87 protein-coding genes and 3 tRNA genes (1 of these 90 cut by a window edge) are annotated in these 115,343 nt (G+C 44.2%); 42 read left to right on the plus strand and 48 right to left on the minus strand.

The window, feature by feature from the left end; genetic code table 11:
* Positions 1–77: 77 nt before the first annotated feature.
* From topA to TY03_RS01210, 5 genes are all read right to left on the minus strand, one after another.
* The gene (topA, locus tag TY03_RS01190; protein ID WP_042366602.1) at positions 78–2,420 is read right to left on the minus strand and encodes a type I DNA topoisomerase; all 2,343 of its coding nucleotides are present in this window, start codon (positions 2,418–2,420) and stop codon (positions 78–80) included.
* Between the two features lie 285 nt (positions 2,421–2,705).
* The gene (locus TY03_RS01195) at positions 2,706–4,268 is read right to left on the minus strand and encodes a SusD/RagB family nutrient-binding outer membrane lipoprotein (protein WP_042366609.1); all 1,563 of its coding nucleotides are present in this window, start codon (positions 4,266–4,268) and stop codon (positions 2,706–2,708) included.
* A 15-nt stretch (positions 4,269–4,283) separates the two neighbouring features.
* Positions 4,284–7,481 carry a SusC/RagA family TonB-linked outer membrane protein gene (locus TY03_RS01200; RefSeq protein ID WP_042367253.1) on the minus strand — a complete coding sequence of 1,066 codons (3,198 nt, stop codon included), beginning with the start codon at positions 7,479–7,481 and terminating at the stop codon, positions 4,284–4,286.
* A gap of 220 nt (positions 7,482–7,701) precedes the next feature.
* Complete coding sequence (locus tag TY03_RS01205) at positions 7,702–9,360, minus strand: TonB-dependent receptor (RefSeq protein ID WP_042367255.1); 1,659 nt, start codon at positions 9,358–9,360, stop codon at positions 7,702–7,704.
* Between the two features lie 8 nt (positions 9,361–9,368).
* Positions 9,369–12,380, minus strand: coding sequence for a tetratricopeptide repeat protein (locus TY03_RS01210; protein WP_042366611.1), 3,012 nt, complete (start codon positions 12,378–12,380; stop codon positions 9,369–9,371).
* 221 nt (positions 12,381–12,601) lie between these two features.
* Here TY03_RS01210 and TY03_RS01215 point away from each other — a divergent pair, with 221 nt between their 5' ends.
* Positions 12,602–12,970, plus strand: coding sequence for a thioredoxin family protein (locus tag TY03_RS01215; protein WP_042366612.1), 369 nt, complete (start codon positions 12,602–12,604; stop codon positions 12,968–12,970).
* Here the strand turns inward: TY03_RS01215 and TY03_RS01220 are convergent, their stop codons facing one another.
* On the minus strand, positions 12,971–13,489 hold the full coding sequence (locus TY03_RS01220; protein ID WP_042366613.1) for an NUDIX hydrolase: 519 nt from the start codon (positions 13,487–13,489) through the stop codon (positions 12,971–12,973).
* 161 nt (positions 13,490–13,650) lie between these two features.
* Here TY03_RS01220 and ahpC point away from each other — a divergent pair, with 161 nt between their 5' ends.
* Entirely contained in the window at positions 13,651–14,217 is a 567-nt protein-coding gene (gene ahpC, locus TY03_RS01225) for an alkyl hydroperoxide reductase subunit C (RefSeq protein ID WP_042366614.1), read from the plus strand.
* 6 nt (positions 14,218–14,223) lie between these two features.
* Positions 14,224–15,774, plus strand: coding sequence for an alkyl hydroperoxide reductase subunit F (ahpF, locus tag TY03_RS01230; protein WP_042367257.1), 1,551 nt, complete (start codon positions 14,224–14,226; stop codon positions 15,772–15,774).
* A 166-nt stretch (positions 15,775–15,940) separates the two neighbouring features.
* Here ahpF and TY03_RS01235 read toward each other — a convergent pair whose 3' ends face one another.
* Together TY03_RS01235 and TY03_RS01240 are read right to left on the minus strand one after the other, a co-directional pair.
* On the minus strand, positions 15,941–16,486 hold the full coding sequence (locus TY03_RS01235; protein ID WP_042366615.1) for an RNA polymerase sigma-70 factor: 546 nt from the start codon (positions 16,484–16,486) through the stop codon (positions 15,941–15,943).
* Positions 16,487–16,679: 193 nt separating this feature from the next.
* A complete protein-coding gene (locus TY03_RS01240; RefSeq protein WP_042366616.1) occupies positions 16,680–16,922 on the minus strand; it encodes a hypothetical protein in 243 nt (80 codons plus the stop codon).
* A 313-nt stretch (positions 16,923–17,235) separates the two neighbouring features.
* Here TY03_RS01240 and TY03_RS01245 point away from each other — a divergent pair, with 313 nt between their 5' ends.
* Positions 17,236–17,529 (plus strand): FecR domain-containing protein, encoded by a 294-nt coding sequence (locus TY03_RS01245; protein WP_052332358.1) that lies wholly within the window; start codon positions 17,236–17,238, stop codon positions 17,527–17,529.
* A 141-nt stretch (positions 17,530–17,670) separates the two neighbouring features.
* Here TY03_RS01245 and TY03_RS01250 read toward each other — a convergent pair whose 3' ends face one another.
* A complete protein-coding gene (locus TY03_RS01250; protein ID WP_042366226.1) occupies positions 17,671–18,954 on the minus strand; it encodes an IS1380 family transposase in 1,284 nt (427 codons plus the stop codon).
* 168 nt (positions 18,955–19,122) lie between these two features.
* Here TY03_RS01250 and TY03_RS01255 point away from each other — a divergent pair, with 168 nt between their 5' ends.
* The 7 genes from TY03_RS01255 (at position 19,123) to TY03_RS01285 (ending at position 30,238) form a co-directional block, all read left to right on the plus strand.
* Complete coding sequence (locus tag TY03_RS01255; protein WP_148335547.1) at positions 19,123–19,482, plus strand: DUF4974 domain-containing protein; 360 nt, start codon at positions 19,123–19,125, stop codon at positions 19,480–19,482.
* Between the two features lie 47 nt (positions 19,483–19,529).
* Positions 19,530–22,934 (plus strand): SusC/RagA family TonB-linked outer membrane protein, encoded by a 3,405-nt coding sequence (locus tag TY03_RS01260; RefSeq protein ID WP_042366617.1) that lies wholly within the window; start codon positions 19,530–19,532, stop codon positions 22,932–22,934.
* Positions 22,935–22,947: 13 nt separating this feature from the next.
* Positions 22,948–24,849 carry a RagB/SusD family nutrient uptake outer membrane protein gene (locus TY03_RS01265; RefSeq protein ID WP_042367263.1) on the plus strand — a complete coding sequence of 634 codons (1,902 nt, stop codon included), beginning with the start codon at positions 22,948–22,950 and terminating at the stop codon, positions 24,847–24,849.
* 36 nt (positions 24,850–24,885) lie between these two features.
* Positions 24,886–25,713: a discoidin domain-containing protein gene (locus tag TY03_RS01270; RefSeq protein WP_230201868.1), complete on the plus strand. Its 828-nt coding sequence runs from the start codon at positions 24,886–24,888 to the stop codon at positions 25,711–25,713.
* Positions 25,714–25,821: 108 nt separating this feature from the next.
* Entirely contained in the window at positions 25,822–28,641 is a 2,820-nt protein-coding gene (locus TY03_RS01275; protein WP_042366619.1) for a M60 family metallopeptidase, read from the plus strand.
* A gap of 108 nt (positions 28,642–28,749) precedes the next feature.
* Positions 28,750–29,553, plus strand: a complete 804-nt coding sequence (locus tag TY03_RS01280; protein ID WP_042366620.1) for an inositol monophosphatase family protein — start codon at positions 28,750–28,752, stop codon at positions 29,551–29,553.
* Positions 29,546–30,238 carry a ComF family protein gene (locus TY03_RS01285; RefSeq protein ID WP_042366621.1) on the plus strand — a complete coding sequence of 231 codons (693 nt, stop codon included), beginning with the start codon at positions 29,546–29,548 and terminating at the stop codon, positions 30,236–30,238. Before TY03_RS01280 ends, TY03_RS01285 begins: the two co-directional genes overlap by 8 nt.
* Positions 30,239–30,278: 40 nt before the next feature.
* On the opposite strand, the gene TY03_RS01290 is transcribed toward TY03_RS01285, so the two are convergent.
* Positions 30,279–30,352 (minus strand) — tRNA-Asn (locus TY03_RS01290).
* Between the two features lie 30 nt (positions 30,353–30,382).
* A tRNA-Asn gene (locus TY03_RS01295) sits at positions 30,383–30,456 on the minus strand.
* 77 nt (positions 30,457–30,533) lie between these two features.
* On the opposite strand from TY03_RS01295, the gene TY03_RS01300 reads away from it, so the two are divergent.
* The 10 genes from TY03_RS01300 to TY03_RS01345 all read left to right on the plus strand — a co-directional run bounded on the left by TY03_RS01300 (position 30,534) and on the right by TY03_RS01345 (position 48,141).
* Positions 30,534–31,520 (plus strand): adenosine kinase, encoded by a 987-nt coding sequence (locus tag TY03_RS01300; RefSeq protein ID WP_042366622.1) that lies wholly within the window; start codon positions 30,534–30,536, stop codon positions 31,518–31,520.
* Positions 31,521–31,565: 45 nt separating this feature from the next.
* The gene (locus tag TY03_RS01305; protein WP_042367265.1) at positions 31,566–33,236 is read left to right on the plus strand and encodes a S41 family peptidase; all 1,671 of its coding nucleotides are present in this window, start codon (positions 31,566–31,568) and stop codon (positions 33,234–33,236) included.
* A gap of 6 nt (positions 33,237–33,242) precedes the next feature.
* Positions 33,243–36,080, plus strand: coding sequence for a hypothetical protein (locus TY03_RS01310; protein WP_042366623.1), 2,838 nt, complete (start codon positions 33,243–33,245; stop codon positions 36,078–36,080).
* A 165-nt stretch (positions 36,081–36,245) separates the two neighbouring features.
* The gene (gene bglX / locus TY03_RS01315; protein WP_042367267.1) at positions 36,246–38,537 is read left to right on the plus strand and encodes a beta-glucosidase BglX; all 2,292 of its coding nucleotides are present in this window, start codon (positions 36,246–36,248) and stop codon (positions 38,535–38,537) included.
* Between the two features lie 257 nt (positions 38,538–38,794).
* Positions 38,795–41,791 carry a SusC/RagA family TonB-linked outer membrane protein gene (locus TY03_RS01320; protein WP_042366624.1) on the plus strand — a complete coding sequence of 999 codons (2,997 nt, stop codon included), beginning with the start codon at positions 38,795–38,797 and terminating at the stop codon, positions 41,789–41,791.
* 21 nt (positions 41,792–41,812) lie between these two features.
* Positions 41,813–43,312: a RagB/SusD family nutrient uptake outer membrane protein gene (locus TY03_RS01325; protein WP_042366626.1), complete on the plus strand. Its 1,500-nt coding sequence runs from the start codon at positions 41,813–41,815 to the stop codon at positions 43,310–43,312.
* Between the two features lie 13 nt (positions 43,313–43,325).
* Positions 43,326–44,645, plus strand: a complete 1,320-nt coding sequence (locus TY03_RS01330) for a glucoamylase family protein (RefSeq protein ID WP_042366628.1) — start codon at positions 43,326–43,328, stop codon at positions 44,643–44,645.
* A 21-nt stretch (positions 44,646–44,666) separates the two neighbouring features.
* Positions 44,667–45,521 carry an endonuclease/exonuclease/phosphatase family protein gene (locus tag TY03_RS01335; protein ID WP_042366631.1) on the plus strand — a complete coding sequence of 285 codons (855 nt, stop codon included), beginning with the start codon at positions 44,667–44,669 and terminating at the stop codon, positions 45,519–45,521.
* A 79-nt stretch (positions 45,522–45,600) separates the two neighbouring features.
* Positions 45,601–47,334: a family 43 glycosylhydrolase gene (locus TY03_RS01340; protein WP_042366632.1), complete on the plus strand. Its 1,734-nt coding sequence runs from the start codon at positions 45,601–45,603 to the stop codon at positions 47,332–47,334.
* A gap of 39 nt (positions 47,335–47,373) precedes the next feature.
* Entirely contained in the window at positions 47,374–48,141 is a 768-nt protein-coding gene (locus tag TY03_RS01345; protein WP_042366636.1) for a carboxylesterase family protein, read from the plus strand.
* A 134-nt stretch (positions 48,142–48,275) separates the two neighbouring features.
* Here the strand turns inward: TY03_RS01345 and TY03_RS01350 are convergent, their stop codons facing one another.
* From TY03_RS01350 to rpoN, 5 genes are read right to left on the minus strand one after another with little or no spacing between them, the layout of a single operon-like run.
* Positions 48,276–50,120, minus strand: a complete 1,845-nt coding sequence (locus tag TY03_RS01350) for a 4-hydroxy-3-methylbut-2-en-1-yl diphosphate synthase (protein WP_042366638.1) — start codon at positions 50,118–50,120, stop codon at positions 48,276–48,278.
* Positions 50,121–50,627 (minus strand): 5-(carboxyamino)imidazole ribonucleotide mutase, encoded by a 507-nt coding sequence (gene purE, locus TY03_RS01355; RefSeq protein WP_042366639.1) that lies wholly within the window; start codon positions 50,625–50,627, stop codon positions 50,121–50,123. It lies immediately after the preceding gene.
* 38 nt (positions 50,628–50,665) lie between these two features.
* Positions 50,666–51,046: a glycine cleavage system protein GcvH gene (gene gcvH, locus TY03_RS01360; RefSeq protein ID WP_042366641.1), complete on the minus strand. Its 381-nt coding sequence runs from the start codon at positions 51,044–51,046 to the stop codon at positions 50,666–50,668.
* A gap of 30 nt (positions 51,047–51,076) precedes the next feature.
* A complete protein-coding gene (locus TY03_RS01365; protein ID WP_042366643.1) occupies positions 51,077–51,766 on the minus strand; it encodes a phosphatase PAP2 family protein in 690 nt (229 codons plus the stop codon).
* A gap of 30 nt (positions 51,767–51,796) precedes the next feature.
* Complete coding sequence (rpoN, locus tag TY03_RS01370; RefSeq protein ID WP_042366645.1) at positions 51,797–53,278, minus strand: RNA polymerase factor sigma-54; 1,482 nt, start codon at positions 53,276–53,278, stop codon at positions 51,797–51,799.
* Positions 53,279–53,415: 137 nt separating this feature from the next.
* Here rpoN and TY03_RS01375 point away from each other — a divergent pair, with 137 nt between their 5' ends.
* The 3 genes from TY03_RS01375 to TY03_RS01385 all read left to right on the plus strand — a co-directional run bounded on the left by TY03_RS01375 (position 53,416) and on the right by TY03_RS01385 (position 56,558).
* Positions 53,416–54,789 carry an aminopeptidase P family protein gene (locus TY03_RS01375; protein WP_042366647.1) on the plus strand — a complete coding sequence of 458 codons (1,374 nt, stop codon included), beginning with the start codon at positions 53,416–53,418 and terminating at the stop codon, positions 54,787–54,789.
* Between the two features lie 3 nt (positions 54,790–54,792).
* A complete protein-coding gene (locus TY03_RS01380; protein WP_042366650.1) occupies positions 54,793–55,692 on the plus strand; it encodes a DMT family transporter in 900 nt (299 codons plus the stop codon).
* Between the two features lie 260 nt (positions 55,693–55,952).
* Positions 55,953–56,558, plus strand: a complete 606-nt coding sequence (locus TY03_RS01385) for an HU family DNA-binding protein (RefSeq protein ID WP_042366652.1) — start codon at positions 55,953–55,955, stop codon at positions 56,556–56,558.
* Positions 56,559–56,633: 75 nt separating this feature from the next.
* On the opposite strand, the gene TY03_RS01390 is transcribed toward TY03_RS01385, so the two are convergent.
* Together TY03_RS01390 and TY03_RS01395 are read right to left on the minus strand one after the other, a co-directional pair.
* The gene (locus TY03_RS01390) at positions 56,634–58,175 is read right to left on the minus strand and encodes a sensor histidine kinase (RefSeq protein WP_042366654.1); all 1,542 of its coding nucleotides are present in this window, start codon (positions 58,173–58,175) and stop codon (positions 56,634–56,636) included.
* Between the two features lie 123 nt (positions 58,176–58,298).
* Positions 58,299–59,972, minus strand: a complete 1,674-nt coding sequence (locus TY03_RS01395) for a nucleoside kinase (protein WP_042366656.1) — start codon at positions 59,970–59,972, stop codon at positions 58,299–58,301.
* 83 nt (positions 59,973–60,055) lie between these two features.
* On the opposite strand from TY03_RS01395, the gene TY03_RS01400 reads away from it, so the two are divergent.
* Positions 60,056–61,747, plus strand: a complete 1,692-nt coding sequence (locus TY03_RS01400; protein ID WP_042366659.1) for a Na/Pi cotransporter family protein — start codon at positions 60,056–60,058, stop codon at positions 61,745–61,747.
* Between the two features lie 112 nt (positions 61,748–61,859).
* Here the strand turns inward: TY03_RS01400 and rd are convergent, their stop codons facing one another.
* Positions 61,860–62,021, minus strand: a complete 162-nt coding sequence (rd, locus tag TY03_RS01405; RefSeq protein ID WP_042366661.1) for a rubredoxin — start codon at positions 62,019–62,021, stop codon at positions 61,860–61,862.
* 135 nt (positions 62,022–62,156) lie between these two features.
* Between rd and TY03_RS01410 the strand changes: the two genes are divergently transcribed.
* The 7 genes from TY03_RS01410 to TY03_RS01440 all read left to right on the plus strand — a co-directional run bounded on the left by TY03_RS01410 (position 62,157) and on the right by TY03_RS01440 (position 70,185).
* Complete coding sequence (locus TY03_RS01410) at positions 62,157–63,842, plus strand: ATP-binding protein (RefSeq protein WP_042366664.1); 1,686 nt, start codon at positions 62,157–62,159, stop codon at positions 63,840–63,842.
* A 96-nt stretch (positions 63,843–63,938) separates the two neighbouring features.
* On the plus strand, positions 63,939–66,623 hold the full coding sequence (locus TY03_RS01415; protein ID WP_042366666.1) for a calcium-translocating P-type ATPase, PMCA-type: 2,685 nt from the start codon (positions 63,939–63,941) through the stop codon (positions 66,621–66,623).
* A gap of 4 nt (positions 66,624–66,627) precedes the next feature.
* Positions 66,628–67,245 carry an HAD family hydrolase gene (locus tag TY03_RS01420; protein ID WP_042366668.1) on the plus strand — a complete coding sequence of 206 codons (618 nt, stop codon included), beginning with the start codon at positions 66,628–66,630 and terminating at the stop codon, positions 67,243–67,245.
* A 26-nt stretch (positions 67,246–67,271) separates the two neighbouring features.
* Positions 67,272–68,192, plus strand: a complete 921-nt coding sequence (locus tag TY03_RS01425; protein ID WP_042366671.1) for a bifunctional riboflavin kinase/FAD synthetase — start codon at positions 67,272–67,274, stop codon at positions 68,190–68,192.
* A gap of 288 nt (positions 68,193–68,480) precedes the next feature.
* Positions 68,481–69,293, plus strand: a complete 813-nt coding sequence (locus TY03_RS01430) for a CPBP family intramembrane glutamic endopeptidase (protein ID WP_042366673.1) — start codon at positions 68,481–68,483, stop codon at positions 69,291–69,293.
* Positions 69,294–69,296: 3 nt separating this feature from the next.
* Positions 69,297–69,947 (plus strand): DUF2975 domain-containing protein, encoded by a 651-nt coding sequence (locus TY03_RS01435; protein ID WP_042366675.1) that lies wholly within the window; start codon positions 69,297–69,299, stop codon positions 69,945–69,947.
* Positions 69,948–69,975: 28 nt separating this feature from the next.
* On the plus strand, positions 69,976–70,185 hold the full coding sequence (locus TY03_RS01440; RefSeq protein WP_042366677.1) for a helix-turn-helix domain-containing protein: 210 nt from the start codon (positions 69,976–69,978) through the stop codon (positions 70,183–70,185).
* A 91-nt stretch (positions 70,186–70,276) separates the two neighbouring features.
* On the opposite strand, the gene TY03_RS01445 is transcribed toward TY03_RS01440, so the two are convergent.
* From TY03_RS01445 to TY03_RS01455, 3 genes are all read right to left on the minus strand, one after another.
* A complete protein-coding gene (locus TY03_RS01445) occupies positions 70,277–70,702 on the minus strand; it encodes a SufE family protein (RefSeq protein ID WP_042366679.1) in 426 nt (141 codons plus the stop codon).
* Positions 70,703–70,753: 51 nt separating this feature from the next.
* Positions 70,754–71,749, minus strand: coding sequence for a M20 family metallopeptidase (locus TY03_RS01450; RefSeq protein ID WP_042367269.1), 996 nt, complete (start codon positions 71,747–71,749; stop codon positions 70,754–70,756).
* Positions 71,750–71,819: 70 nt separating this feature from the next.
* A complete protein-coding gene (locus TY03_RS01455; RefSeq protein WP_042366681.1) occupies positions 71,820–72,731 on the minus strand; it encodes a S66 peptidase family protein in 912 nt (303 codons plus the stop codon).
* Positions 72,732–72,906: 175 nt separating this feature from the next.
* Between TY03_RS01455 and TY03_RS01460 the strand changes: the two genes are divergently transcribed.
* Both TY03_RS01460 and buk read left to right on the plus strand, forming a co-directional pair.
* The gene (locus TY03_RS01460) at positions 72,907–73,821 is read left to right on the plus strand and encodes a phosphate acyltransferase (protein WP_042366683.1); all 915 of its coding nucleotides are present in this window, start codon (positions 72,907–72,909) and stop codon (positions 73,819–73,821) included.
* A gap of 27 nt (positions 73,822–73,848) precedes the next feature.
* A complete protein-coding gene (gene buk, locus TY03_RS01465; protein ID WP_042366685.1) occupies positions 73,849–74,910 on the plus strand; it encodes a butyrate kinase in 1,062 nt (353 codons plus the stop codon).
* A gap of 342 nt (positions 74,911–75,252) precedes the next feature.
* On the opposite strand, the gene TY03_RS01470 is transcribed toward buk, so the two are convergent.
* The 6 genes from TY03_RS01470 to pnp form a co-directional block, all read right to left on the minus strand.
* Positions 75,253–76,878: a SusD/RagB family nutrient-binding outer membrane lipoprotein gene (locus TY03_RS01470; RefSeq protein WP_042366687.1), complete on the minus strand. Its 1,626-nt coding sequence runs from the start codon at positions 76,876–76,878 to the stop codon at positions 75,253–75,255.
* A 13-nt stretch (positions 76,879–76,891) separates the two neighbouring features.
* Positions 76,892–80,272 carry a TonB-dependent receptor gene (locus TY03_RS01475; protein WP_042366689.1) on the minus strand — a complete coding sequence of 1,127 codons (3,381 nt, stop codon included), beginning with the start codon at positions 80,270–80,272 and terminating at the stop codon, positions 76,892–76,894.
* A 183-nt stretch (positions 80,273–80,455) separates the two neighbouring features.
* On the minus strand, positions 80,456–81,385 hold the full coding sequence (locus TY03_RS01480) for a FecR family protein (protein WP_042366691.1): 930 nt from the start codon (positions 81,383–81,385) through the stop codon (positions 80,456–80,458).
* 198 nt (positions 81,386–81,583) lie between these two features.
* Complete coding sequence (locus TY03_RS01485; protein ID WP_042366226.1) at positions 81,584–82,867, minus strand: IS1380 family transposase; 1,284 nt, start codon at positions 82,865–82,867, stop codon at positions 81,584–81,586.
* Positions 82,868–83,051: 184 nt separating this feature from the next.
* Positions 83,052–83,612, minus strand: a complete 561-nt coding sequence (locus tag TY03_RS01490) for an RNA polymerase sigma-70 factor (protein WP_042366692.1) — start codon at positions 83,610–83,612, stop codon at positions 83,052–83,054.
* Between the two features lie 164 nt (positions 83,613–83,776).
* The gene (gene pnp / locus TY03_RS01495; RefSeq protein ID WP_042367271.1) at positions 83,777–85,903 is read right to left on the minus strand and encodes a polyribonucleotide nucleotidyltransferase; all 2,127 of its coding nucleotides are present in this window, start codon (positions 85,901–85,903) and stop codon (positions 83,777–83,779) included.
* Positions 85,904–86,097: 194 nt separating this feature from the next.
* On the opposite strand from pnp, the gene TY03_RS01500 reads away from it, so the two are divergent.
* From TY03_RS01500 to TY03_RS01510, 3 genes are all read left to right on the plus strand, one after another.
* Positions 86,098–87,249, plus strand: coding sequence for a thioredoxin-like domain-containing protein (locus tag TY03_RS01500; RefSeq protein WP_042366693.1), 1,152 nt, complete (start codon positions 86,098–86,100; stop codon positions 87,247–87,249).
* Between the two features lie 179 nt (positions 87,250–87,428).
* A complete protein-coding gene (gene greA / locus TY03_RS01505) occupies positions 87,429–87,893 on the plus strand; it encodes a transcription elongation factor GreA (protein ID WP_042366695.1) in 465 nt (154 codons plus the stop codon).
* 55 nt (positions 87,894–87,948) lie between these two features.
* Positions 87,949–88,353, plus strand: a complete 405-nt coding sequence (locus TY03_RS01510; protein WP_042366697.1) for an HIT family protein — start codon at positions 87,949–87,951, stop codon at positions 88,351–88,353.
* A gap of 89 nt (positions 88,354–88,442) precedes the next feature.
* Here TY03_RS01510 and TY03_RS01515 read toward each other — a convergent pair whose 3' ends face one another.
* On the minus strand, positions 88,443–89,525 hold the full coding sequence (locus tag TY03_RS01515; protein ID WP_042366699.1) for a mannose-1-phosphate guanylyltransferase: 1,083 nt from the start codon (positions 89,523–89,525) through the stop codon (positions 88,443–88,445).
* A 156-nt stretch (positions 89,526–89,681) separates the two neighbouring features.
* Here TY03_RS01515 and TY03_RS01520 point away from each other — a divergent pair.
* A tRNA-Leu gene (locus TY03_RS01520) sits at positions 89,682–89,765 on the plus strand.
* 175 nt (positions 89,766–89,940) lie between these two features.
* Positions 89,941–90,750 (plus strand): Fic family protein, encoded by an 810-nt coding sequence (locus TY03_RS01525; protein WP_042366701.1) that lies wholly within the window; start codon positions 89,941–89,943, stop codon positions 90,748–90,750.
* A 313-nt stretch (positions 90,751–91,063) separates the two neighbouring features.
* Here the strand turns inward: TY03_RS01525 and TY03_RS01530 are convergent, their stop codons facing one another.
* The 6 genes from TY03_RS01530 to TY03_RS01555 form a co-directional block, all read right to left on the minus strand.
* Complete coding sequence (locus TY03_RS01530) at positions 91,064–92,938, minus strand: ATP-binding cassette domain-containing protein (protein WP_042366704.1); 1,875 nt, start codon at positions 92,936–92,938, stop codon at positions 91,064–91,066.
* A 114-nt stretch (positions 92,939–93,052) separates the two neighbouring features.
* Positions 93,053–93,820, minus strand: coding sequence for an IS21-like element helper ATPase IstB (istB, locus tag TY03_RS01535; protein ID WP_042367273.1), 768 nt, complete (start codon positions 93,818–93,820; stop codon positions 93,053–93,055).
* Positions 93,821–93,865: 45 nt separating this feature from the next.
* Positions 93,866–95,467, minus strand: a complete 1,602-nt coding sequence (istA, locus tag TY03_RS01540) for an IS21 family transposase (protein WP_230201869.1) — start codon at positions 95,465–95,467, stop codon at positions 93,866–93,868.
* Between the two features lie 155 nt (positions 95,468–95,622).
* Positions 95,623–96,069 carry an AAA family ATPase gene (locus TY03_RS01545; RefSeq protein ID WP_042366707.1) on the minus strand — a complete coding sequence of 149 codons (447 nt, stop codon included), beginning with the start codon at positions 96,067–96,069 and terminating at the stop codon, positions 95,623–95,625.
* A 5-nt stretch (positions 96,070–96,074) separates the two neighbouring features.
* Positions 96,075–96,788, minus strand: a complete 714-nt coding sequence (locus TY03_RS01550; RefSeq protein WP_042366708.1) for an ABC-three component system middle component 1 — start codon at positions 96,786–96,788, stop codon at positions 96,075–96,077.
* The gene (locus TY03_RS01555) at positions 96,785–97,393 is read right to left on the minus strand and encodes a hypothetical protein (RefSeq protein WP_042366711.1); all 609 of its coding nucleotides are present in this window, start codon (positions 97,391–97,393) and stop codon (positions 96,785–96,787) included. The genes TY03_RS01550 and TY03_RS01555 overlap by 4 nt, the downstream gene beginning before the upstream one ends.
* Positions 97,394–97,396: 3 nt before the next feature.
* On the opposite strand from TY03_RS01555, the gene TY03_RS01560 reads away from it, so the two are divergent.
* Both TY03_RS01560 and TY03_RS01565 read left to right on the plus strand, forming a co-directional pair.
* Positions 97,397–97,855: an aminotransferase class I/II-fold pyridoxal phosphate-dependent enzyme gene (locus TY03_RS01560; RefSeq protein WP_081713024.1), complete on the plus strand. Its 459-nt coding sequence runs from the start codon at positions 97,397–97,399 to the stop codon at positions 97,853–97,855.
* Positions 97,834–98,691, plus strand: a complete 858-nt coding sequence (locus tag TY03_RS01565; RefSeq protein WP_042366713.1) for a hypothetical protein — start codon at positions 97,834–97,836, stop codon at positions 98,689–98,691. Before TY03_RS01560 ends, TY03_RS01565 begins: the two co-directional genes overlap by 22 nt.
* A 143-nt stretch (positions 98,692–98,834) precedes the next feature.
* On the opposite strand, the gene TY03_RS01570 is transcribed toward TY03_RS01565, so the two are convergent.
* The 10 genes from TY03_RS01570 to TY03_RS01615 form a co-directional block, all read right to left on the minus strand.
* The gene (locus tag TY03_RS01570) at positions 98,835–99,308 is read right to left on the minus strand and encodes an arginine repressor (protein ID WP_042366715.1); all 474 of its coding nucleotides are present in this window, start codon (positions 99,306–99,308) and stop codon (positions 98,835–98,837) included.
* 531 nt (positions 99,309–99,839) lie between these two features.
* Positions 99,840–100,766: a hypothetical protein gene (locus tag TY03_RS01575; RefSeq protein WP_042366717.1), complete on the minus strand. Its 927-nt coding sequence runs from the start codon at positions 100,764–100,766 to the stop codon at positions 99,840–99,842.
* Between the two features lie 37 nt (positions 100,767–100,803).
* The gene (locus tag TY03_RS01580) at positions 100,804–101,916 is read right to left on the minus strand and encodes a fibronectin type III domain-containing protein (RefSeq protein ID WP_148335548.1); all 1,113 of its coding nucleotides are present in this window, start codon (positions 101,914–101,916) and stop codon (positions 100,804–100,806) included.
* Positions 101,917–101,923: 7 nt separating this feature from the next.
* Complete coding sequence (locus tag TY03_RS01585; RefSeq protein WP_042366721.1) at positions 101,924–103,105, minus strand: DUF4856 domain-containing protein; 1,182 nt, start codon at positions 103,103–103,105, stop codon at positions 101,924–101,926.
* A gap of 11 nt (positions 103,106–103,116) precedes the next feature.
* Positions 103,117–103,815, minus strand: coding sequence for a hypothetical protein (locus TY03_RS01590; RefSeq protein ID WP_042366723.1), 699 nt, complete (start codon positions 103,813–103,815; stop codon positions 103,117–103,119).
* Between the two features lie 15 nt (positions 103,816–103,830).
* Positions 103,831–104,832 carry a DUF4302 domain-containing protein gene (locus tag TY03_RS01595; RefSeq protein ID WP_042366725.1) on the minus strand — a complete coding sequence of 334 codons (1,002 nt, stop codon included), beginning with the start codon at positions 104,830–104,832 and terminating at the stop codon, positions 103,831–103,833.
* 5 nt (positions 104,833–104,837) lie between these two features.
* Positions 104,838–105,845 (minus strand): putative zinc-binding metallopeptidase, encoded by a 1,008-nt coding sequence (locus TY03_RS01600; RefSeq protein WP_042367277.1) that lies wholly within the window; start codon positions 105,843–105,845, stop codon positions 104,838–104,840.
* Between the two features lie 41 nt (positions 105,846–105,886).
* Complete coding sequence (locus TY03_RS01605) at positions 105,887–107,392, minus strand: RagB/SusD family nutrient uptake outer membrane protein (protein WP_042367279.1); 1,506 nt, start codon at positions 107,390–107,392, stop codon at positions 105,887–105,889.
* Positions 107,393–107,402: 10 nt separating this feature from the next.
* Positions 107,403–110,780 (minus strand): SusC/RagA family TonB-linked outer membrane protein, encoded by a 3,378-nt coding sequence (locus TY03_RS01610; RefSeq protein ID WP_042366727.1) that lies wholly within the window; start codon positions 110,778–110,780, stop codon positions 107,403–107,405.
* Between the two features lie 52 nt (positions 110,781–110,832).
* On the minus strand, positions 110,833–113,085 hold the full coding sequence (locus TY03_RS01615) for a TonB-dependent receptor family protein (RefSeq protein WP_042367280.1): 2,253 nt from the start codon (positions 113,083–113,085) through the stop codon (positions 110,833–110,835).
* 327 nt (positions 113,086–113,412) lie between these two features.
* Here TY03_RS01615 and TY03_RS22280 point away from each other — a divergent pair, with 327 nt between their 5' ends.
* Entirely contained in the window at positions 113,413–113,568 is a 156-nt protein-coding gene (locus tag TY03_RS22280) for a hypothetical protein (RefSeq protein WP_154663588.1), read from the plus strand.
* 25 nt (positions 113,569–113,593) lie between these two features.
* Here the strand turns inward: TY03_RS22280 and TY03_RS01620 are convergent, their stop codons facing one another.
* The 3 genes in view from TY03_RS01620 to TY03_RS01630 are tightly spaced (at most 38 nt apart) and all read right to left on the minus strand, a layout consistent with a single transcriptional unit that may run on beyond the window.
* Entirely contained in the window at positions 113,594–113,899 is a 306-nt protein-coding gene (locus TY03_RS01620; protein WP_042366728.1) for a helix-turn-helix domain-containing protein, read from the minus strand.
* Positions 113,900–113,907: 8 nt separating this feature from the next.
* Complete coding sequence (locus tag TY03_RS01625; protein WP_042366731.1) at positions 113,908–114,180, minus strand: helix-turn-helix domain-containing protein; 273 nt, start codon at positions 114,178–114,180, stop codon at positions 113,908–113,910.
* Positions 114,181–114,218: 38 nt separating this feature from the next.
* Positions 114,219–115,343, minus strand: the 3' portion of a protein-coding gene (locus TY03_RS01630) for an IS4 family transposase (RefSeq protein WP_042366734.1). 315 nt of this gene lie beyond the right edge of the window; the window shows 1,125 of its 1,440 coding nt (coding positions 316–1,440); its start codon lies beyond the right edge, outside the window; the stop codon is at positions 114,219–114,221.

Below are 115,343 nucleotides of genomic sequence, written 5' to 3' on the forward strand. Positions count from 1 at the left end.
TCATTTGAATTGCAGCCACGTTTGTTATATAGAGGGTTGTTATGCTTTTACTACTAGTCAGTATTGTTTTGGTAAAATTACTTCTTCTTTGCATACCGTCCTCGCTTCGGAGTAGTAGCAGCTTTTTCAGCTTGTAACTTTACGATTTCAAGACAGGTTTCCAGATTCAAGTCTTGTGGAACTACATCTTTAGGTATCTTGTAGTTACTACCCTGATAAGTAATGTAAGGACCGTATCTGCCGTTCAGAATCTCTAGTTCGGCTTCCTCAAAGCTTTTAATGTGTTTCTTGGCTTCTGCTTCACGCTTGGCCAAGATAAGCTCAATCGACTCTTCCATGGTCACTTCCATCGGGTCCAGGTCTTTGGGCAATGATACGTATTTGCTATTGTGCTGAATATAAGGACCAAAACGACCAACTCCGATCGTGACAGTTTTGCCTTCATATTCGCCTAACTTGCGTGGCAGCTTGAAGAGTTCCATTGCTTCCTCGAGGGTAATGGTCTCCATCGACATACCTTTCTTCATTTGTGCAAAGCGCGGTTTCTCTTCGTCATCGGCACTACCTATTTGGACTACAGGCCCAAATCGTCCGATTTTAACTGATACAGGCTTGCCGGTACCCGGTTCCTCACCGAGCAAACGCTCACCTACCTTACGTTCGGTTTTGATGGCCAGTGTCGTTACTACAGATGTATGGAAACCTTCATAAAAATTCTTCATGATGGCTGTCCATGCCTTTTCACCTTCGGCCACTTCGTCAAACTCTTTTTCTACACTTGCCGTAAAGTTATAGTCTAAGATAGCCGGAAAGTATTCGGTTAAGAAATCATTGACTACCGTTCCGGTATCTGTCGGGAATAGTTTAGACTTCTCGGCTCCGGTAATTTCGGTACGGGTGATATCGGTTATTTTATTGTCTTTTAAAGTCAAGGTGTCGAATGAACGTTCCTCGCCTGCCTTTTCTCCTTTCTCTACGTATTCGCGTTGTTGAATGGTAGAGATGGTGGGGGCGTAGGTAGAGGGGCGGCCGATGCCCAGCTCTTCGAGTTTGCGTACCAAGCTGGCTTCGGTATAGCGTGCCGGACGTTGAGTAAAGCGCTCCGTAGCCATGATTCCTTGATGTACGAGCACTTGTCCCTTCTTCAATGGGGGGAGCAGGCGGCTTTCGTCTTCTTGTTCTGCATCGTCATCATACGACTCTCTGTATACCCGAAGGAAACCGTCGAATTTGATAACCTCTCCGACAGCCGTGAACGCATCGTTTACATCGCTGATCCCGATGGTTGCCGTTGTTTTCTCCAGTTCGGCATCCGACATTTGAGAGGCAATGGTGCGTTTCCAGATCAAATCGTATAATTTCTTTTCTTGTGCCGGTGCATTCACTGTTGGGTTTTCCATGTAAGTGGGGCGGATGGCCTCATGCGCTTCTTGTGCTCCTTTGGTCTTGGTAGCGAAGTGACGCGCATGCACATACTGCTGACCCATCATGTCGGTAATTACCGTTTTGCTACTTTCGGTGGCAAATTCTGAAAGATTTACCGAGTCGGTACGCATATAAGTGATGAAACCGGATTCATACAGTCGCTGTGCTACCATCATGGTTTGTGCCACGGTAAAGCCTAATTTACGAGCAGCCTCCTGCTGCAAAGTAGAAGTTGTGAATGGAGCTGCAGGGCTCTTTTTCACGGGGCGAGTGGTAATATCTTCGATGGTAAAGTTTGCATTTTTACAAGCTTCCAACAAGGCTTGCGCTTCTTTCTTTGTTTTAAGGCGACGACCCAATTCAGCTTTCATCTCTACCATTTTTCCATCTGCATCGGGTACGAGGAAGATAGCCGTAACGCGGTAAGAAGCTTCGCTCTTGAATGCTTGTATTTCGCGCTCGCGTTCTACAATCAAACGAACTGCTACTGATTGAACGCGTCCGGCCGATAAAGCAGGTTTTACTTTTTTCCATAAAACGGGAGAAAGTTCGAATCCAACGATGCGATCTAAGATACGTCGTGCTTGTTGTGCATTGACCAGGTTGATGTCGATTTCACGAGGTTGTTCAATAGCCTTCAGAATCGCAGTCTTTGTAATTTCATGAAACACGATTCGTTTTGTATTCTCAGGCTTTAGGTGTAATACTTCATAAAGGTGCCATGCAATGGCTTCTCCTTCGCGGTCCTCATCGGATGCGAGCCATACGGTCTCGGCTTTTTCAGCTTCGGCTTGCAGTTTGCTAACGAGCTCCTCTTTATCCACAGGGATTTCGTAATCGGGCTTGAAGTCTTGAGCAATGTCAATACTAAATTCTTTCTTCTTCAAGTCTCGTATATGGCCGTAGCTTGAGAGGACTTTGAAGTCTTTCCCAAGAAACTTCTCAATGGTTTTCGCTTTTGCTGGAGACTCGACAATGACAAGGTTTTTCTGCATGATTCTTTCTTTAGTATAGATGTAAAGAATGGTGTCTTTTTCAACACCTACTCTTTTACATTATCAAATTCGCTCGCAAAAGTAGAAAAAATCATTATCTCCACCTTATAATATAAAGAGAATCTCTACTTTTTTAACGAAAAAGATTTTTTATAGCACTTCGTTTAGTTTGAATAAAACCATGTTGGCATAAAAATGTTCTTTCTATCGAATCATGTTCAAAGGAAGTATCCAGTTCAAGCTTTTCTGTTTTGTTTGCAGGAAATCTGGATACTTGCTGATGATTTACTTTTTATTAGGTTTTGAGAAGACCAATACTTTGTTCCACCATACTTGTGTTGTTAATTCATCTGCACCTTGTCGGTTGATTGCTTTTTGATATTGAAGCGTGTTTAATTCAATCTCGCTATTGGGATACAGTAGGCGAGCCGGTAGCGTATTTATTCCGATAGGATCAAATCTTTTAATAACCTCTTGTCCGTCAATCGTCTTTCTCCAAATAACATCTCCTTTTTTGACTAAAAAATCAGGATATCCCGTACGCCTGTATTCTGCCCACGCTTCTGCACCCTGCATGAAAAGAGCCACCCATTTCTGGCTAAGTACAGTTTCAGCATTGGCTGGTGCTACCTGGCTGATGTATTGATTGATCAAGCTCTCTTCAACTCCCCATTTTTGCATAGAAGCCCGTATGCCGTTTACATAATTTTCTTGAGCCCAATTTTTAGATTCAGACAGAATAAATTCCACCTCCGAATATTCCATCAGGACTTCTTTATAGTTACTCTTATAGATTTCTTTTCCTGGCTTACTAACCATGTTAGGATTTCCAAGGCTTGCAGTATATGCATCTAAACCATAAGTTTGTCCAGTATACTCCCCCTCGATATTAGGTTGAGCATAGGCCTCTAAGCGAGGATCTGTTATCTGAAAAGGTCCTTTCTCTCCTTTCAAAAAATCGATTAAAACATTGCTAACAGCATAATCGTTACGATTAGCTAAAATGGTAGCTACATAGAAAGGTGCCTGATTAGGGGCAGTTGTTTCGTAGGCCAAAGTTGCGTTGTCTGCATTACTTTTGAATATAGGATATCTATCAGGGTTACTGATAATCTCTTTTATACGGTTATTCGCAGATTCCGATCGGTGACGTATTCTATTAGCCACACGAAGGCTCAGACTATTGGCAAATTTTTGCCATTTCGATGCATCTCCTTGATAAATAGCATCTCCTTTGATAAATGTGGGTTGATTGATGTCAAGCTGCTCTGAGGCTTCTTTTAGCTCATTCAATAGATCCAAGTAGATATCTTCTTGCGAAGCATATTGAGGGTAAATGATATTATTGGCCGCTCCTCCCGCATCGAAAGAAGGGTTTTTGCCGCTGTAAGAATTGTAAGGTATATCCCCCCAGCTGTCCGTCATAATCTGATATGCCCATACTTTCAAGATACGTGTTGCTGCTATTTGGTTATTATTGCTTCCATTTAAAGCTGCTTGTAATCGAGTTGACTCATCGCTGTTAAGACTAATGATCTCATCCAGATTATTTTGTACCAGATAGAGGTCGCTCCAAGGGCTATTCCCGGTAGTGCTCAGCCAATAATACCGATCTGTATCTGTATAAGTATTGTTTGCCAGCCATTGAACATAGAGATTGGCTCCACTGATAGATAAAGTCGTAGAGCGCACCGCGTTCACCAAGCTTTTTTCAGCATAAGAAATAAGCGATTGTGTCGGGACGGTTTGCGGGCTATTCGGATTTTTATTCATTTCGTCAAAATCACCGCAAGCAGCCAAAGAGAAAGATAGACTGAAAAGAAAGAAGTATTTATATATCTGTTTCATAACTTAGTTGTTTTATTAAAATTTAGCACTAACATTAAATCCATAAGTGATTGGAGAAGGAATGTTTCCTCCATCTAGTCCCTGAATATTTCCCGAACTCTGGGTAAAGTCGGGGTCAAAAGATTTGGAGGCTTTCCATAGTGCCCATACATTGGTTGCAAAGGCAGAAACCCGTAAGTCTTTGAGTACTGTTTGCTGCTTTAAAAGTATGGTGTATCCGGCATTAATTTCGCGTAGTTTGATGTACGAGGCGCTAAATACATTTTGTGCCTGAACACCTCGGCTGTGTGATCGTCCCCAGTCGAATGCCGATACCGTTACATCGTTTTTACGTGTATTGGTTACCTCATAAGTTCCGTCCGGATGAAAGGAGATGTCTCCTTGAACTCCATCCAATATAAGACCCTTTTCGCGAATGCCGTTTGCCGCTGAGGCTTCCAATGTACCGGAATACATTCCATACTGATTGGTGACGGAGTAAAAATTGCCACCACTACGTACATCTATCATGAAGCCAAGATCAAAATTCTTGTATCGGAAATTGTTTCTGATACCTCCCAGCCAGTCGGGCAGTATGCTACCGAGCGATTCCGTTTGAGCCGTTTTTGCATAGACCCCTTTACTGTCCACTACTTTATTGCCTTCTTGATCGTATACATAATTGAATCCGGTTAGTTCACCATATGGCTTTCCTACCGCTGCATGTAAGTTAATGAATGAAGAGGCGATCTGTATTGTTTGTAACTGATCGTTCAGTTTTTCTACTCTGTTCGTATTCTTTGACCAGTTTACAATGATATCCCACTGTAGGTCTCTTGTTTGTATAGGGCTGGCCGATATCACTAATTCAATCCCTTTATTACTGATTTCGCCGGCATTCATCCAACGGTTCACATAGCCGCTCGAAGCTGCTAAAGGAACCTGCATAATCTGGTTCTTTGTACGATTATTATAATACGTCAAGTCAATACCTAATCTGTTCTTTATTAATTTTAGCTCCAACCCCACTTCGATAGAGGTTGTCAGTTCCGGCTTCAAGTTGGCGTTATTCAGTGTTTTGTCCAAACCATAGGTCGGGGCTCCGGCAAAAGAACTACCCATATATTCGTATGTACGTGTAAGACTATAGGGATCAGTGTCATTACCTACCTGTGCCCAGCCTAATCGAATTTTTCCGAAGGATAACCACCTCATCTGTTGTAAAGGAGCTAATTCTGAAAAGATAAAACTACCGGAGAATGACGGATAGTAATAAGAATTATCACCCGCAGGCAAGGTTGATGACCAATCGTTACGGAACGTTATATCTGCAAAAAGCATACTTCTCCACCCAAAGTTGAGGCTACCGAATAACGAGCGTATTCCTTTTCTATATGTTTTATCCGTATTTATCACGCTACTACTGTTGTTAAGATTATAGTACTCAGGGGTAATTAGTCCTCCTTGTGTCTCTGCATAATTAAGGTTGCGATGCTGTTGCATCAGGTTAGCTCCAATAAATGCAGCAATTCCAAATTCTTTGATATCTGTATTGTAATGCAGTATTCCTTCGTAGTTAAACTCTTGAAACCGTTGGATATTCTCTCCATATTTGGATGTTGTTCGTGAGTATACTGCAATTCGATCTTCAAGCGAATTGGTATAGATGTCTCCATGTATCTTTCCTATAACCTTCAGTCCTTTTAGGATATTCCATTCCAGTCCTACATTTCCATAAATACGATCTCTTTTCTCGTCAGAATAGCTGGTATAAGAAGCCCAGTAAGGATTGTCAATGTATTTCGGATTTAGATTATTCCATGAAGTTACATTCCAGAGGCGTTGTGAACCGTCTGCTCGACGATAGTTCGATAACTCTTTATAATCGACTTGATTTTGTCCCCATGAATAGGCCTGTGTCATTACATTGCGATTGGAGGTACCTGTCCAAGGACGTCCCTTTACGGCTGTATTTATGTAGTTGAGTGTTGTTGTAATCAGAAAATGTCCTTGTTTTACGCTACCGCTAAGATTCAGGCTATTCCGACTCAGGTTTGAGTTGGGAGTTGTACCTGTAGCTGTACGATTAGAGTAAGATACACGAAAGTTGGCAATTTCATTTCCCCCTCGTATTGAAATGTTATTATCAAATGCTACTCCGGTTTTGAAATAGTACATCAAATCATGTTCGGGATATTTCCATTCTTTGGTTTTAAGATATTGATTCGTATCTTCCGGATATAGGTTTTCCCACGAAAGTACTTGTTGCCCATTGTATTTGGGCCCCCAACTCTCATCAATAGCATAGGCCGGTACATTGTACTCTTGTCCGTTGATAATTACTTGATTGAATGTTTGCTGATTGCTTGCTCCACCTCCGTATAGCTTTTGCATTTTAGGGAAATTACGACGGAGTTGAGAATCAAAACTGATGCCCGAACTTAATGTAATTTCTGTTTTATTTTTATTTGTTCCTTTTTTGGTCGTAATTAATATGACCCCATTGTTGGCTCGCGAACCGTATAGGGCAGTGGCCGAAGCTCCTTTCAAGACAGACATACTTTCAATGTCGTCGGGATTAATATCGGCTGCTGTATTTCCATAATCCTTATCTCCGTATCCCTGTGCGGTAGTGCTGCTGCTTAACTCTGCATTATCAATCGGAGTACCGTCTATTACGTAGAGCGGTTGATTGTTGCCTAGCAAAGAGCTTACACCGCGCACCAATACCCGGCTCGAACCACCTAATGCCCCCCCGGATGTGATGACTTGCAGACCTGCTACCTTCCCGGATAAAAGTCCAATGGCATTTGTTTGCTTCGACTTGTTTAGTTCTTCGCCTTTGATGTCTTGTACTGAGTAGCTTAATGCTTTTTTCTCTCTTGATATGCCAAGTGCCGTAACGACTACTTCTTCTAAATGAAGAAGATCTGGTTCAAGAATGATATGGAGTGTTTTATTGGCTGCCACTTTAACCTCTTGTGTCTGATAGCCGAGTGTTGATACGGTTAGCAGGCTTGTAGGGCTTGATACAGTTAATTCAAACAAGCCCTCATTGTTGGTTGCTACTCCGTTGGTAGTACCTTTTTCGACTACTGTTGCAAAAGGCATAGACTCACCGTTCTCTTTATCAATTACTTGCCCCTTTACTACTATTTGTGCACTTAACCCGCTTACGATCAATATCAATATACCTATTAATAAAATCTTTCTAACATAATCGTTCCTTTTCATTCTAACTTTCTCCTTGTTTTGTTTACAATGTTTCACGCTTTTTAATGATTGGGCAAAGGTAGCGGAGTTTGAGTTGTTCAGAAATACCATGTTTATGGTAAATCCATACTATGAATGAGGGAGAGTTGAGAATGATTTATACCAAATAAATCAAACAGCGATGGTGGATAACCGATATGTTATCTACCATCGCTGCATTTTATGGTTTTGTTTTGAAATGTTAAAATTGGAAGCTCAATCCTCCTAAGAAATTGATTCCTTCGGTTGGATATCCCAGATAATATTGATAATCTTTATTCAACAAATTATTGATGCGGGCATATACTGATACTCCCTTGAAAAGGTGGTAAGTTGCTCCGATATAAAGATTGCTAACCGGAGACAACTTCTCCAGATTATCCATTTCTTTCTTTCGTCCGATATATTGGTAGCCCATAGTTAATGTAAGCGGAGAGATCGGGCGAACATCGGCATTGAGTGTAAATTCGGTTGTGGGTTGTATTAATAGTGCCATTGACTGCTCTGAGCTCCAATTACGATACTTACCGGTTGCAGACAGAGAGACGATGTCTTTATAATCGTAGCTCGCTTCGATGCCGATGTAAGTGTTGTGAGCGTTTGCCTGCCCGAAAGCAAGAGTGGTAACGTCATTGTAAATGAGATCTTTGATGTCTTGATAACCACCGTAAATGTTGAACCAAACTCCCGGGAAAGGGCTTGCTTTGAATCCTACGACAGCATTGAGCTGCTCATAGGTATCGGCTAGTTGCTGAGAATAGGGCACGGGGGCACTTACCTCGTTCGGAAATACCAATGTGGCAAAATCACCATAGGGAGACAGTCTTTCCAGTCGGCGGAAGTCATTGATTTGTTTACCACCCGTTGCGTTCGCATACAATATATAACTATCCGAGAATACATATTGGGCTGTTACGTCGGGCGATACACGCACGCTTTTACCATAACCGAAAGACATGTCTACGTTTGCACCCAAGTGCAATAGCCAGCTATCATTGTCGAGCTCATAATAAGGATTCAGTCCCAGCGCGGTATAATTTTCAAAATCAATATTTTTATAGATTATGTTGTTCATGCTCAGTGCTACATGAACGCTTTGCTCATCGCTGATACTGCCAGATACGTTGGCTTGAGTCTTTATCTGTGTCTCTTGCGGCGACGTGGTAAAGGAGTTGTTTTTCTGGCGTTGGTAGAGCAGCAGGCCAGTCGAAACATTGAATTGTACGGGTAGCGTTTCGTCAGTCGATAGTGCACCTACTTCCATACTGCCCGATGTGAATTTCTGCTTACCGTTGATGCTGTTTGGTCGGTAGTTAAAGTTGCTGAGGCCGAAGTTTCCTGACAGATTCAGATCGACCTTTCCAAATTGATGGGTATAATCCATGTTGGCACGGGTGCGGTAGTAGAAGGCATCCCACTTTTCCGATTCTCCATCCAGTTCGCCATTCATCCCGTCCATCTTGAAGTTTACGTTCAGCCGGTCTTTGTCCGAGAGGCGGAAAAGATAATTGCCCAATAGGTCGAGGTTACCATAACTTCCGTAACCCAACCTCACATATCCCGGTTGCGTTTTGGGTTGTACCTCTTGCCCGATGTATGCTTGCATTTGATTGATCGGAATCGAAGCCGACGGAGCAGGTGTTATGGCATATTCCACCTCTTTTTTACCCACTACAGGCTCTTCTACTCTTGGCAGAACGTTGATTTTCGAGGCATCCAGAATGTCCGGATTATACTCTTGCTCCACCACAACGGTTCGGTTTACGGTGCTGTCTTTGGCATGAGTCTGATTTTTTTGCTGCGCCCATGTAGGAAGTGCGATCAGGGCAAGGCCCACTAAGGTATAATAGTTACATTTCATACGCTTCATTACTTATTAAGGTTTTTCAGTCTGCTCTCGATCATATTCGCGATATCGTCATTGCCGGTGTAGTTTTGCTGAAGGCTCAACAGGTACTGGCGTGCATCGAGGTTTTTGCCCATCGCTACATATACATCCGATAAGAGTACGAAGCTACGTGCCAGCCAATAGGTATGCGGAGTGCTTTGATCGATATAGTTCAACAATTCTTTTTCGGCTGCCGCATACTCTTTGGCATTGTATAGCTGTTGGGCAACGAGGAATTTCGCCTCGGCACCATACAGGTTACGGGTATCTTTGGCCAATACCTTTAAGTCGGTCATGGCTTTGCTTTCTGCTTGCTGATTCAAATAAGCTTTGGCTCGATAATAAAGAGCCTCGTTGGCTAGCTCAGGGCTTAGTTTGGCTTCGGCCAGTAGGGCAGTGGCGGCATGTATTACCTCGATATCATCTTTTAATAAAGCGGCGCTGCGCAACATACCTGTTTCGGCCAGCAAGCGACGGTCGGTCTGGATCGCCTTCTCTTTCAATAGCTGGTAACTTTTCAGTGCTTCGGCAAATTGATGTTGATTAAACTGCACTTCGGCACGAAGTATCAACGCCTCTTCGAGGAATGGATTGTCGGGATACTCCAGCAAACGTCCCGAGTGAAGCAGAATCATATCGTAGTTCTTCTGCTCTTTACCGATGAGGCATAAATAATAGTTGGCGTTAAGCCCGAATGCTCCGTCGGGGAATGTCTGCACATATTTGTTAAAGCTCGCTTTAGCCTCTTCAATGCGACCACGCATATAAATCTTTTCGGCAGCCATGTAGGTCAGTGAGTCTTGTTCACTGGCTTCGAAGCGGATATTGCCCGGTAGTGAATTGGCCAATGCCGCAAACTCATCGATACGGTTCATATCTACATAAATCGATTTCATATCGCGCATAGACAAACGTGCCTCCTCGCTACCCGGATATTTCTGTATCACGTGCTTATATGCTTCGATGGCTTTGGCATACTCTTCATTCTGATAGTACAACAATCCTATTTCGGCGGCTGCCTTGCGGCTTACCGGACTCTCGGGATACTTGCTCAACAGCTCCTTGAATGCAGTGATGGCCTGAGTATTATTGTCGTTCAATACGTAAGAACGACCTTTCTCATAAATAGCATTGATGGCATAAGGAGAGTTCGGATATTTGCCTACCAAACGGTTGAGTAACGTAATTTTTCCGGCATAGTCTTTTTGCAATCCCGATACCAGTGCCAGTTGATAGAACGAATAATCGCCCGATGAAGTGTTCATGGCTTCGGCCTGTGCGTAGTAATGTTTGGCTTCTTCGAACCGACGGGTGTTTAGGTAACTATCGCCTATACGGTTGTAGGCATCAGCCAGCGCAGCATTGTTTTCTCCTTTTTCCAGACGTGCATACTTCTGGAACCAGTTTTGCGCCTCTGCATAGTCTTTGCGATGAAAGGCAATGTACCCTAAATTATAGTGTGCCAATGCATACATTTCATTGTCTGTTTGCTGCGTTAGTTGCAGGTATTCTGTAAAGTTACGACCTGCCTCTTGCATTCTGTTGAGGCGGTAGTACGATTCACCACGCCAGTACAGTGCATCGGCCTTCGTTTGCCGGTTGTATTGCCCCAGGTTGATCGACTGGTTGAAATAGTCGATGGCTTGTTCGAAGTGTGTATTGGCGAATGCTTGCGTACCCAGTTGAAACAGTATTTTTTGCTTCGCCTCCAGAATGCGTTTGCCCGGTTGTGCAATGCGGCTGATCGACTTCAATGCTGCTTCGTAGCTACGGGTATTCATGTATACCTCTATCAGGTAGTTGCTCACCATATCGGCATACGAAGAGTTCGGAAACTCATTTAAGAATTTCTCAAAGACAGTAACCGATTCGCCGAAGGCGGAGTAGGAGGTTTCGTGAATGCATAGCGCATAGTTATAAGCTGCTTGTTCTTTTATTTTCCTATCGGCATCGGAGGCTGCTGCTTGCTCGAAAGCCATGCGTGCCTTATTCTTTTCGGCCAGTTGCAGATAAGAGAGTCCCATGTGTAGATATGCATTTTGCGTCAATGCGTCGTTGGGTGCGGTTACTTCGCCCAATGTGGAGGCTGCTTTCGAATAAACACCTGTTTGAAAATAGGCCAGTCCTAACATATACAAGGCATCACGCCGAGGCTTGCTGTCTTGTTGCAGATAGCTCTGAAAGGCAGTTACGGCTTGTTGGTAGCGGTGCATATGATAATATGAATCACCCAGAATGCGATACATCTCCGCCGAATGTTCGTTGTTCGGATAGGCCGAAAGATAATTTTGAGCAACGATTTCTGCTTTGTCGTAGTTTCTTTTGACTGCATAAATCTCGGCGATATAGTAAGGAGCCAATGCTCTGTACTTGCTGTTGTCTTGTAGCGAGAGGAAGCCTTTCAGTGCCTCATCGTATCGTTTCTGTGTATACCGGATGTACGAAAGATAATAGGTGCAGTCGGTTTCATATTTCCCGCTGCTGGCTCTTAGCGTCTCGAACCAGATAGCCGCCTCTTTTATATCGCCTACCTTCAGGTACGAGGTGGCGAGCAGGTAAGTCATGTCGTCTCGCTCTTCATTGCCCAGTAAATCGAGCCGAGAGGAGTTGAATAAAGCCAATGCTTCATCATATTTTGCTTCATAAAAATAGCCGGCGGCCATGAGCGCATAGATGCGGTTGGCATAGGGCGTATCGGGAAATTCATCGAGATAGCTGCGCAAACGAGCAATTCTGTTCTTATCTTTCAGCTCGTAAGCTGCGCAAGCCAACATATACTCTGTATCCATCCGAAGCATTTCGTCTGATGGCTGTTGGCTCATGAACGCTTTTAAAGGTGGAACTGCAGCGGCGTAACTTTTCTGTAAAAAGAGTTGGCGGCCTTCTTTATATAAGTTGACGGGCGATGTGATTTTTTCACTGGTCTGGGCCAATGTCGCAACGGGTATGCAACACATTATTATACCTATAAATCGTGAAATATCTTTTTTCATAATAGAGTGTTTTGACAAAAGTACTTGTTTTTTGGCGATTTAACCGCATACTCGCCTTTCGTTTTAGAGGTTTTAACTAGTAAATGTCATTCGGAACCACTTAGTAAAGGAAGAATTGTCTATTGAATGTGTAAAAAAGCCCTTTCCGTATGGGCGAAAGTTCGCTAATTTTGCAACCAATTAAAGAACCGAAGCGTTTTAATTTAAAATAGATAGAAAGTATGAAAGTAATAGCATTGAATAAAGAGAGTTTTATTGAAAAGGTTGCCGATTTTCAATCGTATCCCAAGGAGTGGGCTTTCAAGGGGAGTAAGCCTTGCATTGTCGATTTTTATGCTCCTTGGTGCGTATATTGCAAAGCGTTGTCGCCCATTCTTGACCAATTAGCGGTGGAGTACAAAGACAGGATCGATCTGTACAAGGTCGATGTTGATCAGGAGGCGGAGTTGGAAGCCGCTTTTGGTATTCATACCATTCCCACACTGCTGCTTTGTCCTGTAGGAAAAGCAGCTACGCTGACACTCGGTGTGTTGAACAAGCAGCAGGTAAGAAAGTTGATCGATGATTTGATTGCCTCAAGCGGACAATGATTACCGCTTGAGGAATCGTTTTACACCTTCCCGAACCGAGTCCAGACCAAAGGCTTCGAGGCAAATTTCGTTCAGTGGCAGAAAGAATGATTCGGCCACGTCGTCCATTGCCTTGAAGCTATCGGTATTTGCCACTTTACAAAGAAAAAACATATCCAGTGTATGTACCGGGAATCCCGAATATACGTATATATTAGGTAAAGTGAACTGGTAGACAGCCTCTTCGACAATCAGTCCGGTTTCTTCAAGAACTTCGCGAGCTACGCCCTCTTCGGCTGTTTCTCCCATATCGATAAATCCGCCCGGGAGGTCGAGTGTCCCTTTGGCTGGCTCTTTGGCACGACGACAAACCAGTAGTTCGTTGCGCTCGTTTAAGATAAATGCCACAGTGGCGGATGAGGGGTTGAAGTAATAGATGAATCCGCACTCGGTGCATCGGTTCGACTTTTCGTTATGGGCTTCGAAATGAGCAGATCCGCAGAGTGGGCAGTAGTTGAATTGAGACAGAGGGTGCTTCATGAAATTTATTATTTAAGGAGGCAAAAGTACGAAAAAGGGTGATGGGTTTTGTCTATTACCCTATAGATTTATTCGATTGGTGTTTTTTGTTTTTCGGTAGCCCACTGCCTTATCTTTGCAGTGCAAACAAAAAAAGTTGAATCATTTAATTCATTATTCGTATGGAAACAATTCTTAATACACAACTTCCTGACTTCAGTGTGCAGGCATTTCATAATGGTAGTTTCAAAACCATCAGCAGCGACGACGTAAAAGGTAAATGGGCTATTTTCTTCTTTTATCCCGCCGACTTTACCTTCGTATGTCCTACGGAGTTGGTCGATGTAGCCGAGAAGTATCCCAAACTTCAAGAGATGGGTGTCGAAGTCTATTCGGTTAGCTGCGATTCTCACTTCGTTCACAAGGCATGGCACGATGCTTCAGAAAGCATCCGTAAAATCAATTACCCCATGTTGGCCGATCCTACCGGTGTGTTGAGTCGTGCTTTCGGTGTTTATATCGAAGAGGATGGCATGTCTTACCGCGGAACTTTCCTGGTAAACCCAGAAGGTAAAATTAAACTGGCCGAGATGAACGACAACAGCATTGGCCGTGATGCCGACGAGCTGGTTCGTAAGGTTGAGGCAGCCCAATTTGTAGCCAGCCATGCCGGTGAAGTGTGCCCTGCCAAGTGGAAGCAAGGACAGGCTACATTGAAACCAAGCATCGACTTAGTAGGTAAAATCTGATAAATGATGTTAGAACCTGTACTCAAAGAACAGTTAAAAGGTCTCTTTGCCGGGTTAGAATCGACCTATCTTCTGCATATCAACGTATCGTCGCAACACCCCAGTCGCGACGAGTTGGTTGATATGCTCGAAGATGTCGCTTCTTGTTCCGACCGTATCAGTTGCCGGGTAGAAGAGGGAGAGGCGTTGGCGTTTGCCCTGTTTAAAAACGGAGCAAGAACCGGTATCTCCTTTCGAGGCATTCCCAATGGGCACGAATTTACCTCACTTCTGCTTGCTATCTTGAATCTGGATGGCAAAGGCAAAAACTTTCCCGACGCGAGTATCTGTAATCGTGTTAAATCGCTTAAAGGACCGATACATCTCACTACGTACGTCTCATTGACTTGTACCAATTGTCCCGATGTAGTTCAGGCACTTAATGCGATGACTACCCTCCATGCGGAGATTACCCATGAAATGGTCGACGGGGCTCTTTATCAGAACGAAGTTCAGACTAAGAAAATACAGGCTGTACCGGCTGTCTTTGCCGATGGGGCATTGCTCCATGTAGGACGTGGAGAGTTTGGTGAGTTGCTTGCCAAGCTTGAAGCTGTTTACGGGGTCAATGAGACTGAGGTCGAAACAGAAACCAAACAGTACGATGTGTTGGTAGCCGGTGGAGGTCCTGCCGGAGCTGCCGCCGCTATCTATTCGGCTCGCAAAGGCTTACGTGTAGCCATCGTTGCCGAACGTATCGGTGGTCAGGTAAAAGAGACGGTCGGAATTGAAAACCTGATTTCTGTTCCCGAAACGACGGGAGCTCAACTGGCCGATAACCTGAGAACCCATCTGTCCTGCTATCCGATTGATTTGCTGGAACACCGTAAGATCGATCGGGTGAGTCTGGATGGCGGCGATAAGAAACTGATTACCTCTGTGGGCGAAACCCTATCTGCCCCTGCGCTGGTTATTGCTACCGGCGCAAGTTGGCGTAAACTGAACGTACCCGGCGAGACCGATTACATCGGTCGTGGTGTTGCCTTCTGTCCGCACTGTGATGGTCCTTTCTATAAAGGTAAGCACGTGGCTGTAGTCGGTGGCGGAAACTCGGGAGTTGAAGCTGCTATTGATTTGGCGGGTATTTGCTCTAAGGTTACTGTATTCGAGTTTATGGACGAACTCAAAGCCGATAAGGTATTGCAGGAAAAGCTTCGCTCACTTTCGAATGTAGAGGTTTTTGTGAGTTCTCAAACGATCGAAGTATTGGGCAATGGGGATAAACTGACCGCTCTTCGCATCAAAAACCGTAAGACGGAAGAAGAGCGTGTGGTGGAGTTGGATGGTGTTTTTGTACAGATCGGTTTGACTGCCAACAGTAGCCCTTTCAACGAGGTGGTCGAGGTCAACCGGCTGGGCGAAGTAATCATTGATGCTCACTGCCGCACATCCGTTCCGGGTGTTTATGCCGCAGGAGATGTATCTACTGTTCCGTATAAACAGATCATTATTGCGATGGGAGAAGGTGCAAAAGCCGCTCTTTCGGCGTTTGAAGATAAGCTTCGAGGAATTATATAATTCTTATATTTCAAGAGTACGTACTTAATCTGCCAATGACTAGTATATAATTGGTGCATAAAGTACGTACTCTTTGTATGTAAAAGTACGTACTTTTTTAATCACTGATAATCAGTCTTTTAACTTTCATTTTTATCTTTGTTGCTTGCTTTAGAAAAAGTACACCTTAAGCCATAAATAGTATAAATAGGTGGAGGTTCTTTTTTAAGAACTTCAATGCCAAATTAATATTTCTTTCTATTGCTTTTTCGGTAATAGAGAGACGCTCTGCTATTTCTCTATTGCTCATATGTAGCTCTCTGCTCATACGGAAAACTTCTTGCTGACGTGGAGGAAGTAAAAGGACCAGTTTGTCAATGTATTTTTTTAAGTCGGCTGCTCCAAGGTCTTCTTCTATATCATAAGATTCTTCAATAGCCTGAAGTACAGTTACTTTCATAGCTACCTCTTTCAGGTGCCGACGAGAATGGTTGAATATAAGGTTACGAGTGATAATAAACAAAAAACCGTCGAAGCTTTTGGTCTCGTCTAATGTACTTCGTGATTCCCATATCTTCACGAATACTTCTTGTACGATCTCTTCGGTATCTATTCTAGTGGTGATATATAACTTGGTGAAGTTATATACCTGCTGCCAGTAGTGATCATATAATATTTGAAAAGCCCTTTTATCACCCCCTTTTAGACTCTTTATTATTTCCTGCTCTATCATATGGTTTGCCTTGGTGTCAATTAGTGTAGTCGAAACGTTTTTATGATTTTAGGTTACCTGCTTCTTTGTTGTTCAGTAAAGACTTTAGCTTTCAAAATGAATAAGCAAAAATACAATAAAAGAACGAGATAAATCAAATTCAAGGTTTTTATTTCTGCTCTGTCCGCCTTCGTTTTCAATAAACCTGCTTTTTTTAAATTGGAGTAAGTTCTGAAGGAACTATTCTTTTGGGGCTTGGGCTACATTTGCGTTCAATTTTGCACCAAATATTTTTGCCTACATCAGGTAAGACAGGATCATTCTTATAGCTATTCCAATGTTTTTTCATTTGGTTTTCTATTAAACTATTCTTGGACAGTCTTTTATATCCTTCCGAGCTTAACTTATCTGAGAATAAATCTTTAATTAGGCTGTTATTTTTATTATCTTTTTTCATTTTACTTTCTTGATTTACTTTTAGAATGCCTTCTTACAACTAAATACACAATAGAATGATCTATCACCACATCACAATCTATTTTTTTATAAAAAAAATAGATTATAGCCTTTTTAAAGTTTCTTTCAACGACCTATATTCTTTTAAAATACAGATTTAATTTATTGATTATCTGCATGTTATTTATCAAACTAGAATAACGTGGTATGATTGCAAAATATGGATAGAATAACGAGCGATTTTATTAGTTCCTTCAGAACTTTGGTGGGTAGCAGCCTGTGTTGCCTTGCTGATACTAGTAGGAGGTGTATGGATGTTAGAAAATAATACAGTTGAAAAATCAGATCAATATATTGAGATTGTAGCAAATGAAAATAAAATGTATTGTTTACCAGATAGTTCAAAAGTTTGGATGCATGCCGGTAGTTCTATTCGATTTCAAGAAAAATTTATGCAAGATAGAAAAGTATGGTTAACCGGAAACTCTTTGTTCGAAGTTAGGAAACATGCTAATAGTAGATTTAGAGTATATGTTGAAAATGCTTTTATTGATGTAAAAGGAACCTGTTTTCTTGTTAAGCCTCATCCGCAGCTAATTTATAACTGATTCAAATAGCGATTTAATTCACCTAATAGTTCCTACTCGTAGCTTTTCCCCCTGCTTTTCTCCTTGATTTCAGGTTATAGGGCATAGCTTCCCCTTTCCCCAGTTAGCTGAAGGCATAAGTAATCCCACGAAAAGTTGTTTTTACGGACTCCAAAGCAACTTGTATGGTTTGTCGGAATAAATATTGAGTACCCATTGTCTGCCTGTCTTTACCCATTTCGCAGGAACTGTAATGAATCGAAAGATAAATCGTTTGACTCGGCTTACCGGTTCAATATCTTCAAACACGGCTGCAACCTTCTCAATAAGGTAAGCATAAAAGTTTTTAGCCATGGCTGTAAGTAGCAGGAATACTGTATTCTCTTTGAGGAATGAACAGGGAAGATGACTCCACCCGAAATCGTTATTCATCATGTCGAATGTTCTTTCACAGGCTCCACGAGCATTGTAGAAGAGTACAATGTCTTTTTCAGAACTTTCATGGTCATTGGTTAAGATGCACCGATAGGTGTATTCACCATCAAATAGGTCCAATTGGTTGTCCTTACGCTTTTGCCTTTGAATAACAAGTCGGTAGTTTTCTTCTTGCAAAAAGGAAGTAAAAGGTATGGAGGTCACTTCATAATTCTCGAAGTTGATTTCTTCTTTTTTCCAATCTGTGATTTTCGTCATTTCTTCATACAGAGACTGACATTTGCCGGCTCGTATGTAGAACTTGTTGCAGTAGCCATGTGTCATACGGATAATCTCTTCCGAATAAGAACCACAGTCCATCCGGCAACGGTCTATGAATATTCCCCTATCGGCCAAACGACGAAAAGTCCGTTGGAGCGTATCCGCTTGACGAAAACGGACATTTGCGTTTGCGGCCCGATTTTCCACACCAACAATGTTACCACCAATAGTTGCCGTGCCGGGGAAATAACCACGTTTTTTCTTGTAAGAATACTGAGTGTCATACTTTTCTGTGGGAATAAACTGGTGGTCGAAGTCCAAGTTATAAAGCGTGTTTGGCTTGAGTTGTTCTGTTTGAAGGAGCATATCGAGCATCAAACTATTAAGCTGTTCCGCCTTATTGAAAGCATAGCTTGCTCCTTTTTGGGAAGTATAGTGGATATCCAATTCTGCGAGTTCTTTTATGCCTCTCAATAAAGTATCCGGACTGGGGATTTCAGTATCCGGGCGTAATTCAAGATGTTTGCCAAGGTGTTTGCCGATATCTTCGATGTGGTCACCGCCGCAATAGTAGATCCAAAATAGGCTCGAAATAATTTCGCTATATTGGTAACCGGCGTAGGAAGAACGTAATCCTAAAGATTTATCGATCACGGAATTCAGTCCTAAACGAGAAAATTCATCCATTGCGTAAAATATACCCCCAAAAGGAGTGATATTATCTGATTTTATGGCTATTTTTGTTGTCATATGCACAAGTACCTTTATGGTTTGTTTGGTAGCACTAATTTAGGTGAATCTTGTGACATAACCAAACCTTGAGGATGTTATTCATCCTCAAGTGTTTGGATTCTCTGAAAATAATATGACTGCGGATTTAAGGTTAAGCAAAATGGGGATAACGATAATAAAATTACATTGTTTAGCGGAAGTATTGAATTTAATGTGGAGTCGACTGATCATAAAATTCTTTTAAAACCCATGCAGGAGGTGGTTTATAACTCCGATGGCTCCGGCGTTCAATTAATTGATTTAAGTAATATTTCGTGGAAAGATGGTCGCTATTACTTTACCAATATAAGCCTGAAGCGCTTTATCGAAACAATTAACGATATGTACAAAACGGATATTTCGCTACGTACCTCTCCCAATGCAGAGAGTGCATTTACCGGTAGTATTCGCTACGATGAGCCATTGGATGATGTCATTAGTAAGATCTGCTTTGCATTAAACCTTAAGAGAGGAGAAGAGAAAGGGAAAGTTACTATATATAATTAAATATTTTTTGTCAATCTAAAGTCTAATTTAAAAATCAAATTGAAAACATGAGAAGACCTCAAAATCCTTACAGGTTACGGTATATGAAATATATCGTTCTGTTAATGTTACTTTATCCGATGGGCGTTATTGCTGCCCAAAAAATAGTTTCGGTTAAAGGACAATCAATTTCTATGAAGCAGGCCATTGAGCTTATTGAGAAAAACAGTGATTACACCTTTTTTTACAACGCAGCCGACCTAAAACACATGTATCCCAAAAATATCGATTGCCAGGGAACAATAAATGAAGTACTTGAGAAAGTTTTTGAGGGTACCGGGGTGAGCTATCTCATAAGAGGTGAGGAAGTGATTCTGAAAGTTAATGTGCAGCAGAATGCTCAACAACAGAAGAAGAACCAAATAATGGGTGTGGTGGTTGATGATAAAACCGGCGAAAGCATCATTGGAGCTACAGTAAAGCTACTTGGTGCGAATGTGGGGGTCATCACTGATTTGGACGGTAAATTTACAATTTCGGCTTCTCCTAAAGATGAGTTGCAGGTATCGTTTGTTGGATACATTACTAAGACCTTGAAAGTCGGAAATCAAAAAGTGATTTCAATCTCTTTGGCTGAAGATGCTCAGCAACTCGATGAGGTTGTAGTCACAGCTTTTGGTACGGGACAGAAAAAAGAGAGTGTTGTGGGCTCTATCCAAACAATGAGACCGGCAGATTTGAAGGTTCCCTCGGCTAACCTATCTACTTCGTTTGCAGGACGTATGGCGGGTGTCGTTGCTTATCAACGTACCGGATTGCCCGGACAAAACGGAGCTGATTTCTTTATTCGTGGTATCTCGACCATTAGTGGTATTACCTCTCCATTGATTATTCTTGATGGCGTCGAAGTTAGTTCCGGCGACTTAAACGCAATTGATCCTGAAATTATTGAGGGATTTTCGATACTAAAGGATGCTACGGCTACAGCCATGTATGGTACCCGCGGAGCCAATGGTGTAATGATTGTAACAACAAAATCCGGTGAAAACCTGGATAAACCGATCATTGGATTTCGTGTTGAAGCCAATATGACTACTCCGACTCAAACACCCAAATTTGTTGATGGAGCTACTTATATGGAGTTGTATAATGAAGCCGTTTCTAATCAAGGAACTGGAGATGTGTTATTCACAAATCAGCAGATTCAAGGAACTCGTAACATGCTCAATCCTTATATTTTCCCCAATGTAAATTGGTATGATGAAATTTTCAATGATGCAGCTTATAATCAAAAAGCGAACTTCAATATCCGTGGAGGTACGAAGAAGATCACTTACTTTATGAATATTACAGCCAATCATGAAACCGGTATGCTCAAAAATCGGAGTAAAGACTATTATTCATACAACAATAATATTAGCCTGATGAAGTATGCCTTCCAGAATAATATTGATTTTCACATGACAAAATCATCTACGATCTCGCTCCATTTAAATGCTCAACTGGTCGATATGACTTCTCCTGCTATTGGTGCTGATGAGACAGATCCTTCTAAGCAGATGGAGAAAATTTACGGCTCTATCATGGATTCGAATCCGGTAGATTTTCCCGTTTTTTTTCCAAATACCGGCGAAAAGTGGGTGAAGTGGGGGGCGTATGCTGGTGGTAATGAACAGGGAGCAACCAACCCGCTAGCACAAGCTACACGAGGGTACTCTGATAGCTTTGCCAGCACTGTGATCGCTAATATCGATTTTGACCAGAAACTGGACTTTATCACGAAAGGACTTCGTTTTAAAACCATGTTCTCTTTTAAAAATTACAGTAAAACAACAACCAACCGTACACAGGATGTGAACCGCTACTCTATTGCAAGCTTTTCGCAAAATGCGGCTGGTGAGTATGAATATGTGGTAGAGCCATTGGGTACCCCATCAAAACCCGTATTATCGACCAAAAGAATGGTTAATGGCGACCGAAGAATGTATTTTCAGGCGTATGTCGATTATAACCGCTCGTTTGGCGATCATTATCTAAGTGGTATGGCACTCTTGAATATGGATGATTATTCGTTAAACGCAGGTGACGGCTTAATCAATTCTTTGCCTAAACGCAAAATAGGATATGCTTTCCGTGCTTCTTACGATTATGCACATCGTTATATGTTAGAATTCAATGCCGGCTATAATGGTTCGGAGAACTTTGCACCTGGCAAACGTTTTGGTTTTTTCCCTTCGGTAGCGTTGGGTTGGAACGTAAGTGAGGAGAAATTCTGGCAGCCAATGAGTAATATCGTTTCGAGACTTAAGTTCCGTGGCTCGTATGGTTTGGTGGGTAACGACCAAATCGGTAGTGAGCGCTTTATCTATATGGCAGATGTATTATTGCAAGGAGATAAGGACAGCCCGGGGTTTACTACGGGATATGGTAATAATAAACTAGATCTGAAAGGCCCTATTTATAACCGTTTTCAGAATAATGATATAACATGGGAGGTAGGCCATAAATTGAACGTAGGTGCAGATATCCAGTTGTTCAATGCACTAGACCTTTCTATTGATGTGTTTGAAGAGATAAGAAGCGATATCTTTCAACAAAAAATGTCGATTCCAAACTATTTAGGTGCAGCGAAGACGAAAATCTTCGGTAATTTAGCCAAAGTAAAGAATTGGGGTGTGGATGTTTCTGCCGATTATGGTAAGCGTATTTCAAAAGATTTCTTCATTCAATTTAAGGGAACATTCACCTTTGCTCGTAATAAAGTGCTAGAATATGATCAGGCACCCGGTGTGCGTCCTGCGAACTCTAAAGTGGGACATCCGGTTAATACTATTTTTGGTTTTGTTAGCGACGGTTTGTATATTGATCAAGCCGATATCGATCGGAGTCCTTCTTCTATGCTGGGCAATATTGCAATTGCTCCGGGAGATATAAAGTATGTGGACCAACCGGATAAAGATGGTAAATATGATGGTAAGATTACCAATGACGATAAGATCGCTATGGGACATCCTACCGTTCCCGAAATCGTATATGGTTTTGGCCCCTCGATGACTTATAAGAAATGGGATTTCTCTTTCTTTTTCCAAGGTGTGGCCAATACATCGTTGATGATGGAAGGTTTTCATCCTTTCGGAGCTCAATATAATCGCAACGTTCTACAGTTTGTGGCAGATAATCGTTGGGACCCGACTAATCAGGATAGAAACTCGACTTACCCCCGTCTGACGAAGTATGAAAATAATAACAACAATAAATCTTCTGATTTTTGGTTGCGCAATGGAGCTTTCTTGAAGCTGAAAAACGTAGAGTTAGGCTATTCTTACAAGAAGATGAGAGTCTATGTTAGCGGTGTTAACTTATTAACCTTTGCCCCCTTTAAACTTTGGGACCCGGAAATGGGTGGTGGGGCAGGTTTGAAGTACCCCACACAGCGTGTATTTAATATCGGTTTCCAAATGTCGTTTAGATAAAATGAAGAATAGAATGAAAACAATAAATAAATTTTTAGTATGGGCATTAATTATTATCGGATTCACGTCTTGTGACTTTTTGGATATTGTGCCCGATGAAAAGGAGAAAGCAGAAGATGCTTTCGAAGATGTGAATGCAGCCGAACGTTATATGTATTCGTGTTATGCCTATTTGCCGCAAGCGCGAAGTGGTACCGGGTCATTGGATTTTATGACAGGTGATGAGGTTGTAACTGCTTTTGAGCATGAAACCTTTGCCTCTTTTCCAAAAGGAAACTATACGGCCTCTTCTCCGGTTATCTCATATTGGGATACCTTTTTCCAAGGGTTACGTCAATGCTACATTATGTTAGCGAATGTACATCGTGTTCCCGGTTTATCAGAAGAAACGAAGAATGACTATATTTCGCAAGCTAAGTTTCTCATAGCTTATTATCATTATCTATTGGTTCGATGCTATGGTTCGGTTATTTTGATCAAGGAAGAACCGGATATTTTAACGAAACCAAGTGACTATTTGGGAAGAACCCCACTCGATGAGTGTGTAAGCTATGTTTGTAATACTTTTGATGAGGCTGCCAGTGGTTTGCCTGCTACGCGCCCCGTACGCTATTATGGCTTGGCAACAAGTGTTGCCGCCAAATCATTAAAAGCTAAAATGCTGCTTTATGCTGCATCGCCCTTGTTTAATGGGAATGCTGAGTTTTATGCCGATTTGAAAGACAAAGAAGGGAACGCTTTAATGCCGTTGACCTATGATCCGCAAAAATGGGTGTTAGCTAAAAATGCCTATAAAGAAGCGATTCAGTTGGCCGAGGCCAACGGTTTTGGTCTCTACACAAAATCAGATAAGGATGATGGTAATGCAGAGCCTAAAGATCCTGTACAACATTGTTTACGGTATGTTATTATGGATGCCGGCAACAATGAAGTCATTTGGGCTGATAGCCGGGGAGAGGGTTCTTATGGAGTGCAAAATAAGTCATTGCCTTATTCATCGGGGTCGGCTTGGAATGGGGTAGCACCTACGTTAACCATGTTGAAGCGATTCTATACAAAAAACGGGTTACCCATTGATCAAGACCCTGAATATAATACAGCCGAGATGTTTAATGTAACTACCGTAGATGCTGCACATGCCAAGCAAGCTGCTGTGGGGGTAAAAACGTTCAAGTTTAATTTAGATAGAGAACCTCGCTATTATGCGTGGATCGCTTTTCAAGGAGGATTCTTTGAAGTGCTTAGCGCTGCTTCTAATGGTGCTTATGCGGCAGATCAGAGCTATAAACAATATTCGGGAAACGGTTATGGTAAATTAGTTTGTGATTTTGTTTGGGGAGGTAACTGTGCTCGTGGTACAGGAGGAAGCCTTCGAGGAAATAACTATTCTCCGACAGGATTCTTGAATAAAAAAGGGGTGAACCCTGGCTTTGCTGTATCTAAATCACTTCAAGGCCCATTGGATTATCCATGGCCTATTATTCGTATGGCTGAACTTTATTTAGGATATGCAGAGACTTGTGTGGAAACGAATGAGTTGGGAGAAGCAGCTGATAACTTGAATAAGATACGCCAACGCGCCGGTATACCTACTGTTGAGAAATCATGGGGGGAAATCGCTGGAAAACAACTAACGCAAGACCTTTTGCGCCAGATTGTTCGTCAGGAACGACAAGTGGAGTTTTATCTTGAGAATCAAAACTTTTGGGATTTGCGGCGATGGAAAATTGCAGAAAAATACTTCAATGTAAAGGCTAAAGGTATGGATATTACAGCCAAAACGATTGATGAATTCGTTAAACCGACTGAAGTGGTGTTTGAGCGTAAATTCGAAAGTCCTACACAGTATTTGCTGCCTATTCCGCTCTCTGATGTGAATAAGAATGAAAAATTAGTTCAAAATCCTGGTTATTAGTAGAATGATATGAAAAGAAGTTTATTATATTTTGCTATGGCGACCTGTTTGCTCATTATGGCGGGTTGTGCTAAAGATGAGACTGGAATTATTCCCTCTAATCTTTCAAATGTAAGGACGGAAGAGCGTCCGGGTGGAATCTTTGTCCAATGGGATAAACCTTCGGACAATACGGTTATGTATGTTAGGGTCTCTTATTACGATCATTTGCTAAAGAAAGATGTCTCTCGTTTATCGAGTTGCGACACGATCTTATTACCTAATACCAGACATAAATATGGAGAGTATAAAATGGCGATTCAACCGTTTAGCTCTACAGATACCGCAGGGAAGGTTGAAAACTTGACAGGGACTTCCGGCAAAGCACCTGTTACCACTGTGGCTTCTCAATTGACATTGAAAGCCTCTGATTTGAGTACGAATGCACAAGAGGCCTCTGAAGGTTCAATTGCAAACTTACTTGATGGAAATACAAGCACTTATTTCCATACTACCTGGAACAATCCTCCTGCGGCTCCTCATTGGATGCAGGTAAATCTCCCGCAAGAGATAACGGAATTCTATCGTTTTTTCTATGCTCCACGTAATAATGCGAATAATAAGCCAACTGATTTTGACTTGATGGGAAGTAGCGATGGAACGACTTGGTTTCTGCTGAAGAACTTTACGAAAGAGGCTGATGGCTTGCCGGTTACTGCTACTGGAACGTACACATCAGGCGATCTATCAGTGGAGAAACCTTTTAAATATATTCGCTTCTCTGTAAATAAAACAAATTCTGGATCTGTGTTCTGGACAATGTCCGAATTTAAGTTTTATGCAGTGAAAATTGTTGATCCTGAGGCAGAAACAGGTAATAAGTAGGCCTAAAATCACCTTAAATAACTTATAATTACTATATTTGACGGCGGAAATGCAATACTGAATGTGTCGACTGGTTTTGTGTTTCCGCCTTTTAAATCTAAAAACTTAATGAAAAAGTACCTATTATTAATTTTGATTACATTGCTGCCTATGTATTTATTGGTGGCATGTTCGGAGGATGAAAAATTATTAGTCTCTAATCTGACAGTCAGTAAAGAGGTTGTCGATTTTAACAACACGGCCGGGGAACAAGAAATCGCGGTTACCACCAATGCGGATGATTGGGTGTTTAAGTCAGATAAAGCTTGGTGTCGTCCCTTTGCGAATGGACAAACATTGAAGATCTCGGTCGATGAAAGCGACGAGCGACTTGTTCGAGAAGCTACGATAACCATAACGGCTGCTAATCAGACAAAGGCTGTTAAAGTTCGCCAACTGGGCTATGAACCTGCTATTTTGGTCGATAAGCAATTATTCAGCGCAGAGGCTATCGGAGGAGATATTCAGCTCTCTATTACCACTAACGTAAAGGTGGATGTGAAGCTTCCTGAATGGATCACTACTGCTCCGGCTACTCGTGCTCCGGAAATGATTACTACTGCACATACATATTCGGTAAAACCGACAACGCTGGATAATCAAAGACAGGAGTATATTAAAATAACAGAGGTATTGCCTGAATTGCCAGGCTCAAGCAGCAATAAACCTCTTGAAGTGTTGGTGCCGGTTACCCAAAAAGGATTGAATCAATATGAAGGGGGAACCGGCGAAGACATTAAAGGAGATAATAAGATCAAAGTGATTAGTGGTGCAGCTAGCTCATTCCAGGCTGGGTCTGATATTGACAAATCTTTTGATGGAGATTATACCACAATTTATCATTCGAATTGGAATAATAGTGGTACCAATTACTTTCCCATTCAATTGACTTATAATTTTGAAGTATCAACAGATGTGGATTATCTAATCTATTATCCCCGCAGCTCAGGAAATAACGGATTATTCAAAGAAGTCGAGATACAGTCTTCTATTGATGGTGTTACATTTACTAAAGTCATGGATAAAGATTTGCAGGGAGCATCTGTAGCAAGCAGAGTTATGTTTGATCAGACGATTCATGCTAAATCATTTCGTTTTATTGTAAAGAGTGGTGCAGGTGACGGACAGGGCTTTGCCTCTTGTGCCGAAATGGAGTTTTATGCGAAGAATCCGGATAGTTTCGATTATAAGACATTGTTTACCGATGCCACTTGTAGCGAACTCAAGCAAGGCGTGACAGAAGAGAATATCAATGAATGCCAATATCCTTTCTTTAAAAATATAGCCTACTATATGCTGAAGGGAAAGTATGCCAGAGAATTTCGAATAGATCAGTTTAGAGCATATCCCCATCCGGATATTCAGTCGAAAACCCATAAAACAAATGCGTATAGCTTGCTCGACAATCCGACCGGTATTTCGGTGAAAGCAAATGAAGCTTTAGTCGTTTTGGTGGGTGATACACATGGGAAGAACATTGCTTTGAAGGTGCAAAATCTGGATGTTCCCGGAGGTGATGGCTTTGGGGGTATTACCTATCCATTGAATCAAGGTGTTAATAAATTGATCATGAGAGAAAAGGGGCTGGTCTATGTTATGTACCATACAAGTACGCTCGACGATGTAAGTGCAGCTCCTATTAAAATTCATTTTGCCTCCGGAACTGTAAGCGGATACTTTGATTCGGAGAAGCATCAAGGACGTTGGGTGGAGTTAATCAATAAAGCTACCGACCGCTATTTTGATGTATTGGGTAAATATGCACATCTCACATTCGAAACCACTGATCTGAAGTCATACGCCGGATCGAACGGGGATAAACTCATTGCAACCTATGATAAGATTGCCTATAGCCAGCAACAATTACTCGGTTTGGAAAAATATGATAAAATGTTCAAGAATCGTATGTATCTCAATGTGATGTACCATTCTTATATGTACGCAACATCTTACCATACGGCATATCATAAGTCGACAATGAACGCCATTGCTGATGTTGGCAATCTTCAGACGAATGCTTGCTGGGGGCCTGCACACGAGATAGGGCATTGTAATCAAACAAGACCCGGATTAAAGTGGTTAGGTACAACCGAAGTCACTAATAATATTATGTCTGAATATATTCAAACGACTATTCTGAAGCAAGATTCGCGCATACAGGTTGAAGATATGGGGGTGAACTATAGGAACCGTTATTCGAAGGCTTGGAGCAGTATCATTGCTGATAAGCGTGCGCACAGCCTCTCTGATGATGTTTTCTGCAAATTGGTTCCATTCTGGCAGCTTGAACTCTATTTGGGTAAGGTCTTAGGGCGAACACCATTGGTGCAGGCAGATAAGGGGGGATTCTATCCGGATGTATATGAATATATCAGAATCCATGATGATTTGAAAACTCCTGCAGCGCAGCAGACAGAGTTTGTTTATATTTGCAGCAAATTGTCGGGTTATAATTTATTGGATTTCTTTGAGAAATGGGGTTTCCTAACACCGGTTGATATCGAAATAGATGACTACGGGATAGGGAGAATGACTGTTACTCAAGCACGGATCGATGAAATGAAGCAGCGGGTAAATGCATTGGGGCTTCCTAAACCGGATGTAGCCCTGGAGTATATCTCCGATAATACATGGGAACTGTACAAGCAGAAACCTGCCATTGCTCGTGGAACAGCCTCTCGTAGCGGTGATAAGCTAATGATAAATGGGTGGAAAAATGTGGTTGTATATGAGGTGGTCGACACCGAAACCAGACAGCTGAAATTTGCTTCTAGTGGTGAAACGACTCCTTCCGATAATGATTTCTTTACCTTGCCGTTTACGTGGAAAGAGACGTATAAGGTTTATGCTGTTGCGGTAGATGGAACAAGAGTAGAAGTTGTTCTTTAAGGCTGCAGTATGATATTTCGCTTCTTGATGATTAAATATTCATTATAATTGGTAGCGGCTCTTCTGTTTTTTAAGTATCTTCGCTTGCAAAATACTTAAAATGAAGCCATGATCGATTTAAAACAACTCACCGCCCGGGTATGTGAGATCGCTACCGAAGCAGGGTATTTCCTGAAAGAAGAACGAAAGAGCTTTCGTCGCGAACAGGTCATTGAGAAACAAGCTCACGACTATGTTTCATATGTCGATAAGGAGTCGGAACGACGCTTGGTGAGAGCCCTCTCGGCTTTACTACCCGAAGCCGGGTTTATTGCCGAAGAGGGATCGGCCGGTTACAATAATGAGCCTTATTGCTGGGTCATCGATCCGCTTGACGGAACGACTAACTACATTCACGATGAAGCGCCTTATTGTGTCAGCATTGCTTTACGCAACCACGATGAGCTGTTGCTAGGAGTTGTTTACGAGATTTGTCGGGACGAATGTTTCTACGCATGGAAAGGGGGAAAGGCTTTCCTGAATGGCGAAGAGATCCGTGTTTCGTCGGTGAGCGAACTGAAAGATGCCTTTCTGATAACCGAGTTGCCATACAATCATGTGCAATACAAAAGAATGGCCGAACATCTGATTCATGAGTTGTATGGGCAGGTGGGAGGTATCCGAATGAATGGTTCGGCGGCATCTGCACTTTGCTATGTTGCTGCTGGTCGGTTTGATGGTTGGTTGGAAGCCTTTATTGGTAAGTGGGATTATGCGGCCGGGGCATTGATTGTTCAGGAGGCCGGCGGTCGGGTGACGGATTTTGATGGGAGTGAACACTTCTTGGAAGGGCATCACATTATTGCCACCAATGGCTATCTGCATCCTATTTTGCAACGGCTTGTAGCCGAGGTGCCTCTGAAGAATGAATAACGGTTGGTTTAATTCCTTGCTTTCTCTTTTCTTTCCGCGCTGTTGCATCGTTTGTGGCAATGCAATGGTGAAAGGTGAGGAATGTCTGTGTGTGCGTTGTAACATAGAGCTTCCCCGAACCAACTTGCATCAATACAAAGACAACGTGGTCGAACGCATGTTTTGGGGTAAAATACCTATAGAACGGGCTACCTCTTATTTCTACTATCGCAAAGGAAGTGACTTTAGGCAGATTTTATACCATTTAAAGTATTGGGGTGGGAAAAGTGTAGGAGAGGTTATGGGGAGGTATATGGCTGCCGAATTGTATCCCTCGGGTTTTTTCGACGGAGTGGATGTGATGGTGCCCGTACCGCTACACGAGAAGAAACAGCACTCGCGCGGATATAATCAGAGTGAGTATCTTGCATTGGGTATTTCGGTTGTTACCGGTATACCGATAGATACAGAAGCTGTGCTGCGAATTATAAATACCGATACGCAGACTCGAAAATCTGTTTATGAACGATCTTTAAATGTAGATCAGATATTTATACTCCGATATCCGGAGCGTTTTGAAGGGAAGCACATCTTGATTATTGATGATGTGTTAACTACCGGAGCCACGACTGCTGCATGCGGTTCTGCATTTGCGCAGGTGATGGACATACGCATCAGTGTATTGACACTTGCTTTGGCCGATTAGTACAATAAAATAAGGTTTGTCGGTAAGACAAACCTTATTGCTCTTCCTCTTGGACTTGAACCAAGGACCCTCTGATTAACAGTCAGATGCTCTAACCAACTGAGCTAAGGAAGAATATTGCAATTGAGATTTTTTACGCTTTCGCTCTTCCTCTTGGACTTGAACCAAGGACCCTCTGATTAACAGTCAGATGCTCTAACCGACTGAGCTAAGGAAGAATGTTTTTCTCAATTGCGATGCAAAAGTAATAGGATATTTTGAAATATGCAATATCTTTGCAAAAAAAATATCATTAATGGATAAAATAATTGGATTGGGCAACGCCCTTGTAGACGTACTTGCTACGTTGAAAGACGATACGATCCTACACGAAATGGGGTTGCCTAAAGGGAGCATGCAACTCATTGATAGTGCTAAACTACAGCAGATTAACGAACATTTTGACCAGATGGAAACGCATCTGGCAACGGGTGGATCGGCTGGAAATACCATCCTTGGACTCTCTTGTTTAGGGGCTGGAACCGGTTTTATCGGAAAAGTGGGAAAAGATAGTTATGGACGCTTTTTTCATGAGAACTTGCAAAAAAACGGGATCGAAGACAATTTATTACTCTCCGATTTACCTTCGGGTGTAGCTTCTACTTTCATCTCTAAGGATGGCGAACGTACTTTTGGAACTTTCCTTGGAGCCGCTGCTACACTTAAAGCCGAAGACTTACTGCCGGATATGTTTAAAGATTATACGTATCTCTTCATCGAAGGTTATTTGGTTCAGGATCACGAGCTGATTCTTCGGGCTATAACACTAGCCAAAGAGGCCGGTTTGCAAATATGCTTGGATATGGCGAGCTATAATACGGTGGCCGATGACCTTGAGTTTTTCTCTATACTGGTAAACAAGTATGTAGATATTGTGTTTGCTAATGAAGAAGAAGCAAAAGCTTTTACGGGCGAAGAGCCACAAGTGGCCCTGGATATTATTGGTAAACAGTGTAGTGTTGCCATTGTGAAGGTAGGATCGAAAGGCTCGTATATTCGCAAAGGAACCGAAAAAATTGAAGTGAAAGCGATTCCTGTGGAGAAAGTATTGGATACAACAGGAGCAGGCGATTATTTTGCAGCGGGTTTTCTCTATGGCTTGACATGTGGATACTCACTGGAGAAATGTGCTAAAATAGGTTCTATTCTCTCGGGAAATGTTATTCAAGTGATTGGAACCACCATGCCTGCCGAACGTTGGGATGAAATTAAGTTAAATATAAGTGAGATTCTAGCTGAATAAGGGGAGTTTAAATTACTTTTACGTCTCAATATAATGAAAGATAGTATGAAGAAGTTTCTGAATAAACGGAATGTTGTTATCCTAAGTGCTTTATTGACTGTTATTGCTTTTTTTAGTTTTAAAAACAGCGATGACCGTAATTTTCAGTTAGCCAAAAACCTCGATGTATTCAATGCGATAGTCAAGGAGTTGGATCTGTTTTATGTGGATACGATCAATCCGAATAAAACGGTACGCGAAGGGATTGATAATATGCTTTATTCGCTCGATCCCTATACGGTATATTACCCCGAAGATGACCAGGATGAACTAGAACAGATGGTGAAAGGTACCTATGGAGGTATTGGTTCATTGATCCGCTACAACCCCAAGACCAAATATACGGTAATAGCCGAACCATTCGAAGGGATGCCTGCTGCCGAAGTAGGCTTGAAGGCAGGTGATACCTTACTCGAAATAGATGGCAAAGATCTTAAAGGAAACGAAGATGTAAGTTCTCTGTTGAAAGGGGCTCTTGGCACAAGCTTTAAGCTCAAAGTTGAACGTCCCGGCGAAAAGAAACCGCTTGAATTTACCATTGTGCGCAAATCGATTCAAATGGCTACTGTACCCTATTATGGTATGGTAGATAAAGGGGTCGGTTATATCAACCTGAACAGCTTTTCGGGCAATCCGTCGAAAGAGTTTAAGAAAGCTTTCCTCGATTTGAAAAAGCAGGGCATTACTTCATTGGTTATCGACCTGCGTAACAATGGCGGTGGGTTGTTGGAAGAAGCAGTCGAAATTGTGAATATGTTCGTGCCCAGAGGCAAGACCATCGTTACGACCAAGGGTAAGATAAAGCAAGCCAGCAGTACTTATAAAACATTGCGGGAGCCGCTTGATCTGGAAATCCCCATCACTGTACTGGTAAATAGCGGTACGGCCTCTTCTTCCGAGATCTTGGCCGGATCACTTCAAGACCTGGATCGCGCAGTGATAGTCGGTAACCGGACTTTTGGAAAAGGATTGGTGCAAACAACTCGTCCGTTGCCCTATGGGGGGACCTTGAAAATAACGACTTCAAAATATTACATACCCAGCGGACGCTGTGTACAAGCCATTGATTATAAAAACCAAAATGAAGATGGCAGTGTAGGTCGTATCCCCGATAGTTTAACAACCGTGTTTCATACGGCTATCGGTCGTGAGGTACGTGATGGAGGAGGTGTAGCTCCCGATATTACAGTGAAGCAGGAAAAACTGCCGAACATTCTATTTTATCTGGTACGCGACAATCTCATATTCGATTACGCAACGGATTACTGTTTAAAGCATCCGACTATTGTTGCACCTGATAAATTTACAGTAACCGATGCCGACTATGCTGCATTTAAAGCCATGGTGAAGAAAGCCGATTTCAAATACGACCAGCAGAGCGAGAAGGTATTGAAAGCCTTGAAAGAAGCTGCCGAATTTGAAGGGTATATGCCTGAAGCATCCGACGAGTTTAAAGCCTTGGAGAAGAAACTGACGCATAACCTGGATCGAGATCTTGACTATTTCTCGAAAGATATTAAAAACATGATAGCAACCGAGATTATTAAACGTTATTATTATCAACGGGGTGCCATTATTCAGCAATTAAAAGACGATAATGATTTGAAAGAAGCGATTAAAATTCTTCATGAATCGCCCAAATACAAAGAGATGCTGAGTGCACCGGCCAAGGCTTAGTAATAGATGAGAAAACTTGTAGTATTATATCTATTTGTTCTGTTCTCGTATCTTCCTTGCAATGGGAACCCAATTCCTTTTTCTCCCATTGTAAAGAACTTCTCTGCTATGGATTATCATGCAGGAAGCCAAAATTGGGCCATCACTCAAGATGAACGAGGAGTGATGTATTTCGGTAACAATACCGGATTGCTAGAATATGATGGTAGCCGTTGGACTTTGTACCCTATACAAGCAGGTGCTGTGGTTCGTGCGGTGTATGCGTCGCCCGACGGACGGATTTATGTCGGTTCTTTTGAGGAGTTCGGCTATTTTGAACGCAACAAAGAGAATCGGTTGGTTTTTCATGCGCTGAAGCAACAAGTGAAAAACTTCGATTTTCATAACGATGAGATATGGACGATTGTAGAGAGTGATGGAAAAATAATCTTTCAGTCGTTCGGCTCTTTCTTTATCTATAACGGAGAAACAACCACAGGCTATCGCTCCAAAGAGTTGCCTCTGAATCTCTTTCAGATGGGTAACCAATTGTATTCCCAGCAAATCAATGGTGGCCTTTTGGCGTTTACCGGCAAGGGGTTTCGTCCCTTCCTTTCCAGAGAACAACTGGGAGGTGGCGAGGTGACTGCCTTAGTGCCTTATCCCGGTGGTATGTTGTTGCTCACACGCAATCATGGCGGATTTATTTACGACGGCTCTAAAGTGACTCCGTGGCAAACTCTTTATGACAGCGAATTGAAACACCATTCGATCAATCGGGGCATGATGACCAAAGACTCTTGCTACGTCATTGGAACGCTTTCCAATGGGGTATATGCTTTCAATCGGAAAGGAGAATTACTTTGGAAAGTCAATGCCGACAATCAATTGGAGAACAACACGGTGCTTGGGTTATATTGCGATTTGAATAATAACGTATGGGTAGCACTGGACTATGGTGTGGCTTATATTCGCAGTAACTCCTTGGTTTACTATTTTGAACCCGTGCATCGTAAGATGGGAATGGTTTACGATGTTCTTGTGCGCAAAGACGATGCTTATATTGCCTCCAATCAAGGACTTTACCGATTGGAAGACGGACAATTAAGTATTCTTCCGGGACTTGAAGAGCAGGCTTGGACAGTTGGTCAATGGGGCGATCAGGTGATTTGTGGGCATAACCGCGGAACGTTTCAGATTTCGGGCATGCAATCTCAGTTGATGTCTGATATTAAAGGAGCCATGTGTTTGAAAGAGTTGCAGATAGAAAATCACTCACTGCTTCTGCAGGGAACCTACACTTATTTGAACGTATATAAGAACAAACCCGGAGTTGGGTGGTTTTTCTCCAACTCGATCGATAACTTTAGCCACATGGCTAAAAACATAGAGATGGATCATCGGGGGAATATTTGGGTGGAACATATGCGCAAGGGTTTATACAAAGTCCGTTTGGACCCACAGCTAAAGGAGGTGATCGATCTGCAAAAATACACATCGTTGAATCATCGAAGCGATACCCCGTGCTATCTGTTTAAAATAAATGGGCGCATTGTATTTTCGGATGGAGAGAAATTCTATACGTATGACGACATAGCTGATTCGATTATTCCTTATGAGTTGATGAATGATCAGCTCGGCCCATTGAGAGGTATACATACGGTGAACTATATGAGCGATGACCAGTATTGGTTTCTTAGCGACCGTGAGGCTTATCTGGTGCACTGCACGCTAACGAATTTTGAGATTCGAACCCGCCTTTCCTTTGCCACATTCAATAATCTGCCCATCGAAGGGCGTGCCCGAATGGTATATGACAAGCGGCGTAACTGTTCTTACCTTTGCCTGAATAATTCGCTTGCCCGGATAAAGAACGATACAACCGAACGTTACCGGAGCCCGGCGACAACTTCATTATGGGTTTCTCAGCTTTATGCGGCAGATCCGCTGAGTGGTGAGGTGAAGAACTACCCCATTATACCCAATAACCGGATAGAGGCAAATTATAATGATATTACCATTGCTCTGACGTATCCGGTTTACAATGGAAACACTTATGCCGTTCGTTACAGGTTGGAGGGGTTAAGTAATAAGTGGATCGAGGGGCTGCCAACGATGAAGAAGGAATATGCCGGACTTTCCTTTGGGGACTACCGCTTCAAGGCCGAGGTCTATAATGAGCATGGCGTATTGTCATCGGTCGAACTTCCGTTCTCTGTGTTACGGCCGTGGTATTTGTCTTATGTGGCTATTATTTCTTATGTAGTGGTGCTATTGGTATCTTTGTTTATTCTCCTTTACCTGGTTTATGCCTATACAAAAAGAAAAAAGGATAAGGTGATCGAACGGCAACGTGCCAATCATCAGGCCGAAATAGACCGACAAGAGAAAAAGATCATCGAATTGGAAAAAGAACAACTGGAAGTAGAGCTACGCTTTAAAAGCAAAGAGGTTTCCGGAGTGGTGATGACTAATATAGCACATCAGGAGTTTTTGGCCAGTTTGAAGGAGGAGATACAGCAGCAGAAGTTGCAGGGACAATACAGCCGCAAGAACCTTGATAAGCTACTGGCTATGCTGAATCAGAATCTGGTTTCGAATGAAGAGAGCTGGGCTATGTTTCAAACGAACTTCGACCGCATACATGAAAACTTCTTCCGGAATCTGAAAGAACAGTTCCCGGAGCTGACACCGGGAGACTTGCGACTCTGTGCGCTTTTACGGTTGAATCTACCAACCAAAGAAATAGCGAAATTGATGAACATCTCCATTCGCGGTGTAGATGCTGCACGTTATCGGCTACGCAAGAAACTAAACCTTTCGCAAGAGAGCAGTTTGACCGATTTTATGATATCCTTTAAGTAGTTTAATCAAAGTGGTTTATATGTATAAGAAGTACTAATGTAGTACTTCTTTTTTTATGTTCTTATCTGTGTGGTATTCTTGCTGTATAGGTAAATGATAGGCTTTTCGAAGCTTTTGTGTTTATTTGCGGAGAGAAACGGATATACACTTATAAATATACAAACCATGAAACATTTAGTACGTAAGTTAAAAACGATGGCTGTCTTGTTGGTCGTTGTTGTTATCAGTGCTCATGCACAAAAAACTCCGCAGGATATGGATCGCTTTATCGATGCTTTGATGAAGAAGATGACGCTGGAGGAGAAAATAGGCCAATTGAATTTGCCCGTTACCGGAGATATCACCACCGGACAAGCGAAAAGTAGCGATGTAGCCAAACGCATTAGCCAAGGCGAAGTAGGCGGACTCTTTAACCTGAAGGGTGTTGCGAAAATCCGCGATGTGCAAAAGCAAGCAGTGGAGAATAGCCGTTTGGGTATTCCATTGCTTTTTGGAATGGATGTTATTCACGGATATGAAACGGTGTTCCCTATTCCATTAGGATTATCGTGTACATGGGATATGAAAGCCATTGAGCAGTCGGCTCGTATTGCCGCCATCGAAGCTTCGGCCGATGGTATTAGCTGGACGTTCAGCCCGATGGTAGATGTTTCGCGTGATGCCCGTTGGGGACGTATCTCGGAGGGTAGTGGCGAAGATCCTTTTTTAGGAGCTGCAATTGCCCGTGCTATGGTGAAGGGTTATCAAGGAAAAAACATGAGCGGGAAAGATGAAATCATGGCTTGTGTGAAACACTTCGCTTTATATGGTGCTCCCGAAGCCGGACGTGATTACAATACGGTCGATATGAGCCGCAATCGTATGTTTAATGAATATATGTTACCCTATCAGGCTGCCGTTGAGGCCGGAGCCGGTAGTGCCATGGCAGCTTTTAATGAGGTCGATGGTGTGCCTGCTACCGGCAATAAGTGGTTGATGACCGATGTGCTACGCACTCAATGGGGCTTTGATGGCTTTGTCGTAACCGATTATACCGGTATTTCCGAGATGGTCGATCATGGTATGGGCGATTTACAAGCTGTTGCAGCTTTAGCATTGAATGCAGGTATTGATATGGATATGGTGAGCGATGCGTTTGTAAGCACCTTAAAGAAATCGGTCGAAGAGGGTAAAGTTTCCGTTGCCTCTATCGATAAAGCTTGTCGACGCATGCTTGAAGCAAAATACAAACTGGGTCTTTTTGAAAACCCATATAAGTATTGCGATGTGAAGCGTCCTGCTAAAGATATCTTTACTCCCGAGCACCGTGCCATAGCGCGTAAAACCGCTTCTGAGAGCTTTGTGTTGATGAAAAACGACAATCAAACATTGCCGCTACAGAAAAAAGGAACGATTGCAGTGATAGGTCCGTTGGGCAATACGCGCTCGAATATGCCCGGTACCTGGAGTGTGGCCGCAGTACTTGATAATGCTCCTTCACTTGTTGAAGGGTTGAAGGAAGTAACCAAGGGCAAGGCCAATGTGGTATATGCGAAAGGAAGTAACCTCATGAGCGATGCTGCTTACGAGGAGCGTGCTACGATGTTTGGTCGTTCGCTCCACCGCGATAACCGCACGGATAAAGAGATGCTCGAAGAGGCATTGCGTATATCAGCCGATGCTGATGTGATCGTAGCAGCCCTTGGCGAATCGTCGGAGATGAGTGGAGAGAGTAGCTGTCGTACCGATCTGACTATGCCCGATGTGCAACGTACACTACTCGAAGAGCTTCTGAAAACCGGAAAGCCTGTTGTATTGGTACTCTTTACCGGCCGTCCGCTTGTATTGACCTGGGAGAAGGAAAACGTTCCTGCCATCCTGAATGTATGGTTTGGGGGTAGTGAAGCTGCTTTGGCCATTGGCGATGTACTCTTTGGGGATGTAAATCCGAGTGGTAAACTAACAACTACCTTCCCGCAGAATGTAGGCCAGGTGCCCTTGTTCTATGCACATAAAAATACAGGTCGCCCGTTGAACAAAGGATGGTTTGAGAAGTTTCGTACCAACTATCTTGATGTGAGTAACGAACCGCTTTATCCTTTTGGTTACGGACTGAGCTACACCTCTTTCACATACAGTGATATTTCCTTAGATCGCTCCAGCATGGCTGTCAATGGCGAACTAACGGCTACGGTTACGCTGACCAATACAGGCAACAGAGATGGAGCCGAAGTGGTACAACTCTATATTCGTGACCTGGTAGCCAGTATTACCCGCCCTGTCAAAGAGCTGAAAGGCTTTGAAAAGGTCTTTCTGAAAGCAGGAGAGTCGCGCAAGGTCTCTTTCAAAATAACTCCCGAGCTATTGAAGTTTTACAATTACGACTTGCAGTTCGTTTGTGAGCCGGGTGAGTTTGATCTGATGATCGGTGGTAACAGTCAGGAGGTTAAAACCACTCGTTTTGTGCTGACCGACTAACTGAAAGAACAATTTATTCCTTGTTATGCATACCACCCTTCCGGTCTTTTGTACCGGGAGGGTGGTATGTTGTTTGATAGACTTTTCTTTAAAACTCTTTTGCTTTTTTTAGCTGTTGATTATAAGCGTGTTAATGTGCGTTGTGGTATTAAAACAGTACCCGCTTTTTTCTCGTGGTAGTCATGTAGTACTTCTTTTTTTGACTTACATCAATTTATCCTCTAAGTTTGCTGCAGAATTTTAAATCAATACCCACGATGAGAAAAAATCTTTTATTCGTATTTAGTATGTTATTGCTTTCTGCTCTTTCTTTTGCGCAGAATAGCATCACGGTTTCGGGTATCGTAACCGAGAAGAAAACCGGTGAGTCAATTATCGGTGCTACTGTTCAGGTAAAAGGACAGACATTGGGAACTATTACAGGTCTCGATGGTGATTATAAGCTTGTTGGAGTTCCTTCTCAGGCTACTCTGATTGTTAGCTATATTGGAATGAAACCTCAGGAGATAAAGCTGAACGGTTCGTCAATAATCAATGTGTCGTTGGAAGAGGACAATTTGATGATCGACGAGGTAGTTGTTGTTGGCTATGGCGTACAGCGAAAGTCCGACTTGACTGGTGCCGTAGGCTCTATTAAGAGCGACGACCTGAAAAAGGTCTCTACCTCCAATGTAGCCAATGCGCTGCAAGGACGGGTGTCGGGTGTCTTTATCTCGGCCAATGGTGCTCCGGGAAGTTCGCCCGAAGTGCGTATCCGTGGTATCGGTACTACCAACAACAGCAATCCTCTTTATGTAGTCGATGGTATGTTTATGGAAGATATTACATTCCTGAACACACACGACATTGAGTCAATGGAAGTACTGAAAGACGCTTCTGCCACTGCTATGTATGGTTCGCGTGGTGCTAACGGTGTGATTATCGTTACTACGAAACAAGGAGCCGAAGGAAAAGCAGTTGTCAATGTATTGGCCAATGAAGGTTTCCAGTTTCAGAACAGCAACTTCGAGATGGCTTCTGCATCGGAATACGCTACTTTGCTTAATGAAGCTTTGAAAAACACAGGCGGTACTCCCAAATTCGATGATCCGGCTTCGCTGGGTAGAGGAACGAATTGGTTTGATGAGATTTTTCGCGTAGCATCTGTCCGTGAATATCAGGTTAGTGTGAGCGGTGGATCTGAGAAAGTACGCTATAACCTCAGTGCAGGTTACTATAAGCAAGATGGTATCATCAAGGGCAACAGCTACGATCGTTTTACGATTCGTGCCAATAATTCATATAAGTTGAACAAGCGTTTGACTTTTGGTCACAACCTATCTGCTTCGTTCAGCCACAAGCTAAACGAAAATAAATCGGTCGTAAAATCGGCTTATACCATTAGTCCGGTGAAGAAACCTTATAACGAAGACGGTAGCTTTATGGACTCTGAGAGTGCTTCGTCCGCCAACCCCGTTGCTTCACTGCACTATACCAATAATGACGATTGGAAAGACCGGATAGTCGGTAGTGCTTTTCTAAACTGGGAAGTGCTGAAAGGGCTAAACTTTAAAACCAGCCTCGGTATCGATTATCTGAACGGGCAGTATCGTAACTTCACTCCCGAATACTATGTGTCGGAGACGCAGAAGAATACATCGAACAGCTTGACTAAGCGATGGAGCCGTGATTTTACCTGGTTATGGGAGAATCTGTTGACTTATGATTGGCAGATCAATGCCAACAGCCGGTTAAATCTGTTGGGAGGTATCACCGCTCAGAAACGTAAGTACGAACAGTTGGAAGGATTCGGTCGTGACTTCTTTTCGAACAATGATAATTACTGGTACTTGGATCAGGCATCGGTTGACTCTAAGTCTGTTGGAAACAATGGTTACCACGAGGCTATGATGTCTTACCTGTTCCGTGCAAACTACGCATTGATGGATCGCTACCTGTTGACGGCTTCGATGCGTGCCGATGGCTCGTCTAAGTTCGGCCCGAATAACCGTTGGGGTTATTTCCCCTCTGCCGCAATTGGCTGGAGAGTATCGGAAGAGGCTTTTGTGAAAGAGAATGCCACTTGGTTGAGTAATCTGAAACTGCGCGGTAGCTGGGGACAGATTGGTAATGATAAAATCGGAAACGATAAATACAATCCTCTTGCTAACATCAATCCTTCGTACGATGCTATTTTTGGTGGTATTTATTTCCCCGGCGGAACAGTCACTTCGTTGTCTAACAAGAGTATTCACTGGGAGCGTTCGGAGCAGATGGACTTAGGTTTCGATCTGGGTTTATTAAATAACCGATTGGCGGTAGAGTTTGATTACTACCAAAGAGATACCAAAGACATGTTGGTTACGGTAGATGTTCCCGGATCGGTCGGTCTTACTCCTGTCGAAACAAATGTAGGAGCCGTACGTAACTCCGGTATCGATTTTACGGTGAAATGGGCGGATACGTATAAAGACTTCAATTACTCCGTTCGTCTCACAGGAACGACTATCAAGAATGAGGTGATCGATTTGGGAGGCAAACGAATAGCCAGTGGCGATATCGGTGCAGGCAAGTCGGTACAGATGACCGAAGAAGGAATGCCGATCAAGTACTTCTATGGTTACAAGGTAATTGGCATCTTCCAGTCGGATGAGCAGATTAAAGCGTATAACGATAAAGCAGCAGCACTGAGCGGCAAACCCAGCCAAAAATACCAAAACAATGTAGCCCCCGGCGACCTTATTTATGAAGATGTAGACGGTAGCGGTTATATTACAGCCGAAGACCGCAAAGATTTAGGAAGTCCTACCCCTAAATTTATTGGTGGACTCGGTCTTACAGCCTCGTGGAGAGGTTTTGATTTGGCTGTTGATTTCCAAGGCAACTTCGGTAATAAGATATTTAACGCCAAGCAAGTAGAACGCTTCTCGGGAGCAGACAACTGGGATCGCTCCTTCCTTGATCGCTGGACACCCGAGAATACGGGCGCTTCTATACCTCGTATGACACTTGAAGGAAACAACTACCTGGCTTCCGATCGGTATATAGAAAGTGGCTCGTACGTAAAACTGCAAACCGTTGAGTTGGGCTATACATTCCCCAAATTGCTGATGCAGAAAATCCATGTACAGAATCTGAGGTTGTATGTATCGGGCAATAACCTGGCATACTTTACTGGTTATAACGGTTTTACTCCCGAAGTGTTGGGCGGGCTCGATCGCGAGATCTATCCGGTTACAGCTACCTGTCGTTTCGGTCTTAACCTCACATTCTAATCATTTTAATACGGTAATAACATGAAAAAGATAGCTTCAATTTTAGTGGCCTCGGCCCTTACATTCTCCTCTTGTTCGGACTTCCTGAATGTAGAATCTCAGGGAAAACTAACCGAAGATGTTTTCTTCGGAGAAGAGCAAGGTGCGTTGATGAGTATCAATGCTATATATAGTAAATTGCGTACATGGGATCTCATCGGCTTCTCCTGGTTTGGGATCATGGAACTTCCGAGTGATAATTCCGATACCGGTAGCGAATTGGCCGATGGTAGTGTACCTCGGTTGAATACAATTAATAATTTTACATACGATGCTTCCACCGCCGAACTAAACGGTTGGTGGGAGGGAAACTACAAAGCCATCGCTTCCTGTAATGTAGCGTTGGATAACCTCGGTGCAGTGAAGAATGAAGCGCTTCGGGTGAAGTGTGTGGCACAAGCCCGCTTTTTCCGTGGTTTCTTCTACTTCAACCTGGTTCGTGCTTTTGGCGGTGTTCCTTTAATTACGCAAGTACAACAACCGGGCGAGTATGACCAACCCCGCGCAGCAGAGGCACTTGTTTATGATCAGATTGTAAGCGACCTTACATTTGCAGCCGAGAACTTGCCTACCCGTCAGGAGTGGGGAACGAAAGAGCTGGGTCGTGTAACCAAAGGTACAGCCGAAGGATTATTGGCAAAGGTGTATCTTTTCCGTCAGGATTATGCTAATGCGAAAAGATATGCCGGTCAGGTGATTGATCGTAAAGAATATGCACTCCATAATGATTATCGCGACTTGTTCAGTCCCGATTCATACTATTCGAATGAAGTGATGCTGGCCGATCAGTACCTTTGGGGTGAGTCTCAGGACAGAAACAAGGAGTCTGAGTATCTCAAATGGCAGGGTATCCGTGGTGCAGGTATGGGCTGGGGTATGTTCTCTCCTTCCGAAGCACTGGATAAGGCGTATGAGGCAGGCGATCCCCGCCGTACGGCAACGATCTTCTACGATGGCGACGTGCTCGAAGGAAAAGGACAAATCAACTTTAAGAAAGAGATTCCGCCACGTGCCAATAAAAAAACCATTTGGCCTACTAGCTTCTGGAATTCCAATTCGTTCGGTAAGCACAATTGCCACCTGTACTTTTTGCGTTATGCCGATGTGTTACTTATCTATGCCGAAGCATCTAATGAAATAGACACCGATAAAACGGCTGCCCTTGCCAAACTCGAAGAGGTGAGAGCCCGCGCACGTCGCTCGGTTCATCCTGCCGATATGGTAGTTGATTTGCCGGCAATCACAGAAACCGATACAGACAAACTGCGTGAGCTTATCTGGCATGAGCGTCGTGTGGAACTGGCTTTGGAAGGACACCGCTTTTACGACCTGATTCGCGCCGATAAAGTAGTGCCGGGCTATGCAGCGAAGATGCTGAAAGCACATGGTAAAGACAATTTCACGATGGCTCAGCACGCCACCTTCTTTATTCCTCAAAAGCAGATCGACATCTCTCAAGGAGTATTGACACAAAATAAGTAATTCAATAGGTATCATGAAACATACACTCATTTTATTCTTTTTTATTCTCGCTTCTGCCTGTACGGCAGAAGCGAGTTTGCCATCTACCGCTCCTAACAAGCCAAAGCTTTCGGATGATGACCTGATGACACTCGTACAGAAACAGACCTTTCGCTATTTTTGGGACTATGCCCACCCTGTATCGGGTTTAGCGCGCGAACGCAGCAACGGTAGCGATGAGATCGTAACCATCGGTGGTTCCGGCTTTGGGGTTATGGCTATCATCGTTGGGGTAGAGAGAGGTTTTATCACCCGTCAGCAGGGAGCCGAACGTCTGCTCAAGATCGTGAAATTCCTTCATAGCAAGGAGACCGACAGCTATCATGGCTTTTGGGCGCACTGGATCAACGGAACAACCGGCAAAACCATCCCTTTCAGTCGCAAAGACGATGGAGCCGATCTGGTCGAGTCGGCTTTTATGTTCGAGGGGCTGTTGGCCGCTCAGCAGTACTTCACACAAGACAATCCTGCCGAGAATCAGGTGCGGGGGCTCATTCAAGCCCTTTGGCGCGAAGCCGAGTGGGATTGGTTCACCAAAGGAGGCGAAGAGGTACTCTACTGGCACTGGTCGCCCAATAATGGTTTTGCCATGAACCACCAGATCAAAGGACACAATGAATGTCACATCACCTATATTCTTGCTGCGGCATCACCCACCTATGGAGTTAAAGAATCGGTTTATCACAAGGGTTGGGCCAACTCAAATGTTTTCAAAAATGGCAAGGAGTATTATGGAATTTCCTTACCTTTGGGCACAGAGTTCGGTGGACCTCTTTTCTTTACTCACTATTCGTATATGGGACTTGATCCACGCGGATTGAAAGATCGCTATGCCGATTACGAGGAACAGATGAAAGCACATACGCTCATTAACCGTGCTTATTGTATCGATAACCCGAAGAAGTTCAAAGGGTATAGCGATAAGTGTTGGGGTTTGACAGCGAGCGACGGCGATCAAGGCTATTCGGCACACTGTCCGCAAAACGACCGGGGTGTCATTACCCCCACGGCGGCACTTTCTTCGATTCCTTACGCTCCCGAGCATTCGATGAAAGCCATGCGCTACTTCTATGAAGAGCTGGGCGACCGTCTTTGGGGTGAGTATGGTTTCAAAGATGCCTTCAATCTGGGACAAAACTGGTTTGCTCCCTCTTACCTGGCTATCGACCAAGGTCCTATCGTGGTGATGATCGAGAACTATCGCAGTGGATTGATTTGGAAACTCTTTATGAGTCACCCCGATGTGCAGAATGGATTAAAGAAGTTAGGCTTCACCTCGCCCCATATCAATTGATTCATTAAAAGAACTACCACCATGAAAAATAACTTTTTAATTAGTCTCTTATTAGTAGGTAGCCTGTTTGCCACCTCTTGCACCAATCCCAAAGAAGCAGCCTTGAAGGTCATGACTTTCAATATCCGCTTAGACCATGCGGGCGATAGCTTGAACAATTGGCAATACCGCAAAGATAATGCCGCGCAAATGATAACTTACTATGCTCCAGATGTGTTGGGTATGCAGGAGGTCGTGCATAACCAATTGGTCGACCTGAAAGATCGCTTGCCTCAATACACTGCCTTAGGGGTAGGACGTGCCGATGGCAAAGAGGCGGGTGAGTACAGTTCCCTCTTTTACAAAACAGAACGCTTCGACCTGTTGAAAGAAGGAACGTACGGGCTCAGCGAAACTCCCGACCGGATAGGTGTGAAGGGATGGGATGCTGCCTGCGAACGTATTGTGACCTGGGCCATACTGAAAGACAAAGAAAGCGGTAAAGAACTGGCTGTGTTTAATACGCACTTCGACCACATGGGCGAGGTGGCCCGCCGCGAAAGTGCCAAACTGCTATTGGCCAAAGCACAGGAGATTGCCGGTAAGCTGCCTGTTATTGTAACAGGCGACTTTAACAGTACGCCCGATTCGGAACCGATCCGGCTCATCGCCGATGGCGGACTCAAAGATACCCGTATGCTTGCTCCCGTAGTTTACGGTCCTGCCTGGACTTTCCACGACTTCGGTCGTATTCCGTTGGAGAAACGTACACTGATTGATTATATTTTCGTAAGCGAAGGAGTAGAGACCGTCGATTATCGGGTGATTCAGGATATCCCCGATGGCGGCTATCTTTCCGATCATACCCCCGTAGAGGCCAACTTGATTATTCGCTGAACCTAACGTCGGGCTTTTGTGTTTAACAATGCTGTGATACAAGAGTATCAGACTAAAAAATAACTAATACCTTTTCAGGATGAACTTACAACGAACGCTTACCTTGTTAGTAGCCTCTTTCATCGTTTCGGCTACCCTGTTGGCGCAGAGTATGCGTCAGGATACTTACTGTAATCCGCTTAATATCGATTACACGTATATGATTTATGACTCTTCGCGCGATATCTCTTACCGGTCGGGAGCCGATCCTGCCGTGGTGGAGTTTCGGGGCGAGTACTATATGTTTGTGACCCGTTCGCATGGTTACTGGCATTCGAAAGATTTGCTTCATTGGGACTTTGTAAATCCGGGCAAGAATTGGTATCCGCAAGGATGCAACGCTCCGGCGGCTCATAATTACAAAGATTCGGTTTTGTATGTGCTGGGCGATCCCTCGGGCGCTTCGAGCATACTTTATACCGACAACCCCAAAAGCGGGAACTGGGAGGCGACCCCTGCCATTCTGGGCGATCTGCAAGATCCCGCGCTCTTTATTGATGACGACGGCAAAGCCTATATGTTCTGGGGCTCCTCAAACACTTACCCCATTCGGGGCATGGAGCTTGATAAGAACCACCGCTTCACCAAGAAAGGCGAAACGGTACCACTCTTTAACCTCGATATGCCCAAGCATGGTTGGGAACGTTTTGGCGAGAACCATTCGGATACCATTCTGGGCGGATACATGGAAGGCCCTTGGCTTACCAAGCACAACGGAAAGTATTATATGCAATACGGTGCTCCCGGCACTGAGTTCAATGTATATGCCGATGGTGTGTACGTAGCCGATAGCCCTCTGGGTTCTTATACGTATCAGAAGCACAATCCGGTATCGTACAAACCCGGCGGCTTTATGAACGGAGCCGGACACGGAAGTACCGTTGTAGGTCCCGGTGGGCAGTACTGGCACTTTGCTTCGATGGCTCTTTCGATCAATGTCAACTGGGAGCGTCGTCTCTGTATGTTCCCTGCCGGATTCGACAAAGAGGGGTTGATGTATGTCGATACCCGTTTTGGCGATTACCCCCGCTATGCCCCCGGGGTTCCTCAGAAGGCAGGACAGTTTCGCGGATGGATGCTTCTTTCGTATCAGAAACCGGTGACGGCTTCGACTACAGAAGGCACCTTTGCTCCTGCCGCATTGACCGATGAACTGAATAAATCGTTCTGGCTCGCTGCCGCTAATGACGAAAAGCAATGGGTGATGATCGATCTGGAAACTCCGGCCTCGGCTTGTGCCATTCAGGTGAACTATCACGACTATCAAAGCAATATGTATGGTCGTCTGCCCAATTTGCATCATCGCTATACGATTGAAGGTTCTCTCGACGGACAGAACTGGACTACCCTGGTCGACCGCAAAAGCAGCTATAAGGATACTCCCAACGACTACGTGGAGTTGGCCGTTCCTACTACAGTGCGTTACGTGCGCTACCGCAATATCGATGTGCCTACGCCCAACCTTGCCATCTCCGAGCTTCGTGTATTCGGTTTGGGCTTAGGCAAAGCACCTGCCGCGCCCAAAAAGCTGACCATAGACCGCAAGGCAGATCGTCGTGATGTTCAACTCACTTGGACACCCGTCAAAGGAGCGCAAGGCTACAATGTTTTGTGGGGCATCGCTCCCGATAAGTTGTACAGCTCGTGGATGGTATATGGCAATAACGAACTCTTTATGAAGTCGCTCACCGTCGATCAAGATTATTACTTTTGCGTAGAAGCATTCAATGAAAATGGTGTATCTTTACGCTCGGCAGTTATTCACGTTCACTAACCAAGCTAATTCAGTACGTTCACTAACACGCAAACTAATATGAAGAAGTTACTAACCCTTTTTGCTCTGCTGCTGCTTACCGCCTCGGTAGTAGCGCAACAAGGCTATGAGAAGAAAGTATTCGTCTCTCCGCAAGGCGACTCGTTGCAGTACCGCTTGCTTCGTCCCGAAGGGCAGAAGTCCGGAAAGAAATACCCGCTGGTGCTCTTTCTGCACGGTGCAGGAGAGCGCGGCAGCGACAACGAGAAGCAGCTTACACATGGTGGGCAGATGTTTCTTAATCCGGTCAACCGAGAGAAGCATCCCGCTTTTGTGCTTGCTCCGCAATGTCCCGAAAGTGGTTACTGGGCGTATCACGCACGCCCTACTTCCTTTGTTCCGGCAGAGATGCCTTTGAATGAACCCATCACCCCGATTTTCAAAACCCTCAAGGAATTGCTCGATACCTATCTGGCACTGCCGGAGGTCGACAAGAAAAGGGTCTACATCATCGGTCTTTCCATGGGGGGCATGGGTACGTATGATATGGCTATTCGCTACCCCGAGGTTTTTGCCGCTGCCGTACCTATCTGCGGAACGGTCAACCCCGCACGGTTGAAGCAAGCTAAGTCGGTTAACTTCCGTATCTTTCACGGTGATGCCGACAATGTAGTTCCGGTCGAAGGCTCGCGCGAAGCCTACAAAGCCCTCAAACAAGTAGGAGCCAAGGTCGAATACATCGAATTCCCCGGTTGCAACCACGGTAGCTGGACACCTGCCTTCGGTACGCCCGATTTCATGGAGTGGCTCTTTAAGCAGAAGAAGTAAGCCCATAGCCACGCATTATTACATAAAGCAGCGTCCCACAGAGTTTATCGGTTTGTAAACTCTGTGGGACGCTCTCATTTGTCATTAGTGCTATCCGCTTCGATCAGCAGAAACACTTGTTGCCCGGCAAGGGGCTACTTCTCTTCGTAATCTCCATTCGCTTTGATTAGCTCAATGAGTTTCTCTACCGCTTCCGCTTCGGGGATGTTCTTTTCAACGCACTCCTTCCGTTTGTACAGGCTGATTTTGCCTCTGCCTGCTCCTACATAACCGTAATCGGCGTCTGCCATTTCGCCCGGTCCGTTGACGATGCACCCCATAATTCCTATCTTTAGTCCTTTGAGATGCGATGTCGCTGCTTTCACACGGGCAATGGTGCTTTGTAGATTAAATAAGGTACGTCCGCAACCGGGACACGAGATGTATTCCGTTTTCGACGTACGCACCCGTCCGGCTTGCAGGATGCCGAAGGCGGTTGCATCGATCACGGCATGGCTCAGCGTACCTTGATTCAGGAGGTAGATACCATCGCACAACCCGTCGAAGATCAGTGCACCTGTATCGGCGGCCGATTTGATTTGTAGTTCTTCGGCTTCGTTCTCGGCATAATGCTGGAAGATGACGATTGGGTTTTTCAATCCATCCTCCATCAGTTGATGCGCCAAGGCACGGTGCTCACCTACACGGTTGAGGTGGTTGCTTTGCGAGATCACGACCACTTCGGGATGCCGTTGCAAACACGCCAATACCTCGTCGGTGAGTGCTGTATATGGCATGAAGAGGAACTTCAGCTCCGACTGGCAAGCATCGATCAAGGATAATTGTTGGTAGTTGAAGGCAGGCCAGGTATTGGCTGCCTGTGTCCACACATCGGCATCTACGATGTATTGCATATCCGGTGTTTCGGGTTGTGTGGGCAGTTCGCGTCCGGCATAAATATAGTCTGGGGTAAACTGCGGATCAACCTCGCTGCGTCCGTCCATGCGGTCGGCTATGACTACGGGCAGCTGTTCGCCGCCAATGTTGCGCACCGCGGTTGTTACGCGGCGTGTCGGCGAAAGGTAATGAAACTCTGCTGCCGGCATACCCGGAATGAAAGGATGCTCTGTTCGCTGTGCGATGTAATCGACCAGTTTGCGTGCTACCGGAATTTCCAGTTCGGGCTCTTCGCTGAGTGACACCCGGATGGTGTCGCCCAATCCGTCGGACAGTAATGCGCCGATGCCCAGAGCCGACTTGATGCGTCCGTCTTCTCCATCGCCCGCTTCGGTTACACCTAGATGCAGCGGGAAGTGCATACCTTCTTGCTCCATCACCGATACGAGCAGGCGAACGGTTCTCACCATCACCACCGTATTCGATGCTTTGATCGAGATCACCACCTGATCGAATCCCTCGGCTACGCAAATGCGCAGGAACTCCATGCACGACTCAACCATGCCTTCGGGCGTATCGCCATAACGAGACAGGATGCGATCGGACAGTGAGCCGTGGTTCACGCCGATACGGATGGCGGTGCGGTTCTCTTTGCAGATGTTCAGAAACGGTACAAACCGATCGTGTATCTTCTGCAACTCTGCCGCATACTCTTCGTCGGTGTAGCTCAGTTCCTTAAAGGTGCGTGCCGCATCCACGTAGTTTCCCGGGTTGATGCGTACCTTCTCGGCATACCGTGCAGCCACATCGGCTACTTTGGGGTTGAAGTGCACATCGGCTACCAAGGGAACCATATAGCCGCTTTTGCGCAAACCGATGTTGATATGCATCAGGTTCTCGGCTTCTTTGATGCCCTGAGTCGTGAGGCGCACGTACTCTCCGCCGGCGTCGACAATCCGTTTGGCTTGTGCCACGCAGGCGTCTGTATCCTGTGTCGACGTATTGGTCATCGACTGGATACGAATGGCGTTGGGGCCGCCCAACGGAGCAGCCCCAACCATTACTTCTGATGTCTCCCGGCGGGAGTAGTTGAATAGATCCATTTAGTTCGTCTTAAAGTCGTACTTAATTGCTTTCAACTCTTCGTTTGCTTGTACAATTTTCTTCTTCAGACTCTCCTTGTAAGTAACAAACTTGGCTTCCAATGCTTTGTCTTCCAGTGCCAGCATCTGCACGGCAAGGATAGCGGCATTGAGCGCACCATTGATGCCGACTGTGGCCACGGGGATACCCGGAGGCATTTGTACGATAGCCAGCAGTGCATCCATTCCGTCGAGCGACGACTTTATGGGCACTCCGATCACCGGCAGCGGAGTCGATGCGGCAATCACACCCGGAAGGTGGGCAGCCATGCCTGCGGCGGCAATTATTACTTTAATGCCACGTGTGTGGGCATTTTTGGCAAACTCTTCCACAGCCTCGGGCGTGCGGTGAGCCGAAAGAGCGTTCATTTCGAACGGTACTTGCAAATCATTGAGCAGTTGTGCAGCCTTCTCCATAACCGGAAGGTCGGATGTGCTACCCATAATGATACTTACAATTGGAGTCATGATTAAATATTATTTAAATACTGAATAGGGTACATCTGTTAGCCGTTAACCACCGCTCTGTATGTCTCGGCATCGAGCAGGTTGTCCATATCGGCTACATCGGCAGGTTTCAACTTGATGAGCCAGCCTTCGCCATACGGGTCTTTGTTTACCAACTCGGGGTTATCCTCGAGTGCCTCGTTCTGGTCGAGTATCTCGCCGGCAATAGGCAGAAACAGATCGGAGATGGTTTTCACTACCTCGATGGTTCCGAACACCTCGTCGGCTGCCAGTTCTTCGCCTACGGTGGGTATGTCGACAAAGACAATATCGCCTAGTTGTTCTTGTGCATAGTCAGTGATGCCTACATACGCTACATCGCCTTCGAGGCGAATCCATTCGTGTTCTTTAGTGTACTTTACATTTTGTGGAAAATTCATGATAATTAGTTTTTAGGGTTTATACTTTATTTAAAATAGAAATATTCGGAACAAACTGTTGCTGATAACCGGATGCAATACCAGTATGGCACAGGCAAAGCCCACGGCGAAACCGCAGAGCACCTCGCCCAGTGTATGGTGGCGCAGAATGATGCGGGCCGAACCCAGCACTCCGGCTATCAAGATAAAAATGCATAGCCACCACACGGGGTTGTAGCCGAACAGAGAGCTGAACGATAGCAATCCGCCCACGATGCCTCCCATACCTGCCATGTGTTCGCTCAGCTTCCACTTCAGGTTCACCACAATACAGATGATTTGCATGATGAGTGCAGCAAAAATGATGCCCGTCATATACCATGGAATGTTGAGGCGATGCATCATCAGCAGGCAGAAGATATACGAGGTGATGGTCAGTATAAAGGGTATATACCGCTTTTTACGGTCGCTCAGGTCGTGCGGAGCAAAGCCATTGATCTTGCGAAACAAGAAGATGGTGACCGTCGGCATCAGAATTGTGAAACAATACACAATGCCCAGCACAATCAGCTTGTAAGCCATCGGCATGATGCGTAGATAGGAGAATAAGAACAAGACCAGGAAAGCCAGAAACGGGATGGAGAACGGTGTCAATATCCCCGAAATGATTCTGGCTGTGCGTATCATCGTTCTGTCGGCAATGATATGATGCTCTATTTTTCTTTCTGTTACCTCACTCATAATTGGTTATGGATCATTCGTTATGTATCGTCATCTCCGCAGCCGCGCCACGGGGATGTTTAACTGTTGTCTGTACTTGGCTATGGTGCGCCGGGCTATCGGATACCCCTTTTCTTTGAGTATATCGGCCAGTTCATCGTCGGTGAGGGGTTTCTTCTTGTTCTCGCTGTCGATGCACTCTTTGAGTATTTTGCGTATCTCGCGTACCGAGAGCTCCTCGCCATCCTCGGTGGTGTAGCCGTCGCTGAAGAAATACTTCAGGGGGTAGATCCCGAAGTTGGTCTGCACGTATTTACTGTTGCTCACGCGCGAGATGGTCGATATGTCGAGCCCCGTGCGTTCGGCCACATCTTTCAGGATCATGGGGCGCAGCAGCGATTCGTCTCCTTCGGTAAAGAAAGGGCGTTGCAGGTCGATGATGGCTTGCATGGTGGTCATCAGTGTATTCTGCCGTTGCTTCACGGCATCGATAAATCCTTGCGCCGCATCCATCTTCTGTTTGAGAAACATCATTGCCTCGCGTGACTCTTTCGACTGGTTCGCCCGGTTGCGGGTATGCTCCTCGACCATTTCGGTAAAGTCTCGACTCATGCGCAGCTCGGGCACGTTGCGGTTGTTGAGGTTGATGTTGATGCTGCCGTCGTCGTACGTATCGACCAGAAAGTCGGGCACGATCTGTTGCAGGTTTCGTCCGATGGCTTCGCCCAGCGAAGCACCCGGGCGCGGGTTTAGCTTGGTGATCTCTTCGATGGCCTCGGCCAGACACTCTTCGTCGATATTGAGTTTGCGGGCTATCTTGTCCCAGTGTTTGCGGGTGAACTCCTCGTAACACTCGGTGATGATCTGCTCTTCGAGCACGAGCAACACGTTGAGCTTGCCCGGTTTCCACTTGCGACGGATCTGTATGAGCAGACATTCCTGCAGGTTGCGTGCACCCAGTCCGGGCGGATCGAAGTCTTGAATGATCTTCAAGGCCTCTTCCAGCTCCTCTTCGGTAGCATTGATGCCGACGTAGATGGCGAGCTCATCGCTGATACTTTCGAGGGATTTGCGCAGCAACCCATCGTCGTCGAGCGAGCCGATAAGGTATTCTGTCAGTTCCAGTTGGTGCTCGGTGAGGTTGCGCTCGTGCAGTTGTTCGCGCAAGAATTCGTAGAACGAGGTAGCGTCCGAGAAAGGAATCTCCTCGGCCTGCTCGCCCCGCGAACGGTTGTTCTCCTGCAATTTATAGTCGGGGATGTCGTCTTCGGACAGGTAATCGCCCAGCGAATCGTATTCGTTGGGGTCGGTTTCCGTACTGTTATCAGCGGTGTCGCCCTCGGCATAATCGTCGGCGGCGCTCTCATCGCGCCCCTCTTCGAGGGCGGGGTTTTCTAACAGTTCGGCGTGTATGCGGTCTTCCAATTCAACGGCAGGGAGCTCCAGCAACTTCACTACCAGAATCTGCTGGGGTGAGAGCGTCTGAATTTGCTGCTGCGCCTGCGATTGTATTTGACGTGAACCTTGTGCCATTGGTTTCTGCTTTTACGTTGTTTATCGCTACAAAAGTAACTTTTTAACGACAGATTACATTGATTAGACCAATAATTTTTATTTGTATAACACTAAATTCGCTATCTTTGTTGCACTAACTTAAAATATAGAACGTTATGTTTGGTAAAGAGACGTATGTGCAGCGCAGAGCCCTGCTGAAGAAAAAAGTGGGTTCCGGAGTGTTGTTGTTTCTGGGCAACGATGAGTGTGGATTGAATTATGGAGACAATACCTTCCGCTATCGGCAGGATTCGAGTTTCCTGTATTACTTCGGTCTTTCCTTTGCCGGCCTTTCGGCTATTATCGATATTGACGAAGACAAAGAGATTATTTTCGGTGATGAACTCAGCATCGACCACATCGTATGGATGGGTACGCAGCCCACGCTAAAGGAAAAGAGCGAGCGGGTAGGCGTGACGCACACCCTGCCCTCGGCTGATATCGTGAACTACCTGCACAAAGCCGTAAGCAAAGGACAAACGGTGCACTACCTGCCTCCTTACCGTGCCGAGCATAAGCTGAAGCTGATGGACTGGTTGGGCATAGCCCCTGCTGCACAGGTGGCTTCGGTTCCATTTATTCGCGCCATTGTAGACCAACGTAACCATAAGTCGGCCGAAGAGATTGTCGAGATCGAAAAGGCGTGCGACATTACCGCCGATATGCACCTGACGGCAATCAAAATGATCCGTCCGGGTATGCGCGAGTGTGAAGTGGCTGCCGCCATCGAAGCCGTGGCACTGGCTGCGGGAGGCGATTTGTCGTTTGCCACCATCGCTACGGTGAACGGACAGACGCTGCACAACCACTATCATGGCAACACAGTGAAGTCGGGCGACCTCTTCCTGATCGATGCCGGAGCCGAAACAGCCATGGGCTATGCCGGCGATATGTCGTCGACCGTTCCTGCCGACCGAACCTTTACCGCCCGTCAACGCGAAATATACCAACTCCAGAACGCCATGCATCTGGCCTCGGTCGAAGCCCTTCGTCCGGGAGTTCCCTTTGTCGATGTGTACGATCTCTCGGCACGCGTCATGGTCGAGGGTCTCAAAGACCTCGGATTGATGAAAGGTGATGCGACCGATGCCGTACGCGAGGGCGCACACGCCATGTTCTATCCCTGCGGACTGGGGCATATGATGGGACTCGACGTGCACGATATGGAGAACCTCGGCGAGCAATGGGTCGGCTACAACGGTCAGCCCAAGAGCACCCAGTTCGGCCGCAAGTCGCTTCGTCTGGGCATGCCGCTCGAACCGGGTTTCGTGCTCACCATCGAGCCGGGCATCTACTTCATCCCCGAACTGATCGACCTATGGAAAGGACAGAACAAGTTCACCGACTTCATCAACTACGAGAAGCTCGAAACGTATCGTACCTTCGGAGGCATTCGTAACGAAGAGGATTACCTCATCACCGAGACCGGAGCCCGTCGTTTGGGTAAGAAGATTCCGTTAACCCCCGAAGAGGTAGAAGCCTTGCGATAACTCATGACAGACAATTCCAAAGCAACCGTCTATGCCGGCATCGCCGTGTTGAGCTGGTCGACGGTTGCTACCGCTTTTAAGATATCTCTCACCCATCTCACTCATTTCGAGATGTTGCTGGTGGCAAGCTGTACGGCTTTGTGCCTGTTTATACTCCTGCTCACCGTTCAACGAAAGTGGACGCTGGTGCGCGCCCTCCCTGCCCGGCAGTGGAGGCGTTTCGCACTCATCGGTCTGCTCAATCCCGTTGCTTATTATCTGGTGCTGTTCAAAGCCTATGCCCTCTTGCCGGCACAGGTGGCACAACCTATTAACTATGCGTGGCCCATTGTGCTGCTCATCCTGCTGGCTCTCTTTGCGCGGCAGCCCATCCCGCGGATGAAGTACATCGGTATGTTCATCTCGCTTGCCGGAGTGGCACTCATCTCTTTCGGCTCGGGTAGCATGGCGGGTAGCACTGTGTCGGTAACCGGTCTGTTGCTTGCCGCACTGAGTGCCTTTTTGTGGGCTGCTTATTGGATGGTCAATAATAAGAACCGAACGGTCGATGGCAGTGTAACCCTCTTTATGAGCTTCCTCTTCGGCACCCTCTATCTCGTGGCGGGTGCTTGCGTGGTGGGAGTCAACATCTCTACCCTGCCCGGTATTCTTTCGGGTATGTACGTGGGCGCTTTCGAGATAGGCGTTCCGTTTATCTTCTTCGGTCTGGCCATGAGAAAAACCACCAATCCCGCGTTGGTCAACCAGATGTGCTATCTCTCGCCGTTCCTCTCGCTTTTCCTTATCGCTGTGGTGCTGGACGAACAGATTGTAACGACTACCTACATCGGTTTGGCACTTATTGTAACGGGTATCGTGTTTAACGAATACCTTGTACGCCCTGTTATCAAAGCCGCGCGCTGATTCTTTGGGCAAGAGACTCCTCTTTAAAACGCGAAAACATACCCCTTTCGCTTGTTTTTCAATACTTTATTGTGTAACTTTGGTGCTCAGATAAAGCTATTCTCACCTAGGTGAGAAGGTCTCCCCACCCGGGTGGGGAAGTCTTCTCACCCGGGTGGGGATAATTACCCACCTTGGTGAGAAAGCTATTATGCGGCGACCATTGAGCAACTTTCTGCCGAGGAAACACCCGATTGTAAACCATCTAATACAGTAAAGCTATGCCTATTCGATTTGAGTGGTACGAAAACCCCACAACCCCCGACCAAGAGGAAGAGATTAAACATTATCATGCACGTCCTACGCTCAACGGGCGGGTCGACACGACACAACTTGCCCAGCAAATTCAGGGGCGTTGCTCGCTCACGAAGGTGGATGTAGCTGCGGTTCTCGACGCCTTGTCGGCTGTTGTGGCGGAGCACTTGCAGGAAGGAAAGCGCGTGCATCTCGATGGACTGGGCTATTTTCACATCTCTCTGGCAGTAGACGGAGAAGTGGAGGCGCAGACCAAGCGGCGCAATACGAAGGTGAGGATGAAAGCGGTGAAGTTTCGTGCCGACAGTAAGCTGAAAGAGAATATCGGAATCATCGAAGTGGAGCATACCAAATACGGTGCACACTCCCGGCGGCTTAGCAACGAGGAGATTCGGGTACGGTTGGCGAAGTATTTCTCTGAACGGAAGGTAATGACTCGAAGCGACTTTCAAGCCTGTTGTGGCATGACGCGTAATACCGCCACCCGGCACATTCTTCGCTTGCGTCAGGAGGGTGTATTGAAGAATATCGGTACGCGCATGCAGCCCATCTACGTTCCGGGCGAGGGGTGAAGTGTATGGAAACGAATACGGGCGTAAGCCGTTAAGCATACGCCCGTAGAAAATTGTATAGACTATCTTGAACCGTTAAGCGTGCAGCTCGAGTATAAAGCGGCTTCCTTTCGTATAGCCGGTATCGAGCGTTAGGCTACCGTTCATCTTGGTAGCGATGAGCGCGCAAATCGGAAGTCCCAGCCCATCGCCCTGTGTAAGGTCCTTGATCGTGGCAAAGGGTTTGAAGAGGTTCTCCTGTTGCTCGGCGGGGATGCCCACACCCGTATCGGTTACGATGAATTGGTGTGTATGAGCACCTCGCTTCTTAAAGTCGAGGATGATTTTTCCTTCTTTCGTATATTCGGCAGCGTTTTTGAGCAGGTGTGTCAAGATGCGTTCAAGCTGTTCGGGGTTGGTTTTTACTTGTAGCTTGGGTGCATTGATGGTGACGCTAACCTCGGGGGCGATAACTGTCTTGTGCTTCTCTACCAACTCTTCGCAGAAGGTGCTGATGTTGTTGATGGTGGTCATCTCATAGCCTTCGGCAAGCGAACTTTCCAGCGAAGAGAGCTCTTGTATGTGGTTGCTGAATCCTCTGAGCGCATCGACCTGCGCCAGCATCGGTTCGGCTCCGGGCAGTTGACGGGCAGAGGCGGTCAGTGTGTTGAGCGTCGGTTCCATCTGTGCCGATATGTTGCGGATGAACTGGGATTTAAGTTCGTTGCGCTCGTTGGCTATCCGGATACTCTGCTTCTGTTTGCGAACGGTGGCGATGAAGCGCAGCAACAAAATGCCCAGAAAGGCCAGTGCGGCAATCAGAATTACCGCCAAGATGCAGAGTGCGATGATGATGTACTGTTTGCCCGCCAGTGAGTCGTCTTTCTCTTGAATGATTTGCCGGCTTTCGTTGTGCTGGCGTTTGAGTACGTTTACCTCGTCTTGTGCGGTGAGCGATTTTACAGAGTCGGTCCACACGATAAACTGCTCGTATGTGCGCCCCACCAAGGCGGCGTTGTTTGCTTTGCGGGCAATGGATATGAGTTTCTTATAGCACTCGTTGACTTTTTCGTAGTTCTTCTCCTTTTTATATTGTGCGATCAGCTTATTAAAGCAAGCGTCGCCCTCGGTATTCTGTCCGAAGGAATAGTAATAGCTGGCCTGTGTGTACAGTAAGTCTTCATTGAGCGTGCTGCTGCCTGCTTGGCGAGCGAGCTCTTCAAGGGCTTTGAGTTGTACGTTGGCTTGTGCCGGGTTTTTGAGTTTGATGTACATCTGCAATCGCTCTTTGGCGATAGGGAAGCGAAGGTCGTAGAGCTTCTTCTGCTGTTTGACCTCACCGGCCAAGACCACCGCCTCTGCGGCTCGGCAGATGTCGAAAGCCTCTTTGTAATAATTCTCGCGATGATAAAGTGCACTCACATTCATTCCACACTCTACCGCATGCTTGTAGTTGTCCTGCGCGGCAAAAGCTCCGTAGGCTTGCATGAATAGGTAACGTGCTTTGACGTATTCCTTCTGTTCCAAACTGCTTTGTGCCTGCTTCATAAGCTCTTCGGCTCTGTTGGTTGTGCCCTGAGCATTGCATACTGTACTGAAACAGAGAATGATGGTAATGATTAATGTAGTAAGTTTCATCTTGTTAGATTTTATAGGATACAAATTTAACTAATTATCAGAATATCGACAAATATTCTGATAAAAAACATGGGCAGATAACTAAATAGTTATCTTTAGGTTCGATGTGGCTGTTTGCGGCTTTTAATAAACAAAACTGCTGCCGCCCAAAAACTCGCGTAGGAGCGAGGTGGGTGGGATTTCTTTGTCTTGTACCGGGATGAAATACTTAATGAATTTCTGTAGTCGGTAAGCCTCACAATACTCCGGACAGTTGCGTGCAACGCCAGTAAGAATGGGTTCGGCATGTGCCCGTAGCACGGCAAACTCAAACAGTAAGGCCGAGTTGAACATCACATCTGCATTCTCTTGATAGGGGAATATCCATTTGTCTTCGCCGGCGCGTACGCTTGGCCACCGCGAGATAGTCTCCTGAGCCGAATATCCGCGGTAATTGAAATCACGGATGATGCGTCGCAGCAGGCGGTTGTCGGTCGTGGGTATCCAGTTGTGATCGTCGAGCGAGATGGTGGTAAGTGCCGATACGTATATCTTGAACTTCTGATCGTTGGATATCTGTGGTGTTAACTCGGGGTTCAGGGCATGAATACCTTCGAGAATCAGAATGGTATGCTCGCTGATTTTAAGTTTATCGCCTTTATACTCTTTCTTGCCCAATGTAAAGTTGTAGCGTGGAATCTCTACCTCTTCGCCCCGAAGGAGTGCTTGCAGGTGTTCGTTGAATAACTCCAGGTCGAGCGCGTAAAGCGATTCATAATCGTAATCTCCGTTTTCATCGCGCGGGGTCTCCGAACGGTCTACAAAGTAATTGTCGAGCGAGATGGGGTAAGGTCGCAGTCCATTGGTCATCAGTTGAATGGAGAGACGTTTGCTAAAGGTTGTTTTGCCCGACGAAGAGGGACCGGAGATCAAGACTAACTTTACTCGCTCTTCGTTTTCGCCTCGCATGAAAATGGTATCGGCTATCTGTGCGATTTTCTTTTCCTGCAATGCTTCGGCTACGTTAATCAAGTCAGTGGCATGACCGGCTTCGCAGGCCTGGTTGAAATCGCCTGCATTGTTCACGCCCATAATGTAGCTCCAGTTTAAATATTCCTTAAACACATCGAGCATTTTCTCTTGTTTCACTACTTCTTCGAGGCGGGTAGGGTCTTCCTTGCTGGGAATGCGCAGCAACAAGCCGTCATAGTACTTTACAAGGTCGAATACTTTGATGAAACCTGTACTTGGCAGTAGATTGCCATAATAATAATCGACCGTATCGCCCAATGTATAGTAATAGGTGTAAAGTGATCCGGAGGTCTCGAGCAGCTTTACCTTATCTTTCATACCGTGCTCACTAAAGATGCGTACTGCTTCGGTTGTATGACACTCGGTGCGTAGATACGGAATGTCTTGATCTACGATTTCGTGCATGCGCTTTTTGATCGCTGTTATGTCTTCGAGCGTGACGGGGCGTCCCAAACGGAGGTTGCAGAAGTAACCCTTCGATATGGGGTGCTCGACAAAGAGTTTTCCATCGGGAAATAGTTCGTTGATTGCTTTGAAAAGAACGAAACAAAGTGAACGTACATACGTGCGCATACCGGAAGAATCTCTTACATCTAGAAACTCTACGTCCTTGTTGTTGTAGACGCGGTAGGTAAGCCCCTCTGATCGATTATTGACTTTGGCGCTAACTACCGGATAAGGGAAATTAAGATTTAAACCGTAATAAATATCCAAAAGTGAGCTGCCGATAGGAAATTCTCTATAAATATTATTATTTTTGCAATAAATTTGTAACATCTGTTTCATTCTGGCTTTTTATAGGGTGAATAAGGTTCGCTAAATATAGGTATAATCAATCAGAGAACAAATAACTATTAATATAATTATAGATGGAATATTCTTTTTATGATTTTTTAAAGCTCATCGGTTCATTAGGGCTTTTCCTTTACGGAATGAAAATAATGAGCGAGGGCTTGCAAAAAATCGCGGGTGATAGACTACGAAGTATTCTGACAGCTATGACCACCAACCGAGTGACGGGAGTTTTAACAGGAGTGTTGATTACCGCCCTCATTCAGTCCTCTTCGGCAACCACCGTGATGGTGGTTAGTTTTGTAAATGCAGGGTTGCTTACCTTAGTTCAGTCAATCAGCGTTATCATGGGTGCCAATATCGGAACCACGGTGACGGCTTGGATCATCTCCGTGTTTGGCTTCAAGGTCGATATGGCTGCTTTCGCCCTTCCCCTACTGGCCTTTGCGCTTCCGCTTATCTTCTCGGGTAAGAGTCAGCGTAAGTCGATTGGCGAATTTTTGTTTGGTTTCTCATTTCTGTTCATGGGGCTTTCGTTCTTGAAGTCGAATGCACCCGACCTGAACGCGAATCCCGAGATGCTTGCTTTTGTGCAGAACTATACGGATATGGGTTTCTTCTCCGTCCTGTTGTTCCTCTTTATCGGTACGGTTCTTACGATGATTGTGCAGGCATCGGCTGCAACAATGGCCATCACACTGATTATGTGTGCCAACGGATGGATCAGTCTCGAGCTGGGAGCGGCATTGGTGCTGGGCGAGAACATCGGTACGACCATCACGGCCAACTTAGCCGCTATTACCGCCAACTCTCAAGCCAAACGAGCGGCACTGGCGCACTTTGTGTTCAACGTTTTTGGAGTGATATGGGTACTTCTTATCTTCCACCCATTTATGGAGTTTGTCAATTGGGTGGTCGACACCTTCTTCTATCCGGGTAGTGCCGAAGTGGCGATTTCATATAAGTTATCCGCCTTCCACTCTATCTTTAATATCTGTAATGTTTGCTTGCTTATCTGGGGCGTGAAGCTTATTGAGCGTACTGTTTGTGCCATTATTCATCCCAAGGAAGAGGATGAAGAGCCTCGCTTACGTTTCATTACGGGTGGTATGTTGTCGACCGCCGAGCTTTCTATCCTACAGGCACGTAAGGAGATTCACCTCTTTGCCGAGCGTATTCATCGTATGTTTGGTATGGTGCAGGATTTGCTTCATACCGAGAAGGATGACGACTTCAATAAACTGTTCAGCCGTATAGAGAAGTACGAAAATATCAGCGATAACATGGAGTTGGAGATTGCTAACTACCTTAATCAAGTGTCTGAAGGACGTTTAAGCTCGGAAAGTAAATTGCAGATACGTGGCATGTTGCGTGAAGTGACTGAAATTGAAAGCATTGGCGATAGCTGCTACAACCTGGCACGAACCATTGATCGCAAGCATCAAAACAACCAAGACTTTACGGAGAAGCAATACGAGCATATTCACTTCATGATGAAGCTGACCAATGATGCACTTTCGCAGATGATCGTAACGCTCGAAAAACCCGAACATCAAATGGCAGACGTCAATAAATCGTTCAATCTGGAAAAGGAAATCAACAACTATCGCAATCAGTTGAAGAACCAGAACATTCTCGATGTGAATAATAAAGAATACGATTATCAGATGGGTGTACACTACATGGATATTATTGTTGAGTGTGAAAAGCTAGGCGACTACGTGGTTAATGTGGTCGAGGCGAGCAGTGATATCAGAGAGCGTAAGTAGAAGTTCTCTTGCATAAATGTAAATACGTTAAATGGCTAATGATCAATTGGAAATAAGCAGATTTGCACTTTCCGATTAATCATTAGCCATCTCTTTTGATGAGCCTTGTGGATTAGTCTATATACGGCTCAAAATCTTCTTTACCTACACCACAAAGTGGGCAAACCCAATCATTGGGAATGTCTTCAAACGGTGTGCCAGGTTCAATATCACTTTCGGGATCGCCTAATGCCGGGTCGTAAACATAATCGCAGACAGTGCAAATGTACTTCATAATGCTTATTTTAATATATTGTTTTTTATTATAACACAAGTATATACTTTTTTGTTCGGGCTTTTTCTTTTTTAAAGAGAAAGAATTATCTTTGCAATGCTTAATTCAGGTTAATAAATTAATAGTTGGTGAGTTATGATGATAGAAATCGCTACGGTTGTTTTATGCGTTGCTTTAATAGTCGCATTGGGCATCGAGAGAAGCAAGAGATTGAAAACACGGAAAAACCTGGATCAAGAGACCGGTGAGTTGAAAAAGGCCAATACCGTAACTCGCGCTGTCCTGAAAAACGTACATGCCTATGTGCTTTTAATTGATTCTGACTTAAAAGTATTAGCAACAAATTATTATAGTCGCACAGAGACGATAGAGACTTCCGCAGAGAAGCGGATCGGAGACTTGTTGAGGTGTAGCAATGCACTCTCGGCAGAGGGTGGATGTGGCTCCCATGTGATGTGTCAGACGTGTCCGGTGCGACAGATGCTGAACCAATCGTTCGAGCAGAAATCGAGTTTTATTGACTTCGAAGCCTCTCTTACCATTCAAGTATCCGAGAAAGAATCTAAGGTGCATGATGCTCAATTATCCGGTGCTTACCTATTGATCAACGATAAGCCTCACCTAGTCATTACAATTCACGATATCACCCGGCTGAAGCATACCGAAGAGGCTTTGCAGGAAGCTAAAGAGAAAGCTGAGCATGCCGATCGGTCTAAATCGGCTTTCCTAGCTAATATGAGCCACGAGATTCGTACACCCCTGAATGCTATCGTTGGATTTTCCGAGCTCTTGGTTGTGGCTAAAACAGACGAGGAAAAGCGTCAATATCTCGAAATCGTGAAAACAAACAATGAACTACTTCTTCAATTGGTGAATGATATATTGGATATATCGAAGATTGAGGCCGGAACCCTCGAGTTTGTTTATTCAGATGTTGATATCAACCTATTGATGTCTGACCTGGAGCAACTCTTCTCGATGAAAGTAAGTGAAATGGGGGTACAAACGAAAATAGTCAGAGACACTGTGTCCTCTCCGTGTACGATGTATACCGACCGCAACCGCCTGGCACAAGTAATCTCCAACTTTATATCAAATGCCATTAAGTTTACTCCTGATGGTATCGTTCGGTTTGGCTGGGAACTTCGCTCAGGGTCTCTCTATTTTTATGTAACTGATAATGGTGCAGGGATACCCAAAGAGAGAGTGTCGACGGTTTTTGATCGTTTCGTCAAGTTAGAGAAAGGGCAAAACGGAACGGGGTTGGGACTTTCTATCTGCCGGACAATTGTTGAAAAGCTAGGGGGGAAACTGGGTGTCGAATCGGTTTTGGGCACAGGTTCCACTTTCTGGTTTATGATTCCTTTCCAACCGAAGGTTAAGCCCAAGGCAATCAGTGAAAAGCAGGTGGAAACAACAGTGAACGATGTCGTTGAAGCTACCGATAACCATAAACCTTCCGAAGGAAAGAAAACAATTTTAATTGCCGAAGATATGGAAGATAACTATCGATTGTGCGAGGTAATCCTTTCAGGTACATATCACCTATTATGGGCGCACAACGGTGAAGAGGTCGTCTCTCTGTTTTTGCAACAGCAGCCCGATCTGATTTTGATGGACTTACGGATGCCCGAGGTAGATGGTTACGAGGCAACGGCAGCTATCCGCCAATTGTCTTCATCTATCCCTATCATTGCACTGACAGCTTTTGCTTATCCCGAAGATCGGAAGAGAGCAGCCGAGAGCGGCTTTACCGATTTCATGACCAAACCGGTGTCGGCAAAACTCCTGCTCGAGCGCTTGGCTTCATTATTGTCATAATTCGGCATTCACTCGATTCATAAAAAGGTTTAATACAGGTGCTATACCGATTAAAAATAGTATTTTTGCAATCCTAACTAAATGCATGTATCTAACATGGCTGCAATAAAAGATGATTACTCTCATTTAGGTCTCACAGATGCTGAGGTCTTACAAAGTCGCGAGAAGCATGGTGTAAATTTGTTGACACCTCCCAAACGTACCTCGCTGTGGAAACTCTATCTCGAAAAGTTTGAAGATCCCGTGGTACGGGTGCTGCTTGTGGCAGCTTTGTTTTCTCTCATTATTTCTATTATTGAAAATGAGTATGCTGAAACAATCGGAATCATAGCCGCCATTTTGCTGGCTACAGGTATTGGCTTCTACTTTGAGTACGATGCCAATAAGAAGTTTGATTTATTAAATGCGGTCAATGAAGAAACGCTTGTGAAGGTGATTCGTAACGGACGCATTCAGGAGATACCACGCAAAGATGTGGTAGTAGGCGATTTGGTAGCCCTTGAAACAGGCGAAGAGATTCCTGCCGATGGAGAGCTGACCGAGTCGATCTCGTTGCAGGTTAATGAATCGAACCTTACCGGCGAACCGGTAATTGCCAAAACGACCAACGAAGCCGAGTTTGACGAAGAAGCCACCTATGCCTCGAATAGAGTGATGCGTGGAACAACAGTGGTCGACGGACACGGTATGATGAAGGTGCTTTGCGTTGGCGATGCCACCGAGATTGGAAAAGTAGCCCGTCAGAGTACCGAACAAAGCGGTGAGGCAACTCCTTTGAATATTCAATTAACTAAACTGGCCAAACTGATTGGGAAGATCGGCTTTACGGTAGCCGGTGCTACTTTCATTATCTTCGTCAGTAAAGACCTGTACCATTACTTTGCTACACATGAGGTGACGGGCTGGGCCGAATATCTGGCCATTGCGCAGATCGTATTGAAATACTTTATGATGGCCGTCACGCTTATTGTTGTGGCTGTTCCCGAGGGCCTGCCTATGAGTGTTACACTCAGTCTGGCACTGAATATGCGTCGCATGCTTTCGACAAATAACTTGGTGCGTAAGATGCATGCCTGCGAAACAATGGGTGCCATTACGGTAATCTGTACCGATAAAACCGGTACATTGACACAGAACCTGATGCAGGTACACGAGCCTAACTTCTACGGATTGAAATCGGGCGGACAGTTGGCCGATGATGATATCAGTAAGTTGATCGTAGAGGGTATCAGTGCGAATTCCACAGCTTTCCTCGAAGAGATGGGAACCGGAGAGAAGCCCAAAGGGGTGGGCAACCCTACCGAAGTAGCCCTGCTGTTGTGGCTCAATGCGCAGCAACGCAATTACCTGGAGATAAGAGAAAATACGAAGATACTCGATCAACTAACCTTCTCGACCGAACGCAAGTTCATGGCTACGTTGGTCAAATCGCCCTTGATAGGCAAGAAAGTACTCTATATAAAAGGTGCTCCCGAGATTGTATTGGGAAAATGTAAAGAAGTTATTCTCGACGGTAAGCGTATCGACAGTGTTGAGTATCGCTCTACGGTCGAAGCTCAATTGCTGACCTATCAGAATATGGCGATGCGCACACTGGGCTTTGCTTTCAAGATTGTAGACGACAATGCGCCGGATGACTGTGTGGCACTGGTTGATGGAAATGACTTGAACTTCCTGGGTGTCGTTGCTATCTCCGATCCTATTCGTTCGGATGTACCTGCTGCGGTAGCTAAATGTCAGTCGGCCGGTATCGGTATTAAGATTGTAACGGGTGATACGCCCGGTACTGCTACAGAGATTGCCCGTCAGATTGGTTTGTGGAAACCCGAAGATACCGAACGCAACCGTATTACCGGAGTTGCCTTTGCCGAACTGAGCGACGAAGAAGCCTTGAACCGTGTGATGGACCTGAAGATCATGTCGCGCGCCCGCCCTACCGATAAGCAACGTCTGGTACAGCTGCTTCAACAAAAGGGGGCTGTGGTAGCGGTAACGGGCGACGGAACCAATGATGCTCCTGCGCTTAATCACGCTCAAGTCGGCTTGTCGATGGGTACCGGAACTTCGGTGGCCAAAGAAGCCAGCGATATAACCTTGCTCGATGATTCGTTCAACAGTATCGGTACGGCCGTGATGTGGGGACGCTCCTTATATAAGAATATCCAACGGTTCATCGTATTTCAGCTAACGATTAATTTCGTGGCATTGCTCATTGTGCTATTAGGATCGTTTGTCGGAACCGAACTACCCTTGACTGTTACCCAAATGCTTTGGGTGAACCTTATCATGGATACGTTTGCTGCTTTGGCGCTGGCCTCTATCCCGCCCAGTGAGAGTGTGATGTTAGAAAAGCCCCGTCGTTCTACCGATTTCATTATCAGTAAACCGATGCAGGCCAATATCTTTGGTGTGGGAGTGGTCTTTCTGATTGTGCTGATGGGAATGATTTACTATTTTACAAATGCTGTTGGGGGAATGACGGTGCATAGACTCACCATCTTCTTTACCTTCTTTGTTATGTTGCAGTTTTGGAACCTGTTCAATGCCCGTGTATTCGGTACAACCGATTCGGCATTTAAGGGGTTATTCAAATCTTATGGCATGGTGCTCATCGTGTTCGCCATTTTGGGTGGACAGATTTTGATTGTACAGTTCGGTGGAGCTGTCTTTCGTACCGAGCCACTTGACTGGCAAACATGGCTTATCCTTATCGCCTCTTCCTCTGCTGTGTTGTGGGTAGGTGAGTTGATTCGCCTTGTTCAGCGTTTAATTCAGAAATAAACTCATGAAAAGAAAAGGAATAAAAAACCTTCTGATTGATTTTGGTGGTGTACTAATCAATCTTGACCGTCCGCGTTGTATTGAAAACTTTAAGAAACTTGGCTTGTCCGATGCAGATGAAATGCTTGATGTGTACCATCAGCAAGGCATCTTCATGGAGCAGGAAAAAGGACTCATTACGGCGTCCGAGTTTCGTAACGGTATTCGCGATAAGATGGGCAAGATAGTCACCGACCGTCAGATCGATACCGTGTGGAATAGCTTTTTAGTGGATATACCCACGTTTAAGCTCGACCTATTGTTGAAGTTGCGCGAAAAGTATGTGGTATATCTGCTCAGCAATACCAACGAGATTCATTGGAAATGGTCTTGCAAGCATGCTTTTCCTTACCGGGGCTTTCGTGTTGAAGATTATTTTGAGAAGATATACCTCTCTTATGAGATGAAGATGGTGAAGCCCGATGCCGAAATCTTTGAAGCCGTTATTGATGATGCCGGTATCGACCCCAAACAAACCTTCTTCATAGACGACTCTGAGGCCAATTGTGCAACAGCCCGTACACTGGGTATGTCGACCTATACGCCGCAAGCAGGCGAGGATTGGGGAACTCTTTTTGTCTAAATGATTCAATAGTGCCAAGCAAAGATATGCAGACTTTTCACCATTTTCCAGATATGTCGCTTCCTCTCTGTGTAGCAACCATCGGTTTTTTCGATGGCGTGCATCAGGGGCATCGCTTCCTCATCGAGCAGGTGAAGGAGGCGGCTGCTGCCCGTGGACTGCCATCGGCACTCATTACCTTCCCGATACATCCCCGTAAGGTGATGAATCCGGGGTATCATCCACAATTACTCACGACACAAGCGGAGAAAACAGCCCTACTGGCCGAAACAGGAGTCGATTACTGTTTCATGCTTGACTTTACCCCCGAAGTATCCCATCTCACTGCACAGGAGTTTATGAGCAACATACTCAAAGAGCGCTACGGTGTGCAGTGCTTGGTCATTGGCTATGATCATCGCTTTGGGCATAACCGGAGCGAAGGCTTTGACAGCTATCGAGCTCATGGTGCTACCATCGGTATGGAGGTATTGCGGGCTCGTGCCTATGCTGATGATACCTTGCATATAAGTTCTTCTGTTATTCGTGAACAGTTGCTGCGTGGTGAGGTAGATCATGCTGCCCGCTATTTGGGATATCCGTATTTTCTGAGCGGAACTGTTGTCGGTGGTTATCAACTTGGGCGTAAAATAGGTTTTCCTACCGCCAATTTGCAAGTCGATGATTGCGATAAGCTTGTTCCTGCCGATGGGGTATATGCAGTGTATGTTACCCTAGCCGGGCAAACCTATAAGGGAATGCTCAATATCGGACACCGTCCTACGTTTGATAATGGCAGCAAAAGCATTGAGGTTAATATTCTTCATTTTGATGCCGATATTTATCATCAACCAATGACGATCTCCTTTGTAAAACACCTGCGTAAAGAGCTTAAATTTGATACGGTCGATGAGTTAGTGCTGCAAATGCAAAAAGATGAAGATACTGTTGAATCGCTACTTTGCTAAATTTTTCTTATTCACTTCGCTACATAGAGCCGTTTTTGATTGCTTTTATTGTAAAACATGGATTATTTATTGTTTTTCGATAAAATAATGGGATGTTCTTTTGCCAGTTAGAAAATAACCCTTTTCTTTGCATATCGAAAAACGATAAATAATCATTGAATAACAATTATTAAAAGCAATACTAGTATGAAAAAATCATTTATGAGTATTTCGTTGTTAGTGGTATCAATTTCTATGCTGGCTTTATTTATTTGCAACTCGGTTGCCAACTCGTAATCCTAAAACAAAATGAAAATAGCCATCAAGCTCGTCTTTATCCATTTCGGGATTCAAATCCTGAGTGCTTTCCTAATGCTTATTCCCTTTGCTATTTATGTCTTGGCTACGGGGGGAGACCTGTCGACGGTTCAATCAATGAGTCTTTCGCCTTCGTTGTTCCTTTCCATCGCTTTGATGGGGCTTTGGCTTTGGAAGTGTGGCTATATCAGTACGGAAAAGGCTACTTGGTCCATTGTATCGCCCTCTTATATGGGCTTGACGTTGGTTATTGCTTTCTCAGGTATCTGGTTGTTGGCTTTCTTGATGTCTTATCTGCACCTTCCCGATTTGATGAAAGAGACATTTGATTTGCTACAAGCCGGATGGATCGGTATTCTTGGCATTGCTGTGCTTGGCCCGGTTCTGGAAGAACTGCTGTTTCGCGGTGCCATAACCAAAGCACTCCTGAAGCAATACAGCCCCCCGAAGGCCATTATTATCTCAGCCTTGCTGTTTGGAGTTGTCCATCTTAACCCCATTCAGGTGGTAGGTGCAGGTCTTATTGGTCTGTTGCTGGCTTGGATGTACTATAAAACGGCCAGTCTGATTCCCTGTATCATAGTACACATTATTAATAATAGCCTTTCGGTTTATCTCAGCTTGAAATATCCGGATGTGCAGCACATGAGTGACTTAATTGAAAACGAGTCTGTATGTTTGGCGTTAACCATCCTTTCCCTGGTGCTTTTCGTTGGTGCTTATCTCCTAATGAGGCGTACTACGATTGCTTATCCGTGGAAAAAAGACAAAACAAATATAGAAACCATCATAATAGAAGAATAAGCGATGAAAAAAAGATTGAATATACTTTGCCTCTTGGTCATGCTGGTACTTGTTTACTCGGTATTTGAGTCGACCTATAACCTGAGTAGCATGTTCATGTCGGGAGTTCGTGCGGGTATGGAGCAAGCCAAGGACAAGGCGAAGCTTAGTGCCATACAAGATCTTAAGATAGTAGCACTGATGCCGAACGACCTTACCGAGATGAAAGACTCTGTGTACAATGAAAAGTCTGGAGAATATGTGCCTGCACTCTATTCTCAGTTGTTGGTAAGTGTCAAGTCCGAACCTAATATATGGTTGATGCTTGTTGCCAATTTAAGTTCTTTCTGCTATATTTTTGTAAGCCTCTTTTCTGTAATCATTTTCTTTAAACTGATTGTTTCGATCAATAAATCCGATATCTTTAACTGGAAGAATGTGCGCCGGCTTCGGTGGTTGGGCATACTGCTGGTACTTACCTTTCTCTTTTCGGCCACTCCTTCGTGGATTATGGCCTGGCAGCTTTCAGGTATATTCAGTGTTTCCGGCTACTCGTTTTCGACAGGCGAACTTATTTCTAACTTAACACTCGTGTTGGGGCTTGTCGGTTTAATTGTTGGCGAAGTTTTTGCTATCGGATTGCGAATGAAAGAAGAGCAAGACCTAACTATTTAACCTAACCAAGTAATAAAAAGAAGTATTTATGCCTATAATAGTAAACCTCGATATCATGATGGCTCGAAGAAAGATCTCTTTGGGTGATTTGGCGGAGAAAGTAGACATTACTCCGGCAAACCTTTCTATCCTCAAAACGGGGAAGGCAAAGGCGATTCGTTTTTCTACTCTCGAGGCTATATGTAAAGAGCTGGATTGTCAACCCGGCGACATATTGGAATTTAAAGAAGAGGAGTAGGAGCGAAGTAACAGCTAAAAAAGCAAATGGTTAATGATGATGTGTCGTGAGGCTACATCGTCATTAACCATTTGTTGCGATTGCGAATTTGTTATTGATTTCCTCGTGCTTTGAAAGCTAAGGCATAGAGACGCATCTGCTTAACCATCGACAATAGCCCATTGCTACGCGTAGGTGATAAGTGCTCCTTCAGACCAATCTTATCGATAAAATAAAGGTCGGCATTCAGAATCTCATCGGGTGTATGCCCCGAAACGACTTTGATCAGTAAAGCGATAATTCCTTTTACAATCAAGGCATCGCTCTCTGCTTTGAACACTATTTTTCCATCTTCCTCATCGGCTTGCAGCCATACGCGGCTTTGGCAGCCTTCAATCAGATTCTGTTCCGTTTTATATTTCTCGTCGAGAGGTTGCTGTTCGTTTCCTAAATCGATCAGTAGCTGATAGCGATCCATCCAGTCATCAAAGTCGCTGAATTCGGCAACAACCTCGTCTTGTAATTCGTTAATTGACATATTGAATAATTTATTAATTTGCTAATGTGGTAAGTGAGTCATGCCCCCTATCTATCGTTCGTTATAGATAACCTCGAGTACCGTTTGACCTACCGCCTTGAGGGTATTCCGGTCGATATGCTCCATGTTATCATTGACGGTATGCCAGGTGTCGCCAAAGCTCGATAGTTCGGCCTCACTTTGGTTGGGCACAATGTCGATTGTCGGAATCCGGGCAATGCGATTAACGAAGAGATGATCATCGGTCACTGCACCCGTTTTTTCGTCGATAAAGTAGCGTCCGTAGCCCAAGCTATTGGCTTTTTTAAAGACTTTGGTGTTTACGTCTTTGGCATACTTTTCCGAATAAGCCTCTTTGTAGAAGGTTGCATTTTTACCCCCTACCATGTCAAGTAAAATACCGAAGCGGGCATTGTAATTCGCCACATGAGGGTTGCGTGCCCAGTACTGTGCCCCCAAACACCAACTGTCCTCTTTTGCCTCTCCATTGTGGAATTGCGGTGTGCCGTAATCTTCTGCATCCAGAAAGATCAGGTCGATGCCTAGTTCGGGTTGCTGTTGTTGAATGAGGCGAGCTATTTCGAGCAATACACCTACGCCGCTGGCACCATCGTTGGCTCCGAGAACAGGGGTGTGGTGATTCTTTTCATCCGGATCATTGTCGGCCCATGGGCGTGTGTCCCAGTGAGCAAACAGCGCAATACGCTTTTTCGTTTCGGGATTGTAAGAGCCGATGATGTTCCGTGCCTTGAGTAGTGTACCATCGTAGGCTATCAGGTCGGCATATTGATTGGTTACTTTGGCACCGAACGTTTCCAGTTGTGCAGCCAGATAGTCGCCACAAGCTATATGTTCCCGGGTGTTGGGTACACGCGGACCGAAATCTACCTGTGCCTTTACATACTGATAAGCACTATCGGCATCAAACACAGGAGCCTTTACGGTTTCCTTTTTCACCTCTTCGTCGGTTGTTTTGCTTTTGTTACCGCACGAGAGGGTCGAAAATAACAACAGTCCCGCCATTAGCATCACATAGTTCTTCTTCATATCCATCTTTTTTTGTTCAAGCCTCAAAATTAGTGATTTTCGACAGATGATGGGCAGATCGAATGAATTATTAACAGATAAAAGATAAATCGACCGATTTCTTTTCCACCGTCAGTTCTACTTCGGCTCCGCAAATAAGCGGCAGATTGTGAGTGACATGCCCCACCGGGAAGTTAAAACAGATGGGATAATCGTACTCTTTCAACAGATCGGCTAGTGCTCCATATAGGTCTTTGCCCAATGAGCGGTCTTCTTCGTATTCGGTAAATTGTCCGATGATAAGGCCCGATAAGCGCTCGAGCACTCCACCCAGTTTCAGGTTATAAATCATACGTTCCACTGCATGCGGGCGTTCACTTACATCTTCGATAAAGAGAATTGTTCCTTCGGCAGGTATGTCATAGGGAGTGCCTCGCAAACCATAGAACACGGATAGGTTGCCCCCTCGCAAGATGCCCCGGGCGGTGCCGTTGTGGTTTAGCTTATGTCTCTTGCAGCTATAGGTCGGAAGATTGCCAAACAATACGTCGCGCAAATAGGTACAACATGGATCGTCGGCAGCCTCGACTGTTAAATGACGCCCCATGGGAGCGTGTAGCGAAGCAAAACCTTTTTCTTGAATCAGGTTATGCAGCGCGGTAATATCGCTGAAACCAATCAGCCACTTCGGGTATTGAGCGAAGAGTGTAAAGTCGAGTTTGTCGATAAGGTGAATGACCCCATACCCACCTCGGCTACAGAAGATGGCTTTCACCTCTTTATCATCCATGGCAGTCTGAAGGTCGGAGAGTCGCTGTTTGATGGTTCCGGCATAGCGTCCCGATGAACTGTTTGCGTGTTTGCCCGGGGTTACTTTCAGTCCCCAAGATTCGAGACGCTTGCGTGCACCTGCGATAAACGATTTATCTATTTTTCCGGAAGGAGACACGATGACAACCTTGTCGCCTTCGTGCAGATAGGGAGGTAGGGTCAGGGTATTCATGTTTTTTAGTTCTTTTTGCAAAAATACATATTCACTACAGAGTAACACCCATTTTTGCCTAGTTTTTTCGTCGGTAACTAAAAATATCAAAATGTTAGTGCACCTCTCTATTTTTCTGCTTTCGCATGCATAACATTTCAATCCTTTTTCGGATATTTGCTAAAAATCTATCGTTATGGAACCTATTAGAAACTTTGCCCAACTTACATCTCATCTTAAAGCCCTTCATCAACGCAAGCGGATTGTAGTAGTATGTGCCAACGACCCTAATACCGAATATGCTGTATCGCGTTCGCTCGAAGAGGGAATTGCCGAATTTATCATGATTGGCGATTCTGCTGCATTGGAGAAATATCCTGCATTGAAAAAATATCCGGAGTTCGTACACATCATTCATGTAGAAGATTCCGACGAGGCTGCCCGGCAGGCCGTTCGCATTATTCGCGAGGGAGGAGCCGATATTCTGATGAAAGGCATCATCAATACCGATAATCTGTTGCACGCTATTCTGGACAAAGAAAAAGGAATTCTTCCCAAAGGCAAAATATTGACGCATCTGTCTATGATGCAGATCCCTACCTACGATAAGTTTCTTTTCTTTTCCGATGCTGCCGTCATTCCCCGGCCTACTTTGCAACAACGCATTGAAATGATATGGTATGCCATTCATACGTGCCGTCGGTTTGGTATTGAGCAGCCTCGTGTTTCGCTCATTCATTGTACCGAGAAGGTAAGTGCCAAGTTTCCCCATTCGCTCGATTACGTAAACATTGTCGAGCTGGCCGAAGCCGGAGAGTTTGGCAATGTTATTATTGACGGGCCGCTCGATGTACGCACCTCCTGCGAGCAGGCAAGTGGTGATATCAAAGGCATTGTATCGCCTATTAACGGGCAGGCCGATGTACTGATATTTCCCAATATCGAATCTGGAAACACCTTTTATAAATCTGTCGCTTTATTTGCCAAGGCGGATATGGCAGGCTTATTGCAAGGGCCTATTTGTCCGGTGGTGCTACCTTCGCGTAGCGATTCCGGCCTATCCAAATATTACAGCATTGCCATGGCATGCCTAACGTGTGGCAATTCTTAACTAACCACCCATAATTCATCACTCCTTATGAAGATTCTGGTTATCAATCCCGGCTCTACTTCGACGAAGATAGCTGTTTACGAGGACGAACGTCCTATTTTGGTTCGTAACATTCGGCACTCGGTCGATGAATTGGCGGCTTTCCACTCGGTGGCCGATCAGTTCGAGTTTCGCAAATCGCTCGTTCTGTCTCAGCTCGAGAAAGAGGGCATTGCCCTTCAATTTGATGCGGTGATTGGTCGCGGCGGACTGGTGAAACCCATCCCCGGTGGGGTGTACGAGGTGAACGATGCGATGAAGAACGATACCGTTCACGCCATGCGTACCCATGCCTGTAATCTTGGGGGATTGATTGCCGACGAACTGGCGAAAGCCATTCCCGGTTGTCGTGCCTTTATTGCCGACCCGGGTGTGGTCGACGAACTCGACGATGTAGCCCGTATATCGGGTTCTCCGCTGATGCCTCGCATTACCATTTGGCACGCTCTGAACCAAAAGGCTATTGCCCGACGCTTTGCAGCCGAACGGCACTGTCGCTACGAAGACCTGAATCTTATTATTTGCCACCTCGGCGGAGGTATTTCTATCGCTGCCCATCAACACGGCAGGGCGATTGATGCCAATAATGCGCTAGATGGCGAAGGACCTTTCTCGCCCGAACGTGCGGGAACACTTCCGGCAGGGCAGTTGATCGACCTCTGCTTTAGTGGAACGCTCACGAAAGATGAGTTAAAGAAACGCATCTCGGGAAGAGCCGGACTGACTGCACATCTGGGCACAACCGATGTACCCGCTATCATCAAACAGATCGAAGCTGGCGATACGCATGCCGAACTGATACTCAATGCTATGATTTATAACATAGCCAAAGGCATCGGTGCTGCTGCTACCGTGCTTTACGGTAAGGTTGATGCCATTCTGCTGACCGGCGGTATTGCTCACAATGAGTATGTGGTTTCTCGCCTGAAAGAGCGCGTCTCTTTTCTTGCCCCTGTTCATGTATATCCCGGTGAGGATGAGATGGAGGCATTGGCACTGAATGCGTTGGGCGCATTGAGAAATGAGCTGCCCGTACTCACTTATGAATAAAAACCGTTTGCTCAGTGCATAAACAAGGATAAATTACACACACTGTACCCTATATCGTGTTTGGAAGGATATACTACTTCTTTTGCTAAAACATGGGGGTGTTACTATATAGAACATGGGGATGTTTTGTATAGCAACATCCCCATGTTTTTGTGTATGCAGCTTGATGTGGTTGCCGATACGCTGCCGTTGGTATTGCATTTATAAATATGCTCTTTGTAGCTAAAAGAAAAGGGAGTAATGCCATCCGGCATTACTCCCTCCAACCTTTTTCCCTATATAAACCAATACTACTTTAGAAAAACACTACTAATTAAAATGCTTTACTTATACCTTTGTGATTTAAAAATTATTCTTACCGGCATCCCACCACAAACGGGTTCCGCCGTTATCGGCTCCGCCTAACGCACTTACCAAGGCGTTGTACAACGTAGCGTTATCTGTTTTATAACTTTGTGGGAAGAAGATACGGCGTATCATGATGTCGGTGTCAATCTTCTGACCGGCTACTTTGTCACTGTTGTTGACAACGACTTTGAACAGTTTCGGGTAGCCTGTGCGACGTTGCTCAGCCCAAGCTTCACATCCTTCGGGATAGATGGCTAACCACTTCTGGGTGATGATTCTTTCTAATTTCTGCTCATTTGTGGCTGCTTCGTCCCACTTGGGAGTAATGGTTGTAGTCGGTTCTGCGTCAAATGCAGCATTGAAAGCGTCGACGTACTTGCTTGGAGTGGCATTGCTTTGCAAGTAATCGTCTACTCCGGCAGTTCCCCATTGTGAGAAAGAGGTTTTGACTCCTTCTTCGTAGCATTCTTTGGCTGTTTTGTCAGTGACGTAGCCTCTTAATGCTGCTTCTGCGCGAAGGAACCATACCTCGGCAGCTGTCATAATAATGATTTTGTGACCAATCGTGATGGAAGTGGCAGAGTGATTTATGTAACGATTATCAGGTACTCCACTTCCCTGGCGTACACCTTTAAATTTTCCGGCAATGGGTGACAATTCGGGGATGTTGCCTTGTGCCTCATTCGATCCACCTACTGCCTTTACATAGTAGGCTTCCAGGCGTGGATCTTTATATCCGGTGATAAATGACTCCATGCTGGCATTCATATATACCTCACTCCACGCGCTGACACCACCCAACGGATTTCTTATGCCGTATTGACCTACTGTTTCGTTCGCTTTCTCAAGCACTCCTCCATTGTCCGGATCTAAGGCAGCTTTGGCTTCTTGAGCAGCCAATGTAGGGTTTACATTCGATATGCGCATCGCCAAGCGGAGGCGTAGTGAATTGGCAAACTTCAGCCATTGAGTATGCGTTCTTTTGCCTTCAGGCATCATAATGTCACTTTCTGCAAAAGTTTCGGCACCTTTATAGTTTTTCAAGAGAGTGACAGCCGATGCTAAGTCTTCAAAGAAATTCTTGTAAACCTGTTCTTGCGATTCGGGTGCTGCATTGGTTTTACCAAAATTACGATAGAGGATAGGACCGTAATAGTCGCTAACCCGATGCATCGTCGTTACTTTTAATATTTTGGTAAGGGCATTAAACAACGGAAATTCTTTCTCGGTATTGAGCTCTTCGGAGTTTAAGATGATAGGCATACATTGCGAATAGGTAGTAGTCCACATCGCACTCGTCCATCCATCATTAAGCTTGTAAGTCGAGTTCTTGTCGTTAAAACTGCCATTCATGTCGTGGAAGTAACCGGCATACATATCAGCCGCCAGGTTTTGCATAACTTGGTACTGCCAATCAGTACCCTCGATACCGGTTTGGTAGATGATGCCCTTCTGAATAGTGGCAAACGGAACTAAATTCGTTTGATTGTCATACTTCTGCAATTCATCGGTATAGGCTCCATTGGTGGCATTAAAGTCTTTAAAACTATCTGTACATGCAGAAAATCCTAAAATGCCGCTCATTAATAATGCGGTGGTGAATTTGAATTTATTTTTCATGGTTACTACAAGTTTAGAATGTAAATTTAATATTGAATCCCATATTTCTGGTAGACGGCATGCCGAATACATCAAGTCCTTGGTTATCATTTCCTACCGAGAGTGTTGCATCCGGATCGAATGGAGCATCTTTGTAGAAGAAGAATAAATTGCGTGCTACCAGTGAGATGTCGATTCCACTAAATACTTTTGTTTTAGCAAGGAGCATTTGAGGGAATGAATAGCCGATCGAAAGTTCGCGCAAGCGGATATTGGTTCCGTCGTAACGATAGTATTCGGTGGTACCTGTACCACGCTCGCCTACCAACCGATAGAAGCCGGTTACGTCTGTAATCTTATTGCCTTCCAACTCTACATAGCCGCGTGCTCTGGCTTCTCCACTCTCTTTGCTTACGCCGCGATAATCGAGCTGCGATTGCGTTAACGAAATAACGTCGCCACCCACACGTGCATCAATGAGGAAATAAAGATTAAACCCTTTGTATGTAAACGTGTTGCTCCATCCTAGAGACCAATCCGGGTTGGCATTTCCGATATAAGAGCTCTTGTCTGTCTTTACTATGGGCAGTCCCTTCTCTATCTTAATTTTACCATTACTGTCGCGTTCGAAGGTGTTTCCGTAGATATCGCCTAATGAACCTCCTTCTGTGACTTGCGTTTTATAAGGAATTCCTACTTCGGCTGTTGCATAACTGAACGATTCGTTACCGCCCAAGGAGATTACCTCGTTCTTATTGGTTGAAAAGTTGAACATCGTTTTCCAGCGAAACTCGTTGGTCATGACAGGGGTTGCTCCGAGCGATACTTCGACACCATAGTTACGGATTTTACCCGCATTGATATAGAGGTACTTCCGTTTTGCGGCTGTTGTATTGACTCTAAGCAGTTGATTTCTTGTGTCGGTACGGTAGTATGTGAAATCTAAATCAATGCGGTTATTAAAGAACTTCCATTCGGTACCGAACTCAAGTGAAGTACTGATTTCGGGCTTTAAATCTTCGTCGAAGTAATAATCGATGGGTTTAATTGCACCTCCGGCTAAGATGGTCTGTGCCGGGCTGGTGATACCTATTGGTAAATCATTACCTACCTGTGCCCATGAACCGCGAACTTTACCAAACGAGATCCATTCGGGAAGTTTGACCGTTTTGTTTATGATCCAGGACAGACCTACCGATGGGTAGAAGAATCCTGTTTTCTCACTTTTTGTATTGGCCAATGTCGAAGACCAATCGTTGCGTGCTGTTAAATCAAGGTATAAGCTCTCTTTCCAACCAACCTGTGCTGTAGCGAATACGGATTGAATGGCACGTTTTTGGTCGAGCGTTTCATTGATAAAAGAGGTGCCCTCAATATTCAATAACATATTAGCAACACTAAATACATTTGCTTTATAAAGTCCCGATTTACCCGAATCCAGTCTTAATGAATTGTATTTGGTTACATTGATGCTACCACCGATTGCCCCATTGACAGACCAATTGTTCCATGTCTTGTTAAACATAGCCAAAGCATCGGCGTAGGTCATAAACTCTTGGCTATTCAGGTCGATGTATCGTCCGTTCTTATGAGCTATATCAGTGGAAGTACCTGCGTACATCTTCTGTTGAAACTTGTCGTTGATAAAGTCGATGTTTCCACGGCCTTGTATCGAAAACCAATCGTTTATTTTTAGGTTGGCACTGATCGATGCAATACCACGATAGCGTTTGTCTTTACTGGTTACTCTTTCGGTAAGCCAATACGGATTTTGCTCAAAACCATTGGTGGCGGTGTACCAATTTTGCAAGGGCATCTGTCTGTCTCTATCAAATCTTTCGAAGCCATTGTTGTCTCTATATTCGGATAGATCTTTTCCGCGAGGGAAAGTATATAGACCGATTAACGGATTCATATAGTATCCTCCCGAACTGGGGCGATCTTTAATCGTTTGCGAAATCAAATTTACGTTGGCATCTAACTTCAACCGGTCATTGAAAAAGCTGGCTGTTTCGCGCAAGGCCAAATTGTGCTTTTGCAACTTATTTGTATCTATTATACCATTGGCTGTCGTGTTGGCATAAGAGAAGTAGGTTTGCAGCTTGTCGTTTCCTGCCGTCACTGTCAGTGAGTTAATGGCGGTAACTCCATTGCCGAAGAATTTATCTACATTCTTATAATCGGACATGCTATTATTCTCATCTCCCCAGCTATCTGCTCCTTGCTGACCGTATCGGTTTTGAAACTCAGGCAGGCAAATAGCTTGATCGACCATTAGGTTGGAAGAGAAGGTTATTCGTTGCATACCTGCTTTGCCTTTTTTCGTCGTAATCAATATCACACCGTTGGCTGCTTGTGTGCCATAAAGTGCGGCAGCCGAAGCTCCCTTCAAAATGCTCATGCTCTCAATGTCATCCGGGTTTAAGTTAGAAATACCATCTCCCGAGTCGCGGTTACCTGCGTCATTGTCTCCACCCATTGCACTGTATGCCTGTTCGTTGATGGAGTTAAGCATGGGCACACCGTCGATAACGTAAAGAGGTTGGTTGTTTCCATTTACGTAAGAAGAGCGTACGCCGCGGATAGATACTTTGGCAGAGCCACCCAAGCCCGAAGAGTTTTTGGTGATCTGCACACCAGCCGATTTTCCTGCAAGGGCGTTAATCATATTGGGGTCTTTAGCCCGTGTTAACTCATTGCCTTCAACCTGTTGAGTCGAGTAGGTTAAAGAGGCTTCTTTCTTTTTGATACCCATTGCCGTAATTACAACCGTTTCTAAGGCTTGTGCCTCTTCCTGCATTTTTATGTTGAATACCTTTTGTCCGTTTACGGCAATGTTTTGTGGCAAGTAGCCTATGTACGAAACAACCAGTACAGCATTACCGGGAACGGTTAAGTTGAAGTTTCCATCTAAATCGGTGATGGAGCCATTGCTCGTTCCCTTCTCCAATACGTTGGCACCGATGATGGGTTCGCCATTCATGTCGGTTACTTTACCTTTGATTGCTATTTTATTATTCTGCTGTACGGAAGCCGTTGGCTCGGCTCTTTTCGTGAGCACAATGTTGTTGCCTTCCATTACATACTTTAGTTCGGTGCCTTCAAAAACTTCATCCAATATTTCGGAAACGGCTTTGTTGTTGGCTTCTACATCGACTGTGCGGCGAATGTCTACGTTCTTTTTGTTATAAACGAAGAGATATTCTGTTTGAGACTCGATCGCTGAAAGTAAGTCGCTTACCTTCATTTTAGCATGGGGGATGCTAATCTTCACGTTCTGCGAGTGTCCATCCGAGCTGTATGCTTGAAATGAAATGAATAGAAGAAGGAATAGGGTGATCTTCATGGTTAACAATGTTTGCTTTGATACAAAACTTTTTGGGCAATAATGCCTCAGCAAAGAAATTTTTCTCATATCTTTGTAATGTGTTAAGTTAATAAATTGATTAAGGTCGATTTTTGACTGTTTTTGAATCGGAAAGTATGGGGGTACTTTCCGATTCTTTTTTTGTGGGGATAAGCTTTTGTTATATTTTCATGGTTCTTAAATTTTAAGGGGTTTGTACTTTATAAAGGTTATATTGTTCTCGTTTACTTGCTATTGAATACTAATGCTATCTTTTCCTTCGTTGATGGTATAGCCGAATTTATGATCTTTCTGTATCACTTTTAGTATATGTTCAATGCCGTCTTGTTCTTTGAATTTACCAGTACAGCGGTAGTCAAGTACCTTTGGATTTTTGACGGTTATATTTACATTATAGTACTTCTCCAAGCGGGTAAGAATACAGCTGAAAGAGGAGTCGTCAAAGCAATATAAACCTTCTTTCCATCTCAGGTATTCGTAGGAAGAGAGGACTGTTTTTTTGTATTTTCCATTGTATTCTCCAAAGAACTCATCTTTTGTTAAACGGGTGATGGGTTTGTCGTTGCCGGCAAGATAGATATCGACGATACCTTCGACAAGTGTTGTTTCGAACTCGTTCGTACCGCTGTAAGCACATACATTGAAGCTGGTGCCTACCACCCGTACCTTATTCTTTTCGGTATTTACATAGAAAGGGATTTTTTTGTTTTTGGCTACCTCGAAGTAAGCCTCACCATCTAATTCAACGTTTCTTTCCTCACGTCCGAAGTTGGAAGCGTACGTCAGTGTCGACTTGGAGTTCAACCACACCTTTGTGCCGTCGGCTAAGGTTATCTGTGCGCGTTGACCGGCAGGAACGGTGACGGTTTGCAACTGAGCTATCTGATTATAGCGATACTCTCTCACAAAAAAAACGATACCGATTACCAGTACTGCAACGGCAGCTATACGGGCACTCCATTGAAGCAGTGAAAAGATACGGATTCTTTTCTGTTTCTGTTGTTGCTTGTCGCTCGAAAACAAGGCTATGTCATACAACATGCGTTCTTTTTGAAAGCTTTTTCTGTTGTCGTTCGAAGCATCTACCCAATCAAGAATCTGCTTTTCTTCATCGATCGTGGCATTTCCTTTAAAATACTTGAATAATGTATGTTGATCCATGGTGGTTGTTTTTCTGGTTTCTGTATATCCTCAAATCCGCAGCTAATTTATAACTGATTCAAATAGCGATTTAATTCACCTAATAGTTCCTACTCGTAGCTTTTCCCCCTGCTTTTCTCCTTGATTTCAGGTTATAGGGCATAGCTTCCCCTTTCCCCAGTTAGCTGAAGGCATAAGTAATCCCACGAAAAGTTGTTTTTACGGACTCCAAAGCAACTTGTATGGTTTGTCGGAATAAATATTGAGTACCCATTGTCTGCCTGTCTTTACCCATTTCGCAGGAACTGTAATGAATCGAAAGATAAATCGTTTGACTCGGCTTACCGGTTCAATATCTTCAAACACGGCTGCAACCTTCTCAATAAGGTAAGCATAAAAGTTTTTAGCCATGGCTGTAAGTAGCAGGAATACTGTATTCTCTTTGAGGAATGAACAGGGAAGATGACTCCACCCGAAATCGTTATTCATCATGTCGAATGTTCTTTCACAGGCTCCACGAGCATTGTAGAAGAGTACAATGTCTTTTTCAGAACTTTCATGGTCATTGGTTAAGATGCACCGATAGGTGTATTCACCATCAAATAGGTCCAATTGGTTGTCCTTACGCTTTTGCCTTTGAATAACAAGTCGGTAGTTTTCTTCTTGCAAAAAGGAAGTAAAAGGTATGGAGGTCACTTCATAATTCTCGAAGTTGATTTCTTCTTTTTTCCAATCTGTGATTTTCGTCATTTCTTCATACAGAGACTGACATTTGCCGGCTCGTATGTAGAACTTGTTGCAGTAGCCATGTGTCATACGGATAATCTCTTCCGAATAAGAACCACAGTCCATCCGGCAACGGTCTATGAATATTCCCCTATCGGCCAAACGACGAAAAGTCCGTTGGAGCGTATCCGCTTGACGAAAACGGACATTTGCGTTTGCGGCCCGATTTTCCACACCAACAATGTTACCACCAATAGTTGCCGTGCCGGGGAAATAACCACGTTTTTTCTTGTAAGAATACTGAGTGTCATACTTTTCTGTGGGAATAAACTGGTGGTCGAAGTCCAAGTTATAAAGCGTGTTTGGCTTGAGTTGTTCTGTTTGAAGGAGCATATCGAGCATCAAACTATTAAGCTGTTCCGCCTTATTGAAAGCATAGCTTGCTCCTTTTTGGGAAGTATAGTGGATATCCAATTCTGCGAGTTCTTTTATGCCTCTCAATAAAGTATCCGGACTGGGGATTTCAGTATCCGGGCGTAATTCAAGATGTTTGCCAAGGTGTTTGCCGATATCTTCGATGTGGTCACCGCCGCAATAGTAGATCCAAAATAGGCTCGAAATAATTTCGCTATATTGGTAACCGGCGTAGGAAGAACGTAATCCTAAAGATTTATCGATCACGGAATTCAGTCCTAAACGAGAAAATTCATCCATTGCGTAAAATATACCCCCAAAAGGAGTGATATTATCTGATTTTATGGCTATTTTTGTTGTCATATGCACAAGTACCTTTATGGTTTGTTTGGTAGCACTAATTTAGGTGAATCTTGTGACATAACCAAACCTTGAGGATGTTATTCATCCTCAAGTGTTTGGATTCTCTGAAAATAATATGACTGCGGATTTAAGGTATATATAACAGGCTCACTTGGCACAACCCTAATGGAAAATGGAAGTTTTTTTAAAAAAGAATGGAAATAAGATAATCTTTTAGTTCGGTACGGAGTATTTTTAGTGTTTTAGTGATATGGAATTCTACAGCTTTGACTGATATCCCAAGCTGTTCGGCTATCATTTTGTTAGGCGTATTCTGATAACGGCTCAGCACGAATATATGACGACTTTGTTCGGGCATCTGGCTGAGTGTTTTGTTGACGATGTGCTGAATCTCTGAATTGAAGATGGTGTTAGGCTCACAAGCCTCCAGGGTAGAGATGCGTAAATCGAGTTCTCGCTGTTTGTGGATGTTAATGTCTTCTTCGGCACGAAGACGCACTTGCTCATGTGCCAAGTAGTTAAGAGCTTTGTTGCGAATGATGGTGAGCAGTAGTGCTTGCAGGTTGGAGTCTTTGTCCCATTTCTCTCGATTTTCCCACAATGTAAACATTGACTCCATTAAGATATCTTCTGCTTCACTTTTGTCTTTTATATAAGAATAGGCGAAGGACAAAAAACGTCCTTGATTCTCCTGAAAGAACCGGGTAAAAAGGTCTATCGAATGAAGATTATTCGCTGTAGGCATAGCAGAGATTTATAGGTCTTTGGTTTTCGCATAGCAAAGCAACGCATTCTTTTTGAAAAAACAAAATTAAAGAACAGTTTTTAGGTGTATGCGTTGTTTTTCTTGTTAAAAAAAATAGCCCGACTACTTGTAGCCGGGCTATAAAGCTATATCAAAACGGTTGATTAGTTCTTTTCGGGTTTAGGCATCAACACTTTTCTAGAAAGTTTGAATTTACCTGTTTTAGGATCTACATCAAGCAGCTTCACTTCGATTTCATCTCCTTCTTTGATACCGGCTTCTTCTACTGTTTCCAGACGTTTCCAGTCAATCTCAGAGATGTGCAGCAATCCGTCTTTTCCGGGTAGGAATTCAACGAATGCACCGTAAGGCATGATTGAACGTACTTTTCCTTTGTATACTTCACCAACTTCGGGTACAGCAACGATGCCTTTAATTAAGCGCATAGCGTCGTCAATACATTTTTTGTTAGTGCCCGATACCTCGATACGACCCACACCTTCGATTTCTTCGATAGTGATTGTTGCACCGGTTTCTTCCTGCATACCTTGAATGATTTTTCCGCCAGGTCCGATTACGGCTCCGATAAATTCTTTCGGGATAGTCAGTGTTTCGATACGAGGTGCGTGATCTTTGAGTTCGGCACGTGGCTCAGGCATTGTTTCGGTAAGCTTACCAAGGATGTGCATACGTCCTTCTTTTGCTTGATTCAATGCACGCTCAAGGATTTCGAACGACAAACCGTCTACCTTGATGTCCATTTGTGTAGCAGTGATACCGTCTTTTGTTCCGGTTACCTTGAAGTCCATATCGCCCAAGTGATCTTCGTCACCCAAAATGTCCGAAAGAACAGCATATTTATCTTCGCCTGCATTTTTAATCAATCCCATAGCGATACCCGATACAGGTTTCTTAATCTGTACACCGGCATCCATAAGAGCCAATGTTCCGGCACATACGGTAGCCATAGAAGAAGAACCGTTCGATTCGAGGATCTCAGATACGATACGTACTACATAAGGATAGTTGGCAGGGATCATCTTTTTCAATGCTCTGTGAGCCAAGTTTCCATGACCAATCTCACGACGGCCTACACCGCGTTGAGGTCTGGCTTCTCCTGTAGAGAATGGAGGGAAGTTATAGTGCAATAAGAAGCGTTCTTTGGTACGAGCCAATACATCATCAACGATTTTCTCGTCCATCTTCGTACCCAAGGTTACAGAAGTCAGTGACTGTGTTTCGCCACGAGTGAAGATAGCTGATCCGTGAGGTCCGGGCAGGTAACCTACTTCGCTCCAGATAGGACGAATTTCGGTTGTTTGACGACCATCGAGACGCTTGCCTTCGTCGAGGATACAACGACGCATGGCCTCTTTCTCTACATCATGGTAGTAGCGATCGATCAATGCTTTCTTTTCTGCCAATTCTTCATCGCTTAATGTAGCTTTGAATTCATCACAGATAGTGTCGAACGCCTCTTGACGCTCATGTTTGTTGCGGTTGCCCGAAGCAGCTACGGCATACGCCTTCTCATAGCATGCGGCATGAACTGCCTTGCGGAGCTCTTCGTCATTTTCTTCGTGACAATATTCGCGTTTCACAGTCTTACCGGCTGCTTCTGCGAATTCCATCTGAGCTTTGCAGTGAACTTTGATTGCTTCGTGAGCAACTTTCATTGCTTCCAACAACTCAGCTTCTGATACTTCGGCCATTTCGCCTTCTACCATCATGATATTATCATAAGTAGCGGCAACCATGATGTCCATGTCTGCTTTAGCATATTGCTCGAAAGTTGGGTTGATAACGAACTGTCCATCGATACGTGCTACACGTACTTCAGAGATAGGCCCGTTGAAAGGGATATCTGATACGGCAAGTGCTGCTGATGCGGCAAGTCCGGCCAATGCATCGGGCATGTCAACTCCATCGGCTGAGAACAGGATGATGTTAACGAACACTTCTGCGTGATAATTGTCGGGGAATAGGGGGCGGAGAGCACGGTCTACCAAGCGGCAGGTTAAAATCTCATTGTCTGAAGCTCTTCCTTCTCTTTTGGTGAAACCACCGGGGAAACGGCCAAATGCGGCATATTTCTCTTTGTACTCTACCTGTAAAGGCATGAAATCTGTTCCGGGAACTGCGTCTTTAGCGGCACAAACAGTAGCAAGCAACATGGTGTTACCCATGCGGAGCATTACAGAACCGTCTGCCTGTTTTGCCAACTTTCCCGTTTCGAGCGTAATGGTTCTGCCATCTCCCAGCTCGATTGTCTTAACAATTGGGTTAATCATAAAAATTGTTTTATCTATATTTTCTTTCAAAATTCCTGCAAAGATATACATTTCTCATTCTAAATTGGTGGAAATGAGATAAAAAGTTGTTGTACGACCTAAAATTTTAGTTTTTAGGATGAAGAAGCGTACAAAATGCTTTGACTAATCTTGAAAAGAACTATATTTGCAGTTCGAAAAATAACACACATAATATGAAAAAGATAACTTTGGTAGCTTTTGCCGCTCTTGCACTGACTGCGTGTAATTCGGGTCCTCAATTTAATGTTAATGGAGATGTTTCGGGAGCAGATGGAAAGATGCTTTATTTGGAGGCTTCCGGAATAGAAGGAGTTACACTGCTCGATTCGGTTAAACTTAAAGGTGATGGTTCATTTAGCTTTAAACAAGCACGCCCGGAGGCTCCCGAGTTCTATCGGTTGCGTGTAGATGATAAAATTATTAATTTCGCTGTCGACTCTACCGAAGCCATTCAAATCAAAGCTCCTTATGTTGATTTTGCTACAGCATATACCGTAGAAGGATCTGAAAACAGCTCTAAGATAAAAGCGCTCACGATGAAACAAGTCGACTTACAGAAGAGTGTGGATGCATTGATTCAAACGGTTCAAGCCAATAAACTTTCGCCCACTGCTTTCGAAGATAGCCTTGCGGTATTATTGAAGAATTATAAGGATGACGTCAAGATCAACTATATCTTTGCAGCCCCCAACACATCTGCCGCTTATTTTGCTCTGTTCCAGAAGCTAAATAACTACCTTATCTTTGATCCGTTGAACAGTAAAGACGATGTAAAGTGCTTTGCTGCCGTTGCGACAAGCCTTAATAATTTGTATCCGCACGCCATTCGTTCAAAGAACCTTTATAATATTGTGATTAAAGGAATGAAGAATACGCGTACGCCTCAGCAAAAGACGATCGAGGTACCCGAGGAGAAGATTGTTGAAACAGGGCTTATTGATATCAGCCTACGCGATATTAAAGGAAATATTCGTAAGTTGAGCGAATTGAAAGGAAAGGTAGTGTTGCTCGACTTTACCGTTTACCAGACTCAGACAGGTGCCCCTCATAACTTGATGCTGCGTGAACTATATAATGAGTATGCCGCACAAGGATTCGAAATTTATCAGGTTTCTCTTGATGCCGATGAGCATTTCTGGAAAACCTCGGCTGATAATCTTCCTTGGGTGAGTGTGCGCGATGGAAATGGAATCTATTCGACCCATGCTGCCGTGTACAATGTAAAACAATTGCCTGCTTACTTCTTAATCAACCGTAACAACGAATTGAGCGTGCGTGGCGAAGATGTAAAGGATTTGAATGCAGCCATCAAATCATTGCTCTAAGTTGTTATAAATTAGTATACTTTCGTTAAATGTGTTGCATAGCATTGGTTTTCCCTTGACACGTATCAGATAAAAACCTATCTTTGCAACGAAATCATAATAAAGAGGGTTCCAGCATGGCTCATGTTGGAATTCTTTTTTGTTTTATATGACCATAAAAATAAAAGGAGGAAAACATCATGGCTTATATGTCAGAAGAAGGTTACAAGAAATTAATGGCGGATCTCCGTGAACTGGAAACAGTGGAGCGTCCTAAAATCTCTGCTGCAATTGCTGAAGCACGCGACAAAGGTGACCTGTCGGAGAATGCAGAGTACGATGCAGCAAAAGAAGCTCAAGGCATGCTTGAGATGAAAATCAATAAACTAAAAGTGATTATCGGTGATGCAAAAATCATCGATGAGTCTAAACTGAAAACCGATTCGGTACAGATTCTCAATAAGGTAGAACTGAAGAATACCAAAAATGGTATGAAGATGACTTATACCATCGTTTCGGAAAGCGAAGCCAACCTGAAGGAAGGTAAGATTTCAATCAGCACACCCATTGCTCAGGGACTACTGGGTAAGAAGGTAGGTGACGTCGCAGATATTCGTGTTCCCCAAGGTGAGATACATCTGGAAGTAGTCAATATTTCGATTTAATATCAAGGCAAGACTCCACCTGGAGCTTGCCTTTTTTTATTTATACATAAAGGTTATGGCAACAATATTTAGTAGAATTATTGCAGGCGAAATTCCCTGTTATAAGGTAGCCGAAGACGATCGATTCTTCGCCTTCCTTGATATCAATCCCTTGGTGAAAGGGCACGTACTGGTTGTGCCCAAGCAAGAGGTCGATTACATATTCGATTTAAGCGACGATGCGCTGGCTGGTATGCATCTGTTTGCAAAAACGATAGCCGCTGCTATTGCCGAGGCGATACCTTGTAAGCGTGTGGGTGTGGCAGTGATGGGGCTTGAAGTTCCGCATGCGCATATTCACTTGATTCCCATTAACAAAGAATCGGATATGGTGATTTCAAATCCGAAACTTAAACTATCCAATGAAGAGTTTGTCGCTATTGCCGCCTTGATTAATAAGGCTTGGCAGGCACAACGGTAGTTTTAATTGTATAAGCTGTGATGAGCAAATAAAAAGGGTATCTCGAATCAATCGAGATACCCTTTCCTTATTATATATAGGTTTCATCCTTAAATGTAATCGTCTCCTAACTTTATCTGTGCATCGTTTACATATTTGCGAATGGCATGCTCCTCGTCCTTTTTACAAATGAGAAGTACATTATCTGATTCGGCAATCAAGTAGCCATCCAATCCATCAACAACAGCCAATTTCCCTTCCGGTAATACAATGATGTTGTTTTGACTATTGTAGGTCAGTGCTTCGCATTTGAGCATTACATTGTTGTCTTCGTCTTTCGGTGAGAGTTCGTATAGTGATCCCCATGTTCCCAAGTCTGACCAACCAAAGTCGCCTAATGATACATAGACATTGTCGGCTTTCTCCATAATGCCGAAGTCGATTGATACATTGGGGCAGGCAGGGAAGTTCTCTTCGATAAATGCTTTCTCTTGTGGAGTGCCATAGATCTCTTTACCGGGGGTTAGTTTGGCGGCCAGTTCGGGTAGTAATGCTTCTCCTGCTTTGATGATGGAGTTGACATTCCATAGGAATAATCCCGAGTTCCAATAAAACTCGCCACTTTCCAGAAAGACTTTGGCTAATTCTAATTCCGGCTTTTCGGTAAATGTCTTTACCTTATAAAAGTTCTCAGTCTCTTTTTCTGCAATCTGAATATACCCATATCCGGTTTCGGGACGATTAGGCTTAATGCCAAGTGTCAACAATTTATCCGATTGTGCTACGAACTGTAATCCCTTTTCGATAGCTTCAAGAAATTCGCCCTCTTTCAGTATCAAGTGATCGGATGGGGCTACTACGATATTAGCATTGGGGTTCAGTGCACGGATATGATAAGAGGCCCATGCAATGCAAGGGGCTGTATTTCGTCTGGCGGGTTCGAGTAAGATTTGTTCGGAACTAAGCTGTGGAAGCTGCTCCTTTACCAAATCAGCGTAAATGGCATTGGTTACGATAAATATATTCTCTGTCGGGATCACTTTGTTGAAACGATCGAATGTTTGTTGAAGTAGCGAACGGCCTGTTCCAAAGAAATCAAGAAACTGTTTAGGCAATGTCTTGCGGCTAAAAGGCCAGAATCGGCTACCGATACCGCCTCCCATGATTACGCAATAATTATCTTTATTTGTCATGATATAGACTGTTTTAAAAGTTTCTGCTAAAGTACGCTTTTCTCTCCGAACATAGAACTATTTTTGGCATGTTTTCTCTTTTTTTTCTCTTTTTTCCTTTGAAACGCTTGCAGGTTAAAAATAAAGCTGTATCTTTGCACCGCAATTAAGAGAAACGCCCAGATGGCGGAATCGGTAGACGCGCTGGTCTCAAACACCAGTGGATTCACTTCCATCCCGGTTCGACCCCGGGTCTGGGTACTTTTGAAAGGGAAGCCTAGCTGAATATTAGTCAGTTAGGCTTTTTCTTTGCTCTATTTTTCCCCACATTTTCCCCACACGTGCAAAATAATCTCAAAATAAAAGACACTTCTTTTGTTCCTGAATGATTTCTATCTAATTTTACGAGGAAATAAGAAATTAACTCCCTTTCATTATGGAAAAAGGTATTTGGCAAGAAATAGAAGAATTGAACCAAGAATTTATAACGCTTGGTATCAGCCAGTCGGTAGACTATGAGAAGTACTACCTCTATTCCCTTATTACCCATTCCACGGCTATCGAAGGTTCTACACTGACGGAGATGGAAACACAACTCCTTTTTGATGAAGGAGTCACTGCTAAAGGTAAACCGTTAATTCATCATTTGATGAATGAGGATTTGAAGCAAGCCTATGAGTTTGCTATGGAAGAAGCCAAACGGGATGCTGTTATTACTCCAAAGCTTTTGCAGGACTTGAATGCAATGTTGATGCGAACAACAGGAGGCGTGCATAGTACGATGGCTGGTTCGTTTGATTCTTCAAAGGGCGAATATCGTCTATGTGGGGTAACGGCTGGTATCGGTGGTCGTTCTTATATGAACTATTTGAAAGTTTCTGTGAAGGTCGATGAGTTTTGCCGGATTGTAAATGAACGATTAAAATCGACCACCTCGCTGCAAGAGCAGTATGAACTAAGTTTTAACACACATCTTAATCTTGTTACGATTCATCCGTGGGTGGACGGTAACGGAAGAACATCTCGTTTACTAATGAACTATTTGCAATTCTGCTATAAACTTTTCCCGACTAAAATATTCAAAGAAGATAGAGCCGATTATATTCTTGCCTTGCAGCAATCGCAAGATGAAGAAAACAGTCAGCCCTTTCTTTATTTTATGGCGCTGCAGCTAAAGAAATCTCTTTCTTTGGAGATTGAAAAGTACAAGGTTTCGGGTAAGAAGGGATTTAACTTTATGTTTTAACAGAGCCTCTCTCTCCGCAAACAACGCTGAAAATCAGCAAGTTGTATGGGTTGCACCAAAATCTACACCAAAAAGTGGATTTTGGTGTTTTCTTTTTAGTTCGCTTGACCTTGACCGAATGACCTTCGAAGTACGGACTAAAAGAATCCAAGTATCAAAAAAATGGCTGACAGGTTGCGATTTTCAACTGTTAGCCATTTTTTATTAAGGAATTACTTCCAAGATGTTCGGCAAATATATCGGTTCAATCTTTGTCGGTGACGCTTTTGCCCAAAGCTTAGTCAGTCTGAAAATTGCCAACTATTTTCTGAAGTTATCTAACCTCATTCTTTAATGATATGTTTTTGTGAGACAAATTGAATTTTGAATATTTATATCTAAATAATTTTGAATACTCGTTTTCGTGCGTTGATAATACTATCTGTTGCTCTCCAAAATTATGCTTCAAAAGTTCAATCAATGAATGAGAATTTATCTCATCCAATGTTTGCAATGGGTCATCAATAAGTAAAGTGCCTAATTTAGATTTATTATAGACAATATTTAATACCAACATTAGAGATACTACGGTAGCTGATAATTGTCCTGAACTTAATGTATATGAAACTTCATGTTCGCTTGCTCTGGGAGTGATTTTGAATGAAGGGTCTTTACCTCCAACGCTTAAATCTAAGACTAAGCCTGTCCCAAGTGAATGGTTTTGCAAAATTTTACCAGTGAAGATATAAAAAGGTATGCTAACTTGATTAACAATGTTGCTTGTATATTCTTTTATTTTTGAATCATACATTGTGATCAACTCATCGACTCTCTGCATTTCTATTTCTAAGGCTATCACATCTTCTTCTAATGATTTTATTTCTTTATTAATCGCATTATAATACTGTGTCTCAATATATTTACGTTTGTTTTCTATGTCAACAGGCTCCAACTTCTCAATTAAATCCAATTGACTGTCAAAATAACTATTAAAAGACAATAGTAAAGCTGATTGTTTTTCTTGAGGCAATGTAAGCACTGGAGTATTACTCTTAATAATCTCAACAATAGCTTGCTTCGTAACTGATACGTTCTCTATTTTTCGTAAATTTACAATATTAATAATTTGGTCTTTACCCTCTTTGTTAAATAACCCTAAAAAGATATTAAACTCTCTATTATATTCATTAAAACGACTATTCGCCTTTGAGAACTCTTCGCTGCTAATCAAGCATACCGTCTTTTCTTTATTTTTACGTAGTTCTTCAGAAGCCGACTCTTGAATTACCTTCAAATACTCTGTATGCAAACTACTTTTCTTTTGTTCAAACTCTTTATTCGTTGAATTATATGTTTCAAATATTTTATCAGTAGTTTTTTTAATTTCATCCAACAATTGAGATGATGTTGGCCAACCGAATCCGCAAGTAGGACATTCGCCATCTGTCAAATTTACGAGCCTCTTGTGTTCCGAAAACAAGTTTACCAGTTCAGCTTGTCTGTTTTTCAAATTTTCCAATATTGCACTATGCGTACTTAAGGAGGCTTTTAAGGAAATAATTATTTCTATTTCTTTTCGGAATGACTCAATGTCTATCTTCAAATCCTTTGTTTGTAAATACTCAAATATTGTCGGCTCTATAAATGTATCGTATTTTAGATCATTTATCGCATCTAATATCTTTGCGATAATAGTATTTGCTTTCTCTAACTCTTTTCTTGTTACATCTTCTTTCTGTAGATATTCAAAATTATTTACACTCCAGAACTCGTTAATAATTTTATTTAAGAATGTTTCATCGCCAACGTATGCTTGAAGTTGATCATGTAAGCGTATGTCCCTTATCAAATGCTTATTGATACATAAATCTTTTATTTGCCCTATTACTTTAAGATGCTCTTGGTATGTTTCGATATTATTGTTATTAATATTTTCTCTGTCCCAAACTAAATCCTTTATCGTAAGTAATCTTTTATATTGCAAGTCCTCATTAAGTGAATATACAACATCTTTATTGGCCTTATTGATTTCTATTTTACGTTTATTCTTATTGCTGATTATATTTCTTATTTGACTCAAATACGTACGGATTCTTTCTAACTCTGCTACTTGACGCTCTGCTCCCAAAATAGAAGAAAGATCTTCATATCGTTTTTTAGGATCCTTTTTTACGAAAAATGTATTTTCGTCCTGCTCAACGTAATTCAATACATTGAAATGAGCTCTGATAGAAGAATAGTGTATAGTATAAATGAAAAGTAGTCCACTTAGTACTTGAAAAGTATACCACTAAGTGTCTCGGTTGAGATGGTTCAAAGATATTTATTCCTCCTTATGTTGCAACATCTTTTTGGTTTCTTTAACTCTGTAGGATTGTCCATTCATATTGATAAGATAGGCTTTATGTGTGAGTCTGTCTACCATTGCCGCCACCAGAACTTTATCCTTCACTATTTCTCCCCACCTGTCAAAAGCTAGGTTTGTGGTAATGATTGTAGACTTCTTTCCTGCTCTCAGAGATAGGTGGTTAAATAGCAGTTCTCCTCCTTCCTTATCACAACTCACATATCCAAACTCGTCACAGATGACCATATCGTACCTTTGGAAGCGCATTTCAAGCTGGCGTAAACTTTTTTGAGAACGGCATTCCCTGATTTGTGTAAGCAATCTTGGTACGGAGGTAAAAAAGACAGTATATCCTTCCAGGCAAGCTTTAATACCAAGCCCTATGGATATATGTGTCTTACCTGTTCCGGGATTACCACAAAATACGATATTCCTCCCTTCTTTCATAAAATCCAATGTTTCGAGTTCCGGTAGAGCGGTTTGTGCATCTTTAGGTAGTTCTTCTCTTACCAGTTCCTGTATATACTTTAGTTCCGGAAACCCGGCTATCCTGATACACTGTTTACGGCGTGTTTCTATACGCATGTCCATTTCTTTGGTTAATAGCTGACATATGAAGGATCGGTAGGACCAGTTTTCATCGGTTGCCAAAGTAATAAACTCATCGAGTTCATCCCGCACGACTGGCAGTTTAAGTTCTTTGGCGTAGTTAAAGACTTTTTCTTTTTCATTCAGATTTTCCATTTGCATACTATTGATATTAAACACTTCTTGTCTCATGACTGATTATTAATTTTTGGTGATAATTTTTATATTGTTCTCTGCATCCATTATGCGCGATAAATCCATCAGTATCCTCATGGCTCCCTCTTCGATCATGGCAGACCCGCTCTTATGATTGTCATCCGGATAGATGGGTTCTCCCTGACTCACTTGTGACTCGTTATTGGCATACAGCATGACCTTGATCTGGTCTGCCGATATACTTCTCAAGCCCCGCGCTTTCAATGAGGCATATGCTTCTATTATATCGCTATCGCTAAAGTTATTTTCCCTGGCATATTGTAACAGGAAGACAAAATCCCGTGCCTTGTCTGTAAAATGCTTGTTAAACAAGGTCTGTATTGGTCCCGGCATTTGCTTTAATGCCAGGGAAGTGTGTAGTGCCCCCGGTTTACGCAACAAAGTGTTTAGGTAATGTTCCAGTTTGATGGACCACCCCTTTTGGCGGGAGTATATGCGTTCATGTACCGAAACCTTTTCATTATTATAGAGGATAACGATCTTCTCGGAGTACAGCTTAACGGTAACCATTTTGCCTACCAATGTATCGGGTACCGAGTAGTGGGAGCAGTTCATACAGATGGTGGACCACTTGTCTACCTTGTATTCTGCCATCTGGAAGCATCCCATCTCATTGGTATAAGGCCTTAGTGCTGCCAGGTCTGCTGCCAGATCCTCCACTTTATTAATTGTCGAAGGGCTGCCGCTGCGTGAGTTAATCTTCTCGCAGATTGCCAGCAGGTGTATCTGGGCATCTTTCAATGAAGCATAATGCAGATTGACGCTGAAAGCCTTACGCCTGACATACTCTACAGAACGTTCTACATGCCCTTTTTCCCAACCGGCACGGGCATTACAGAAACGGTAATGGTAACGGTAGAAATTGCTCATGCGAAGAAGGGTTTCTGTGGGTTTCTTCTCCTGGCCTGCAAATTTTTTAATGGCCACACGCATATTGTCATAGACCATAATGGAGGGAACACCTTTTATCTGGCGGAAGAAGTTACGGTGCGACTCCATGAAAGCTAACTGGTCCTGGTGATGAAACAGCCAGGCATAACGGCCGTTGCTATGGCTTAGGGTAAAGACGGCCATCTGGATACGTTGGAGCTTACCGTTTAAGTAAAGCTTGACTTCGCCCCAATCAAACTCACAGGACTCTCCCGGTGGATAATAACCACGGATAAAGGCTTCCTGAGATTTATCTTCTTTCTTCTCAGCAGCTACAGAGGCGATGTATTTACAAACTCCTGTATAACTGACCTCAAAGCCTTTGTCTATGAGTAGTTCGTAAATATCCTTACCTCGCATACATTGCTTCTTTAAACCCATCGCACGCTTGCGAGTGTTCTTCTCTAAACAATCGTCTATTAAGTCCTTCAGGCTACCGGTAATAATACGGCGACTTCGCTTAGAACTATCGTAGCGTGATTGTATAGTTAATATCGATTCCAGAGAAGATTCAGGATCAGGGCAGTTTAAAGCTGCTTCATACTCTGCAATGACTTTATGAACAGTCTTACGGCTGATATCCAACTCCCTGGCTATAGCCCGCTTACTGTACCCCACGGTGCGGTACATGTGTATAATTGCTTGTTTTTCTACCATTGTTATCATTTTACCCTCTGTGTTAGTTATAATACACAAAGGAATTTATAATGTTAATAGTTGTTGGTAAAACCGAGCACTTTATATAATATGCTCCAAGAGTTTTACTCAACTGGTGGTATACTTTTCAAGTATTTCAGTGGACTACTTTTTATTTATATTATACAAGAATAGTCAATTATTCGTTCTAAGTCATCTTGATCGCTTAGTTTTCCATTAAGATACAAAGTAGACCCAACGAAAATATTCTTTATATTATAGTCTTTGCATCTGCCTTTAGTCGCAGCTCCAAAACATCTTTTAATACATACGCTACCTTCGGAATTCCTCAATGATAAAGATAGTTCCATTGGCTGATCCTGAGATTTATGGATCGGACTACGGTCATAAGTGCTTCGTGCATCTATGGCGACGGCTTGGTATTTCCGAGGGAAGCCAGTTAATATAATATCTATAGCGTCAAATATAGTCGTTTTTCCATATCCATTGGGGCCATCAAGCACAACAATATTCTTTTCATCGAAATCGACATTGAGCTCCGTGATGCCTTTAAAATTCTTAATGCTCAAAGATTCGATTTTAAACTTATCTGTATTATTCATTGCTCTCAGTTTTTGTGTTTTTGTAAAATATGCGTTTCAATAGCAGCGATATTTTTTACATCTATCTTATTTATTTCATTTACTAATTCCTTTTGGTCACTTGTAAGAGCAATCATAAGAGTATTTTCCATAGTTATCAGTTCAAGACTGTTGGTATCTGTATTAATGTAATTTAGAAAAGGAATTTTAATAAATAGCCTCAATAACAATTCATACCATCCACTTTTATCATTCGACTCTTTCAAAAGATCACTATGATTTTTCACCAATCTATTTAAAGATATGCTAACTTCTGAGGCCTCTTCTGCGTTTAGCCTCCCTTTCAATTCTATTAAATTGCTCTCATCATAATGCAATACATATTTTTTCGACGTGTAGACATTTTCCTCTATCTTGAATAGCCCAATTTCATTATCTTCATTAACACCTGACAATACCAACACAATAGAAATATTATGTCCAATGTAACGATCCTGATATATTCGCAGTTCATCTGTCTGCAACATATTGTAAACCATATTATTTATGGCGTACTCTAAATTATGGTTGTCAATATCTGTTTTTAGTTTTTGGTGTAATTCCACAAATCCATCGAAAAGAAATAGAAAGAAATCATTTTTTTCATCATAGTGTGCAAAAAGCACATCTAATTCGTTGTAATTCAGATGTTGTATTAGGAGTCCATTGCTCTTAGACAATGTTTCAATTATTTTTTTCATTCTTCTATTGCGTTCTTGTTGATATCAATAATACTCTTTTCTACTGAAACAAAACCAAAAGAGGGTTCATTAATGCGCTTAAATTTTTTCTCCTCTTCAGATTCTTCCTGCGGTGATTTACTTTGGTTTATTAGTCGTTTTTCGACCTCTTCTTTAGAAATATCTATACTACAGGTAACAAAATAATCTACATCCTTACATATAGGAGACTCTATAATCTTCTCACATTCTTTTTGTAGATGTTGAAAATCTGGTCGATCCTCGATGTCATATTTACCGCTATGAGTTGTAAGCTGATATGAAGTATTAGAGCCTTCTTTTATAATATTATACCTTAGATAATTGGCATCGATTTCTGTTTTTATTTTTCTCAAAGCCTTACCAATAACACTTCTAACAGCCTCATCGTGGATAAATCCATCAAATGAGTTAAGATCCTTAACATCAATTGTATGATGAGGAGAGAGATTATCTCTGAGTAAACATTTCATTTCTTCAGGAGATAAGTCTTCAATTTTATTAATTGCTTCGTTTACTTTTCCCAATTCAAGTTTATCAGATTCTGAAGCCTCTGCGTAATCTAGAGATGATGCAATTCCAATCAATGTATTTACAAAACTTTCGGAAGTGTTGGAGGATATGCGGTTGGAAATAAAGAGGTAATCAATCTGTTGAAATACTTTGCTAATGAAAATATTTTTTCAGCAGCAGCCACTCCTCAATCTGCGGGCTCCATTGCTAAAGCCATTGATTTAATCGATGAAGAACCTTTCTGGAGATCCCGTATTTGGGAAAATATAATTCACTTCAGAAAGGGATTAGAAAGTATTGGAATAGATTTTGGGAAAAGCAATTCTGCAATCTTTCCAATAATGATTAGAGACAACGAACGAGCAATGAAAATCGCAGACTTCTTGTTTCAAAATGGAGTGTTTGTCAACCCTATTTTATATCCTGCTGTACCCCAAAAACAAAGTCGATTAAGAATGAGTGTTCTTGCTGTACACACAATCGAACAATTGGATAAAACATTAAACTTATTGGAATGGGCATTCAAAAAGCAATAATGGCACTTGTCTTGGCTATGAAGTTTTCCATTATCTGTCAATCACAAATAATCGAGAAAAATATGGTGGAAAAAGTTTTTGAATATGGAGCATTGGCTCCCAGCAGTCATAACGCCCAAATGTGGCGTATCGTCAAAGAGAAAGAGAATCTTTATAGAGTTGAAATAGATTCGATTTGGAGGCTTAAAGCCGTAGACCCACACGACAGAGAGGCGTATATAAGTATTGGGTGCTTTCTCCAAAACTGTATTTATGCGGCTCCTCATTGTGGTGTCTCAATGGACGTCTCGGTGAAAGATACCAAAGCGTATCTGACCTTTTCTAAATGTGACGAAGAAAAGAAATCCTCAGAATATAGTCTTTATGATATTGAGAGACGATGTACTTGCAGGCGAAACTTCTCGAACAAACCAATTCCAGAGGATAGTATTCAAAAATTATCCTCCTCTTTTAAGAATGTAAGATACATTGATAAGCGAACTGAAGAAGGAAAGATTTTGTCGGAATTGATTATCAATAGTAACTCTATGCAACTCTCTTCTGAAAAATCAATGGAAGAACTATCTCTCTTTATTTCCTCAAACAAGAGTGATATAAAAAGAGGAAGAGGGCTTACTTTGGAGAGTTTGGGCTTGAATGGTATTGAACGTTTCTTCTTTCGAATTCTTTATACGAAGAAAAAGTTTGCAGGAAACAAATCTTTCCTTTCATCGTCTATACGAACGACAAAAAAGCAAGTGAAAAATTGTTCGGGCTTCTTTGTTTTATTCGTACAAGATGATACTCCCGAAGGGTTAATAAAGGCAGGTATGGATTTAGAACGTTTTTCGGTATAATATTATGATTCTGTATATCGGTTTGTCCGACGGGAAGGACGGCGGGCGTTTCGGTGAACATATTCTTCGGGCGCCTCTGCCGTCCGGCCTTTCCGCATCTTTCCTTGACTTTGGTTTCTTGCTGTCCCGCTTGTTATATGCTCTTATTTGACGTTCGGAATGAGTTGCCGCAGGAAGCCGCGTATCTCCTCGTGCGAGACTGCTTCGTGCAACACCAGCATGATGGTGTCGTCGCCTGCAATGGTTCCCAGAATGGAGGGACATTCCCGGTTGTCGATGTCGTAAGCCATGCTGCTGGCATATCCGGGACGGGTGCGGATGACTGCTATATTGCCTGAGAAGTGAAGCGAAACGAATCCGCTCGTCATCAGCATCTCGCTGGCGCTCTGTGTGTTGGAGCGTTTATACATGATGTTGTTGGGCAACACATATACGTATTTGCCGTTCATGTTCGCCGCTTTGGCAACTTTCAGTTGTTTCAAGTCGCGCGACAGGGAGGCTTGTGTCAACTCAAAACCCTCTTTTCCCAAAGCGGACAGCAGTTCCTCTTGCGAACTTACCTCTTTGCTCGAAATAATCATCTTGATGGTTTCCAACCGACTCGCTTTTTTCTTCATGTTCCGTATAATTATTCTTGTGTTGGTGCAAAAGTAGCATCTTTTTGGAATCTTTCATGCGTAGAGAAAATTATTTCAGCATTTTTATTCTTTAAGACCGGAATAAGTGGATAATGATACATTATGACATGGACGGAAAAGCTTTGTCCTTGGTTTTATGTTTACAGCGTTCAGGCGGAAGGGAAGAGAGCCTTTTACTCCGGCCTCTCTCCCCTGTTTTGACAACTGCAATCCTTTGTCTTGACAGACGCAAGTGTTTTACGCGACAGACACAAGTGTTTTAGCCGTCAGACACAAGTGTCTGACAAGTCAGGTATAAATATCTGATAAACAGTGTGTTTTGTCTGAGAAAAAACAGGCTGCCGTGTGAGGCTCTCGACCGGCTCCTTATCCCGAACTCGGGCATTGCTTTTTCGATTTGAAAAGAAAGACGATTTTAGATGGCGGGCAACAGTAAGGGGCTGCCCAATGCAGGACAACCCCTTACCATACTGTTATCATTCAAAATAAAGCTACATGAAGAGACTGGCTCTACTTCTGGTAGGGAAGCAAGAATTTGAATCCTTTTCCTCTCAGCATGACTTCCGATTCGCCCACTTCCTCTACATAGAGACGGTGTACTCCTTTTTTTATTCTCCCATGTGAAGTGGAGTAATCAAGGACGTGCAGGTCGATGGAATCGCCTTTTACGGGATTCACAATGGGGGCAATCTTGATGTGGGAGCCTGTGTAGGTTGTGATTTCTCCGCCATAAGGCCGGGCGCTGTCTATGATCCATGTGCCCACCCCTTTTCTCTTGACTATCATTTTGTTGTTCAACATCACGTAATATGAGTTTTTGGTGGTGTCGTACCATCCCGGCACCTTCAATTCTCCTTCCGGCTTCACACTGATGCGGATTGTCTTCTGTTCTTTCCCGTCTTCGGATACTGCCGTTACTTCGGCCTCCCCTTCGTATTTGGGCGTTATTTCGAGCATACCGGTGGAGCCGTCCCATTTTATGTCTATCACATCTGCCGGGTCGTTTTCTTGCAGTGTGACGCGTTCTCCTCCTCCCGAAATGCTCACGAATTTGCTTATGTCTTTAGGGCGAAGCAGAACGGTGGAATGGCTTATGCCCAATTCGGGGAAGGTGACGTTGATTTTCAGCCGTACGCGCTTGTCGTGCGAGAGGATGGTGGCAAACGTTTCGCCCTCCAGCAATCCCTTCACCTTCAGCGTATCCATGCTCATTTGTGCCGTGGCTATTTGCGAGTTCTCCACGTTGACGATGTATTTCCCGTTTCCGCCCGAAACGATAAGCCTCTTTTCCGTCTGTTTATTCAGCGACAATTCCTCGACAGAAGTTTTTTCTTTTCCTATCCGGATATCCGGATACTCCTCTTTCCGCTCTTCGCAGGCAAAGAAGCCGATAATGCAGAAGGCGATGCACAGTGTGGATAGTATATTCTTGCTCATTGGTTTGTATACAGTTTTAATAGTGTCCCTTTATTGTTTAAAAGTTTCGCACGGTTAGCTCGTTATACAGGATTTCCCATTCTCTCCCATTTCCTTCGTCGATATGGATTTCCAGTTGAAATCTTTTATAGTTTCCGTCGAAAGCGGGGAATTCCAGCGTATTGTTTAGAGGTTCAACAGTCTTTCCGTCCAGTTTGTAGGAGATATTTGCATTTGGGTTTGCCAAATCGTTGTAGTATAGTTTGAGGAACCTCCCTTTGCACGAGCCGGCAGGTTCGAGAGTACGCAGATATGGAATACGGTCTTCCGAATCAGCAGCTTTTTCTAATTTGTCCGTGATTGCGCTTTTACTTACATATTCGGATTTCACTCCATCCTTGACGGCGCAGACTTCGATTGTGTATGACTTGCCGGGCTCCAATTTTTCCAAAGTGAACGAAGTTCCTGTGATTTTGGTGAATTCCCGTTCTCCGTTTTTTACTTCGTATGTAATTCCTTCCGTTTTACTCTTTTGCCATGATACTGTAATTTCGCGTTGGAAAGCGACAGCTTTGACTTGCTGCGGCTTCTCCGGTTTTTGTATTTCAGGTGTTGTGGAGCCACTTCCTGATTTTATCAAAGAAATATCATCCAAGTAAACTTCTCCATTTTTGCTATATGGGAATCTTATAACCATTACGGCTTTGTTTATATTTTTACCTTGAGGAACTTGAATGTTTGAACTAAATTGTTCCCATTTGTCTTTCTTAGCGGTAAAATTAAACTCCTGACTGTCCTGCCAATCATCATCTTTATAAAAGTGGAATATAACATAGAATTTTTTATTATTATCATCTTGGATTTTATGCCAAATAGATAACATATAATTTCCACTTCCTACTGTTATTTCACTTTGACTAATGGAACCACTATTAGCAAGATATGCCATGAATACTTTTGTTCCATTTCCCCCATCACGTTTTTCGTTTATGGATTTAGTTCCTAATGTTTGTGTAGCTATTACCCATTCTTTGGGCTTCATATCATAGCCTGATCCGCTCCACTCACCTTCAAAGTCTCCGTTTTTCAATAAATTCTCTTGTGCGTTCATAGTGGGAATGACCCACACCCACATCATGACCGATAATGCTATTCTATAAATTGTTTTCATACTTATTCTATTTTTCTATTTCTTTAAGTGAAACTTCGAATCTCTGGCCTATCTGCGCTGCCAGATGCCGTAACGAACCTTCGTCTTTCTCTTCTTTCAGCAAGCGTTCCTTATCCCATAATCCATCTCCCTGCTCCAATGTCTGCAAAAGATTACGGGTTTCCTCGTATGTAATGAATGGCTGCCCTTGTGCATTGCGGGCAAACTGTGAAGCATAGATAAGTCCGTAGGCTTGCGATAGAAGCCGAAACGCGTATTTCGGATTTTCTTTCAGATTGGCAAAAGTGTTGGCTCCTACCAATAGGCTCATTGCCCTGACAGCCACCACACGGCTGAGTTCGTGCCTGATAGTATCCGCTTGCAGTTTGATTTCATCGTAGCGGGAGGTTTCCATATAGCTGCGTCCTCTTACAAAGGAATGAAAAATACGGCGGTGCGAATCTTTCAATGCAGGCAGACCCTCAGACTGGGCAAGCGATTTCCAGAAGCCGTAATACCCGTATGCCAAATCCCAGTGATGTTCCAGTTCCGTATAGTTATGTCCTGCGGACAATTGAGTCAGATCGTGTGCGGAACGCAGTTTCGGACTGTCTGTTACATTCCCGCTCAAGTGCACGTTGAGTATCTTGTCCAGATATATGGCTCCCATAATGGCATACCTGTAAACTTCGGCTACCGCAACTCCTTTCTCATTGACAAAGCAAATATCCTTATCGCCTATATTGGTTCCCACATAACCCTCTTTCCCTTTTTCAGCTTCCGTATTCCTGTGGTTGCTGGGGTTCGTCTTGCCTAAGCCGGATATACGTGCTGAAGCATCGAACCAACTTTTGAAATCCTTCAGAATTCTTTCCCGGTTGGTAATATGAGCCGAAGAGGTGGCTATCTGCTCTTGTGGCTTCAAGCCGTATGTACCCTCGGCGTATAACCTTAGCATCTTGACAGAATCCGTCAGGGTGGTGATACGTGCCGCACTCAGGTATGCCGAAAAGATTCTGTCGATAGGATACTTTAAAAAGTCACACTCCAACGTGTTCACGCTGCTCTCTCCGTTCCTTGAAAACTTGTACGACGGCTCCGGCAATACAGGAAGCTGATATGCGCTTTCCACCGTTTCGTTCGTCCCTTCGGTGCATGCTGTGACACTCATCAGCAAGCAAAGGAAAAATATCTCTTTTATACAATTCATTTCTCTTTTTCTTAAGGTAAAATAATGTATTCGCAATAAGGATGCTTCAGCATATTCGGTCCTTCTTCGTTTTGAAACTGTTCGGTCTTCAGCTCGGGTATTTCTATCAATCCGTCGGTGGAAACAGCTTTTATACTTGCTTTTATACTGGAGTTTCTGGGGCCTACCCCTGTGACACTCAGATATAAAGGAAATCCGGAATAGGCTTTGAATCGGATTTCTAACTTTTTACCGTTAGTCATCTTTGGGGCAGCCTCCTTACCTTCTTTCTTTCCCGTCTCTTCGTTATTTTCTCCATGCTCTTCGTCATCTTCTTCATACTCTTCCTCCTCATCTTCTTCCGGAATCTCCTTATCTTTTGCACAGGTAATCGTTACCAATTCTTTTTTATCGTTTATATATTTCACTTCATAACGGGCCGTTGCCGGTGATGTGAACTCACCATCCCTGTCTATTTCTTGGAACTCACATACCAAAGTTATATTATACGCTTCTATATCAGCCGGTGCTTCCGTGCCGGGATATTTGTAATCTTTCAATGCCAGATTAGGGTCGCACAATTGCACGACCAATTCTCCCCGCTTGTTCTCAGGCTTTTCTATTTCCTTCGGCGGAAACAGTTTTTCATACTCTTCATCTATTGTGGTATCTTCTTTTACGGTATTGCAACCGCATACCAGCAATAAACAGATTGTCCATATATATTTCATATCGCTCTTTGTTTTTTAATTATTAGAATTGTCCAAAATTTCGGCTACGACTCCGGTGGCTTCTCCACCGGTGGCGAGATGCTTGCTTACCCAACGCTCCGTCTTGCTGTATGGGTCGAACACTTTCACGAGTTCGCAAACAAACCGGTTTTCCTCCCTGCGGAAATCGTAAAACGTATAATTGGCGCTATATCGTATACCGGATCTGAAAGTCAATCCGTCTGTTGTGCCCACATATCCGGATCCCAGTCCCACTGCCTCTTTGGCCCATCCGTCCGGAAGGGCAGAAGGATTTTTTGCAAAAAGGAACAAGTGATAACGTTGTTGTCTGCCTTTCTCTCTGTCGGCTTTCGCCATACGGATATCGCTTCGGAAATATATCCGGTCTGCTTTCCTGATTACCAGTTGCGGATTTTTCATCTGCTCGAAAAATGAGGTGTTTTCGCCGGCTTTGCGCATGTCTTCCGTCCAACTGTCTTCGCTTTTTAGCTTTGTAAAGATGATGTACTCACGGGCCGGTTCTATGTACGAAGCCGTTCGGAATACAAGGTTGCCATCGGTGTCTTTGCCTGTATAAAGAAAATCGGAAGAAGCGGCGAATTTGTTGTTTACCAGACGGTGCAGATAACTGTAAGTGGTGAAACTCAGTTGAGTGAATGTATTCTGGCTTACTTCGAATTCACTTTTCCGGCTTTCTGTCCGGCTTTGCTCATCATAATCGGCTATAGTTTCCACCGTTCCGTTTTCCGCGAACTTCATAAAGAAACAATGTCCGCCATACCCGTATTTGCTCAGGTATTCAAATTGTGCTATCTGTTCGTTCACGTTTGTAAACAATAGCGAGTCTGTCCGTGGGAAGTACGTGACGCACCATCCGTGAGGGGCATCTATAAGCTCCTTCCTCAGTTCGCTGATGTGTTTTGCGTTCCGCTCGGAGGGGGATAAATCGAAGATATTATCATCCTTGCAGGAGAAGCAAACCGCCATCAGAATAAGTAATTGAAATCCTATTTTCATACTTTTTATTTTTGTTCCGTATATGCTTTTAATCGTTTCATGCTTATCGTTTGGAGATAATTGAGCGAGATTTTTATTTCTTTGTTAAAATATTCTTCCACAAAGGTTTGTTTCTCCGTCAACTCTTTGTATGCCCGACGCGCTTCCTCGTTGTAAGTTTGCTGCACTTCCGGGTCTTCTTCATTATTAAGATAAGGCTTTCTAGCATCTTCCAAGGCTTTAAGCACCTCCTTGGGGCTATGTGTCAGCTTGGCGCTGATAATTTCAGCGAAATCGTCCTCGGCAGAGAGGAAAGAGTGGAAAGTGAAAAAACCTCTCTTGTTGGCATTGGGTGAAAGCGCAAACAGTTTGCGCCCTGCTGTTTCATCTTTAAAAATCTCAGAAATCAGCTTGGACGATTCAATGTATCTGCTCCCGCTGATGCTCAGAAACTTGTTTCTGTCATAAGGAAACAATTCCATCAGGTGTTTTGCGAATTGGTGATGCACGCTTCGCATCAGGATAAATACCTTGTCTTGATTTTTGGGGTCGAAGTCGTTGACGTTGTACAGGAACATCTCGTTGGTCGTTGCTTCCGTATTTCCTAAAAGCTCTACTCCGTTTCCGTCTATGTTCTTTCCTCCATACATGTAAATCTTGACCGGATTCTTGCCCAGAAAGAATTTCTCTCCGCCCAAATCGGAAGCCATATAGAGGTCGAGCCACAGCGCCTTTATGGTTTCGAGCACGCTTTTTACATTGGCGGCTTCCGGCGGATAGGTATAGCTCCCGTTTTGTGCCACGTTTTTATCCCAACGGTATTCGACCTCGATGCCGTAAGGACGTGTAAATGTATTTAATATCCACTCGTCGAGTTCTGTTTTATTGCGCTGTACCGTTCCCAAATCCACTACGCTTTGGTCGGATAAGGCGGCTTCCTGTGCGCAGCCGGCCAGCAGCAGGCATGCGGCGAACAAATTCAGGCTCCGTCCGATAAGGTAACAGAATCTCGTTCTATTGCTGATTGTTTTCATTGTTTTTTTAAGTTTTCTGTCCATTATGTTTCTTGATATTTTCAACGGGGGTTAGGCTCCAATCCCCGGTTGATGGCTTCGGCCGGTATTTGCAGGAGCTTTCTCGGGTCTTCTTTCTCCAACTGCTTATAAAACTTATACTTCGATGTGCGTTTCACCGGTATGTAAAAACGGCGGATATCGAACCATCTCAACCCTTCGTGCATAAACTCCTGCTGCCTGAAACCTAAAATGGTTTTTATCATGGCTAATTGCTTGATGCTCATTCCGTAGAACGGAGTATAAGTTCCGTAGTTGTCGCTACTTGTCTGCGTGTAGTCCGGACGGCTGCACGGAGGGGTGATTCCGAATTTGACAGAGAGATAGGTAAGCAGGTCGTTTATGGATTTGTCGTATTCTCCGATCATGGCGTATGCTTCCATCCGATTGAGCATCACCTCGTCGGTAGAGAATAAAACGTTAGTGACATACAGTCCCCTCGGTCGTATGCCTGTATAGCCCGACAACGAAAGCTCGTCGAATTTGCCGATGTATTGTCCGTCGCTTATGCGTCCGTCGTTATAGTTGAAAAGGAATAACGGTTCCATAGCTACTTTCCTGAAGTTTTCACACCCTTCCACTCCATGTCGGTTGTACACTTTGTCTGCACTTATGCTGGTCACTCCGTACTTTTCCGTAGGTATGTTGCGGGCTATTCTCGATTCCGTAGTGGAAAGAAGCAGGTTAGCGGGCTCTTCGGTACTTGCGTAGCGTGTATGGAGATGTTTGCGGTTGAAATAAAACTCTTTTCCATACTTCTGCCAATTTCGAAGAACAGGTTTGGGGTCTATGCCGAGCACATAATCTGAATAGGCAATAACGAGTTCCCATTCTCCTTTAATCAGGTAGAAGCGGGAAGCGAAAGCGTAAGCGGCTTTTTTGTTAAAGTGAAATTTGGGTTTGCTGTAATAGCTGTCGTCTACCAGCGAAATTCCGAGTTTCAAGTCTTTTTCGATCTTTTCGTACACCTCCTTTACAGTTCCGCGCTTATAGTCCACCAATGCGTTTTTTTCAGGCTTTGTCAGGTAGGGTATGCCGGGTGCTGTTTTCGATTTGGATGTACCGTACGGCTCTGCCCAGATATTGACCAGCATGAAGTGCAGATAGGCGCGCAATAGGAATGCTTCGCCGTATAAAGCTTTCACACGGTCGCTTTTGGGGTATTTGCTCAGAAGCTCCAACGCTTGATTGGCTTGTGCAATACCTGCGTAGCATGCGTTCCAATAGTTCAGGGGTGTATCCAAATCTTCCTGATCGTAGTCTTCCCAATAATACATGGCCTCGTTCAGCCGTGAATGGATACCGTTCACCCGCTCGCCTACGTTATCGGTACGTGTTTCCAGAAACGCGAAGTAACTGGCTTCGGGATAGGCTCCGGCGAGCAATTCGGCTATTTTTTCCTCACTGTCTATCTTCACGTCGAGCGTAGAGTCGGGGTTGGTCTCCAAATAGTCTTGGCATGCCGTGAGCAGTGTGAGTATGATACTTAAGTAAATTGTTCTTTTCATTTCAATGCGATTAAAATTCAACATGCAGCGTCATTGTATATTGTTTTGGAGTAGGCAATGAAACTCCTCCCGATTTGTAGAACTCCGGATCTTGCCCCTTCAGCTTCTTGTCTGCATAAATCAGGAACGGATTGGTTACGTTTGCCTTCACACTCATTTGTCTGATCTTGAGTTGTGCAAGAAGCTTTTTGGGCAATCGGTATCCCAACGAGATGTTTTTCATGCGCACGAAACTTCCGTCTGCCACTCTGTTCTGAGAGTAATTGTAAGTGTTGTAAGCCTTTTCGATGTTTTCTTTTCCGATGTTGCGAATCAAATCCTGCGAAGGAATGACAGGGATATTCGTTTTCCACTCGTCGCCCGGATTGAGCCAGCGGTCGTAGTACTCTTTGGAAAACACATTCAGATCGGCGAACGAAGGGTCGAATGTCGGGTTAAGGCGTATCTTGTTGCCCGCTTGCATGGTGACGAAGCACGAAAGCTCCCAGTTCTTGTATTTAAACGTGTTCGATACTCCGCCTATGTAAGTGGGTTCGATAGGACCGTGGTAGATAAGGTACGACTTCGAATACTGCGCGTCGAGGAAATCGGCTCCTGATATTTCGCTGTTCACACCTTGGTTGGAAGGGTAAAGTCCGAAGTCGAAGGTAGGCAGCCCGTTGTTGTTGAGTCCCTGAAAGTTGAAAGAGAACAGAGAACCCCGTGGGAATCCGAGGATATTGCCGCGTCCGGTTCCCGCCACCATATCAAAGGTGTTCGGTGTATTCAGCAGGCGGGTGATCTTCTGCTTCATGCCGCTCACGGTGAAAGCCGTAGTCCAGCTGAAGTTGTCGGTTACGATGTTTTTGGTTTGCAGCGCCAATTCCACTCCTCGTGTGCGCATGTCTCCGAAGTTTGCGTACTTGTAATACTGTCCGCCCACACCGGAGGTACGGATGAGGTCTATCAGGTCGAATGAGTTTCGTTGGTAGACATCGAATGTTGCGCTTATGCGGTTGTTGAACAGCCCGAGTTCCAAACCGATATTCAGCTCATACATTTTCTCCCATGTCAGGTCGCGGTTCTCAAGGTGCAGGATGCGCAACGCATTCTCGCGGTCCTTCAGCAATGTGCGGTTGATGATGAGATGCTTGAACACTGCTGTGGAGTTTATCGCCTGTTCGTTCATTTTGGCGGTCAGTCCATAGCTGGCACGCAAGGATAGCTTGGAAACGGCAGGAAACTTTTTCATGAACTTCTCTTGATCCATGTTCCACTTTGCTCCGATATTCCAAGTAGGCAACCAGCGCGAACGGCTGTATTTGCCTGCCGTATTCGACCCTTCATAGTTGAATACGCCGTTGAAAACGTATTTGCCCGCATATCCGTAGGTGGCGCTGGCGGAGAGAGTCACCCCCCTTTCGTAGCGTTCGGTAAGCGAGAAATAAGTGTTTCCTTCGTTAGTGAGCTTATCGAAAATCAAAGGATTGGTGAACACCTGGTTCCCTCTGTCGTATTGTATTCCATAACCTTGGAAAGGGTTGATGCTGCGGTCGGCATAGCGTATTTCGGTAAATCCGAAAGCGCGTATGTCGTGCTCGCCCATCTGTTTGTTGTAGTCGAGCGCAAAGCGTCCCAAATAGCTGCGCAGGGAAATTTCCGTCTTATTGAACATGCCTCCGTGGGGCAGCGCCACTTGTGGCAGTTGCAAGGGGTTGTCTTTGTTTTTCAACAAATAGATGTTCTCTTGCGCCACATAGGGAGTTTCGTTGGCTCTGAAAGCCTGTATCACGTTCGATTGTTCGGTGATGAAATGCGAACTTTTGGTAACCGCATGACGTACCGACGCCAATCCTTTGGCTTCGATGTTGTCGTTGATCCTGTATGAAAGTTCACCTTGCAGTTTGAAGTCGAGCACTTCGGTTTTCAGGTAATTGTTGTCAAACTCGTTCAGGATATTGAACGGAGCCCAGTTATTGCGGTAGTATTCCGGTTCGCCGTTGGCATTGCGGGGGCGTAAGGTACGGCTTGTTCCCAAAGCATAGGCAAAGGGATTGATGTCGAAGTCGCGTTCGAACGTTCCGATTACCGTATTCTTTCGCTGAGAAATCGTACCCGGAGAGTTCTGGTTACGCAAATTCCCTTGTGCGGATATGGTAGCCTTTATCTTGTCCTCATTCCAATAGAAGGAATTTTTGATATTGGCGGTGATGCGTTTTACATTATCGGCAAGCGTCCATCCCCTGTCGTCATAGAAACCGATGGAGGCATACATGGTCGAATTCTCTCCTCCTCCGGAGAACGTTACGGTGTGCGTATGGATGGGGTTGTATGTAAACAACTCCTTGAACCAGTTGGTGTTGGCATATTCCCGCTCGCGCATGAACGCGCGCTTGGCTTCGTCCGTGTTTTCCAGATAATATCGTCCGGTAGACGGATCGACGGTTCCGAGAGCCTTATACATCTGGTGGTAAATACCGCTGCGGCGCCCGTATAATGTGTTTTGCACAGAAAAGTATCCCTTCCTGTTCATCTCTTGGTAGATAGACATGCTCTCTTGCGAATTGAGCAGATCGAAGTCCGTATACGAAGGGATGGCCCGCATACTCAACTCGTATGAGTAAGAAAACCTGTTCGGCGTGTTTCTTTTACCTGCGCGGGTAGTGATTACGATTACCCCGTTCAGGGCTCTGGCTCCGTAAATAGATGTGGCGGAAGCGTCTTTCAATACTTGTATGTCTTCGATGTCCGAAGCGTTGAGTCCGGCAACGGCGGAGCTGATGAGCGTCACGGCATCGCCCGAAGCCAATTGGTCGAGCGTGAGCGACACTAAGTCTTCGTACACAGCTCCGTCGATCACCCACAGGGGTTGCACGTTTCCCATGATGGAAGCACCGCCGCGTATGTTGATGCGTGGAGCCGATCCGAAACTGCCGGTGACGTTTTGTATCGACAGTCCCGCCACACGCCCTTCGAGCATGCGCGATACGTCCGCCACACCGTCGAGCTTGATGTCATCCAGCTTCACCGAAGCGGCCGCTCCCGTAAATACCCGGTTCTTTATGTTCTGATAGCCGGTCACTACCACTCCTTCTATCTCCTGCACGTTGTCCTGAAGCGTGATGTTCATGACGGTGGAGGTGATTTTCACTTTCCGGGTTTTCATTCCCACGAAGCTCACTTCCAGCGTTTGTCCTTTGCGGGCTTTGAGTGTAAACCGTCCGTCGCCGTCTGCGATGACTCCCTTTGCTGTACCCGCCACCATGGCAGTGGCGCCCGGCAAAGGCTCTCCGGAAGCAGAACGCACTGTGCCTTTTATTTCCATTAGTTCCTGTGCCGGACAAACCTGAGAGAAGATTGCCGTGAACAGGATACTGATTACTAATTTTATAACCGATGATACATTCATTGCCTTATCTTGTTATATTTCTTCTTTTTTATACATGATTGCACGTATTTGTTCAGAACCGGACGTTAGCTCCTGCGTAGATGCCGAAAGGATGTCCTGCCCTCAACCCTGCCGGATGGCGTGAAGTGAGATAGACCTTATTGGTCAGGTTCACGGCGTTTACTTTTACCGTCAGGTATTTGTTTACATATACGCTGGCCGATGCGTCCAGCACGAGGTGTGCAGGCACCTTCTCTCTTTCGGCGATTGTTCCCTGTCCGGGAGATGTGCGCATATCGCTGTTGTAGCGTGCTCCTATGTTTGCGTCGAACCATTTGTGCTCTATTCCCACCTGCATGTTCAGCGCGTGTTTGAAGATGTAAGGAATCTCGTCTCCTTTCATCACGTTGCCCCATGAATGGCTTGAGAACGAGTTTCTCATCTCCGTATCGGTATAAGTATATGATACTTGCAGGGGCATGCGCACTCTCCACGCTTCGGGCAGGGGTTGGTATTGCATAAGGAACTCCACGCCTTTTACGCGGGCTTCGCCTACATTAAACTGTTCGAGCGTTCCCAATCCGCCCGAGGCGGCGAGGTCGCTTCCGAGCATATTGCTGTAATTGTTGTAGAAACCGATTAGCTCTGTTTTGAAGTTGCCGGCGGAAACGCGTGTTCCCAATTCCATATTCACACTGCTTTCGGGTTTTTGATACAATTCCGCGCTCGGCGGTGCGAATCCTTTGTGAACTCCGAAGAATACCGACGCTTCGGGAACGAGTTGATAGTTTACTCCTACGCCGGGAATCCAAACGCGCGCATGGTTGGGCGTTTCGATGCGTACTTTTCCCGTACGTTCCAAGTCTGCTTTCGTATAGTCTTTTTTCAGCAGGTCGATGTCTTCGTAGCGCAACCCGGCAGTGATAGTCCATGAGTTGTATCTTAATTTGGCGAGCAGGTAGCTTGCCAGTGCGTCCGCCGATGTGATGCGGTTGGCATTCGTCCCGTGAATGCCTTCCCTGAACAGCACCATCTTCTTGTTCTTCATGGAGTAAGCATCATCCCATTGGAAGCGGTCTTCCTCGTCGTGATGATAACGCAGTCCGAACTCTATATCGAAGAACAACTCATTCAGGTTGAAGCGGTATTCCGCTTTGGTTTGTATCCCTCTGGCACGATATGTCCTGTTGTTGGCTCTTACCAGCAGCGCTTCGCCTTCGCGGTCGGTTTTGCCCGTCAGTATGTCGAAGTAACGGATGTTTGTTTCCGGATCGATGAGCACATCGGCAATAGACCTCTTCTCTTTAGAAGTGATTCCCGCCCGTACGTCGTTCAGTTTGTACCAGTTGCGGTGGAAGCGGTTGTAATATGCGTTGGTGGTTACTTTCAGTTTGTTGGAGAAGTTGAGCAGGTAAGTGGCTACCCATTGCCGGTGATTGGTTTTCATCTCGTCCATCTGCGAGCCTGCATAGCGGAGGAAAGGAGTTTGCTTGAAATCCTTTTCGGAAAGCCCCACATACGTTTCGTCCGAGTTCTCGCCCGCGTATCCGAACTTCAGTTCCAGTGCATGGTTTACACCCGTGCCTTTGTCGGTTTTCACCATTACTTTGGCTATGAGGTCGTCTCTGGTGAATCCTTTGACGGGATGGTCTTCGTATTTCTTGAATCCGTCCGACTGATAGCGCAGGTATTCCACCACAAAGCCGAAGTGCTTCCACATGTTTCCGATGTGCGTATGCGACTTGAACGTGTTCTTGCTTCCGTAAGAGAGGTTCGCCTTGCCCGAGAAAGCGTTCGGTATGGGAGTCGATACCATGTTGATGGCTCCTCCCGTAGTGAACGGGCCATACTGCACCTGACTGCTTCCTTTCAGCACTTCGACGGCTTCCATGCGGGCGGCGTTGGGGAAATAATACGCCGCCGGAGCCGAATAAGGCGCGGGAGCGGCCAGTATCCCGTCTTCCATGATGGAGATGCGTTCGCTTCGTTCGGCTTTCGTGCCGCGCAAGCTGATGTTCGGGCGCAGCCCGAAACCGTCTTCTTCGTACATGTTTACTCCCGGAACCGCTTTCAGCATGCGGTTGATGTCTGTATATCCCATTTTTCGTATTTCTTCGGGCGAGATGTAATAGGCCGAACCGGTGCGGTTTCTGGCTTTAAACTTGCTTCCGAATATTTGCCGGGATGAGACTACCACCTCTTGGAGCTGGTAAACGGAGTCGTTCTTTATTTCCGGCTCTTGCCTTTGTACTTGCTCTTGCGAATTGGCGTGCATATACCCAAATACAAAAAGGATAATGAATAAAATTTTTCTGCTTATTGTCATATTATGCGTATAAAATCGAAAGATTATGGTACTTCCGTTGTTTGTTATAAAAAAGAGTGCTTGACACTCCGTTTTTATGAGTGCTATAATGTATGTCCTGAATTTTACGCAAAGGTATATATCGCAGATTTGTGATGCAATCGCCATATTCAGGTATTAATAAGTGTTAGTAAGGGATAAAATACCCTGTTGGAGGTATTTGAATATTTCTATTCGGTTTGAGGGACTTCCCTGCAATGTTTCCACTCTGTTTTTGTATGCCGGAAGACGAAGATTGGATGTTGTTTATTGATTCTTTTTTAGACTTTTTCGGTAAAACTAAATACTATGGGAATATCTGTTCATCCTATGAGTCAACCTTTGGAAGAAATACCCGATAAAATTGCCCGTGTGTTTCCTTATTCAGGAGTTCCTGAAATGATTTTACGGGTCGGATATTGTGAAGATGAGCACTCTTTCCAGAAATTGAGAAAAAAAAGATAGAAATATATACTGATTAAATTTTCTCCTATTTTCTTATAGAGCTGATGGAGTGATAATTTTCTTGCAGCAGTCGGTTGATGTCTGAGAGGCGATAGAGGATTTTCCCTGCGATTTGGGAGTAGGGGATAATGCCCTTGTCGCGATAGTCCTGCAAGGTGCGAGGGCTGACGAAAAGATGTTCGCAGACCTCTCGCCCTGTAAGGTAGATTTCTCCCCCGAAGAGCGGACGGTGCGTTTGGGCAATCTCCCGAATACGTCTGCTTACTTCCTGAATGCCCGAGATGAGTTGTTTCATCTCAGGTGTTTCTTTGTTGATGGTCTCGTATTCCATAGTCGTGGTTATTGGTGGTTGGACTTGGCGAGGAGTGCTTCCACATCCTCACGTTTGTAATAGCATTTATGCCCGATTTGGATAAAAGACAGCACGGACGTGTCCCGATAGTGCTGGAGCGTCCGTTTGCTGATGTTGAGTATTCGGCACACGTCCCCGTTGTGTAACAGGTTGGGAAGTTCGGGCTTCGTACCGAATTGTTCTTGCATACCAAGAGCCAGTTCTTCGATGCTCTTTTTCAGTTCCTTCCAAGCGGAGGTGTCGATGGCGGTAAATTTCATATCAATATCGTTTTTAACTCAAGTTTCGGATTTAGAAATCAAGCCGTTTGAGCGTACGCTCGGAGTGCTGCAAGTCGTCTGTCATTTTCTATGATCTGTATCATCAGTTGCTCTTCATCAGCCCCTGTGAGTTCAGCCACGACTGCCACTACTTCTAATATGATTGCCCATATCTTCTCCATAACAGTCAGTTCGTGTACTCCGGCAAAAATATCGTTGAACAACCCACCGATTGTTTCGTAGTCCAGACTCCTTTTTACCGAGGCAAGCAAATTGTAGCGTATCATAACCAGTGATACGTGCGCTATCTGCGAGGAAAAGTCTCTTGCCGAGCATCCTGCAAGATTAAGCAATCGCTTGCTATCGGCAAAGAAAACCTCAATAGCCCAACGCATTGCATAGATTTCATATGCCCGCAAGAAATCAAGTTTTACATTGGTTGTCAGCAATATTTTCCATCCCTCTCTCTTTCCTCTGCGACAGAAGAACAGCCGCACCTTGCGCCCACCGAGCATCACGTCCACCGACGCATAGTGGCAACGGTACCGTCTACTGTATATCACAGATTTAGAGCCCAGCAGCTTACTGATTATGGCTTTTGCCGTCAGTTCACCCCACTTTTTGGTGAGATATTTGGTATTACCCATCTTTGCCATCCCTAACAAGTGAAACTTCTTATGACTGTTGTATACGAAATCGACAAGCCCGGAACAAGTGAACCAACTGTCAACAAGCAGATATTCAAAAGGAATCTTTGCTTTGATGGCGCGTCTGACCATTTCAATGAGTTTCTTTCCCTTACTCATGAAATATTCCTCTTTACGTTTGGCCACATGGGAGTTCTCATCTCGTTTCCTATTATAACGGTTCTGTCGTTGCTTTGCGCTTAACCCCTGTTCCTTACCCTCTACCTTGCCTTTCTCTCCATGCAGAGATGAGTCAAGCATAAACTGGGTGCGCCCGTCACTCCAGCACAGCATAAGCGCTTTATACCCAAGAATACATTTCTGATGAACATGTGAGAATATCTTGCCGATAGACTCCATACGCATTCCGGTTTTAGGCAAGTCAGAGTCATCAGCGATGAGTACTACAGGAAGATGACTCTTCTTGAAATCCTGACGGTTAGTCACTTTGGCTATCAGCTTGACAACAATGCGGTA

It is taken from the genome of Bacteroides neonati, assembly GCF_000499785.1.
Classification (GTDB): domain Bacteria; phylum Bacteroidota; class Bacteroidia; order Bacteroidales; family Bacteroidaceae; genus Bacteroides; species Bacteroides neonati.

Coding starts and splice junctions, on each gene's coding strand:
- topA (WP_042366602.1), bottom strand. CDS start 2,420: ATGCAGAAAAACCTTGTCATTGTCGAGTCTCCAGCAAAAGCGAAAACC.
- TY03_RS01195 (WP_042366609.1), bottom strand. CDS start 4,268: ATGAAACAGATATATAAATACTTCTTTCTTTTCAGTCTATCTTTCTCT.
- TY03_RS01200 (WP_042367253.1), bottom strand. CDS start 7,481: ATGAAAAGGAACGATTATGTTAGAAAGATTTTATTAATAGGTATATTG.
- TY03_RS01205 (WP_042367255.1), bottom strand. CDS start 9,360: ATGAAATGTAACTATTATACCTTAGTGGGCCTTGCCCTGATCGCACTT.
- TY03_RS01210 (WP_042366611.1), bottom strand. CDS start 12,380: ATGAAAAAAGATATTTCACGATTTATAGGTATAATAATGTGTTGCATA.
- TY03_RS01215 (WP_042366612.1), top strand. CDS start 12,602: ATGAAAGTAATAGCATTGAATAAAGAGAGTTTTATTGAAAAGGTTGCC.
- TY03_RS01220 (WP_042366613.1), bottom strand. CDS start 13,489: ATGAAGCACCCTCTGTCTCAATTCAACTACTGCCCACTCTGCGGATCT.
- ahpC (WP_042366614.1), top strand. CDS start 13,651: ATGGAAACAATTCTTAATACACAACTTCCTGACTTCAGTGTGCAGGCA.
- ahpF (WP_042367257.1), top strand. CDS start 14,224: ATGTTAGAACCTGTACTCAAAGAACAGTTAAAAGGTCTCTTTGCCGGG.
- TY03_RS01235 (WP_042366615.1), bottom strand. CDS start 16,486: ATGATAGAGCAGGAAATAATAAAGAGTCTAAAAGGGGGTGATAAAAGG.
- TY03_RS01240 (WP_042366616.1), bottom strand. CDS start 16,922: ATGAAAAAAGATAATAAAAATAACAGCCTAATTAAAGATTTATTCTCA.
- TY03_RS01245 (WP_052332358.1), top strand. CDS start 17,236: ATGTTAGAAAATAATACAGTTGAAAAATCAGATCAATATATTGAGATT.
- TY03_RS01250 (WP_042366226.1), bottom strand. CDS start 18,954: ATGACAACAAAAATAGCCATAAAATCAGATAATATCACTCCTTTTGGG.
- TY03_RS01260 (WP_042366617.1), top strand. CDS start 19,530: ATGAGAAGACCTCAAAATCCTTACAGGTTACGGTATATGAAATATATC.
- TY03_RS01265 (WP_042367263.1), top strand. CDS start 22,948: ATGAAAACAATAAATAAATTTTTAGTATGGGCATTAATTATTATCGGA.
- TY03_RS01270 (WP_230201868.1), top strand. CDS start 24,886: ATGGCGACCTGTTTGCTCATTATGGCGGGTTGTGCTAAAGATGAGACT.
- TY03_RS01275 (WP_042366619.1), top strand. CDS start 25,822: ATGAAAAAGTACCTATTATTAATTTTGATTACATTGCTGCCTATGTAT.
- TY03_RS01280 (WP_042366620.1), top strand. CDS start 28,750: ATGATCGATTTAAAACAACTCACCGCCCGGGTATGTGAGATCGCTACC.
- TY03_RS01285 (WP_042366621.1), top strand. CDS start 29,546: ATGAATAACGGTTGGTTTAATTCCTTGCTTTCTCTTTTCTTTCCGCGC.
- TY03_RS01300 (WP_042366622.1), top strand. CDS start 30,534: ATGGATAAAATAATTGGATTGGGCAACGCCCTTGTAGACGTACTTGCT.
- TY03_RS01305 (WP_042367265.1), top strand. CDS start 31,566: ATGAAGAAGTTTCTGAATAAACGGAATGTTGTTATCCTAAGTGCTTTA.
- TY03_RS01310 (WP_042366623.1), top strand. CDS start 33,243: ATGAGAAAACTTGTAGTATTATATCTATTTGTTCTGTTCTCGTATCTT.
- bglX (WP_042367267.1), top strand. CDS start 36,246: ATGAAACATTTAGTACGTAAGTTAAAAACGATGGCTGTCTTGTTGGTC.
- TY03_RS01320 (WP_042366624.1), top strand. CDS start 38,795: ATGAGAAAAAATCTTTTATTCGTATTTAGTATGTTATTGCTTTCTGCT.
- TY03_RS01325 (WP_042366626.1), top strand. CDS start 41,813: ATGAAAAAGATAGCTTCAATTTTAGTGGCCTCGGCCCTTACATTCTCC.
- TY03_RS01330 (WP_042366628.1), top strand. CDS start 43,326: ATGAAACATACACTCATTTTATTCTTTTTTATTCTCGCTTCTGCCTGT.
- TY03_RS01335 (WP_042366631.1), top strand. CDS start 44,667: ATGAAAAATAACTTTTTAATTAGTCTCTTATTAGTAGGTAGCCTGTTT.
- TY03_RS01340 (WP_042366632.1), top strand. CDS start 45,601: ATGAACTTACAACGAACGCTTACCTTGTTAGTAGCCTCTTTCATCGTT.
- TY03_RS01345 (WP_042366636.1), top strand. CDS start 47,374: ATGAAGAAGTTACTAACCCTTTTTGCTCTGCTGCTGCTTACCGCCTCG.
- TY03_RS01350 (WP_042366638.1), bottom strand. CDS start 50,120: ATGGATCTATTCAACTACTCCCGCCGGGAGACATCAGAAGTAATGGTT.
- purE (WP_042366639.1), bottom strand. CDS start 50,627: ATGACTCCAATTGTAAGTATCATTATGGGTAGCACATCCGACCTTCCG.
- gcvH (WP_042366641.1), bottom strand. CDS start 51,046: ATGAATTTTCCACAAAATGTAAAGTACACTAAAGAACACGAATGGATT.
- TY03_RS01365 (WP_042366643.1), bottom strand. CDS start 51,766: ATGAGTGAGGTAACAGAAAGAAAAATAGAGCATCATATCATTGCCGAC.
- rpoN (WP_042366645.1), bottom strand. CDS start 53,278: ATGGCACAAGGTTCACGTCAAATACAATCGCAGGCGCAGCAGCAAATT.
- TY03_RS01375 (WP_042366647.1), top strand. CDS start 53,416: ATGTTTGGTAAAGAGACGTATGTGCAGCGCAGAGCCCTGCTGAAGAAA.
- TY03_RS01380 (WP_042366650.1), top strand. CDS start 54,793: ATGACAGACAATTCCAAAGCAACCGTCTATGCCGGCATCGCCGTGTTG.
- TY03_RS01385 (WP_042366652.1), top strand. CDS start 55,953: ATGCCTATTCGATTTGAGTGGTACGAAAACCCCACAACCCCCGACCAA.
- TY03_RS01390 (WP_042366654.1), bottom strand. CDS start 58,175: ATGAAACTTACTACATTAATCATTACCATCATTCTCTGTTTCAGTACA.
- TY03_RS01395 (WP_042366656.1), bottom strand. CDS start 59,972: ATGAAACAGATGTTACAAATTTATTGCAAAAATAATAATATTTATAGA.
- TY03_RS01400 (WP_042366659.1), top strand. CDS start 60,056: ATGGAATATTCTTTTTATGATTTTTTAAAGCTCATCGGTTCATTAGGG.
- rd (WP_042366661.1), bottom strand. CDS start 62,021: ATGAAGTACATTTGCACTGTCTGCGATTATGTTTACGACCCGGCATTA.
- TY03_RS01410 (WP_042366664.1), top strand. CDS start 62,157: ATGATGATAGAAATCGCTACGGTTGTTTTATGCGTTGCTTTAATAGTC.
- TY03_RS01415 (WP_042366666.1), top strand. CDS start 63,939: ATGGCTGCAATAAAAGATGATTACTCTCATTTAGGTCTCACAGATGCT.
- TY03_RS01420 (WP_042366668.1), top strand. CDS start 66,628: ATGAAAAGAAAAGGAATAAAAAACCTTCTGATTGATTTTGGTGGTGTA.
- TY03_RS01425 (WP_042366671.1), top strand. CDS start 67,272: ATGCAGACTTTTCACCATTTTCCAGATATGTCGCTTCCTCTCTGTGTA.
- TY03_RS01430 (WP_042366673.1), top strand. CDS start 68,481: ATGAAAATAGCCATCAAGCTCGTCTTTATCCATTTCGGGATTCAAATC.
- TY03_RS01435 (WP_042366675.1), top strand. CDS start 69,297: ATGAAAAAAAGATTGAATATACTTTGCCTCTTGGTCATGCTGGTACTT.
- TY03_RS01440 (WP_042366677.1), top strand. CDS start 69,976: ATGCCTATAATAGTAAACCTCGATATCATGATGGCTCGAAGAAAGATC.
- TY03_RS01445 (WP_042366679.1), bottom strand. CDS start 70,702: ATGTCAATTAACGAATTACAAGACGAGGTTGTTGCCGAATTCAGCGAC.
- TY03_RS01450 (WP_042367269.1), bottom strand. CDS start 71,749: ATGAAGAAGAACTATGTGATGCTAATGGCGGGACTGTTGTTATTTTCG.
- TY03_RS01455 (WP_042366681.1), bottom strand. CDS start 72,731: ATGAATACCCTGACCCTACCTCCCTATCTGCACGAAGGCGACAAGGTT.
- TY03_RS01460 (WP_042366683.1), top strand. CDS start 72,907: ATGGAACCTATTAGAAACTTTGCCCAACTTACATCTCATCTTAAAGCC.
- buk (WP_042366685.1), top strand. CDS start 73,849: ATGAAGATTCTGGTTATCAATCCCGGCTCTACTTCGACGAAGATAGCT.
- TY03_RS01470 (WP_042366687.1), bottom strand. CDS start 76,878: ATGAAAAATAAATTCAAATTCACCACCGCATTATTAATGAGCGGCATT.
- TY03_RS01475 (WP_042366689.1), bottom strand. CDS start 80,272: ATGAGAAAAATTTCTTTGCTGAGGCATTATTGCCCAAAAAGTTTTGTA.
- TY03_RS01480 (WP_042366691.1), bottom strand. CDS start 81,385: ATGGATCAACATACATTATTCAAGTATTTTAAAGGAAATGCCACGATC.
- TY03_RS01485 (WP_042366226.1), bottom strand. CDS start 82,867: ATGACAACAAAAATAGCCATAAAATCAGATAATATCACTCCTTTTGGG.
- TY03_RS01490 (WP_042366692.1), bottom strand. CDS start 83,612: ATGCCTACAGCGAATAATCTTCATTCGATAGACCTTTTTACCCGGTTC.
- pnp (WP_042367271.1), bottom strand. CDS start 85,903: ATGATTAACCCAATTGTTAAGACAATCGAGCTGGGAGATGGCAGAACC.
- TY03_RS01500 (WP_042366693.1), top strand. CDS start 86,098: ATGAAAAAGATAACTTTGGTAGCTTTTGCCGCTCTTGCACTGACTGCG.
- greA (WP_042366695.1), top strand. CDS start 87,429: ATGGCTTATATGTCAGAAGAAGGTTACAAGAAATTAATGGCGGATCTC.
- TY03_RS01510 (WP_042366697.1), top strand. CDS start 87,949: ATGGCAACAATATTTAGTAGAATTATTGCAGGCGAAATTCCCTGTTAT.
- TY03_RS01515 (WP_042366699.1), bottom strand. CDS start 89,525: ATGACAAATAAAGATAATTATTGCGTAATCATGGGAGGCGGTATCGGT.
- TY03_RS01525 (WP_042366701.1), top strand. CDS start 89,941: ATGGAAAAAGGTATTTGGCAAGAAATAGAAGAATTGAACCAAGAATTT.
- istB (WP_042367273.1), bottom strand. CDS start 93,820: ATGGAAAATCTGAATGAAAAAGAAAAAGTCTTTAACTACGCCAAAGAA.
- istA (WP_230201869.1), bottom strand. CDS start 95,467: ATGGTAGAAAAACAAGCAATTATACACATGTACCGCACCGTGGGGTAC.
- TY03_RS01545 (WP_042366707.1), bottom strand. CDS start 96,069: ATGAATAATACAGATAAGTTTAAAATCGAATCTTTGAGCATTAAGAAT.
- TY03_RS01550 (WP_042366708.1), bottom strand. CDS start 96,788: ATGAAAAAAATAATTGAAACATTGTCTAAGAGCAATGGACTCCTAATA.
- TY03_RS01565 (WP_042366713.1), top strand. CDS start 97,834: ATGGGCATTCAAAAAGCAATAATGGCACTTGTCTTGGCTATGAAGTTT.
- TY03_RS01570 (WP_042366715.1), bottom strand. CDS start 99,308: ATGAAGAAAAAAGCGAGTCGGTTGGAAACCATCAAGATGATTATTTCG.
- TY03_RS01575 (WP_042366717.1), bottom strand. CDS start 100,766: ATGAGCAAGAATATACTATCCACACTGTGCATCGCCTTCTGCATTATC.
- TY03_RS01580 (WP_148335548.1), bottom strand. CDS start 101,916: ATGAAAACAATTTATAGAATAGCATTATCGGTCATGATGTGGGTGTGG.
- TY03_RS01585 (WP_042366721.1), bottom strand. CDS start 103,105: ATGAATTGTATAAAAGAGATATTTTTCCTTTGCTTGCTGATGAGTGTC.
- TY03_RS01590 (WP_042366723.1), bottom strand. CDS start 103,815: ATGAAATATATATGGACAATCTGTTTATTGCTGGTATGCGGTTGCAAT.
- TY03_RS01595 (WP_042366725.1), bottom strand. CDS start 104,832: ATGAAAATAGGATTTCAATTACTTATTCTGATGGCGGTTTGCTTCTCC.
- TY03_RS01600 (WP_042367277.1), bottom strand. CDS start 105,845: ATGAAAACAATCAGCAATAGAACGAGATTCTGTTACCTTATCGGACGG.
- TY03_RS01605 (WP_042367279.1), bottom strand. CDS start 107,392: ATGAAAAGAACAATTTACTTAAGTATCATACTCACACTGCTCACGGCA.
- TY03_RS01610 (WP_042366727.1), bottom strand. CDS start 110,780: ATGAATGTATCATCGGTTATAAAATTAGTAATCAGTATCCTGTTCACG.
- TY03_RS01615 (WP_042367280.1), bottom strand. CDS start 113,085: ATGACAATAAGCAGAAAAATTTTATTCATTATCCTTTTTGTATTTGGG.
- TY03_RS22280 (WP_154663588.1), top strand. CDS start 113,413: ATGGGAATATCTGTTCATCCTATGAGTCAACCTTTGGAAGAAATACCC.
- TY03_RS01620 (WP_042366728.1), bottom strand. CDS start 113,899: ATGGAATACGAGACCATCAACAAAGAAACACCTGAGATGAAACAACTC.
- TY03_RS01625 (WP_042366731.1), bottom strand. CDS start 114,180: ATGAAATTTACCGCCATCGACACCTCCGCTTGGAAGGAACTGAAAAAG.